Source organism: Trinickia sp. HAY1-2D (genome assembly GCF_056754935.1).
The window spans coordinates 342,165-456,603 of record NZ_JBPGWX010000001.1; the positions used below are offsets into that span (position 1 = coordinate 342,165).

General features: G+C 63.8%; 98 protein-coding genes and 1 pseudogene (2 of these 99 only partly in view). 33 read left to right on the forward strand and 66 right to left on the reverse strand.

What is annotated here, in order from left to right; all coding sequences use genetic code 11:
* The 3 genes from ACR9ZC_RS01510 to ACR9ZC_RS01520 form a co-directional block, all read right to left on the reverse strand.
* On the reverse strand, nt 1-409 hold the 5' portion of the coding sequence (locus ACR9ZC_RS01510) for an ABC transporter substrate-binding protein (RefSeq protein WP_481578829.1). Its footprint begins 374 nt before the window's first position; 409 of the gene's 783 nt are visible here — the first part of the coding sequence; it begins with the start codon at nt 407-409; its stop codon lies off the left edge, out of view.
* A 366-nt stretch (nt 410-775) separates the two neighbouring features.
* Nucleotides 776-2,242, reverse strand: coding sequence for an NAD-dependent succinate-semialdehyde dehydrogenase (locus ACR9ZC_RS01515; RefSeq protein WP_481578830.1), 1,467 nt, complete (start codon nt 2,240-2,242; stop codon nt 776-778).
* A 31-nt stretch (nt 2,243-2,273) separates the two neighbouring features.
* Nucleotides 2,274-3,563: a 4-aminobutyrate--2-oxoglutarate transaminase gene (locus ACR9ZC_RS01520; RefSeq protein ID WP_481578831.1), complete on the reverse strand. Its 1,290-nt coding sequence runs from the start codon at nt 3,561-3,563 to the stop codon at nt 2,274-2,276.
* Nucleotides 3,564-3,817: 254 nt separating this feature from the next.
* Here ACR9ZC_RS01520 and ACR9ZC_RS01525 point away from each other — a divergent pair, with 254 nt between their 5' ends.
* The 5 genes from ACR9ZC_RS01525 (at nt 3,818) to ACR9ZC_RS01545 (ending at nt 14,822) form a co-directional block, all read left to right on the forward strand.
* Complete coding sequence (locus ACR9ZC_RS01525; protein ID WP_481578832.1) at nt 3,818-4,855, forward strand: M14 family zinc carboxypeptidase; 1,038 nt, start codon at nt 3,818-3,820, stop codon at nt 4,853-4,855.
* Nucleotides 4,852-5,625, forward strand: coding sequence for an alpha/beta fold hydrolase (locus ACR9ZC_RS01530; RefSeq protein WP_481578833.1), 774 nt, complete (start codon nt 4,852-4,854; stop codon nt 5,623-5,625). The genes ACR9ZC_RS01525 and ACR9ZC_RS01530 overlap by 4 nt, the downstream gene beginning before the upstream one ends.
* Before the next feature lie 260 nt (nt 5,626-5,885).
* Nucleotides 5,886-10,790, forward strand: a complete 4,905-nt coding sequence (locus ACR9ZC_RS01535; protein ID WP_481578834.1) for an NAD-glutamate dehydrogenase — start codon at nt 5,886-5,888, stop codon at nt 10,788-10,790.
* A gap of 163 nt (nt 10,791-10,953) precedes the next feature.
* On the forward strand, nt 10,954-13,581 hold the full coding sequence (locus ACR9ZC_RS01540; RefSeq protein WP_481578835.1) for a mechanosensitive ion channel domain-containing protein: 2,628 nt from the start codon (nt 10,954-10,956) through the stop codon (nt 13,579-13,581).
* A gap of 179 nt (nt 13,582-13,760) precedes the next feature.
* Entirely contained in the window at nt 13,761-14,822 is a 1,062-nt protein-coding gene (locus tag ACR9ZC_RS01545) for a purine-nucleoside phosphorylase (RefSeq protein ID WP_481578836.1), read from the forward strand.
* A gap of 117 nt (nt 14,823-14,939) precedes the next feature.
* On the opposite strand, the gene ACR9ZC_RS01550 is transcribed toward ACR9ZC_RS01545, so the two are convergent.
* Together ACR9ZC_RS01550 and ACR9ZC_RS01555 are read right to left on the reverse strand one after the other, a co-directional pair.
* A complete protein-coding gene (locus ACR9ZC_RS01550; RefSeq protein ID WP_481578837.1) occupies nt 14,940-15,233 on the reverse strand; it encodes a DUF4148 domain-containing protein in 294 nt (97 codons plus the stop codon).
* Nucleotides 15,234-15,418: 185 nt separating this feature from the next.
* Entirely contained in the window at nt 15,419-16,423 is a 1,005-nt protein-coding gene (locus ACR9ZC_RS01555) for a LysR family transcriptional regulator (protein WP_481578838.1), read from the reverse strand.
* Nucleotides 16,424-16,602: 179 nt separating this feature from the next.
* Between ACR9ZC_RS01555 and ACR9ZC_RS01560 the strand changes: the two genes are divergently transcribed.
* The 6 genes from ACR9ZC_RS01560 to ACR9ZC_RS01585 all read left to right on the forward strand — a co-directional run bounded on the left by ACR9ZC_RS01560 (nt 16,603) and on the right by ACR9ZC_RS01585 (nt 24,334).
* On the forward strand, nt 16,603-17,448 hold the full coding sequence (locus ACR9ZC_RS01560; RefSeq protein ID WP_481578839.1) for an alpha/beta hydrolase: 846 nt from the start codon (nt 16,603-16,605) through the stop codon (nt 17,446-17,448).
* Nucleotides 17,449-17,493: 45 nt separating this feature from the next.
* Nucleotides 17,494-18,717 (forward strand): efflux RND transporter periplasmic adaptor subunit, encoded by a 1,224-nt coding sequence (locus tag ACR9ZC_RS01565; RefSeq protein ID WP_481578840.1) that lies wholly within the window; start codon nt 17,494-17,496, stop codon nt 18,715-18,717.
* A 49-nt stretch (nt 18,718-18,766) separates the two neighbouring features.
* Nucleotides 18,767-21,970 (forward strand): efflux RND transporter permease subunit, encoded by a 3,204-nt coding sequence (locus ACR9ZC_RS01570; RefSeq protein WP_481578841.1) that lies wholly within the window; start codon nt 18,767-18,769, stop codon nt 21,968-21,970.
* A 15-nt stretch (nt 21,971-21,985) separates the two neighbouring features.
* On the forward strand, nt 21,986-23,536 hold the full coding sequence (locus tag ACR9ZC_RS01575; protein WP_481578842.1) for an efflux transporter outer membrane subunit: 1,551 nt from the start codon (nt 21,986-21,988) through the stop codon (nt 23,534-23,536).
* A 158-nt stretch (nt 23,537-23,694) separates the two neighbouring features.
* The gene (locus tag ACR9ZC_RS01580) at nt 23,695-23,928 is read left to right on the forward strand and encodes a FitA-like ribbon-helix-helix domain-containing protein (RefSeq protein WP_481578843.1); all 234 of its coding nucleotides are present in this window, start codon (nt 23,695-23,697) and stop codon (nt 23,926-23,928) included.
* A complete protein-coding gene (locus ACR9ZC_RS01585; protein WP_481578844.1) occupies nt 23,915-24,334 on the forward strand; it encodes a PIN domain-containing protein in 420 nt (139 codons plus the stop codon). Before ACR9ZC_RS01580 ends, ACR9ZC_RS01585 begins: the two co-directional genes overlap by 14 nt.
* On the opposite strand, the pseudogene ACR9ZC_RS01590 reads toward ACR9ZC_RS01585, so the two are convergent.
* The 10 genes and pseudogenes from ACR9ZC_RS01590 to ACR9ZC_RS01635 form a co-directional block, all read right to left on the reverse strand.
* Nucleotides 24,314-25,545, reverse strand: a pseudogene (locus ACR9ZC_RS01590) (ROK family transcriptional regulator). The gene ACR9ZC_RS01585 and the pseudogene ACR9ZC_RS01590 sit on opposite strands and share 21 nt — an antisense overlap.
* Before the next feature lie 37 nt (nt 25,546-25,582).
* Complete coding sequence (locus ACR9ZC_RS01595) at nt 25,583-26,377, reverse strand: ATP-binding cassette domain-containing protein (RefSeq protein WP_481578845.1); 795 nt, start codon at nt 26,375-26,377, stop codon at nt 25,583-25,585.
* 27 nt (nt 26,378-26,404) lie between these two features.
* Entirely contained in the window at nt 26,405-27,403 is a 999-nt protein-coding gene (locus tag ACR9ZC_RS01600) for an ABC transporter permease (protein ID WP_481578846.1), read from the reverse strand.
* Between the two features lie 82 nt (nt 27,404-27,485).
* A complete protein-coding gene (locus ACR9ZC_RS01605) occupies nt 27,486-28,481 on the reverse strand; it encodes a substrate-binding domain-containing protein (RefSeq protein WP_481578847.1) in 996 nt (331 codons plus the stop codon).
* A gap of 325 nt (nt 28,482-28,806) precedes the next feature.
* Complete coding sequence (flhC, locus tag ACR9ZC_RS01610; RefSeq protein ID WP_173256788.1) at nt 28,807-29,367, reverse strand: flagellar transcriptional regulator FlhC; 561 nt, start codon at nt 29,365-29,367, stop codon at nt 28,807-28,809.
* 10 nt (nt 29,368-29,377) lie between these two features.
* Complete coding sequence (gene flhD, locus ACR9ZC_RS01615) at nt 29,378-29,698, reverse strand: flagellar transcriptional regulator FlhD (RefSeq protein WP_173256789.1); 321 nt, start codon at nt 29,696-29,698, stop codon at nt 29,378-29,380.
* Nucleotides 29,699-30,168: 470 nt separating this feature from the next.
* Entirely contained in the window at nt 30,169-30,924 is a 756-nt protein-coding gene (gene pcaD / locus ACR9ZC_RS01620; RefSeq protein ID WP_481578848.1) for a 3-oxoadipate enol-lactonase, read from the reverse strand.
* A gap of 32 nt (nt 30,925-30,956) precedes the next feature.
* Nucleotides 30,957-32,159: a 3-oxoadipyl-CoA thiolase gene (gene pcaF / locus ACR9ZC_RS01625; protein WP_481578849.1), complete on the reverse strand. Its 1,203-nt coding sequence runs from the start codon at nt 32,157-32,159 to the stop codon at nt 30,957-30,959.
* Nucleotides 32,160-32,196: 37 nt separating this feature from the next.
* Nucleotides 32,197-32,847, reverse strand: a complete 651-nt coding sequence (locus ACR9ZC_RS01630) for a 3-oxoacid CoA-transferase subunit B (RefSeq protein WP_331566345.1) — start codon at nt 32,845-32,847, stop codon at nt 32,197-32,199.
* Between the two features lie 10 nt (nt 32,848-32,857).
* A complete protein-coding gene (locus ACR9ZC_RS01635) occupies nt 32,858-33,541 on the reverse strand; it encodes a 3-oxoacid CoA-transferase subunit A (protein WP_331566343.1) in 684 nt (227 codons plus the stop codon).
* A 218-nt stretch (nt 33,542-33,759) separates the two neighbouring features.
* Here ACR9ZC_RS01635 and ACR9ZC_RS01640 point away from each other — a divergent pair, with 218 nt between their 5' ends.
* Nucleotides 33,760-34,608: an IclR family transcriptional regulator domain-containing protein gene (locus ACR9ZC_RS01640; RefSeq protein WP_481578850.1), complete on the forward strand. Its 849-nt coding sequence runs from the start codon at nt 33,760-33,762 to the stop codon at nt 34,606-34,608.
* A gap of 42 nt (nt 34,609-34,650) precedes the next feature.
* Here the strand turns inward: ACR9ZC_RS01640 and treA are convergent, their stop codons facing one another.
* Nucleotides 34,651-36,303, reverse strand: coding sequence for an alpha,alpha-trehalase TreA (treA, locus tag ACR9ZC_RS01645; protein ID WP_481578851.1), 1,653 nt, complete (start codon nt 36,301-36,303; stop codon nt 34,651-34,653).
* Between the two features lie 168 nt (nt 36,304-36,471).
* The gene (locus ACR9ZC_RS01650; RefSeq protein ID WP_481578852.1) at nt 36,472-36,888 is read right to left on the reverse strand and encodes a hypothetical protein; all 417 of its coding nucleotides are present in this window, start codon (nt 36,886-36,888) and stop codon (nt 36,472-36,474) included.
* Between the two features lie 199 nt (nt 36,889-37,087).
* Here ACR9ZC_RS01650 and ACR9ZC_RS01655 point away from each other — a divergent pair, with 199 nt between their 5' ends.
* Together ACR9ZC_RS01655 and ACR9ZC_RS01660 are read left to right on the forward strand one after the other, a co-directional pair.
* Entirely contained in the window at nt 37,088-37,498 is a 411-nt protein-coding gene (locus tag ACR9ZC_RS01655) for a response regulator (protein ID WP_331566339.1), read from the forward strand.
* A gap of 284 nt (nt 37,499-37,782) precedes the next feature.
* Nucleotides 37,783-39,390, forward strand: coding sequence for a PAS domain-containing hybrid sensor histidine kinase/response regulator (locus ACR9ZC_RS01660; protein WP_481578853.1), 1,608 nt, complete (start codon nt 37,783-37,785; stop codon nt 39,388-39,390).
* Nucleotides 39,391-39,424: 34 nt separating this feature from the next.
* Here the strand turns inward: ACR9ZC_RS01660 and ACR9ZC_RS01665 are convergent, their stop codons facing one another.
* Nucleotides 39,425-40,051 (reverse strand): glutathione S-transferase family protein, encoded by a 627-nt coding sequence (locus tag ACR9ZC_RS01665; protein WP_481578854.1) that lies wholly within the window; start codon nt 40,049-40,051, stop codon nt 39,425-39,427.
* Nucleotides 40,052-40,156: 105 nt separating this feature from the next.
* Between ACR9ZC_RS01665 and ACR9ZC_RS01670 the strand changes: the two genes are divergently transcribed.
* Entirely contained in the window at nt 40,157-41,809 is a 1,653-nt protein-coding gene (locus ACR9ZC_RS01670) for an ATP-binding domain-containing protein (protein ID WP_481578855.1), read from the forward strand.
* 526 nt (nt 41,810-42,335) lie between these two features.
* A complete protein-coding gene (locus ACR9ZC_RS01675; RefSeq protein ID WP_173256800.1) occupies nt 42,336-42,602 on the forward strand; it encodes a YodC family protein in 267 nt (88 codons plus the stop codon).
* Nucleotides 42,603-42,657: 55 nt separating this feature from the next.
* Here ACR9ZC_RS01675 and ACR9ZC_RS01680 read toward each other — a convergent pair whose 3' ends face one another.
* Nucleotides 42,658-42,969 carry a superinfection immunity protein gene (locus ACR9ZC_RS01680; protein ID WP_331566329.1) on the reverse strand — a complete coding sequence of 104 codons (312 nt, stop codon included), beginning with the start codon at nt 42,967-42,969 and terminating at the stop codon, nt 42,658-42,660.
* 116 nt (nt 42,970-43,085) lie between these two features.
* On the opposite strand from ACR9ZC_RS01680, the gene ACR9ZC_RS01685 reads away from it, so the two are divergent.
* The 3 genes from ACR9ZC_RS01685 (at nt 43,086) to ACR9ZC_RS01695 (ending at nt 47,833) form a co-directional block, all read left to right on the forward strand.
* Nucleotides 43,086-44,543, forward strand: coding sequence for a M20/M25/M40 family metallo-hydrolase (locus ACR9ZC_RS01685; RefSeq protein ID WP_481578856.1), 1,458 nt, complete (start codon nt 43,086-43,088; stop codon nt 44,541-44,543).
* 97 nt (nt 44,544-44,640) lie between these two features.
* On the forward strand, nt 44,641-45,219 hold the full coding sequence (locus tag ACR9ZC_RS01690) for an NnrU family protein (RefSeq protein WP_481578857.1): 579 nt from the start codon (nt 44,641-44,643) through the stop codon (nt 45,217-45,219).
* 394 nt (nt 45,220-45,613) lie between these two features.
* Nucleotides 45,614-47,833, forward strand: a complete 2,220-nt coding sequence (locus tag ACR9ZC_RS01695) for an NHL repeat-containing protein (protein WP_481579684.1) — start codon at nt 45,614-45,616, stop codon at nt 47,831-47,833.
* On the opposite strand, the gene ACR9ZC_RS01700 is transcribed toward ACR9ZC_RS01695, so the two are convergent.
* Nucleotides 47,811-49,097, reverse strand: coding sequence for an MFS transporter (locus ACR9ZC_RS01700; protein WP_481579685.1), 1,287 nt, complete (start codon nt 49,095-49,097; stop codon nt 47,811-47,813). The genes ACR9ZC_RS01695 and ACR9ZC_RS01700 overlap by 23 nt on opposite strands.
* Nucleotides 49,098-49,226: 129 nt before the next feature.
* Between ACR9ZC_RS01700 and ACR9ZC_RS01705 the strand changes: the two genes are divergently transcribed.
* The gene (locus tag ACR9ZC_RS01705; RefSeq protein ID WP_481578858.1) at nt 49,227-50,144 is read left to right on the forward strand and encodes a LysR substrate-binding domain-containing protein; all 918 of its coding nucleotides are present in this window, start codon (nt 49,227-49,229) and stop codon (nt 50,142-50,144) included.
* Nucleotides 50,145-50,199: 55 nt separating this feature from the next.
* Here the strand turns inward: ACR9ZC_RS01705 and ACR9ZC_RS01710 are convergent, their stop codons facing one another.
* The 4 genes from ACR9ZC_RS01710 to ACR9ZC_RS01725 all read right to left on the reverse strand — a co-directional run bounded on the left by ACR9ZC_RS01710 (nt 50,200) and on the right by ACR9ZC_RS01725 (nt 55,211).
* A complete protein-coding gene (locus tag ACR9ZC_RS01710) occupies nt 50,200-50,412 on the reverse strand; it encodes a DUF1059 domain-containing protein (protein ID WP_331566319.1) in 213 nt (70 codons plus the stop codon).
* Between the two features lie 179 nt (nt 50,413-50,591).
* Nucleotides 50,592-51,989 (reverse strand): MFS transporter, encoded by a 1,398-nt coding sequence (locus ACR9ZC_RS01715; RefSeq protein ID WP_481578859.1) that lies wholly within the window; start codon nt 51,987-51,989, stop codon nt 50,592-50,594.
* Between the two features lie 147 nt (nt 51,990-52,136).
* Nucleotides 52,137-53,927, reverse strand: a complete 1,791-nt coding sequence (locus tag ACR9ZC_RS01720; protein WP_481578860.1) for a S53 family peptidase — start codon at nt 53,925-53,927, stop codon at nt 52,137-52,139.
* 366 nt (nt 53,928-54,293) lie between these two features.
* Nucleotides 54,294-55,211: a hypothetical protein gene (locus tag ACR9ZC_RS01725; protein WP_481578861.1), complete on the reverse strand. Its 918-nt coding sequence runs from the start codon at nt 55,209-55,211 to the stop codon at nt 54,294-54,296.
* 125 nt (nt 55,212-55,336) lie between these two features.
* Here ACR9ZC_RS01725 and ACR9ZC_RS01730 point away from each other — a divergent pair, with 125 nt between their 5' ends.
* Nucleotides 55,337-57,592 carry a hypothetical protein gene (locus ACR9ZC_RS01730; RefSeq protein WP_481578862.1) on the forward strand — a complete coding sequence of 752 codons (2,256 nt, stop codon included), beginning with the start codon at nt 55,337-55,339 and terminating at the stop codon, nt 57,590-57,592.
* A gap of 32 nt (nt 57,593-57,624) precedes the next feature.
* Here the strand turns inward: ACR9ZC_RS01730 and ACR9ZC_RS01735 are convergent, their stop codons facing one another.
* Nucleotides 57,625-59,310, reverse strand: coding sequence for a S10 family peptidase (locus tag ACR9ZC_RS01735; protein WP_481578863.1), 1,686 nt, complete (start codon nt 59,308-59,310; stop codon nt 57,625-57,627).
* A 136-nt stretch (nt 59,311-59,446) separates the two neighbouring features.
* Here ACR9ZC_RS01735 and ACR9ZC_RS01740 point away from each other — a divergent pair, with 136 nt between their 5' ends.
* Nucleotides 59,447-60,517, forward strand: coding sequence for an AI-2E family transporter (locus ACR9ZC_RS01740; protein ID WP_481578864.1), 1,071 nt, complete (start codon nt 59,447-59,449; stop codon nt 60,515-60,517).
* On the opposite strand, the gene ACR9ZC_RS01745 is transcribed toward ACR9ZC_RS01740, so the two are convergent.
* The 12 genes from ACR9ZC_RS01745 to ACR9ZC_RS01800 all read right to left on the reverse strand — a co-directional run bounded on the left by ACR9ZC_RS01745 (nt 60,459) and on the right by ACR9ZC_RS01800 (nt 72,528).
* Complete coding sequence (locus ACR9ZC_RS01745) at nt 60,459-61,589, reverse strand: VOC family protein (RefSeq protein ID WP_481578865.1); 1,131 nt, start codon at nt 61,587-61,589, stop codon at nt 60,459-60,461. The two genes, ACR9ZC_RS01740 and ACR9ZC_RS01745, sit on opposite strands and share 59 nt — an antisense overlap.
* A 142-nt stretch (nt 61,590-61,731) precedes the next feature.
* On the reverse strand, nt 61,732-62,184 hold the full coding sequence (locus tag ACR9ZC_RS01750) for a carboxymuconolactone decarboxylase family protein (protein ID WP_481578866.1): 453 nt from the start codon (nt 62,182-62,184) through the stop codon (nt 61,732-61,734).
* A gap of 123 nt (nt 62,185-62,307) precedes the next feature.
* Nucleotides 62,308-63,195 (reverse strand): RNA polymerase sigma-70 factor, encoded by an 888-nt coding sequence (locus tag ACR9ZC_RS01755; protein ID WP_481578867.1) that lies wholly within the window; start codon nt 63,193-63,195, stop codon nt 62,308-62,310.
* A gap of 161 nt (nt 63,196-63,356) precedes the next feature.
* Nucleotides 63,357-64,127: an arylamine N-acetyltransferase family protein gene (locus tag ACR9ZC_RS01760; RefSeq protein WP_481578868.1), complete on the reverse strand. Its 771-nt coding sequence runs from the start codon at nt 64,125-64,127 to the stop codon at nt 63,357-63,359.
* Nucleotides 64,128-64,145: 18 nt separating this feature from the next.
* On the reverse strand, nt 64,146-65,180 hold the full coding sequence (gene ltaE, locus ACR9ZC_RS01765; protein ID WP_481578869.1) for a low-specificity L-threonine aldolase: 1,035 nt from the start codon (nt 65,178-65,180) through the stop codon (nt 64,146-64,148).
* 25 nt (nt 65,181-65,205) lie between these two features.
* Nucleotides 65,206-66,273, reverse strand: coding sequence for a 2-aminoethylphosphonate aminotransferase (locus tag ACR9ZC_RS01770; RefSeq protein WP_481578870.1), 1,068 nt, complete (start codon nt 66,271-66,273; stop codon nt 65,206-65,208).
* Between the two features lie 3 nt (nt 66,274-66,276).
* Entirely contained in the window at nt 66,277-67,455 is a 1,179-nt protein-coding gene (gene aepY / locus ACR9ZC_RS01775) for a phosphonopyruvate decarboxylase (protein WP_481578871.1), read from the reverse strand.
* Entirely contained in the window at nt 67,452-69,155 is a 1,704-nt protein-coding gene (gene aepX, locus ACR9ZC_RS01780) for a phosphoenolpyruvate mutase (RefSeq protein ID WP_481578872.1), read from the reverse strand. The genes aepY and aepX overlap by 4 nt, the downstream gene beginning before the upstream one ends.
* Nucleotides 69,152-69,916, reverse strand: a complete 765-nt coding sequence (locus tag ACR9ZC_RS01785) for a phosphocholine cytidylyltransferase family protein (protein WP_481578873.1) — start codon at nt 69,914-69,916, stop codon at nt 69,152-69,154. Before ACR9ZC_RS01785 ends, aepX begins: the two co-directional genes overlap by 4 nt.
* Nucleotides 69,917-69,971: 55 nt before the next feature.
* Entirely contained in the window at nt 69,972-71,009 is a 1,038-nt protein-coding gene (locus ACR9ZC_RS01790) for a lysylphosphatidylglycerol synthase domain-containing protein (protein ID WP_481578874.1), read from the reverse strand.
* On the reverse strand, nt 71,006-71,842 hold the full coding sequence (locus ACR9ZC_RS01795; protein ID WP_481578875.1) for a HalD/BesD family halogenase: 837 nt from the start codon (nt 71,840-71,842) through the stop codon (nt 71,006-71,008). The genes ACR9ZC_RS01790 and ACR9ZC_RS01795 overlap by 4 nt, the downstream gene beginning before the upstream one ends.
* The gene (locus ACR9ZC_RS01800) at nt 71,839-72,528 is read right to left on the reverse strand and encodes a CDP-alcohol phosphatidyltransferase family protein (RefSeq protein WP_481578876.1); all 690 of its coding nucleotides are present in this window, start codon (nt 72,526-72,528) and stop codon (nt 71,839-71,841) included. Before ACR9ZC_RS01800 ends, ACR9ZC_RS01795 begins: the two co-directional genes overlap by 4 nt.
* Nucleotides 72,529-72,763: 235 nt before the next feature.
* On the opposite strand from ACR9ZC_RS01800, the gene ACR9ZC_RS01805 reads away from it, so the two are divergent.
* The 3 genes from ACR9ZC_RS01805 (at nt 72,764) to ACR9ZC_RS01815 (ending at nt 75,446) form a co-directional block, all read left to right on the forward strand.
* Nucleotides 72,764-73,198: a hypothetical protein gene (locus ACR9ZC_RS01805; RefSeq protein WP_481578877.1), complete on the forward strand. Its 435-nt coding sequence runs from the start codon at nt 72,764-72,766 to the stop codon at nt 73,196-73,198.
* Between the two features lie 212 nt (nt 73,199-73,410).
* Complete coding sequence (locus tag ACR9ZC_RS01810) at nt 73,411-74,589, forward strand: porin (protein WP_481578878.1); 1,179 nt, start codon at nt 73,411-73,413, stop codon at nt 74,587-74,589.
* 104 nt (nt 74,590-74,693) lie between these two features.
* On the forward strand, nt 74,694-75,446 hold the full coding sequence (locus ACR9ZC_RS01815) for a 2-keto-4-pentenoate hydratase (RefSeq protein ID WP_481578879.1): 753 nt from the start codon (nt 74,694-74,696) through the stop codon (nt 75,444-75,446).
* Between the two features lie 74 nt (nt 75,447-75,520).
* Here the strand turns inward: ACR9ZC_RS01815 and ACR9ZC_RS01820 are convergent, their stop codons facing one another.
* From ACR9ZC_RS01820 to ACR9ZC_RS01860, 9 genes are all read right to left on the reverse strand, one after another.
* Nucleotides 75,521-77,047, reverse strand: coding sequence for a sensor domain-containing diguanylate cyclase (locus tag ACR9ZC_RS01820; RefSeq protein WP_481579686.1), 1,527 nt, complete (start codon nt 77,045-77,047; stop codon nt 75,521-75,523).
* A 174-nt stretch (nt 77,048-77,221) separates the two neighbouring features.
* Entirely contained in the window at nt 77,222-78,160 is a 939-nt protein-coding gene (gene mdcH / locus ACR9ZC_RS01825) for a malonate decarboxylase subunit epsilon (RefSeq protein ID WP_481579687.1), read from the reverse strand.
* On the reverse strand, nt 78,160-78,807 hold the full coding sequence (locus ACR9ZC_RS01830; RefSeq protein WP_481578880.1) for a malonate decarboxylase holo-ACP synthase: 648 nt from the start codon (nt 78,805-78,807) through the stop codon (nt 78,160-78,162). Before ACR9ZC_RS01830 ends, mdcH begins: the two co-directional genes overlap by 1 nt.
* A gap of 20 nt (nt 78,808-78,827) precedes the next feature.
* A complete protein-coding gene (mdcE, locus tag ACR9ZC_RS01835) occupies nt 78,828-79,643 on the reverse strand; it encodes a biotin-independent malonate decarboxylase subunit gamma (RefSeq protein ID WP_481578881.1) in 816 nt (271 codons plus the stop codon).
* On the reverse strand, nt 79,640-80,569 hold the full coding sequence (locus ACR9ZC_RS01840) for a biotin-independent malonate decarboxylase subunit beta (RefSeq protein ID WP_481578882.1): 930 nt from the start codon (nt 80,567-80,569) through the stop codon (nt 79,640-79,642). The genes mdcE and ACR9ZC_RS01840 overlap by 4 nt, the downstream gene beginning before the upstream one ends.
* The gene (locus tag ACR9ZC_RS01845; protein ID WP_481578883.1) at nt 80,566-80,901 is read right to left on the reverse strand and encodes a malonate decarboxylase subunit delta; all 336 of its coding nucleotides are present in this window, start codon (nt 80,899-80,901) and stop codon (nt 80,566-80,568) included. Before ACR9ZC_RS01845 ends, ACR9ZC_RS01840 begins: the two co-directional genes overlap by 4 nt.
* Nucleotides 80,889-81,800, reverse strand: coding sequence for a triphosphoribosyl-dephospho-CoA synthase (locus ACR9ZC_RS01850; protein WP_481579688.1), 912 nt, complete (start codon nt 81,798-81,800; stop codon nt 80,889-80,891). Before ACR9ZC_RS01850 ends, ACR9ZC_RS01845 begins: the two co-directional genes overlap by 13 nt.
* A gap of 18 nt (nt 81,801-81,818) precedes the next feature.
* Complete coding sequence (mdcA, locus tag ACR9ZC_RS01855) at nt 81,819-83,501, reverse strand: malonate decarboxylase subunit alpha (RefSeq protein WP_481578884.1); 1,683 nt, start codon at nt 83,499-83,501, stop codon at nt 81,819-81,821.
* A 58-nt stretch (nt 83,502-83,559) separates the two neighbouring features.
* The gene (locus ACR9ZC_RS01860; RefSeq protein ID WP_481579689.1) at nt 83,560-84,354 is read right to left on the reverse strand and encodes a GntR family transcriptional regulator; all 795 of its coding nucleotides are present in this window, start codon (nt 84,352-84,354) and stop codon (nt 83,560-83,562) included.
* A 114-nt stretch (nt 84,355-84,468) separates the two neighbouring features.
* Here ACR9ZC_RS01860 and ACR9ZC_RS01865 point away from each other — a divergent pair, with 114 nt between their 5' ends.
* Entirely contained in the window at nt 84,469-85,767 is a 1,299-nt protein-coding gene (locus tag ACR9ZC_RS01865; protein WP_481578885.1) for an MFS transporter, read from the forward strand.
* A gap of 17 nt (nt 85,768-85,784) precedes the next feature.
* Here ACR9ZC_RS01865 and ACR9ZC_RS01870 read toward each other — a convergent pair whose 3' ends face one another.
* Both ACR9ZC_RS01870 and ACR9ZC_RS01875 read right to left on the reverse strand, forming a co-directional pair.
* Complete coding sequence (locus ACR9ZC_RS01870) at nt 85,785-87,323, reverse strand: SH3 domain-containing protein (RefSeq protein ID WP_481578886.1); 1,539 nt, start codon at nt 87,321-87,323, stop codon at nt 85,785-85,787.
* Between the two features lie 32 nt (nt 87,324-87,355).
* Nucleotides 87,356-88,306, reverse strand: a complete 951-nt coding sequence (locus ACR9ZC_RS01875) for an ATP adenylyltransferase family protein (RefSeq protein ID WP_481578887.1) — start codon at nt 88,304-88,306, stop codon at nt 87,356-87,358.
* 326 nt (nt 88,307-88,632) lie between these two features.
* On the opposite strand from ACR9ZC_RS01875, the gene ACR9ZC_RS01880 reads away from it, so the two are divergent.
* Nucleotides 88,633-89,757, forward strand: a complete 1,125-nt coding sequence (locus ACR9ZC_RS01880; RefSeq protein ID WP_481578888.1) for a hypothetical protein — start codon at nt 88,633-88,635, stop codon at nt 89,755-89,757.
* Nucleotides 89,758-89,776: 19 nt separating this feature from the next.
* Here ACR9ZC_RS01880 and ACR9ZC_RS01885 read toward each other — a convergent pair whose 3' ends face one another.
* From ACR9ZC_RS01885 to ACR9ZC_RS01955, 15 genes are all read right to left on the reverse strand, one after another.
* Nucleotides 89,777-90,055 (reverse strand): hypothetical protein, encoded by a 279-nt coding sequence (locus tag ACR9ZC_RS01885; RefSeq protein WP_481578889.1) that lies wholly within the window; start codon nt 90,053-90,055, stop codon nt 89,777-89,779.
* A gap of 100 nt (nt 90,056-90,155) precedes the next feature.
* Nucleotides 90,156-91,124, reverse strand: coding sequence for a type II secretion system F family protein (locus ACR9ZC_RS01890; RefSeq protein WP_481578890.1), 969 nt, complete (start codon nt 91,122-91,124; stop codon nt 90,156-90,158).
* A gap of 49 nt (nt 91,125-91,173) precedes the next feature.
* A complete protein-coding gene (locus ACR9ZC_RS01895; protein WP_481578891.1) occupies nt 91,174-92,151 on the reverse strand; it encodes a type II secretion system F family protein in 978 nt (325 codons plus the stop codon).
* A gap of 24 nt (nt 92,152-92,175) precedes the next feature.
* Entirely contained in the window at nt 92,176-93,534 is a 1,359-nt protein-coding gene (locus ACR9ZC_RS01900; protein ID WP_481578892.1) for a TadA family conjugal transfer-associated ATPase, read from the reverse strand.
* A 21-nt stretch (nt 93,535-93,555) separates the two neighbouring features.
* Nucleotides 93,556-94,764, reverse strand: a complete 1,209-nt coding sequence (locus ACR9ZC_RS01905) for a CpaE/TadZ family protein (RefSeq protein WP_481578893.1) — start codon at nt 94,762-94,764, stop codon at nt 93,556-93,558.
* A gap of 25 nt (nt 94,765-94,789) precedes the next feature.
* The gene (locus ACR9ZC_RS01910; RefSeq protein WP_481579690.1) at nt 94,790-95,275 is read right to left on the reverse strand and encodes a TadE/TadG family type IV pilus assembly protein; all 486 of its coding nucleotides are present in this window, start codon (nt 95,273-95,275) and stop codon (nt 94,790-94,792) included.
* Nucleotides 95,276-95,277: 2 nt separating this feature from the next.
* Nucleotides 95,278-95,820, reverse strand: a complete 543-nt coding sequence (locus ACR9ZC_RS01915; RefSeq protein ID WP_481578894.1) for a TadE/TadG family type IV pilus assembly protein — start codon at nt 95,818-95,820, stop codon at nt 95,278-95,280.
* Nucleotides 95,821-95,832: 12 nt separating this feature from the next.
* Nucleotides 95,833-97,092 carry a pilus assembly protein TadG-related protein gene (locus tag ACR9ZC_RS01920; protein WP_481578895.1) on the reverse strand — a complete coding sequence of 420 codons (1,260 nt, stop codon included), beginning with the start codon at nt 97,090-97,092 and terminating at the stop codon, nt 95,833-95,835.
* Nucleotides 97,093-97,115: 23 nt separating this feature from the next.
* Nucleotides 97,116-97,421 carry a hypothetical protein gene (locus ACR9ZC_RS01925; protein ID WP_481578896.1) on the reverse strand — a complete coding sequence of 102 codons (306 nt, stop codon included), beginning with the start codon at nt 97,419-97,421 and terminating at the stop codon, nt 97,116-97,118.
* A 24-nt stretch (nt 97,422-97,445) separates the two neighbouring features.
* A complete protein-coding gene (locus ACR9ZC_RS01930) occupies nt 97,446-99,437 on the reverse strand; it encodes a type II and III secretion system protein family protein (protein WP_481578897.1) in 1,992 nt (663 codons plus the stop codon).
* Nucleotides 99,438-99,547: 110 nt separating this feature from the next.
* Entirely contained in the window at nt 99,548-100,384 is an 837-nt protein-coding gene (gene cpaB, locus ACR9ZC_RS01935; RefSeq protein WP_481578898.1) for a Flp pilus assembly protein CpaB, read from the reverse strand.
* A gap of 21 nt (nt 100,385-100,405) precedes the next feature.
* The gene (locus ACR9ZC_RS01940; RefSeq protein WP_481578899.1) at nt 100,406-101,836 is read right to left on the reverse strand and encodes a P-loop NTPase and SpoVK domain-containing protein; all 1,431 of its coding nucleotides are present in this window, start codon (nt 101,834-101,836) and stop codon (nt 100,406-100,408) included.
* A 41-nt stretch (nt 101,837-101,877) separates the two neighbouring features.
* Nucleotides 101,878-102,420, reverse strand: a complete 543-nt coding sequence (locus tag ACR9ZC_RS01945; protein WP_481578900.1) for an A24 family peptidase — start codon at nt 102,418-102,420, stop codon at nt 101,878-101,880.
* A 231-nt stretch (nt 102,421-102,651) separates the two neighbouring features.
* Nucleotides 102,652-102,846 carry a Flp family type IVb pilin gene (locus ACR9ZC_RS01950; protein ID WP_481578901.1) on the reverse strand — a complete coding sequence of 65 codons (195 nt, stop codon included), beginning with the start codon at nt 102,844-102,846 and terminating at the stop codon, nt 102,652-102,654.
* Nucleotides 102,847-102,942: 96 nt separating this feature from the next.
* Entirely contained in the window at nt 102,943-103,113 is a 171-nt protein-coding gene (locus ACR9ZC_RS01955) for a Flp family type IVb pilin (RefSeq protein WP_481579691.1), read from the reverse strand.
* Nucleotides 103,114-104,233: 1,120 nt separating this feature from the next.
* On the opposite strand from ACR9ZC_RS01955, the gene ACR9ZC_RS01960 reads away from it, so the two are divergent.
* From ACR9ZC_RS01960 to ACR9ZC_RS01970, 3 genes are read left to right on the forward strand one after another with little or no spacing between them, the layout of a single operon-like run.
* The gene (locus tag ACR9ZC_RS01960) at nt 104,234-105,457 is read left to right on the forward strand and encodes a glycosyltransferase family 87 protein (protein ID WP_481578902.1); all 1,224 of its coding nucleotides are present in this window, start codon (nt 104,234-104,236) and stop codon (nt 105,455-105,457) included.
* A complete protein-coding gene (locus tag ACR9ZC_RS01965; protein ID WP_481578903.1) occupies nt 105,454-106,764 on the forward strand; it encodes a glycosyltransferase family 87 protein in 1,311 nt (436 codons plus the stop codon). The genes ACR9ZC_RS01960 and ACR9ZC_RS01965 overlap by 4 nt, the downstream gene beginning before the upstream one ends.
* Nucleotides 106,765-106,820: 56 nt before the next feature.
* Nucleotides 106,821-107,882, forward strand: coding sequence for a glycosyltransferase family 2 protein (locus ACR9ZC_RS01970; RefSeq protein ID WP_481578904.1), 1,062 nt, complete (start codon nt 106,821-106,823; stop codon nt 107,880-107,882).
* Here ACR9ZC_RS01970 and ACR9ZC_RS01975 read toward each other — a convergent pair.
* Nucleotides 107,868-109,100, reverse strand: a complete 1,233-nt coding sequence (locus ACR9ZC_RS01975; RefSeq protein WP_481578905.1) for a glycosyltransferase family 87 protein — start codon at nt 109,098-109,100, stop codon at nt 107,868-107,870. The genes ACR9ZC_RS01970 and ACR9ZC_RS01975 overlap by 15 nt on opposite strands.
* 732 nt (nt 109,101-109,832) lie before the next feature.
* On the opposite strand from ACR9ZC_RS01975, the gene ACR9ZC_RS01980 reads away from it, so the two are divergent.
* From ACR9ZC_RS01980 to ACR9ZC_RS01990, 3 genes are all read left to right on the forward strand, one after another.
* On the forward strand, nt 109,833-111,269 hold the full coding sequence (locus ACR9ZC_RS01980; RefSeq protein ID WP_481578906.1) for a sigma-54 dependent transcriptional regulator: 1,437 nt from the start codon (nt 109,833-109,835) through the stop codon (nt 111,267-111,269).
* 167 nt (nt 111,270-111,436) lie between these two features.
* Entirely contained in the window at nt 111,437-111,865 is a 429-nt protein-coding gene (locus ACR9ZC_RS01985) for a DoxX family protein (protein ID WP_331566219.1), read from the forward strand.
* 108 nt (nt 111,866-111,973) lie between these two features.
* Nucleotides 111,974-112,249: a hypothetical protein gene (locus ACR9ZC_RS01990; RefSeq protein ID WP_331566217.1), complete on the forward strand. Its 276-nt coding sequence runs from the start codon at nt 111,974-111,976 to the stop codon at nt 112,247-112,249.
* 20 nt (nt 112,250-112,269) lie between these two features.
* Here the strand turns inward: ACR9ZC_RS01990 and ACR9ZC_RS01995 are convergent, their stop codons facing one another.
* On the reverse strand, nt 112,270-113,730 hold the full coding sequence (locus ACR9ZC_RS01995) for an MFS transporter (RefSeq protein ID WP_481578907.1): 1,461 nt from the start codon (nt 113,728-113,730) through the stop codon (nt 112,270-112,272).
* 148 nt (nt 113,731-113,878) lie between these two features.
* Nucleotides 113,879-114,439: the 3' portion of a dihydrodipicolinate synthase family protein gene (locus ACR9ZC_RS02000; protein ID WP_481578908.1), read on the reverse strand. The gene runs 345 nt beyond the window's last position; only the last 561 of its 906 coding nucleotides appear in the window; the start codon falls outside the window, past its right edge; the stop codon is at nt 113,879-113,881.

Genomic DNA, 114,439 nt, shown 5'->3' on the forward strand with positions numbered 1-114,439 from the left:
CCACGGTTTTGCCCTTGAGCGCTTCGGCCGTCGGCAGAATAGGCGGGCCCTTCTTCGCCACGAGCGCGGTCGGCGTATTGAAGAGTTTCGAAGAGAACGCGATTTCCTTTTCACGCTGCGGCGTCATCGTCATTGACGACAACACGCCGTCGAACTTCTTCGCCTTCAATGCGGGGATCATGCCGTCGAAGTCGTTTTCGACCCACACGCACTTGGCGTTCAGGCGTTTGCAGATTTCATTGCCCATATCGATATCGAAGCCTTTGAGCTTGCCGTCCGCGCCTTTCGATTCGAACGGGGGATAGCTCGCATCGACGCCGAAACGGATCGTGGACCAGTCTTTGGCGTGCGCCACACCCGCGGAAACGGCGCATGCGGCAATGGCTACGGCGGCTATGAATTTTTTCACGGTGACTCCTCGAAGCAGTTCGATCGACCCCTGATGCGCGGTTGTGCCGCGCGAAGGGGCGGTGGGATTTATCAAGGCTGTTGGCGTGCGCCAGCCAGCGCGGCGCCAAGCATACCAAACCAAAAATAATGGCCGCGCTAGTAGACACCGGATGGCCGATCGATGCAACGTTTGGAAAGAAACTTCGAGTCTCCGCTCGAATGGCCCGGCGAGACGCCGAATCGATAAAAATCAAATGCGGCAGATAGTTAGCAGACCGAGGCAATCGGTTGCCGCAGGAAAAGATTGGAAAGGTATGTGTCGCGCCGGCGCAAAAAAGTTTTCAGGAGTCGAGCTATTTTTGCGCCGGCGGAAAGGGCGGCAGGGTCAAATACCGAGGCAAAGATACTTGATGACGGTGTACTCGTCGATGCCGTAATGCGAGCCTTCTCGTCCGACGCCCGATTGCTTGACGCCGCCGAAAGGTGCGACTTCGTTCGAAATGATGCCCGTATTGATGCCGACCATCCCGTATTCGAGCGCCTCGGCCACGCGCCAGACGCGTGCAATGTCGCGGCTAAAGAAGTAAGCCGCGAGGCCGAATTCGGTATCGTTGGCCATTCGGATCACTTCGTCGTCCGAACTGAATTTGAACAGCGGGGCGACAGGGCCGAACGTCTCCTCCTTGGCGAGTTGCATGGCGCCTGTTACGCCGGTCAGCACCGTCGGTTCGAAGAACGTCTGCCCGAGCGCATGGCGTTTGCCTCCGGTGGCGACGCGTGCGCCTTTCGAAAGCGCATCGGCGATATGAGCTTCGACCTTACGCACGGCCGCTTCGTTGATGAGCGGCCCTTGCATGACGCCATCTTCGGTACCGCGGCCCACTTTGAGCTGTTCGACCGCGGCGCGCAGCTTGTCGGCGAACGCATCGTAGACGCGCTCATGTACGTAGAGACGATTCGCGCATACGCAGGTCTGGCCGCTGTTTCGATACTTCGAAGCGATCGCGCCTGCCACGGCGGCGTCGAGATCGGCGTCGTCGAATACGATGAAGGGCGCGTTGCCGCCCAATTCGAGCGAGAGCTTCTTGACCGTCGACGCGCACTGCGCCATCAACAGCCGGCCCACGCCCGTCGAACCGGTGAACGACAGTTTGCGCACGAGGGCATTGCCCGTCATCTCGGCACCGATTTCCTTCGGCTCGCCCGTGACGATGCTGAGCACGCCCTTGGGCAGCCCGGCACGCTCGGCGAGCACGGCCAGCGCGAGCGCCGAAAGCGGCGTGGCCTCCGCGGGCTTGACGACGATCGGGCAGCCCGCCGCGAGTGCCGGTCCGACCTTGCGCGTGATCATCGCCGCCGGGAAATTCCAGGGGGTAATGGCGGCGCACACGCCGACGGGCTCCTTGACGATGACGATGCGCTTGTCGTTCGTGGGGCTCGGGATCGTATCGCCGTAGACGCGCTTCGCTTCCTCGCCGAACCATTCGAGGAACGACGCGGCGTACTGGATTTCGCCTTTGGCTTCGGCAAGCGGCTTGCCTTGCTCCGCCGTCATGATGCGCGCGAGGTCGTCGGCGTTGTCGAGCATCGACTGATACCACTTGCGCAGGATCGCTGCGCGCGCCTTGGCCGGCTGCGCACGCCATGCGGGCCATGCTGCATTGGCGGCTTCGATCGCACGACGCGTTTCCGCGCTGCCCATCTTCGGCACCGTGGCAAGCACTTGGCCTGTCGCCGGATTGCGTACCTCGAACGTGCTGCCGTCATCGGCGCGTTGCCACTCGCCGGCAAGAAATGCGTGACCTTTCAGCAGCGAGGGGTCTTTCAGGTCGATTGATTCGAATGTGTCCATGTCAACTCCATTGAGCTGCGAAGTGCACCGGTTAGGCCAAGGCCCCGACGCTTTCGTTCAACGCCTCTTCGAGCAGGCCGAGCGCTTCGCTGAATACGGGCTCCTCGATGGTGAGAGGAAACAGGAAACGAATGACATTGCCGTGCGTGCCGCAGACGAGCAACAAGAGGCCGCGTTCGAGCGCGCGTTGCTGAACGCGCTTGGCGAATGCCGCATCGGGCTCGCGCGTACCGGGTGCGAGAAATTCGGCGGCAATCATCGCGCCGGGACCGCGCACCTCGGCGAGCTGCGGCACCGCGGCCTTCAGCGTCTCGAGCCGATCCTTCAGGCGATTGCCGAGCGTGGTCGCGCGTTCGCAAAGATGCTCTTCGTCGATGATATCGAGCACGGCGTGTGCGGCCGCCACGGCGAGCGGATTGCCGGCGTAGGTGCCGCCGAGTCCACCCGGCGCCGCGGCGTCCATGACATCGGCGCGGCCCACGACGCCCGATAGCGGCATTCCGCCGGCCAGACTCTTGGCCATCGTCGTCAGATCGGCGGTAACGTCATAATGCTCCATCGCAAAGAGCTTGCCCGTGCGCGCAAAACCCGTTTGCACTTCGTCGGCGATCAGCAGGATGCCGTGCGCGTCGCAGATACGGCGCAAGCCGCGCACGAAGTCCGCCGGCGCGGGATAGAAGCCGCCTTCGCCCTGCACGGGTTCGAAAATGATCGCCGCAACGCGTGCCGGGTCGATGTCCGATTTGAAGAGGCCTTCGAGCGAGCGCAGTGCATCGGCGGTGCTTACGCCGTGCAGCGGAGTGGGGAACGGGGCATGAAACACGTCGGAAGGAAACGGCCCGAAGCCGAGCTTGTAGGGCGCGACCTTGCCGGTGAGGGCCATGCCCATCAGCGTGCGTCCGTGAAACCCGCCCGCGAACGCGATGACACCGGGGCGCCCCGTGGCGGCGCGTGCGATTTTGACGGCGTTTTCGACGGCTTCCGCGCCCGTCGTGAAAAACGCGGTCTTTTTGGCGAACGCGCCCGGCGCCCGCTGGTTGATCTTTTCGGCGAGTTCGACATACGACGCATAGGGTACGATCTGATACGCCGTGTGCGTGAAGCAATCGAGTTGCTCGCGAATGGCGGCGACCAGGCGCGGGTGCCGATGTCCCGTGTTGACCACGGCGATGCCCGCGGCGAAATCGATGAAGCGGCGACCTTCGACGTCCCAGAGCTCGGCATTCTCGGCGCGGGCTGCGTAAAAGTCGCACATCACACCGACGCCGCGCGGCGTGGCGGCATCCTTGCGTGCCTTCAGTTCGTCATTTCGGTTCGTCATCGTGTTCTCCTGGTCCGATGCAGAGCGGTCGCTTCGCGGGTACGGCGACTATAGCTAGCTTTGGCTCTCATAATCAGAACCATTTTTGCGGAAACGATGGAGCCAATTGGCGCAATGACGCGGGGCGAGGGGAGGCCGATCGCTACCGATACGGGCGCAGGCGCTCGCACACCAACATTGGGCGGTTTCCTGCGTGCCATCCGACCTATATTGGACGTACCGCCCATTCATATTTCGATGCTCGGCCCCGAGCGATGACGACAACCGTAACCTCCGTGCCCGAGACGAGCTTTGCCGAATACGAGGATCTGAAGTCGATCCTCGACGCCGGCAGCCGTCGCATGACGATCGAAATCGTCGGCGAAGTGCACGCTGAAGGCCGGCGGTTCGCCGTCCACGTCGCCACGCTGGGCTCGACGGATCCGCTCGCCCCAACGATCGGACTCTTCGCCGGCATCCACGGCCTCGAGCGAATCGGCACGCAGCTCGTGCTCGATTACATGCGCGTGCTGCTATGCCGGCTCGAGTGGGACGAGCTGCTTTATACGCAGCTCCAACGCATTCGGTTCGTCTTCATGCCGATCGTCAACCCGGGCGGCATGTGGGCGATGCGGCGCTCGAATCCGAACGGTGTGGATCTCATGCGCAATGCACCGCATAACGCCGAAGGGCGCGTGCCGTTTTTGGCCGGTGGCCAGCGCATCGGGCCCTGGCTGCCGTGGTACCGCGGTCGCGGCGGCGCGCCGATGGAACTCGAGGCTGCGTTGATGCTGCGCGTCGTCGAAGAACAGCTGCTCTCGCGCCCACTCAGCTTCGCGCTCGATTGCCACTCCGGTTATGGCTTTCGCGACAGCATCTGGTTCCCCTACGCCAAATCGACGCGGCGCATCGAACATCTTCCGGAAATGTTTGCGTTGAAGGGGATGCTCGAAGGCGCTCATCCGCATCATCGCTATCTGTTCGAGCCGCAGAGCCTCCAATATCTGTCGCATGGCGATTTGTGGGACTACGCTTACGACCGCGCGCGGGCGCCGGCCGTTTTCCTGCCGTTGACGCTCGAATTGGGATCGTGGCTGTGGATCAGGAAGAATCCGCTGCAGGTGCTCAAGCGCGAAGGGATATTCAATCCGGTGAAGGCACACCGCACCGAGCGCGTACTGCGCCGGCACACCGATCTGCTCGATTTTCTCGCGCGCGCCGCTTATGCGGCCCCGGGCTGGCTGCCGCAGGGTGCCGAGCGGCAACAGACGATGACGCGCGCCATCGAACATTGGTACAGGCGGCGGCATTGAGCACGTGGATCCTGCTGCGCGGCCTCGCACGCGAATCGCGTCATTGGGCGGAGTTTCCCTCGCAATTGCGGGCGGCAGGGCTCGATGGCGACATCGTCTGTGTCGATTTGCCCGGCTGCGGCGTGCATGCGCCCGTCAAGGTGCCGTCGAGTGTGCGCGCGATGACGGAGCGCGTCCGTGCCGATGTCGCCTCGCGTGGCCATGAGCCGCCTTTTCGAATCGTCGGCCTCTCGCTCGGTGCAATGGTGGCGGTTGCGTGGGCGCAGAACTGGTCCGCCGAGATCGAGCGGCTGGTATTGATCAATACGAGCATGCGGCCGTTCAGCGGGCCGTTGATGCGCCTGCGCGTGGGCGCCTGGCCGATGCTGGTGCGGGCCGCGATTGGCTGGCGAGGCCGCCGTGCGGCCGAAGCGGCGATTCACGCACTGACGTGCGAGCGGCGCGATCGCTACGATACGGACCTGGCGGTCTGGATTGCGATCTATCGCAGCGCGCCCGTGACCCCGGCCAACGCGCTACGGCAGCTCTGGGCCGCGGCGCGATTCGAAGCCGCGCCCGCGGCGCCGGCGTGCCCCACGCTCGTTCTTGCATCGAGGGCGGACCGGCTCGTCCATCCCGATTGCTCGCGTGCGCTTGCGCGTGCCTGGGGCGCGGCGTACCGCGAACATCCGTGGGCGGGGCATGACTTGCAGCATGACGATGCCGCATGGCTGGCCGAGGTGATCCGGGCGTGGGTCAGTGAGGACGAGTTGCGAACGGTGCGTTCGTAGGCTTCCCATAGCTTAGCTGCTAAGTCTCCGACCGACGAGATCGTGTCGCCGCGTTTGCACGGCTACCATGGCATCTGGTGCGTACCGGCGAGTCCGTACCGCATTAGGGACGGGGCCCTGTCGGCCATCCGTTACGCGCGGGAGGAAGGGATTCCGTTGCTCGGCACGCCTTTTCGTCGCCAAGCCGGCGCATAATCCGAATGGCCGTACGCATGCCCGGTAGCCCGATTGTCTGCAGCGCCCTGGTCGCGGAGGACTCCATGCTAGCGAAGAACGAAGATGCCGTCGCACACCTGCTGGCCGATGTCGTCGACTATGCAAGAGGACGATGGCCGGCCGAGGCGTTCGCTCCGATTGAATCGTTTTTGCGTTTCTATTACGAACTCGTCGATGTGCAGGACCTTCAAAGCCGCTCGCTTGCCGATCTTTACGGCGCGGCAATGGCGCATTGGCAGACGGCCAGGAAGTTCGTGTCCGGCTCTCATCTGCTTCGTATCTATAACCCCGTCGTGGACGAGCACGGCTGGCATTCCGACCATACCGTCATCGAGATCGTCAACGACGATATGCCGTTTCTCGTCGATTCGGTCACGATGGAGGTCAATCGATGCGGATTGACGCTGCATTCGGCCATTCACCCGGTCTTTCGCGTCTGGCGCGACGCAGCAGGCGAAATCGAGCGCATCGAGCCCGGCGTTGCCGGTCAACGTGACGACGAGGCAGTGCACAAAGCGCGCCTCGAATCGTTCATTCACTTCGAAATCGATCGCTGCGGCGATGCCGCGCGCCTGGCGGAACTGCGCGCCAATATCTCGCGCGTGCTCGGCGATGTGCGCGCCGCCGTCGAAGACTGGCCGCGCATGATCGCCACGGCCCGCCAGACCATCAAGAGCATGGCGGCGCGCGAATCGAGTGCGGATACCACCGAAGCGCGCGCATTCCTCGAATGGATGGTGGCCGACCATTTCACGTTTCTCGGCCAGCGCGACTATGCGCTCGTGCCGCACGACGCTGGGCTCGGGCTGCGCGCCGTGCCCGGCACGGGGGCCGGCATCCTGCGCGCGAGCGATGCAGCGGAGGTGACGCCGTTGCCGCCCTCGGCCACGGCCACGGCCATCATCGGCGACGCGATGCCGATCTTTCTGACCAAAGCCAATTCGCGCGCCACGGTGCACCGGCCGGGCTACCTCGATTATGTGGGCGTGAAACTCGTAGGGGACGATGGGAAGGTGGTCGGCGAGCGGCGCTTTCTCGGTCTTTACACGTCGACGGCTTATACCGACGCGAGTGCCGATATTCCGATCGTGCGGCGCAAATGCGCAAACATCATGCGCCGCGCCGGCTTTCTCGCGAAAGGTCACCTCCATAAATCGCTCGTGACCGTGCTCGAGCAATACCCGCGCGACGAGCTGTTCCAGGCCAACGAGGACGACCTCTACGACATCGCCCTCGGCATCCTGCGACTTCAGGAGCACCAGCGCACGCGGCTGTTCGTGCGGCGCGATCGCTTCGAGCGCTTCGTCTCGTGCCTCGTCTTCGTGCCGCGCGAAAAGTACAACACCGATTTGCGGCGCCGCATGGCCAAGCTGCTCGCGGGCGCGTACAACGGCACGAGCGTCGAGTTCACGCCGCTGTTGTCGGAATCGCCGCTGGCACGCATTCATATCGTGGTGAGGGCGGGCACAGGCGCCTTGCCGCAAGTCGATACGGTGGAGCTCGAGACTCGGCTTGTCCAAGTGACGCGCCGCTGGCAGGACGACCTTGCCGATGCGCTGCTCGAGCGATTCGGCGAAGAGGCCGGTAACCGCCTGCTGCAGCGCTATGGCGAATCGTTTCCGGCCGGCTATCGCGAGGACTACGCGGCGCGCACGGCAGTGCGCGATATCGAATTGATCGAAGCGGCGCGCGAGGGTCAGGCATTGGCCATGAACCTCTATCGTCCGATCGAGGCGTCCTCGCGTGCGTTTCGTTTCAAGGTCTATCGCATCGGGCAATCGATCGCGCTTTCACGCAGCCTGCCGATGCTCGAACACCTCGGCGTGCGAGTGGACGAAGAGCGTCCGTATCTGATCGAGCCTCAGGGCGCGACGGCGGCCTGGGTGCACGACTTCGGTCTCGAGCTGACCGACGATGTCGAGTTCGACATCGAGCGCGTCAAGGCGCTGTTCGAAAATGCGTTCGCCAACGTATGGGCGGGCGCGATCGAGAACGACGACTTCAACCGGCTCGTGTTGCGCGCGCAGCTCGATGCGCGCGAAGTATCGATTCTGCGCGCTTATGCGAAGTATTTGCGGCAAGTCGGCTCCACGTTCAGCGATGCCTATATCGAGCGTGCGGTGACGGGCAACCCGGCGCTGGCGCGTCAGCTCGTCGAGCTCTTTCTCGCGCGCTTCGATCCCGCGCTCGACGGCTCGCGCGAGCGCCGCACGGCACAGTTGCTCGACGCGATCGGCGCCGCACTCGATCAGGTGCCCAACCTCGACGAGGACAGGATTCTGAGGCAGTTTCTCGGCGTCATGACGGCGACGGTGCGCACGAACTACTTCCGGCGCGATAGCCATGGCGAGCCGTTGCCGTACGTCTCGTTCAAGCTCGATCCGTCGCGCGTGCCGGGGCTGCCCGAGCCGAAACCGATGTTCGAGATCTGGGTCTATTCACCGCGCGTCGAAGGCGTGCATTTGCGAGGGGGGCGCGTGGCGCGCGGCGGTCTGCGCTGGTCCGATCGGCGCGAGGATTTCCGCACGGAAGTTTTGGGCCTCATGAAAGCCCAGATGGTGAAGAACTCCGTGATCGTGCCGGTGGGCTCGAAAGGGGGCTTCGTCGTCAAGAATCCGCCGTCAGCCGCCGACCGAGAAGCGTTCGTGCGAGAAGGCGTGTCGTGCTACCGCACGTTCCTGCGCGGGCTGCTCGACGTGACGGACAACCGCACGCCCGGCGGGATCGTGCCGCCGCCCGAAGTCGTGCGCCACGATACGGATGATCCCTATCTCGTCGTCGCGGCGGACAAGGGCACCGCGACGTTTTCCGACTACGCCAATGCGATCGCGCGCGAGTACGGTTTCTGGCTCGACGATGCGTTCGCCTCGGGCGGCTCGGTCGGATACGACCACAAGAAGATGGGCATCACGGCGCGCGGCGCGTGGGAATCGGTCAAGCGGCATTTCCGCGAAATGGGCGTCGATACGCAGACGACCGATTTCACGGTCGTGGGTGTCGGCGACATGTCGGGCGACGTCTTCGGCAACGGGATGCTGCTTTCGCGTCATATCCGCCTCGTTGCGGCATTCGATCATCGGCACATCTTTCTCGATCCCGATCCGGACGCGGAGGCGAGCTTCGCCGAACGCGCGCGCCTCTTCGGGCTCGAGCGATCGAGCTGGGCGGACTACGATACGGCCCGCATCTCGGCGGGCGGGGGCGTCTACCCGCGCAGCGCGAAGACGATTCCGCTTTCGCCCGCCGTGCGTGCGGTACTGGGCACGGAGGCGCCCACGCTCGCGCCGAACGAGCTCATTCGGGCCATTTTGCTGGCGCCTGTCGACCTGCTGTACAACGGCGGGATCGGCACCTACGTGAAAGCGACGCGGGAAACGCATGCGCAAGTGGGTGACCGCGCCAGCGATGGAGTGCGCGTGAACGGTGCGGACTTGCGCGCGAAAGTGGTCGCGGAAGGCGGCAATCTGGGACTCACGCAACTGGGGCGGATCGAGTACGCCCTCAAAGGCGGCCGCGTCAATACCGATGCGATCGACAACTCCGCGGGCGTCGACTGCTCGGACCACGAGGTCAATATCAAGATTTTGCTGGGACTCGTCGTGGCCGAAGGCGAGCTCACGGAGAAACAGCGCAACGCGCTGCTCGCGGAGATGACCGACGAGGTGGGCGAACTCGTGCTGCGCGACAACTATCAGCAAACGCAGGCGCTCTCCATCGCGGGACGTCATTCGGCGGAGCGCCTCGATGCCGAAGTGCGCCTCATGCGTTCGCTCGAGCGCGCCGGACGCCTCAATCGCGTCATCGAATTCTTGCCGACCGACGAGGAAATCGCCGAGCGCCAATCGGCGCATCTCGGCCTCACGTCGCCCGAGCGCGCCGTGCTGTTCGCCTACAGCAAGATGTGGCTCTTCGACGAATTGCTGGACTCCGATCTGCCCGAGGATCCGCTCGTCGCCGACTTCTTTCGAGATTACTTTCCGAAGCCGCTGCAGGTGCGGTTTGCAGCCGCGAGCGAGCGGCACCCGCTCAAGCGCGAAATCCTCGCCACGCATGTGGCCAACGTGCTCGTCAATCGCCTCGGGTGCGCGTTCGTGCATCGGCTGCAGGAAGAGACCGATTCGAAAGCCAGCGATATCGCGCGCGCGACGATCGTCGCGCGCGATGTCTTTCACGTCGACGCGCTCTGGCGCCGGATCGATGCCCTCGACAACCGCATTGCCGGCGACGTGCAAGCGCGCATGTTCGTCGAGGTGGCGCGGCTCGTCGAGCATGCGGCCCTCTGGTTCCTGCGGCAGATGCAGGCCGGCGGCGTCGCGCGAGAGGGGGCGGACGCTGCGGCGGGCGGTCCCGCGGCGCGCGGTGGCGCGGCGGGCGCACCCGTGGCAGCACTCGTGGAGCGTTGCCGCGAGGCGGTCGAACGCTTGTCCTCACAGCTCGAGCAGCTGCTGCCCGCCGCGGATCGCGAGGCCCTTTCGCAACGCAAACAGTCGCTCGAATCGGCCGGCGTGGATGGCGAACTCGCGACCTACGTCGCGCGCGGCGACATCTCGGCTTCGCTGCTCGATATCGCCGATATCGCGGCGACGACGGGCGAGCCGCTGGAACTCGTCGCCGGGGTATATTTCGCACTCGGCACCGTGTTGAACTACGGCTTCATTTCCGAACGCGCGAACGCGCTCCCCACGCCGACGCACTGGGACGTTCTTGCGCGCGCCGCGGCACTGACGGAATTTGCGCGGCTCAAGCGTACGTTGACCGCCAGTGCGCTCGCTCAAACGGACGCCCAGAGCAAGCGGCCCGAAGCCATCGCCGAGGCGTGGCAGGAAAGGCGCGTCGTGCCGCTCGAACGCTACGGCCGGCTGCTGGCCGAGCAGCGTGCGGGCGGCGGCGCGAGTCTCTCCATGCTGCTCGTGCTGGTGCGGGAAATCGCGGCGCTCGAGCGGGCGTAGTATTTCAGGGCAAAGCGGCAGGGCTTGTCAGATGAATGGTACAAATGTTGCTGCATTGCAGCTTTTCTGAACCGTTCGCGCACTCGTGAAGTCGTATCGTGACCGGACAGGGTCGCATCGTTGCGGCCCTGTCACGCCTTTGGTATGGCCTTCCCCCTTTGTTATGCGCAAATACATCGTCCTCGCGTTGTTTCTATCGTTTTTGTCTTTTTCGGTGTGCGCCGAGCCCGCCGCGAGCCCATCGGCATCTGCGTCCGCCTCCGCATCCGCATCCGCATCCGCTGCCGCGGGCGCCTCGAATCCCTCGCCTGTCACGCTGACGCCCGATCAGGCCAAGCGCGCACTCGACGCACTGAACGACCCCAAAACGCGCACGAAAATTACCGATACGCTTCGCGCCATCGCCGCGGCCGGCGCATTGAGCGCGCCGCCGGCCAGCGCCGCGTCGGCCGCGAGCGCGGCGCCGGCACCGGCTAGTGGCGCGTCGGCCGTCCTGGCCGCGATCGCCCAGAACGGACTGGTCTCGCAGCTCTCCCGGCAGACCGCCGCCACGATCCGTCATGCGGCGTCGTCGGTGAAGGCATCGACAGCGGCGTTGCTCGACGTCCATTCCGTACGTGCCTGGTGGGGATATGAAATCGAAAGTATTCCCGGCCGCGCGCAATTGCGCGAGTTGGCGGGTACGCTCTCGGCCTCGCTGTTGCCGGCGTTGCTGGTCGGCGTGCTGTTGGCCCGGCTGCTCAAGAAGCACATCGAAGCGCTCGGCAACCGTGGTGTCGCGCGTGAGGTGCCGGCCGTGGCGCCTGAGGCGATGCCCGTGCCTGGGGCCGGCACGGCGGCCGACGGCGGGATGACCGCCGGCGGAGCGCAGGCCGACGCCGCTTCGGCGGATGCCATACCGTTGCAGGCCGCGGGCATCGATGCGCGGTCGATCGAATCCGATGCCGAGCGCGCCGCGCGCAGCCAGCGCAATGCCGCGCGCGCGGTGCAGCACTGGTCGCTCTTGCAGCGGCTGCCGTTCGCACTGCTGCACACGCTGTTGAAGGCGGTGCCGCTTGCGGTAGCCGTCGTCATCGCGGTCGTTATGATGTCGCTGCTGACCGATGACGGGACGCCCGAAGAGGCGGTGCTCGACACGCTGATCCAGGTCTATGCGATTGCGCGCGTCGTGGCGCTCGCCTGCGGACTCCTGCTGGCAAGCGATGCGCCGAAGCTGCGCCTGTTGCCGATCAACGACGAATCGGCCGTGTTCGTCGAGCGATGGCTCATGTGGCTCGTGGCCGTGGTCGCCGTCGGCATTGCGTTGGCGGAGGCTCCGGTGCCGTTGGGCCTGTCGCCTGAAGCACATCTCGGGATCGTCAAGACGGTGACGCTCGTCGGTCACATCATGGTGGCCGTTCTGATCCTGCAGATTCGCCGGCCCGTGCGGCAATGGATTCGCGACGCCACGGGGCGCACGCGCGGATTCAAGCTCGTGGGCCAGTGGCTCGCGGGTGCCTGGGCCTACATCGCGGTATTCGTCGTGATCGCGCTGTGGTTCATCTGGGCGCTCGATGTGCGCGATGGTTATCGCATCGTGCTGGGGCGCGGCGGGATATCGCTCGGGATCCTGATCGGCGCGCGCCTTGCGGCGATCGTGGCGTCCGGCGTACTGGGCCGCATGTTCCGTTCGACGAACGGCGAGAAGGGTTCGATCGCGCTCGCGCGGGCGCATCGTTACTATCCGATGCTGCGCGGGATCATCACGGTTGCGATCGTCCTGGCCGCCGCAAATTTCGTCCTGTCGATTTGGGACCTTCATCCTTGGCAGGCATTCGTCCAGAAAGACCTCGGGCGGCGGCTCGTATCGGCGATCGTGACAGTGGCGATCGCCGCCTTCGCGGCCATTGCCGTATGGGAGGCGATCAATGTTTCGATCGAGCGGCGCCTGCTGAAATGGACCACCGCCGGCGATCTCATGCGGGCGGCGCGCTTGCGCACGCTGTTGCCGATGCTGCGCACGACGCTGTTCATCGGTATCGCGCTGGTGGTCGGTCTCACGGGATTGAGCGAAATCGGCGTGAACATCGGGCCGCTGCTGGCGGGCGCCAGTATCTTCGGCGTCGCGCTCGGCTTCGGTTCGCAAAAGCTCGTGCAGGATTTCATCACCGGCATGTTCCTGCTGATGGAAAACGCGATGCAGGTGGGCGACTGGGTGACGGTGGCGGGCGTCTCGGGTACGGTCGAATATCTGTCGATTCGCACGGTGCGCCTGCGCGGCGGCGACGGGTCGCTCCATACCATTCCGTTCAGCTCCGTGACGACGGTAAACAATTCGAATCGCGGACTCGGCAATGCGTCTGTGAGAATCAACATCGCTTATGGACAGGACGTCGATCTCGCCGTACAGACCTTGAGCGATATCGGCGCTTCGTTACGCGAAGACCCGAAGTTCAAGGATGGCATCGTGTCGGACTTCAGTTTCTGGGGCGTCGATCAAGTCGATGGCGCGATGGTGACGCTGCTCGGTCAGATCCAGTGTCGCGATACGTCACGCTGGCCCGTGCAGCGCGAATTCAACCGGCGCATTCTCGAGATGTTCCGGGCGCGGGGTATCGAAATCGCGAATCCGCTGCGAAGCACGATGGTCGTTCCCGCCCGAGGCGCCAATGGCGCAGCTGAGGAAAACTCGGTGGATGATCCCGCAGGAAGCGCCGACGAGCAGCCGGGGCCGCCCGCACCGAAGTCGGACGGCAGCCAGCATGCGCAGGCCGCACCGGATGCGTCCCGGCGGACCGGACCGAAGCACTAAAAATCAAGTCGTCGAGTATTGGCGTAATCCGCTCGTTATACTGAGCCCGCTGCCGAAACCAGTCCGCACCGACACAAAGCGCGCAAGCGCAAAACGGGCGGTAGACGCAGCAGTACAAGCACAGGCAATAGCGAGCGGTTTTCTTCTTTCCACTCTCAGGAATTCAACAAGGAACGCCCATGCTCACTCGCTCTATCTTGTCGGCCGCCGCGTTGACGCTCGCCGCATGCGCGGCGACGGCCTCGAATGCGCAGGACAACGCCGACAGTTTCACGGAAACCGCCTCGGCCGGCCATCCGGTCAAGGTCATGATCATTTCGATGTTCGGTCCCGAGGGCCAGGTATGGCTCGACCACCTCGGGCCGTGGAAGCCGATTCCCGTGGCCGGCTTGTCGCCCGACTATCCGGAGGTCAAGTGCAACCGGCAGAATGTCTGTGTCGTCACGACCGGAATGGGCCACGCGAATGCGGCGGCCTCGATCATGGCGCTGACGTTCTCGCACCGCTTCGATTTGCGCCATACCTATTTCCTGATCGCCGGAATCGCGGGCATCGACCCCGCGCAAGGCACGCTCGGTTCGGCAGCATGGGCAAAGTATCTCGTCGACTTCGGCATTCAGTGGGAGCTCGATGGGCGTGAGATTCCGCCGGGTTGGAATACCGGCTATCTCGGCATCAATACGAAAAGCCCTACCGAGAAGCCGCCGCTCGATTACCGCACCGAAGTCTTCCAGTTGAATACGCGCCTTGCCGATGCAGCGTTCGCGCTCTCGCGGAACGTGACACTGTCGGATAGCCAACAAGCGCAGGCTGCGCGCGCCAAATACAGTTATGCGCCGGCCAACCAGCCGCCTAAGGTCGTTCAGTGCGATACGCTAGCCGGCGATACCTGGTGGTCCGGGACGCTGCTTGGCGAGCGGGCGCGCGAATGGACGAAGATCATGACCGACGGCAAGGGTGTCTATTGCACGACCCAGCAGGAGGACAATGCGACCTACGAAGCCTTGAAACGTGCGGCCAGCGTGCACCGCGTAGATCTGAACCGCGTAGCCGTGCTGCGTTCTGGCTCGGACTTCGACCGGCCCTACGCGGGTCAGACGAGTGCCGACAACCTGCTCAACTACGCGGATCAGGGCGGCTTCGGTCCGGCCGTTGCCAATTTGTTTCTGGCCGGCAATCCGCTCGTTCAAGAGATCGTGACGCACTGGGACGATTGGCGTAACGGCGTGCCGCAGCACTGAGGGGCGCACCCGTCGCGGCGGCATCGCGCCGCCGCGGCGAGAACGGCACCCAACTCGGCGTGTCGACATCCCAGTGATCGAGCAGCGACAAGTCCGTATCGAACATGATCTGGCTCGTCATTGGCGGGCAAGCGAAACACCCGTGCTGCCTTCGCGATCCGCGATACGTGTCGCTTGCGTTTGACCTTCGAGCCCGATGTTCGGATAGCTTTGCTTGTTCATCGAAGGCAGCGTGCCATCGCGTTGAGCGGCGGCCACTTCGGCTCGCACTTCGGCACGCGTTTTCGTGCTCGTGCCGATCCACGATTGATCGTTGTAGGTGCCGTTGTGTCCGATGCCGCCATCGGCGAATGCAGCGGTGCTCGCGACGAGCGAAGTCAAAAGGGCGGCGATGAGGGAAGTGCGCTTCATGATGGATGCTCCTGTCTGTTCGATGCGGCGCTGACGATCAGTGCCGCGACAGTTGCAAATGTAGTGTTCGAAGCGCGCTCGATAAATCTACGAATCGTGAATTGATTTGTCGCGCGGACAAAACAATGAAGCGAAGTCAAACGTATCCAGGGCGCCCGGAAAAGCGGCGCCCGCGATCTCGCCCCTTATGCGACCCACTCCGACAGCACGGGCGTATCGAGCGGCTGGGCCGATTCCAAGTCTTCGAGCGTGCGCTTGCTGCAGGCCTTGTCGAGACTTTGACGGCCGCTGAGCAGCGGGCAGCGATCGAACACCTCGGCCACCCAATCGACGAAGACGCGCACTTTCGGCGACAAATGACGGCTGTGCGGATAAACGGCGGAAATCGGCATCGGCAGCGGCTTCCATTCGGGCAGCACTTCCTTGAGCGCGCCCGAGCGCAGATGCGGCAGCACCATGAAAAGCGCCATCTGAATCACGCCGAACCCTTCGACCGCGCACGCCACATAAGCGTCCGCGTCGTTGACGGAGATCGAGCCCTCCATCTTGACTTCGACTTCCTTGCCGTCGACGAGAAACGACCAGTTCATGATGCGGCCCGTGCGGCTCGAGAAGTAATTGATCGCGCGGTGCTGGCTCAATTCCTCGAGCGTGCGCGGCACGCCTGCCTGCGCCAGGTAATCGGGCGACGCGCAGGTCACGCCCTCGAACAGGCCGATGCGGCGGGCCACCAGCGACGAATCCTGCAGGGCGCCGACCCGCACGACGCAATCGACGCCTTCTTGCAGCAAGTCGACGGGCCGGTCCGACAAGCCGAGTTGCACATCAATGTCCGGATAGCGCTCGCGGAATTCGCGAAGCGCTGGAATGACGATCGTTCGCCCGATCGAGCCCGGCATGTCGACGCGCAGCTTGCCGTGTGGCTTCTTGTTGCCGTTTTGCAGGCTGCTCTCGGTTTCCTCGACATCGGCGAGAATGCGCACACAGCGTTCGTAGTACGCTGCGCCATCGGGCGTGAGACTGAGACGGCGCGTCGTCCTGTGCATGAGGCGCACGCCGAGATGGGCCTCCAAGTTCTGAATGATCGTGGTGACCGATGCCCGTGGCAAATCGAGCGTTTCCGCTGCCTTGGTGAAGCTGTTCGTGTCGACCACGCGAGTGAACACCTGCATGGCTTGTAGGCGATCCATCGTTGCTCTCCGGAGGAAATGACCCACCGCCGCGCTCGCGCCGGACGCCGGCAGCGACATGCAGACAATTGTTCGGAAGCGGTGAATTGTGTTGCCGGATTATAGGCATTTATCGGAATTCCTGCCGAACCCACAATTCGGATCATCGTGAAACTGCCGCGCCTTTGTGCGCTCGACCCATGCGTACTACGCACTCTCGTAGCATTTCGGAAGGCGGCTCGTCCGCCGCGCCTTCGCTCGAGATCAACGAAATTCAGATTGCCGGATATCAGCGCAATATCGCATTGCGGATTTATCGCCGTGACGGCTTGCGTTCAATGCCGGTCTTGCTTTATTTTCATGGCGGCGCGTTCGTACGCGGTTCGCTTGACGATGGCGATGCGGCCGCGCGTCATTTTGCCGAGCATCTTTCGGCATTGGTCATATCCGTAGATTATTCGCTGGCGCCGAAACATCCGTTTCCAGCCGCGCTCGAGGATGCCTATCGCGCCGCGCGATGGGTCGAAGCCGTCGGGCGCACGTACGGTGCCGGCGGAAAAGTACTGTTCGTGGCAGGGCATTGCGCGGGCGGACACATCGCCAATGGGCTCGCGTTCGTCGCGCGCGATCGCGGCGAAGTCCGCATCGACGCACAGGCGTTGTTCAGCCCGATGCTCGATCCGAGCATGACTTGCCTTGCCGACGAGCGGCGCGTTGCCTCCGACATCTCGGCGCGCGAATGCGCGGCGAGCTATCGTGCCTATCTGCCGCAAGCCGCGCAACGGCTGCATCCCTACGCGGCACCGCTCGAATCGGCCCGGCTTGCCGGGCTGCCGCCGACGTTCGTCGCGACCGCGCAAAACGACGTGCTGCATGTCGAAGCGGAACGGTACGCCGCGCGCCTCATCAGCGCGGGCGTGCCGACGCAGGTCGTCCGTTATCCGAGCGCATCCCATGAGCAGGTGGGAAGCGATGCTCAGGCACTGCAGGATGCAGTGCGGTTTTTTCAAAGCCGTCTTGCACCGCCCGCAGTCACGATTCGCTGATCGGAAACGTCATACAACAATCAATCAACACACCGGAGCTTCCTTATGTCCAAGCAGCGTTTTTCCCGTACACGTATCGCCGGCGCGGTGGTCGCCGTCGCCGTGCTGGCCGGCGTCGGCACTCTGACGGCCGTGCGCGTGAACGCCAATGCGCCGGCACAGGCGGCCCCGATGGCACCCGAAGTCGACGTGGCAGCCGTTCTCGACAAGACCGTGACCGACTGGCAGGAGTACTCGGGCCGGCTCGAGGCCGTGGACAAGGTCGAGGTGCGCCCGCTCGTCTCGGGCACGATCGTCTCGGTCAACTTCAAGGACGGCTCCCTCGTGAAAAAGGGCGACGTGCTGTTCGTCATCGATCCGCGTCCCTATGCGGCCGAAGTCGATCGCGCCCAGGCGCAGCTTGCAGCCGCGAAGGCGCGCAACGGCTACGCGCAAAGCGATTGGCAGCGCGCGCAGCGTTTGATCGAGGACAACGCGATCGCGAAGCGCGACTTCGACGAGAAGAAGAATGCCGCGGTCGAGGCCGCGGCGAACGTGCAGGCCGCCGAAGCCACGCTGGAGACGGCGCGCATCAATCTCGGCTATACGAAGATCGTCGCACCCGTGTCCGGCCGTGTTTCGCGCGCCGAAGTCACGCTCGGCAACGTGGTCTCCGTGGGCTCCGGCACGCCGGCGCTCACGACGCTCGTTTCGGTGTCGCCCATCTACGCCTCGTTCGATGTCGACGAACAGACCTACCTCAAGTACATCGGCCGCGCGCGCACGGGTACGTCCGTGCCGGTCGAGCTGGGGCTGGCCGACGAGACGGGTTACTCGCGCAAAGGCGTCGTGGCGTCGGTCGACAACCGGCTCGACACCGCATCGAGCACCATTCGTGTGCGCGCGCGTTTCGACAATCCGGACGGCACGCTCGTGCCGGGTCTGTACGCGCGCATCAAGGTGGGCGGCGGTGCGCCGCACCGCGCGCTGCTCGTCGAGGAAGCCGCCATCGGTACCGATCAGGACAAGAAGTTCGTGCTCGTCGTCGATGCCAAGGGCCAGGTCTCGTATCGGCCGGTCTCGCTCGGCGCCTTGCACGGCAATCTGCGCGTGATCACGGCCGGTCTTGCCAGCGGCGATCGTATCGTCGTCCACGGCATTCAGCGTGTACGCCCCGGCGCAACGGTGCGGCCGCACGTGGTGGCGATGGATGACGGCAGCGATAGCCAGCCGGGCGCCAATCAGACGGATGCCAATGCCTCGAATGCCGGCGACTCGTCGAATTCGTGAGTGGTCCGTTGCGCTCGAACTCGATGCGCTCAATTGAACAGAACGCGATATGAACATTTCAAAATTCTTTATCGATCGGCCGATCTTTGCAGGGGTGCTATCGGTTCTGATCCTGCTGGCGGGCGTGATCGCGCTTTTCCAGTTGCCGATTTCCGAGTATCCGGAAGTCGTGCCGCCTTCGGTCGTGGTCCACGCGCAGTATCCGGGCGCGAATCCGAAGGTGATCGCCGAAACGGTGGCTTCACCGCTCGAGGAACAGATCAACGGCGTCGAGAACATGCTCTACATGCAGTCGCAGGCCAACAGCGACGGCAACATGACGCTCACGATCACGTTCCGCCTCGGCACCGATCCGGACAAGGCGCAGCAGCTCGTGCAAAACCGCGTCTCGCAAGCGCTGCCGCGCTTGCCCGACGACGTGCAGCGTCTGGGCGTGACGACGATCAAGAGCTCGCCGACGCTGACGATGGTCGTGCACCTGATCTCGCCCGATAATCGATACGACATGACGTACCTGCGCAACTATGCGCTGCTCAACGTCAAAGACCGGCTCGAGCGCATCGCGGGCGTGGGCCAGGTGCAACTGTGGGGTGCGGGCGACTACGCCATGCGCGTATGGCTCGATCCGCAGAAGGTGGCCGAGCACGGATTGACGGCGAACGATGTCGTTGCCGCGATTCGCGAGCAGAACGTGCAGGTCGCCGCGGGTGTGATCGGCGCCTCGCCGACGGGCCCGGGCGTGCCGCTGCAGTTGTCGGTCAACGCGCGCGGCCGGTTGCAAACGGAAGAGCAGTTCGGCGCCATCGTCGTCAAGACGTCGCCGACGGGCGGTGTGACGTACCTGCGCGACGTGGCGCGCGTGCAACTCGCTGCGTCCGAGTATGCCTTACGTTCGCTGCTCGACAACAAGCCGGCCGTTGCGCTCGCAATCAACCAGCAGCCGGGTGCCAACTCGCTCGCGATCTCCGATCAGGTCCGTAAGGATATGGCCGACCTGAAGAAGGACTTCCCGGCCGGTATCGACTACAGCATCGTCTATGACCCGACGCAGTTCGTGCGCTCGAGTATCGAGGCCGTGATACATACGTTGCTGGAGGCGATCGCGCTCGTCGTCATCGTCGTGATCGTGTTTCTGCAGACGTGGCGCGCGTCGATCATTCCGCTCGTCGCGGTACCGGTTTCTATCGTCGGTACGTTCTCGCTGCTGCTTGCATTCGGGTTCTCGATCAACGCGCTATCGCTGTTCGGTATGGTGCTCGCGATCGGTATCGTCGTCGACGATGCGATCGTGGTCGTCGAAAACGTCGAGCGCAACATTGCCGAGGGGCACAGTGCGCATGCGGCGACCGTGCGCGCGATGCGAGAGGTGAGCGGGCCGATCATCGCCATTGCGCTGACGCTCGTTGCCGTGTTCGTGCCGCTCGCGTTCATGAGCGGCTTGACGGGGCAGTTCTACAAGCAGTTCGCAATGACGATCGCGATCTCGACGGTGATTTCCGCGTTCAATTCGCTGACGCTTTCGCCGGCGCTTTGCGCGATCCTGTTGCGCAGCCACGATGCGCCCGAGGATTGGCTCACGCGCGTCATGAACCGTCTTTTCGGCGGGTTCTTCCGCGGCTTCAACAAGGTCTTCAAGCGCGGTTCCACGGCGTATGGACGCGGTGTGCGGGGCGTGCTCGGCCACCGGACGATGATGCTCGGCGTCTATGCGGTGCTCGTCGGTGCGACGGTCCTCGTCACGCAGATCGTGCCGGGCGGCTTCGTGCCCGCGCAGGACAAGGAGTACCTGATCGCCTTCGCCCAACTGCCGACCGGCGCCACACTCGATCGCACCGAGCGCGTTATTCGCGAGATGGGCGATATCGTCGCGCAGCAGCCGGGCGTCGAACACGCCGTCGCATTCCCGGGGCTGTCGGTGAACGGCTTCACGAACAGCTCGAGCGCCGGCATCGTGTTCGTTTCGCTCAAGCCGTTCAAGGATCGCGGTTCGCGCGCGCTGTCGGCCGGTGCGATCGCGGGCGCGTTGAACCAGAAGTTCGGCGGCATCAAGGACGCCTTCGTTGCGGTGTTCCCGCCGCCGCCCGTGTTGGGTCTCGGCACGCTCGGCGGCTTCAAGCTGCAGCTCGAGGATCGCGGCGCACTCGGCTATACGCAACTCGAGAAGGCGACGGAGGCGTTCATCAAGCGCGCGCAAACCGCGCCCGAACTCGGTCCGCTCTTCACGAGCTACCAGATCAACGTGCCGCAGCTGAACGTCGATCTGGACCGTGTGAAGGCCAAGCAGCTCGGCATTCCCGTCACCGATGTGTTCCAGACGATGCAGGTCTATCTGGGCTCGCTCTACGTGAACGACTTCAATCGCTTCGGACGCGTCTATCAGGTTCGCGTGCAGGCCGATGCGCCGTTTCGTTCGCGGCCCGATGACATCGGGCAACTGAAGACGCGCTCGGCGTCGGGCGAAATGGTGCCGCTGTCCTCGCTGGTCACGGTGACGCCCACGTATGGCCCCGAGATGGTGGTGCGCTACAACGGCTACACGGCCGCCGACATCAATGGCGGGCCCGCGCCCGGTTATTCGTCGGGGCAGGCGCAGGCCGTCATCGAGAAGATCGCGAAGGAGACGCTGCCGCGCGGCGTGAAGTTCGAGTGGACCGACCTCACGTATCAGCAGGTCCTGGCCGGCAACTCCGCCATCTGGGTGTTCCCGATCAGCGTGCTGCTCGTGTTCCTCGTGCTCGCGGCGCTCTATGAAAGCCTGACGCTGCCTCTCGCGGTGATCCTGATCGTGCCGATGAGTGTGCTCTCCGCCCTGGCCGGTGTCTGGCTGCTGCGCGGCGACGACAACATCTTCACGCAGATTGGATTGATGGTGCTCGTGGGCCTCGCTTCGAAGAACGCGATCCTGATCGTGGAGTTCGCGCGCGAGCTGGAGCACGACGGTCGCACGCCGATGGCCGCGGCCATCGAGGCGAGCCGGCTGCGGCTGCGGCCGATTCTGATGACGTCGATCGCGTTCATCATGGGTGTCGTACCGCTCGTGCTGTCGACGGGGGCGGGCTCCGAGATGCGGCATGCGATGGGCATTGCGGTGTTCTTCGGCATGCTGGGGGTGACGCTGTTCGGGCTCATGCTGACGCCGGTCTTTTATGTCGTGCTGCGTACGCTGGTGGGCGGCAAGATCCATGTCGCTGGCAAGGACTCGAAGGACGAGACCGATTCGAAAGTGCGCGAACTGGACGTCACCGACGCATAAGGCTTGGGAGAAAAAATGAAACGATTGGAAAAAACGGCCGGCGCACGGGGCACGCGGGCCACGCGAGGCGGTGCCATGCGGATGCTGGCGAGCGGCCTGTTGATTGCGCTGCTGGCCGCATGCTCGCTCGATCCGGCCTACAAGCGGCCGGACATGAACATCCCGAGTGCGTACAAGGAAGCGCCGCATACCGATGCAACGGACGCATCGGCGGCATCGGCGGGGCAATGGAAGCCTGCGCAACCGTCCGACGCACTTTCGCGCGGCGAATGGTGGACGGTGTTCGGTGACGACACGCTCAACAAGCTCGAAGGGGAAGCGCTCGAGGCGAATCAGGATTTGAAGGCGGCCGCGGCGCGCGTGCGGCAATCGCGGGCAGCGCTCAATTCGGCTCGCTCGGCCTGGTTCCCCGAAATCGACGCGGGCTTCGGACCGACGCGCGAGAAGTTGTCGCCGGCCTCGCAGGGCCTGCCGCAAAATGCGAACGTGCCGCCGCTGACACTGTGGCGTGCGCAGTCGACGGTGTCGTACGAAGCGGACCTGTTCGGACGGGTCAGTTCGAATGTCAGGGCTGCGCGTGCCGATTCGCAGCAAAGCGAAGCGCTGTTCCGTTCGGTCCAGCTCGCGTTGCAGGCCGATGTGGCGGCGGCTTATTTCTCGCTGCGCGAGCTCGATGCCGAGCGTGATTTATACAACCGTACGATCGCGCTTCGTGAAGAGGGCGTGAAGCTCGTCAAGCGCCGCTTCGACGAAGGCGAGGTGAGCGAGCTCGACTTGTCGCAGGCGAACAACTCGCTGGCGACGGCGCGGGCCGAAGCGGTGGGCGTGGAGCGGCAACGCGCGGCGGCCGAGCACAGTCTTGCGATTTTGCTCGGCAAGACCCCGGCGGAGTTCACGTTCCCGCAGCAACCGCTCGTGCCGGTGACGGCGCGCGTGCCGGCGGGTCTGCCCTCGGCGTTGCTCGAACGGCGCCCCGATATTGCGGCGGCCGAGCGCGCGATGGCCGCGGCCAATGCGCGCGTGGGGCTGGCGAAATCGGCATTCTTTCCGAAGCTCGATATCACCGGGTCCTTCGGCTATGAATCGGCGGGACTGGGCGAGCTCTTCATGTGGTCGAGCCGGACTTTCCTGCTCGGGCCGTTCGCAGGCACGGCACTCACGCTGCCGATTTTCGACGGTGGCCGGCGCAAGGCTCAGCTCGCGCAGGCGCGCGCGCAGTTCGACGAAGACGTCGCGCTGTATCGCTCGCAGGTGCTGACCGCGTTCAGGGAAGTCGAGGACAACCTTGCCGATTTGCGGCTGCTCGACGATCAGATTCGCGCGCAAGGCGATGCGGTCAGTTCGGCGCAGCGTGCGGCGCACCTGTCGCAGACGCAGTATCGGGAAGGGCAGGTCAGCTATCTAGACGTGCTCGACAGCGAACGATCGGTGCTCGTTGCACAGCGGCAGGCGAGCCAGCTTGCGGGTTCGCAGGCGGTGGCGACGGTCAACCTGATTCGCGCGTTGGGTGGCGGATGGGGTGACGTGAAGGCGAGTGACTCGACCGACCAGGTCGCCAAGCGGTAGAGCAGATCGCCAAGCGATCAGGCATGGACGCCGCCCTAGCTGTTGTTCGCTGGGCGGCGTTCTTCATTCGGGCGTGGAGAAGTGCAAGTAGATTGACGTGATTGCACTTTTCATATTGCGTGCTATCATTGATAGCAATGCGCGTTTGGGGGTACGGTATGGCAAATCTTCTGGTGAGAAATGTGGACGAGGCAATCGTCCAGACCCTGCGCGAGCGAGCCGCCGCACACGGCCGAAGCGCGGAAGCGGAGCATCGCGACATTTTGGCAAAAGCACTGCGGACGCCGCAGCGCAAGACCTTCGCACAAGTGTTGATGAGTATCCCAAACGTCGGCACCGACGCGGATTTCGCACGTGTGGATGATGGCGAGGCTTCCAATGTATTTGGTTGATACGAACGTCATCAGCGAAATTCGGAAGCGAGATCGAGCAGACAAGGGCGTAATGGCCTTCTTCCGCAAGGCATCCCGGGACGATGCGGATCTGTACCTCTCGGTGGTGACGATTGGGGAAATCCGACGAGGCGTCGAACTCATTCGCCACCGGGGCGACAAGCCACAGGCAACGCGTCTGGAAAACTGGCTTGACGATGTGCTTCTGGAATTCGGCCCAAACGTTCTGGCAGTCGACGAAGAGATCGGGCAACTATGGGGGCGATTGCGCGTACCCCATCCGGAACACGCCCTGTACAAGTTGATTGCGGCAACTGCGTTGATCCACGACCTGACAGTGGTGACGCGAAACGTCGATGATTTCGCCGGTATAGGTAATCGCGTGCTAAACCCGTTCAACTCGTAGTGCAGGCTGACTTTCCGACTTCAAAAACAGCTCATGCATCGGTGCAAAATGCGCGTAGAGCGGCAAAATAGCGGCTCCCATCGCCCGCGCATCGGTGCCGATGGTCCCTTCCAGCAACTGCGGTCGTACCATTCCCTCCCATTCGATCCGATCGAGCTCGCGCTGTGTGCGTCGAATGATCTCGCGTACGAGTTGCCGATCGATCTCGCCATCCACCACCACAGCTTCGAGATCGATGAGTGCTGCCGAAGTCGCAATGGTCGAGGCAATGGCTGTGCAGGCTTCATCGAGCCAGCGGTCGGTGATAGGCCATACGTTGGCGTCAAAAGCCCGATGATCGTGCGCCGCCGCAGCCGGCGCTCCGCGCTCAGTCATACGCTGTTCGAGCACAAACCCCGACGCCGCATGCAGTAATTGCCGCGGCGCGTGTCCGTTGCCGGCCGATAGTGGAATCGAGCCCACCGCGCCCGCATTTCCGTGCGGCCCGCTATGCAGCCGGCCGTCGAGCACCAGTCCGCCACCGATAAACGTACCGACAAAGAGATAAAGAAACGTCCGAATTCCGCGCCCTTGGCCCATCACGAGTTCGGCCGCGCAAGCGGCAGTCGTATCCTTTGCGAACTCGACAGGAAATCCGCTCATTGCCGCTATACGCGTGCGAATGTCGATGGCATTCCAGCCATCGAGCACCCCGGGGGAGCGCCCAGAAAATCGCGCCACCCACCAAGCCAGAGCGGTGCAGCGACGCCCATGCCAACCACTTTGGCAGCCCCATCCCCAAGCGTGGTCATGACGCGTCCAAGGTTGCGCTCGAGTGTGGGAAAAAGCGTCTGCGGATCCGGATAGGCATACTCGAACACTTCGCGACTGCGAACATGCCCGACAAAATCGATGGCGAGCACATCGAGGCTGCGACGCCCGACTTTAATGCCAATGGTATAAGCCCCGTCCGGCTCCAACGCAATCGGCACCGATGGCTGCCCGATGCGTCCGCGCACACGAGCCTGCTTGACGAGCAGCCCATCCTCGATAAGCCGATCGACGATCATCGACGCTGTCTGCATCGACAGCCGCGTGAGGCGAGCGACATCGGCCTTGGCGAGCGATCCATGGAGCCGGATCGCCTGCAACACGATCCGCTCGTTGAACTGCCGCATGCCGACCTGATTCGAGCCGACGGGCCGCGTCGCCGGGGGATGCGCGCGGCTCATCGTCGCCGTGCCGCTGACGCGATCGCGCGATCGAAAATCATGCAATCGCCTTGACGTCGGCTTCTTTCGCGCCGGTCATGATGGCTACGGCTTCCGACATATGGATGTCTTCCTTATTGACGAGCGCGGCACGCCGGCCGAGACGCTGGATATGGATGCGATCGGCAATCTCGAAGACATGCGGCATATTGTGACTGATCAAGATCACCGGCAGGCCGCGGTCGCGCACGCGCCGGATGAGCTCGAGCACCATGTTGCCTTCCTTCACGCCCAGCGCGGCCGTCGGTTCGTCGAGAATGACGACGTGGCGCGCGAACGCGGCGCTGCGCGCCACGGCCACGCCCTGGCGCTGCCCGCCCGACAGTGTTTCGACGGCCTGCCGCATGGAGCGGATGCCGATTTGCAGGTCCTTCATATGCGAAGTCGCTTCCTCGAGCATGCGGCGCTTGTCGATCATCTGGAGGATCGAGCCGCGCCACCCCGGCAGGCGGCGTTCGCGGCCGAGAAAAAGGTTTTCCGCGATCGTCATCGCGGGCGCGACCGCGAGTTCCTGATAGACGGTCTCGATGCCTTTCTCGCGCGCATCGAGCGGGCTGCGGAATTGCACGCGTGCGCCATCGAGCAGGATTTCGCCTTCGTCGGGCACGAGTGCACCGGAGAGCGCCTTGATCAGCGACGATTTGCCCGCACCGTTATCGCCGATGACGGCGAGGATTTCACCGGGCAGGACCTCGAAATCGCAACCGTCGAGCGCGGTGACGTGTCCGTAGCGCTTGACGAGGCCCCGGGCCTGCAGCACCGGCGCGGCCGAATGGGAAGAGGGTGTCGACATGGCGGTTCCTTGATGAAAACAGGGGCGTCAGGCGCGGCGATGCGAGAGCTTGTCGGCCGCAACGGCCAGAATCACGAGAACGCCGGTGATCAATACCTGATACACCGACGAGACCCCGATCAGCGTCAGTCCATTGCGGAACACACCGACGATCAGCGCGCCGAGCAGCGTGCCCACGATCGAGCCGCGCCCGCCGAAGAGGCTCGTGCCGCCGAGCACGACAGCCGTGATGCTGTCGAGATTCTCGGTCTGTCCGGCTTGAGGGTCGCCGACGCCGGTTCGCGAGACGAGCAGCAGGGCGGCAATGCCATAGATGAAGCCGGCAATCGTATAGACGCAAAGGAGGATGCGCTGTGACGACAGGCCCATGAGCCGCGCCGCTTCCGGGTTGTTGCCGAGCGCATAGAGATGCCGGCCGGGCACGGTATTTCGGAGTACGAACCAGGTCGCGAGATACATGAGTAGCGCGAGCACGGTCCCATAGGTGACCTCGGCTGGGCCGATCGAGAATGTGTTGCCGAGGAACATCATCGCATCGGGCAGATTCGAGACCGTTTCGGCATTCGAGTAGATCTGCGTGAGCGCGAACGCGATATTCAGCGTGCCGAGCGTCACGATGAAAGACGGCAGCTTGATGCGCGTGACCAGTACGCCGTTCAGGAGTCCGAACAATGCACTGGCGCCCATGCCGCAGAGAATCGCCAGTACGGGCGGCACCCCGAGGCCCACGGCGAACTTCGTCATGACGATGGAGCCGAAGGCCATCACCATGCCGCACGACAGATCGATACCCGCGGTGAGCACGATCAGCGTCTGGCCGATGGCGATCACGGCGACGACCATCGTCTGCTGCAGAATCAGCGAGAAATTCTGAAACGAAAGAAAGCGATGAGTCTGCGTGAAGAAGAATGCGCAGGCGGCGATCAGTGCGATCAGCGGGCCGGCTTCGGCGATGGTCGGCATGCGGTGCTGATGCGGCCGCGAGACGGGTGCCGGTGCGACCGGCGGAGCGGATCGAGTCGTCATGGTGCGTCTTCTCGTCAGTACGGGGGATAAGACATGGCGCGGACTTCGTCAGACGGCCCGAAGGCCGCGCCGGAGGGAGGGCTTAGCTGCCCCAGCAGTTCTCGAGGCCGAACTTCGTGTCCTTGCTGTCCACGCCTTGCATCGGCTTGTCCGTGATCAGCGTCACGCCGGTGTCCTTGTAGCCGCTGACCTTCTTGCCGGTCTTGGCGTATTCGGCTCCCGCTTCCACGCCGAGCGCCGCCATCTTGAGCGGGTACTGCTGAGCGGTGGCGGCGATCTGGCCGGCCTTCACGTTGCGCACGCCTTCGCAGCCGCCGTCGATCGAGACGATCAACACGTCTTTCTCCTTACCGGCGGCCTTGAGCGCGCGATACGCGCCGGCTGCCGCGGGCTCGTTGATCGTATAGACCACGTTGATGCCGGGGGCCTTTTGCAGGCAGTTTTCCATTGCCGTTTGACCCTTCGCGCGGTCGCCGCGCGTGTCCTGGCTGCACACGATGCTCGGATCGCCTTCCTTGATGCCGAAGCCCTTCAAGAAGCCGTTATGGCGCAGAACACCGACGGAAATCCCGGGCGCGAGATCGAGCGTGGCGATCTTGGCGGGCTTGCTGCCGAGCGCGGCTTTGGCGTATTCGCCGATCAATTCGCCGGCCTTGAAGTTGTCGGTGGCGAACAGCGCATCGGTCGCCTCCTGCGGATCGGTCGGCGTATCGAGCGCAATGACCATGACACCGGCCGAGCGCGCCTTCTTGATGGCAGGAACGATGGCTTTCGTATCGCTCGGTGTGATCAGGATCGCCTTCGCACCCGCGGCCGTCATGTTCTCGATCGCATTCACCTGGCTCGCGTTGTCGCCGTCGAACTTGCCGGCGGCCGTTCGCAGCTCGACTCCGTCTTTCTTCGCGGCGTCCTCGGCACCTTGTTTCATCTTGACGAAGAACGGATTGGTATCGGTCTTGGTAATCAGACCGACGACAACCTTGTCGGCCGCGTGAGTGCCGCTCGCGCAGAGCGCTGCGGCAACGGCTGTGGACAACATGGCGGCGCGCGCGAGCGCGGCATAGGGGCGAGTCTTCATCAAGGGTTCCTCCTCCGATGGGTGCAGCGGTTCTTGTTCGTGATGGATTCGAAGACTAAATCAACTTGCGTGATTTAGTACAGCAGCGCGGGGAGAAGGAGTCAAGAAACGCGAAATGCTGCAGTGCGGTATAACCGTGGCAGGCAAGGGCGCGGAGCCGCCTTATAAAAAGGCCGCTGTGCGCTCATGTTGCTTTGCGCAAATGCGATTGCCGCCTACGGGTAAATCCTGAGGTAAAAGCAAAGAAAAAAGCCCGTTCGAAAGAGCGGGCTTTTTGAAATGAGAGCGTGAAGCGCTCGCGTGGCGGAGACTATTGGCGGCGTTTTTACGCCGCGCAGGCGGCTTGGACCGCTTCTTTACCCGCGGCGGCTTTCTTGGTCTTACCGGCCCTCGAAGGCGGTTGACACGCGCCGCATACGACGTTTTGCTGAAGGTCGTGCTTGTGCGCGATGAATTTGCCGCTGCAGCGGCAGCATGGCGTGAGCTGAAGCATGTCGGCGTCGAAAAAGCGCACGAGCGTCCACGCACGCGTGAGGTCGAGCACCGGCTCGCACTCCCCATGTCTGCAGTGCTCGAGATAAAGCCGGTAGCCCTTGGTCAACGCGTCCAGATGCGAGCAGCCCGCTTCGTTTTTCAGGAAGAGGTAGGTGTTGTAGAACAGCGACGCATGGATGTTGGCCAACCAGGTCATGTACCAGTCCGCCGAGAAAGGCAGCATGCCTTTGGGCGGCGAGGCACCCTTGATCTCGCGATAAAGGCGAATCATCCGATCGCGCGACAGCGACAACTCGCTTTCGAGCACCTGCATGCGCGCGCCGAGTTCGATCAGGGCGATGGCGCGAAAGACTTCCTGGGCGTCTTCGGTGAGGCTTTTTTTCGGACCCATGACGCGCACCTTAGGCGAATTGTTCGACTGGCTGTCCCGCGAGGAGGATCGCGGCATGCGTAGCGGCGACATCGGTATTCTTGGCCGTCTGCGTGAGGGCCGAGAGCATCGAATGGTCGTTGAAGCGGAAAAAGCACAGCAGCTGGTCCGACGAGGCCAGCTTGACGCATTGCGCGAGCGAAAGACCGGCGAGCAGATCGGCCAATTGCGACGACAGGCCAAGGCGGAACATGCCGATCGCCTTGTCCTCGCGCAGCATACGCTGCGCGAGCATGATGTATGACAGGTTAATTTCGCGGATTGAATCCAGCGTCTCGCCGTTGCGGTCCATTTGTCACGCTTCCGAAGCCCCGTTGGTTTATTCCGGTAATTTGTACCGTGTAATTCTTTCTTTTTGCGACCGACAACGTTTGCTCGACCGCTTCAGTAACTTTGATACAAGGAGTTACATTTCGTAACAACCAATGAAGCGCATTGTACGAACTGAACCTCGGTAAATCAATCCCTTCCCATAAAATGTACGAAAAATTTATCTAAGGGTTTTCGGCAATTTTTTCGCGGACGTGTAACAGGAAAAGTTGACCGATGTCGCTCAGACGTTTGATTCCGTTAGCGAAACGCGGCTCGGCCAATAGAAGAGGAAAAAAATGCGGGTGCGGCGGGGCGGCGCGCGCCGTGGGGATCAACGAGTGCGGAAGGGCAACGTATTGCTGGATCTATTTGCGGCGCCGGCGCCGATAGTCGCCGGCGAAGACGGCAGACGCGGGCGCCGAGCTCAGGGTGACGCTGACAGCGAGCGCGTCAGGCGAGGAAGTTCAGCAGCGCCTCGGTAAATGCGGGCGCAGCTTCGACGTTGGATAAATGCGCGGCATCGAGCGTGACGAGTCGCGTGCCACGAATGCGATCCACCATGAACCGGGCATCGGCCACCGTCGTAACAGGATCGTGCTCGCCTGCGATCACGAGGGTGGGGCACGCGATGCGCTCTATATCGTCGCGCAGGTCCGTGCGGGCAAGTACCTCGCAGCCGGCTATGTAGCCTTCGGGTGAAAGCGTGCGCAAGCGCCCGGTCAGCGCGTCGACGGTCGATCCGTGCGCCGCCACGAATCCCTGCGTGAACCAGCGCGCGGCGGAGCCTCCCGCCACTTCGTCGAGCCCGCGCGAACGTACCAGCTCGATGCGCTCGCGCCAGCCGTCCGGTTTGCCGATGCAGGCCGCCGTATTGCAGAGCACGAGCTTGTCGATGTGCGCCGCAGCATGAATGCCGAGCCACTGCCCGGTCAAGCCTCCCATCGAGAGCCCGACGAAGTGCACGCGTTCGATGTCGAGCAAGTCCAGCAGCGCGAGCACGTCGCGTCCGTAATCGTCGATGGCGTAAGGCGGCGGGGGCAGTGCCGAGCGGCCGTGTCCTCGCGTGTCATAGCGCAGCACGCGAAAGGTGCGCGTGAGGACTTCGACTTGCGGATCCCACATTTCAAGCGTGGTGCCGAGCGAGTTCGACAGTACGACCACCGGGGCGCCCGCCGGTCCCGCAAGCTCGTAATGAAGCGTCGTCATGGTTGGGTGTCTCCGGTCGATGGCGTCGCCGATCATACGCGCTCGATGACGAGCGCGATACCTTGGCCGACGCCGATGCACATCGCGCACAGCGCGTAGCGCCCTCCGGTGCGGGCAAGCTGATAGGTGGCCGTGGTCGCGAGGCGGGCACCCGATGCGCCGAGCGGGTGCCCAAGCGCAATCGCGCCGCCATTTGGATTGACTCGGGCATCGTCGTCCGCGAGCCCGAGGCTGCGTGTCACGGCGAGCGCCTGCGCGGCGAACGCTTCGTTCAGTTCGATGACATCGATGCGATCGAGTGCGAGCCCGGTTTTGTCCAAAACTTTGCGGACCGCCTGAGCCGGGCCGAAGCCCATGATGCGCGGCGCGAGGCCGCTCGTGGCCATCGCGATCACGCGCGCTCGCGGACGCAATCCGAAGCGCGCAGCCGTTCGTTCGTCGGCGAGCAACAGCGCGCAGGCGCCGTCGTTGACGCCCGATGCATTGCCCGCCGTCACGGTGCCGTCGGGACGCACGACGCCCTTGAGCTTGGCCAGCGCTTCGAGCGTCGTCGCGCGCGGGTGCTCGTCCTTGGTCACGACGAGCGGCTCGCCCTTTTTCTGCGCTACATGAACGGCGATCAGCTCGTCGTCGAAGCGCCCCGCTTCCTGTGCGGCCGCGGTGCGCATTTGCGAACGCAGGGCGAAGGCGTCCTGGTCTTGACGGCTCACGCCGAACTCCGTTGCGACGTTTTCCGCGGTCTCAGGCATCGAGTCGACGCCGTACATCGCTTTCATCGCCGGGTTGACGAAGCGCCATCCGATCGTTGTGTCTTCAACTTTCATCGAGCGGCTGAACGCGCTGTCGGCCTTGCCCATGACGAACGGCGCCCGGCTCATGCTTTCGACGCCGCCCGCGATCATGAGGCTCGTCTCGCCGGTCTTGATCGCGCGTGCCGCAGTGCCGAGCGCATCGAGCCCCGAGCCGCAAAGCCGGTTCACGGTGCTGCCCGGAACTTCGACCGGCAGCCCGGCGAGCAGCGCGGCCATGCGGGCGACGTTGCGGTTGTCTTCGCCGGCCTGATTCGCACAGCCGTAGATGACGTCGTCGACCGCCTGCCAGTCCACGCCGGCATTGCGTTCGACGAGTGCCTTGATCGGCAATGCGGCGAGATCGTCGGCGCGAACCGTGGCCAATGCGCCGCCGTAGCGGCCGAATGGGGTGCGCACGGCGTCGCAGATATAAGCGTCGTTCATGGGTGTCTGTCCTTTGGCGTTCGTTCGGATGCTTTCGTCAGGCAGCGCGCGGTGCGTGGATGAGCGGTACGGGCGTCACGTTCTGCAGCGCTTCGAACGAAAGGCCTTCGACGATCTCGATCACTTCGAGGCCGCGAGGCGTGATGTCGATGACGGCCAGATCGGTATAGATGCGATCGACGCAGCCGATGCCGGTCAGGGGATATGTGCAGCGCTCGACGATCTTGCACTCGCCCGTCTTCGTCAGATGATCGGTCATGACGAAGACTTGCTTGGCGCCGATCGCGAGATCCATGGCGCCGCCGACGGCTGGAATCGCGTCCGGTGCGCCGGTATGCCAGTTCGCGAGGTCGCCCGAGGCCGAGACCTGGAACGCGCCGAGCACGCAAACGTCGAGATGCCCGCCGCGCATCATCGCGAACGAGTCGCCATGATGAAAGAACGCGCCGCCTTCGAGCAACGTGACGGGCTCCTTGCCCGCGTTGATCAGTTCGGGGTCCTCATGACCGGGAGCCGGAGCCGGCCCCATGCCGAGCAGGCCGTTCTCGCTATGAAGAAAGATCTCGCGGTCTTTCGGCAGATAGTTCGCGACCTTCGTCGGCAGGCCGATGCCGAGATTGACGTAAGCGCCTTCGGGGATGTCTTGCGCAACGCGCCGGGCGATGTCGTCGCGGGTCCATTTGTTCATGCTGAGCTCCTTACGCGGCGAGCGCCGCGCTGCCGGCCACGGCAACCACGCGCTTGACGAAAATACCCGGGGTGACGATAGCTTCGGGGTCCAGTGCGCCGAGCGGCACGATCTCGCTGACTTGCGCGATCGTCGTCGTCGCGGCCATCGCCATGATCGGGCCGAAATTGCGAGCGCTTTTTCGATAGACGAGGTTGCCCCAGCGATCGCCGCGGTGAGCCTTGATGAGCGCGAAGTCTGCCTTGATCGGATATTCGAGCACGTAGTGGCGGCCGTCGATTTCGCGCGTTTCCTTGCCTTCGGCCAAGAGGGTGCCGTAGCCGGTCGGCGTGAACACGGCGCCAAGACCGGCACCGGCTGCCTGGATGCGGACGGCGAGGTTGCCTTGTGGGACCAGCTCGAGCTCGATCTCGCCGGCGCGGTAGAGCGCATCGAACACTTGCGAATCCGCCTGACGCGGGAACGAGCAGACGATCTTGCGCACGCGCCGCGCTTTGAGCAGCGCGGCCAAGCCCAGTTCTCCGTTGCCGGCGTTGTTGTTGACGATGGTGAGGTCTTTCGCGCCCTGCGCGATGAGCGCGTCGATCAGCTCGGCCGGCTGTCCGGCCGTGCCGAAGCCGCCGATCATCACGGTCGCGCCGTCGAAGATGCCGGCTACGGCCGCTTCGAGCGAAGTAACGGTTTTGTCGATCATGGTTGCCTGCCCGGTGAGTCAGAGCATGTGCTCTGGCGGAGTTGACGAGTGTCAATGTAGGGCGGCACGTCACCCGGCGTCAATGGCGATTATCGAAAAGTTGTTCGGTGATCGAACAAATCATGGCTCGGCACGCGGAAAAACCATATCTACGGTGCGCCGATGTTCGATTGCCGCACATATGGGCTAGAATTCGGCCATTGAAACAGGGGGTAGCGATGTCTGCGCATTCAGAAACCGGCTCGCGGCCGGCCGATCCGGAAACCGAGGCGAGCGCCGAGCCCGAAGCGGGCGCTGCAGCGGTAGTCGAGTCCGACCCTGATTTCATGACATCGCTGGCACGGGGGCTCTCGGTCATCCAGGCCTTCTCGGCTCAGCGCCGCGTGTTGACGACTTCGCAGATCAGTCAGCGCACGGGCATTCCGCGCGCGGCCGTCAGGCGGTGTCTGCATACGCTCGGTAAGCTGGGCTTCGTCAGTGCCGAAGACGGCCGCAACTTTTCCTTGCGGCCGCGCATCCTCGCGCTCGGTCATGCGTATCTGGCGTCGACGCCGCTCGCCAACGCGGCGCAGCCCGTGTTGCGGCACATGAGCAATACGCTCAACGAATCGAGTTCGGTCGCCATTCTCGATGGCGATGAAATTCTTTATATCGCGCGAGCTTTTACTTCGCGGATCATGACGATCGACTTGCACGTGGGCAGCCGGTTACCGGCGTACTGCACGTCGATGGGCCGGGTACTGCTTTCGCATCTGGGTGTCGACGCGCTCGATGCGTATTTCGAGCGCGTCAAGCTGATTCAATACACACCGCGCACGATCGTGACGCGCGAGGGCTTGCGCGAGGCGCTCGATTCGGTCCGGCGCAACGGTTATGCGATCAACGATCAGGAGCTCGAAATCGGACTGCGCTCGATCGCCGTGCCGATCCAGGCGCCCGACGGTCGCGTGGTCGCGGCGCTCAATGTCGGCGTTCAGGCCGCGCGCATCTCCGTGGCCGAAATGGAGAGTCGTTTCCTGCCGGTGTTGAGGGAAGGCGCGCGCGAGCTGGGGCTGTTGCTCGTTTGAGGTAGCTGCCGGAGCGGCCCGTCAGCTCCGCGCGCCCACGTTTCACTGTCCTGGCGCGTACAGATCGAGCAGCTTGAGCGTCACGCCATTGGTCCAACCGAAGCCGTCCTGCAGCGGATACTCACCGCCACCTCCGCCCCCTGCGTTCGGACCCTCCACGACGTATTTCTCGACCAGTTTTTGCTGCGCCGCATAGACCTGTTTGACGTCTGCCAAAAAGCGCGTGCCGACGTCTTTGGCGAGGTCGTCACGCCCGTAGCGGCGAGCGCCTTCGATCGTCAGCCAATGCAAGGGCGCCCAACCGTTCGGCGCATCCCATTGCTGGCCGGTTTCGAATGTCGTCGTCGCGAGACCGCGCTCTTTCAGCAGGTTCTGGTTGACGGCCGACAGCGTGCGCTGCGCACGCTCGGGCCATGCGACACCGGCAAACAGCGGATAAAGCGCGGCGGCGGAAAGGTTGTCGCGCGGCTTGCCGAGCTGCCAATCGTAGTCGCCGTAGTAGCCGTTGCGATTCCACAGATAGTGATTGATGCCTTCGGCCCTCCGCTTGGCCCGGCCGATGAACTCGGCGACACAGCGAAAATCGCGCGCCACGCCGCACCCCTTGACGATGGTGATCTCGAGCCCGAACATCAGGCTGTTCAAGTCGACCGGAACGATCGACGTCGTGCGAATCGTCGTGAGGTTGCGGTTATCGCCGAACCAGCGAGAGCTGAAATCCCAACCCGACTCGGCGGCGGCACGCAGATCGCGATAGACCTCGCTGGCGGGACGCGACGTGACCTGCTGCGCGGTCTTCACGTCTTCCAGATACGATTCGTCACGCGGCGTATCGCGTTCGTCCCAATAGCGATTGAGCACCGTCCCGTCTTGCATCACCACGACGTTGCGCGTCGCCTGCCCACGCTGCGTCGCGTTTTCGCCGGTCATCCAGTAGGCGTACTCCTTGCGCAACTGCGGCAGATATTTCTGATAGACGCGTGGGCCCTCGTTGTTGGCGGCGAGCGTGACCATCTGCGCGAAGAACGGCGGCTGCGAGCGGCTCAGGTAGTAAGTGCGATTGCCGTTGGGAATATGGCCGAAGCGGTCGATCTCGTAGGCGAAATCGTCGAGCATGTCGTCGACGAGCTCTTCGTGCCCCGACTCCTGCAGGCCGAGCATCGTGAAGTAGGTGTCCCAGTAGTACCCCTCGCGAAACCGGCCGCCCGGCACCACATACGGCTTGGGCAGCGCAATCAGCGAGCTGAAGGGCGGGGCGCTCGTCGTCGTGCGCGTCAGTTTCGGCCACAGCCAGTTGATATGCTCGCGCAATGACTGTCCGCTTGGCGGTGTGATGGGCGGCTCGGTTGGCAGTGTGAAATTGGCGAGGACAAAATTTTTTAAATCGAAATTCGGTTGATTCTTTTGCTGCGCGTAAAGCTGCAGGATAGTGGCGGGATCGCTGTTGGGCGTGGCATCGACGAATGTTTTCTGGTCGTCGAAGATTTGCTGCGTCTGCACGGCGACGAATAAATCGCCATAGAGTTCGGACGGGGGCGGCGGCAGCGTAGCCAGCGCATCGGCGCGGGCCAGGCCGGCGCCGGCGAGCCCGACCAGCAACAGCAGGGCGGCGAGCTTCGAAACGGTATGCTGCGGGAATGGTTTGGCTTGGGAAAAACGCGGACGAGAACAACGGAATTCGGACGATGCGAACATTGCTCCTCCTGATCGATGACGATTGGTCGCGTCTGGTCTCCTCTTTTTCGTAGTCGTGCCCGGAATCGGGGCAACGCGATTTTGCCAGATCGCGCATAAAAGAAAATCGCCGCCTGACTTTTAAAAAACAGGCGGCGATTTCGAATGCGGGAAAACTGCCGGATCGAATCAGGTGGTCTCGATGCCGGTTTCGTCGGAGGAGGCGGATGGGCTGTCGGGTTCCAGGCCCTCGCCGAACCACGGGACGTCTTCGCGCAGCGCGCGCAAATAGGCTTCCCAACCGCGGGGATTGCCGTCGAAGAGATGGTGTCGCACGGATAGCGCGAGCGCGTCGCGATCGAGCGGATCGTCGAGCAGCAGTTGGGGCCACAGACAGAAGGCATGCAGCACGTTGGCACCGAATTCACGCACCGTCATGCGTTCGAAGACGTATTCGACGAACGGAACGTCGGCGAGCAGTTGTTGCGTTGCGATCAACTCGCCGATCGTTTCGTCGCCGCGCTCGTACTCGAGAATGTGGCTCAACGTCTGCAAAGCCGCGCCGAGATGCAGCAGCAGGGCCCGGCGTTCGAACGCGTCGTTCATTCCAGTTTCCTCCCGCGGTAGTGACTCGCCGTGAGCGCACAGGCGAGGCACGGACAGTTCCGTCATTGTAGGCGTATCGGCCATCGACCTGGATCGAATCTTGAATGTCGAAAGCGGGTTCGCCGCGCTCGATGCAACTTGCCTCCCGCCAGCGAGTCCCAAGCAGGGTTTCGGATATGGGCGGGCGGACACAAGTCATATGAATGGAGCTTTGAGACTGGAGCAGGTCAGCATCGTCGTCGTGGACGATGATCTCGCCAGCAGGGAATCGCTGGCACTCCTGCTCGAATCGGAGGGCGCGCGCGTAGTGACCGCCCACGATGCGGAGGAAGGTGTCGATGCCATCTTGCGCACGCGGCCTGATGCGGTGGTGTGCGACATCGATTTGCCCGGTATGGACGGGTTTTATCTGATCCAGCGCATGCGCGACGACGAAATCCGCAGCGACCGGGCACCCGCCGTCGCGGTGGCCGTCACCGGCCATTCCGGCGACGCCTATCGCTTGCGCAGTATCGGCGAGGGATTTCAATATTTCATGACGAAGCCGATACAGCCCGCGCAATTCGTCGCATGGTTGGCCGACGCGATAGGCGAGCGCACCACGGACTAGCGCCAACCGCCAGACGGGCGCCGCGCAGACCTTTATGCGTCCGAGGTAGTTTTTGCAAATTTTCCTGTCAAAGTTGCGTTTCGATTGGACGCCGCGCACTGGGCGAGTGCGAACGGCGCAAGGCGAGCGCGCCGCGGCCGTATTTTTTCGAGCAGCAGTTGGCCTGCGGCAGTGCCATCAACTGCGGCGACGGGCGGATATTGCATAGGCATACATCATGCTTGAAGGGTCATCCAATACGCTACCGTGCGCCCGCCCTCAACGAATTCTCATCGTCGTCGCTTATGCATTCGGATCTCCCCGCCTGGGACGCTCGGCCAACGTCGTCGGTGCCGTCTGCGCTCGAAGCGCCCTTCGAGGAGCGTTTCCGGATTCTTATCGAATCGGTCCAGGACTACGCGATTTTCATGCTGGACGCCGATGGATATGTCATCAGCTGGAATCCGGGTGCGCAAAAGATCAAGGGCTATGGGGCCGACGAGATCATCGGTCGGCACTTCTCGACGTTTTATCCCCCTGAGGACGTAGCCCGCGGCAAGCCGGCGGCGGAGCTCGCGGCGGCAGCCGCCGATGGTTCGGTGGAAGACGAAGGTTGGCGCGTGCGAAAAGACGGCTCGATGTTCTGGGCCAATGTCGTCATCACGGCGGTCTACAAGAACGAGGATGGCGTGCGCAAGCTGTGCGGGTACGCGAAGGTCACGCGCGACATGACGGAGCGCAAGCGGCTGCGCGACCTCGAAGCGGCGAGTCAGCACATGAACGAGTTCCTCGCGACGCTCGCGCACGAACTGCGTAATCCGCTGGCGCCCGTGACGAACGCGTTGAGCGTCATGATGCTCGAGCCGCTCATCAGTCCGACACTGAGGCAGTGCCGCGATCTCATCGACCGGCAGATCGCGCATTTGACGCGACTCGTCGACGATCTGCTCGACGCCGGGCGGATCACCACGGGCAAGATCGCGCTGCGGCTCGCACCGGTCGATCTGCGCGAGGTCGTGTCGCGCTCGGTTGAAATGATCCGGCCGCACGTCGCCTTGCGCCAGCAACGCGTGGACGTTCACGTGCCCGAGGAGCGCGTCGTCGTCAACGGCGACATGGCGCGGCTCGTGCAGGTTGCGCAGAACGTGCTCAACAATGCGTCGAAATTCTCCGAACACGGCGGCCGCATCGTCGTGTCGGTTACCGAGGAGAGACAGACGTTCGCCGTTCTTCGCGTCTCCGACAACGGATGCGGCATCGAAGCCGGAGCGCTCGAATCGATTTTCGATCTCTTCGTGCAGGCGGACCACCGGCTGGAGCGCACGGAAAGCGGGCTCGGCATCGGGCTTACGTTGTGCCGGTGGCTCGTTCAGATGCATGGCGGGGCCATCAGCGCATCGAGCGATGGCCCCGGTTGCGGTGCGACTTTCACGATTCGCTTGCCGCTTTACGGGGCGCAGATTGCGGCGAACGACGACGCGCGCATGGGCGCTGCGGCCCCCAAGGACCTCGAGCCGGCGCTGACCATTCTCATCGTCGACGACAACCACGATTCGGCCGACAGCATGGCCATGTTGCTGCGAATGAGAGGCCATAGCGTCGATGTGGCCTACAGCGGTGCCCAAGCGCTCACGTTCGCGCACGAGAACGCCCGCATCGACGTGGCGCTGGTCGATATCGCGATGCCCGGGGCGGACGGCTTCACCGTGATGCGCCGCCTGAAGGAGACGCCGGGGCTGCGGCGCGCGCTATTTGCCGCCATGACGGGGTTCGGCCAAGCCAGCGATATTGCCCGCTCGCTCGACGAAGGCTTCGATGTCCATCTCACGAAGCCGGTGCAGTTGCCGCTCGTCGATGCCTTGCTGCAGCGTGCGATCGAACGGCGTTCCGCGCCCGGGCAACCCGGTGTGTAGGCTTGATCGCGCCTACCTAGGGCGCTGCGAAGGCTTACGTGAGCGGTCGATCGATATGTTTTTTGAACGGCGCGCGCTGCGCGAGCCGCTGATACCAGCGCTCGAGGCTCGGCATGGGCGGGCGTTCGATGCCTTCGAGGCCGAACCAGCGCTTCGCAAAGGCGCCAAGGACGATATCGGCGATCGTGAATTTGTCGCCTTCGATGTGAAAGCGGCCTTGGAGATGCTCGTCAAGCAGTTTCCATCGCTTCGTGAGCGTTTGCAGATTCGCCGCGAGTGCGGCCATATCGCGGTTTTCCGGCGGCGTGCGCACCAGGGTGGCGAAAACCGGGCGTTCGGCCGGCTGTAGCATCGAGAGCGACCAGTCGAGCCACCGGTCGATGCTGGCGCGCAACTTCGGTTCGCTCGGATAGAGCGAGCTCGACGCGCCGTATTGCATGGCCAGATAACGCAGAATCGAGTTCGATTCCCACAGCGAGAACGTTCCGTCGACGAGTGTCGGAATCTGTCCGTTCGGGTTGAGCGCGAGGTAATCGGCATCGTCGACGTGGCCGAACTGCATGCCGGCATCGATGCGCTCGAACGACAGACCGAGTTCGTCGCAGCACCAGAGCACCTTTTGCACGTTGACCGAGTTCGCACGTCCCCAAATCTTCAGCATCTTCAAAAGCCTCCCAGTGAAAAAATGCGGCGCCCGCAAAGGAGCCGGCGCGCGCGGTTTGTACAATACGCCGAATTCGAACCCTGACGCGAGAACCCGTTCCCCATGGCCCGCCTGATTCCCGACGATTGGAAGAACGTTGCCGCAACCGGCGCGGCCGAGCGCGAGCGCGAGACGCTTGCGCTGCTCGAAGCGATGCTGCCGGCGAGCTACACCGTTTATCACGGCGTGCATTGGACGCGATTGAATCGGAGTTTCTCCGTCTTCGGCGAGGCCGACTTCGCGATCGTGAGTCCGGCCGGCCGCGTGTTGCTCGTCGAGCAAAAGGCCGGTTTTCTGCGCGAGACGCCGAAAGGCCTCGTGAAGGTCTATCTGCAGACGGAACGCAACGTCTCGGTCGAACTGGCTCGCACGCTCGAAACGATGCATCGCCGCTTTACCGCGGCCTTCGGCACCGGGGCCTATGGCATCGAAGGCTTGCTTTATTGTCCGGACTATATCGTGAAGGACACCGCGATTGCCGGACTCGCGCCCGAGCGGATCGTCGACGCCCCGCGCAGGGAAAGACTCGTGTCGGTCATCCTCGACGCGTTGCCCGCCGACGAGCCGCGTTTGCCCTGCGCGCCGAAGATCCACCACTATCTTGCCGACGAACTCTCGCTGACACCCGATGCGAGCGCGCTGGTCGGACAGGCCGGCACGCTCGTCACGCGGCTTTCGGGCGGATTGGCGACGTGGGCGCGCCGCCTTCAATTCGAGCCGTTCCGGTTGCGCGTAATCGGCACGGCCGGTTCCGGCAAGACGCAGCTCGCGGTGCAAGTGATGCGCGATGCCGCGGCGAGCGGCAAGCGCGCGCTCTACGTCTGTTTCAATCGCCCGCTCGCGGACCATATCGCACGCGTTGCCCCGGAGGGGGCGAAGGTCGCGAACTACCACCAGCTTTGCGATTGGATCGCGCGCGATGTGGGCCGCGCTCCGGACTTCCAGTCCGCCGACGTTTTCGCGCGTCTGGAGGCCGTTTTCGCGCAAGCGCCGATCGGTGAGCATTGGCGCTTCGACGTGCTGATCGTCGACGAGGGCCAGGACTTCCAGGAGCCGTGGGTCGAGGCGCTCGCCCGTCTCGTGCGGCCCGGCGGTGCATGGTGGTGGCTCGAAGACCCGCTCCAGAACCTCTATATGCGCGAGCCGGTGGCGCTGCCCGGCTGGACGGTACTGACGGAAACGACGAACTACCGCAGCCCGCGCGACGTGCTCGATTACGTGCGCGACAAGGTTGGCGACGCTGCTCCGCGCGCGGCGGGGCTCGGTTCGGGCAGCCCCTTCGACGGCTCGCAGGTCATTTTGACGTCCTACGAGGATTCGGCCCCCTCGGCCGTCGTCGAAGCGACCAAGCGCGCGATTACGCAGGCGCTGGCGCTGGGCTTCCGGAAGCAGGACATCGCAGTGCTTTCCTACCGGGGCCGGGAAGGCTCGGTGTTTACGGTGCTCGATCAGCTCGGGCCCCATCGCCTGAAGAGTTTCACCGGCAAGTACGACCTGTTCGGCAGCCCTGAATACCGCGACGGCGACGTCCTGCTCGAATCCATATACCGCTTCAAAGGGCAGTCCGCCCCCTGCGTGATCCTGACCGAGGTCGATTTTGACGCGCTCGACGAGCGCGCGGCTCGCAAGCTCTTCGTCGGCGCCACACGGGCGACGATGAAATTGATCGTCGTTGCATCGCAGCGCGCATCGGCAGCGCTCGCGGTACCGCAGTGATCGCACCGGAAATTCCCGGTTTCGGGCGGAAACCGGTTTCCATTGCTCGCGCGTAAATCGAGCGTTCATCTATGAAACTTGAGGCGATCATTTGATCCGTTCGAAATCAAATGCAACGCACGCTCGATTGATTTAGATCAAACCGGTAACCGGCTCCGAAAAACGATTATTGGCTTCCACGTATATTGTCCCTCGTCGGACATGCGATAAGCTGAGAAAGGGTACCCATAAAATAGTATTGTTGCGCCGGTTCGACCGTCCGCGGCTTGTTCCAAGCCCTACTGGACGGGCGCGGCGGGCAGAGGCGAATCTGCGGCGGATAGGGACTCGAGGGTAATCGCCAGCATCAGGATTACCCTAAATCCGCTTGTAGAATAAAAATTCTATGGGTAATCTTTGTCTACCCCTTGCGTTAATCGATGAGGGGGCAAACAGCAGGTTGTTTCGATAATTCGCTTTTCCGTTCGCCCGCGAACATTCCGGCATTATCGATTCGGATCGATAACTTTTGACGGGGCGCAAACCTATGTATACAGGATCATTCGATCGGCAGGAGCAATTTTGCTCCGGCGATGTCGTGACGCTGAAGACGGGCGGTGCACGTATGACGGTCACGCATGTCGGCTCCACCGACGATGGCGGCAGTTGGTTGCTGTGTCAATGGTTCGATGAGCACGGCGAATTGCGCCAGGAAAAGTTTCTGCAAGATGCACTATCGCGCGAGCCGCGCTCGATCTCCCCGGGACTCGTCCGGCTTCGCGCACACGCCGGCTCGGCCCGCTCCCAGGCGTAGCCCCCATTCCGCTTGAACCGCGCGCGCCGCACTGGCGGCGTGCCCGGTCCGTACCTCACCGATCCTCAGCTGTTCTGTCGCGAGCCTCTCTTCGCGCCACGCGCGCAGCGAGCGCTTGAGAGAATGCGACCATCGTGTGCATGCGGCGTTTGCGCACCACCTCGTGTTCGACGCCGGGAGGGGGATTCGGCAGCGTCGCCCAATAGAGCGCGATCAGCCAGCCGAAGCCGGTCCAGCCAAGGCATGCGTTGAAAAGGGCAATCGTCAGAACATCGCGGCGGCGCCGGCGATCGGCGGTGATCGCCGGCAGGAAGTACAGCGCGAGCGCCGCGAAAACTTCGATGCCTTCGATGATCTCATCGAGCATGGTTCGCGCTAATCGACGGTAGTGAGCCGATTGTCGCGCGTTCCCGGCGTTCGTGCACGACGCGGCGGCAGGCACTATCATGTGCGCTTTGACCGATTGCGACGGTGCACTGAGCCATGACAGCAGCCGATGCCACGCAACCGCCGCTCGATCGCGGCGCCCTGAGCACATTCGTCGAGCGCAAGTGGGACGACGAGATCGTTCCCGCCTTGACGGATTACATCGCCATTCCGGCAAAGAGCCCCGCATTCGACGCGAACTGGTCCGAGCACGGCTATCTCGAGCGCGTGGTAGCCGATGCGGCGGCCTGGGCCGAGGCGCAGCGCGTGCACGGATTGACGCTCGAGATCGTGAGGCTGCCGGGGCGCACGCCGGTGATTTTTTTCGAGGCGCCTGCCACGCGTTCGGGTAGCGGCGAGTCGATCGTCCTTTACGGGCATCTCGACAAGCAACCCGAGTTCGAGGGCTGGCGCAGCGATCTCGGGCCCTGGACGCCGAAATACGAGGACGGCAAGCTCTACGGGCGCGGCGGCGCCGACGACGGTTACGCCATCTATGCGAGCATCTGCGCGCTCGCGGCACTCGATGCGCAGCGCGTGGGTCGGCCGCGCTGCGTCGGCCTCATCGAGACTTGCGAGGAATCGGGCAGCTACGACCTGTTGCCCTACGTCGATGCGCTGCGCGAACGGCTCGGCGACGTGGGTCTCGTGGTCTGCCTCGATTCCGGTGCCGGCAATTACGATCAACTGTGGCTGACTACATCGCTGCGCGGCCTCGTCGGCGGATCGCTCGAAGTCGAGGTGCTCGACGAAGGCGTGCATTCGGGATCGTACGGCGGTATCGTCCCGTCGAGCTTTCGCGTCATGCGCCAGCTTTTCGAGCGGCTCGAAGACGCCGCGACGGGCAGGTTGCTGCCGCAGGCGTTTCATTGCGCCATTCCCGAGAACCGGCTGCGAGAGGCCGAGGAGACGGCGCGGATCCTGGGCAACGAGGTCTGGAAACCGGCGCCCTGGGCGTGCGGGCAGGACGGCAAGCCTGTCTTGCCGGTCACGACGGACGCGCGCGAAGCGCTGCTCAATGCCACCTGGCGTCCTTCGCTTTCCGTCACCGGAGCGGCCGGGCTCCCGGCGCTCGCCAGTGCCGGCAACGTCCTGCGCCCGCGCACGGCGTTCAAGCTGTCGTTGCGCGTACCGCCGCTCGTCGACGCGGCGCGGGCGGTTGCCGATCTCAAGGCACTGCTCGAACTGGATCCGCCTTACAACGCGCGAGTGACATTCAAGTCCGAGGCGAGCGCCGCGAACGGCTGGGATGCGCCGGAACTCGTTCCCTGGCTGGCCGATGCGCTCCAGCATGCGTCGCAGGCTCACTTCGGCGCGCCGTGCGCGTTCATCGGGCAGGGCGGAACGATCCCGCTCATGAATATCCTGCAGGCGGGATTTCCGCGCTCCCAGTTCGTCGTATGCGGAGTGCTGGGCCCGAAATCCAATGCGCACGGACCGAATGAATTCCTTCATGTCCCGTTTGCCAAGCGGCTGACCGCGGCGATGGCCGAGATCGTCGCCGCGGCACCCTGATCCCGATCGAGCGCTTTCCCGCGCTACCGTATGCTCGACCCGTTCGTATCGGGCGAGCCGAAATACGAACGAAACAATAAATAGTGGAGAGTTCGACGTGGGGACGTTGATTCTTGGCTTGATCGTCTTTCTTGGGATGCACTCGTTACGTCTCGTCGCGGAGCCCTGGCGCAACGCGAACTTCGCCCGGTTGGGCGAGACCCGTTGGAAGGGCCTCTATTCGATCGTTTCGGTCGCCGGTTTCGTGCTCATCGTCGTGGGATACGGCATGGCCAGGCGCGCGCCCGTCGTGCTATGGGCGCCGCCTTCCGGTGTCCGTCATCTGACGGCGCTCATCGTCGCAGTGGCGTTCGTGCTCATTGCCGCCGCCTATGTGCCCGGCAGCCGCATCAAGCGCATCGTCGGGCACCCGATGTACGCCGGGATCGCGCTATGGGCGGTCGGCCATTTGCTCGCGAATGGAACGCTTCAGGCGCTCGTGCTGTTCGGTGCATTCTTCGTCTGGGCCACCGCCGGATTGCTGGTGTGGCGCCACCGGGATCGGCTTGCCCGCGTGCGATATGCCGCAGGCTCCGCGGCCGGCGACTTGCGGACGGCCGCGGTCGGCCTCGTCGCGTGGGCGCTTTTTGCATTCCTTCTGCATGGCTGGCTGATCGGCGTTCGTCCCCTCGGCTAAGCCGCAGCGCTCTGCCCCCTCATACGCCCGGCGTTGCGTCGGGCGGCTCCGTACGCCACTCTGCGCCGCGCACCGGCGCCTCTCCCGCCTTCCTGCCACTCGAATCGGTAAAAATACCCCAAATCTACCTATTATGTCGGACTAGTCCTACGGCGGTTCGGTATATCCTACGCGACTCTCCGTCTTGCGCCGATTGTTACGACAGTTACATTAAGTAACAATCACGCTCATAACAAAGGGTGACTGCCCTCTGTTGCAAGAATTACCGGCTCGCGTCCGCTTCACACCCGCACGATCCCCGGATTCAACGCAACGGCAGATCGATAAGAGCGCAAACGTTTGGCACTCCTAATTAAAAACAGGGCGCCATTTCGCGGGGAAGACCATGCAAGAAATGATTCGCGAGGCGCGGCCCTCGCGCGGGGATGCTTTTGTCAAAGCAGTGCGGCGCGTCTGCGTTCCACTGGCGATACTTTCGGCGCTCGTGCCGGTGTCCGCCTCGGCGCAGACCACGCTGAGCTATACCACTTCCTGGATCGGCAACACGTTCGGCTATGGCGATGGCAAATGGGTCCAGCTCGATGTCGAAGCGATGGCGATCGGCACCGACGGAACCGTTTATACCGATGCGCCGTGGGACGAGAGCGGCAGTGAGATCAGTGCCTACAAGGCCGGTACGAAGGTGGCCTATGCCGGGCAGACGCACGGGTGGGGCAATGGGGGCGGCGACGCCGTCGCGGTCAACGGTACTTATCTTTATGCGGCAGCGTCGATCGGCAACCAGAACGGGACGCTCGTCGGCAGCGGTTATCCGCCGAGCAGTTCGCAATGGTTCGGCATTACGCGCCGCACGCTTTCGAATATCGCGCAGGGCGCACCGTTCGCAAGCGGCGTCGGCAACCTGGCCAATCCCGCCAAGAACAGCTTTCTCATTCTGAATACCGTAGCGAACGGCACGGACGCCGGCGTTCGCGGCCTGGCCGCGACCAGCACCGCGCTCTACGTCGCGAATACCTACACGAACCAGATTCAGGTGTTCGATGCGAACACGATGGCGCCCGTGCGGTCATGGAGCGTGCCGTCGCCGGGCAATATCCTCATCGATACCGATGGATCGCTCTGGGTCATCCAGGGGCTCGCGACGAATCGCACGGTGAATCACTACTCGTCGACCGGCGGTGCGTTGGGCGCCGTGACGTTGCCGACCGGTACGGTGCCAGTCGGTCTCGCCTTGTCGCCGTCGAACCAGATATTGATTGCCGATAGCGGCGCGTCGCAACAGATCCTCGTCTATGGCAAGACATCGACGGGCGGCCTGCAGCCGGTGACCGGGATCGGTACGCGCTACGGCATTTTTGCGTCGACGCCGGGTGCGCCGGGCGACTGGCGCTTGAATGGCGTCACGGGCATCGGCTTCGATGCGAACGGCAATCTTTATGTTGCGCAGAACGGATTCGGTCCGCGCACGCTGGGCTCGACGCAAAACGGCGAGGGCACGGTACTCGAAAGCTACAACTGGTGGACCAAGGCGCTGAACTGGCGTCTGCAGGGGCTGCTTTTCGTCGATGGCGCCGCGATCGATCCGGCTTCGCCGAACGATGTGTTCAGCGGCTCGAAGCATTTCAAGCTCAACTATGCGGCCAGCGCGGGGCAGGAATGGTCTTATGCGGGTTTCACGCTCAACCGGTTCCGTTATCCTGACGACCCCGCGTTTCATACGACGCGCGGCGTGCGCGGCGAGCCGCTCGTGCGCCGCATCAATGGCGCGCGTTATCTGTACACGCAAGATATGTATTCGCACTACCTGAGCGTCTATCGATTCGATGCCGCGACGAGCGGCGAGGTGGCGATTCCTTCGGGATTGTTGTCGCAGAATCCGATTCCGGGAGGCTGGCCGGCGGGCCAGCCGACCTACGGCGAATGGATGTGGCGCGATCAAAACGGCGACGCAACCGTGCAGGCGAGCGAAATCCAGACGAACCCGGCAACAGGCAACAGCGTCTACAACGGCTACTGGTGGGTCGACGATGCGGCCAACGTGTGGCTCGCGACGGGGGGCAGCGGAATTCGCGAGATGCCGCTGCAAGGTGTCGATTCCGTCGGCAATCCGATCTACAGCTACAGCACCGCGAAGACGTTCCCGATGCCGCAGCCGTTCACGAGGATCTCCCGCATCGTCTACGACTCCTCGAGCGATACGATGTACATCTCGGGCTACACGAGCACGGCGCCCTACAACTCGGCGAATTGGAAATCGATCGGCCGGGTGCTGGCCCGCTACAACAACTGGAGCTCGGGTTCGCCGCAATTGCAATATGTGATTGCCCTTGCTTACTGCCCGACGCTGAGCCCGCCTGTGATCCCCGTCAGTCTCGCGCATGCCGGCAACTATGTATTCGTCGCGGAGGATACGACGGCGAAACTCGATGTCTATGATGCACGCACGGGCCAGCAAGTCGGCTCGCTGGCACCGGGTGCAACGGTGGGCGGCATCAGCGGCTGGATCGACACCGAAATGGGTATCAGCGCCGCCGTGCTTTCGACCGGCGAGTACATCATCCTTGCCGAGGAAGACGCTCGTGCCAAGGTACTCATGTACCGGTGGAAGCCTTGATTGCGGCGCGCAAGCCCGTGGCGGGCCGCGGAAACAGCGTGTAGACCGAAAAGGCGACGATGCCGGCAACGAGCCAGACGATCGTCCATGACGTCCCCGACAGCAGGTGCGCGATGACGAGCGGTGTGACGAACAGGCCCGCATAGACGACCGTGTTCGCCATGCCGAGCGCCGTTCCGGCACGCGCCGCGCCGGCCAGCGTCGCAAGCTCGGTATAGGCCACGCCGTGCCAGGCCGACACGCAGATTCCGGCCGCCACGAGCAGCATCACGAGCATGCCGACCGGGACATCATGGCCTGCGCCGGTGGCGGCCGCGAGAATTGCGAACGATGCAGCCGCCACGAGCGTCGAGCCGCGCAGATAAGCACGCCGATTGCAGTGGCGGTCGGTATGGCGCCCGCTCCAGACGCGCATGACCATTGCGCCGAGCTGAACGGCGGCCATCGTTACACTGATGCCCGCTGTACCCAGTCGACCGAAGTCGTGCAGGAACACGCTGCCGAACGTGATGACCGCGAATTGCGGCGCGCACAGAATGCCGATGGCGAGCGCCACACGCCAGATCTGCCGATCGGCGAGCGGACCTAGCGTCGATGTCGGCGCCGGTGCCGACGAACTGCCCGCATCGTCCATCGGGGGACGATGCAGCCAGCGCCACGTAAGCACCGCGGCCATCGCGCACATCAGCGCGAGCGTACCGTACACGGCGGCAAAGCCGTACGAGGAAGCCAACCACGGCAGCAGCGATGCGCCGATTCCGCCGCCGAGCGGCACGGCCGTCTGGCGGATGCTCATGGCCAATCCGCGCTCGCGCTCGCCGAACCATCTCATGACGGCCCGACCGCTCGAGCCGTTCACGCTGCCGCCGAAGACGCCCACGATGCACATGCCGACCGCGATCAGCGCGAGCGGGGGAACCGAGGTACTCGAAGGCACGCCGGCGAGCAGCAGCATAAAAAGAGCGAGGGCGAATCCGGCCAAGCCGATGAGCAGCACAGGCCGGTCGCCGAAACGATCGGTCGCGACGCCCCACGGCAACTCCGAAACGGCGAGCCCCAATCCGATCGAACCCAGTACGAGACCGAGGCCGGCGTTATCGAGGCGATAATCGGTCCGCATCCACACGCCCGTCGTCGGGATGCCGGCCGCTGCCGCGGAGAAGGCTGCATTGGCCACGACGCCCGCCGCCAGAACTTTCCATCGATGCGAGGCGCCGAATGTTTTCGGCTTCCGTGCTGCATGACCCATCCAGTGCAGGTTCATTCCCATGGCTCCCAATCGTTCGACATTCGATGTTTGACGGGCGCAGTGTCGCACTCTATGATCGTCCCGAAAATCGCAAAATTTTGAACCCGTAGTTCGGAAAACCAGGACGATCGAGCGAGAGCCGCCATGAGTCATATCAACTTCGATGTCGCCATGCTGCGCAGCTTCATCATGGGCATGGACCTCGGCAGTTTCGCCAAGGCAGCCGAGCGTGTGGGGCGATCGACCTCGGCGGTCAGCGCGCAGATTCGCAAGCTCGAGGAGCAGACCGGCACACCGCTCTTTCTCAAAGCGGGGCGCGGCCTTGCGCTGACCGAGGCCGGCGAGATTTTCCTGCGCTACGCCCGGCGGCTCGTCGAGCTCAACGACGAAGCTCTCGCCGCTACGCGCGGCACCGACTTGCAAGGCTGGGTGCGCCTGGGTCTTCAGGAGGATTTCGGCGAGACTTTGCTGCCGGCCGTGCTCGGCCGTTTCGCGCGCGCACATCCGAAAGTGCGCATCGAGGCGCGCGTGGCGCGCAATACCGATTTGCTCGCCCGGCTCGACGCCGGAGAGCTCGACCTCGCCCTCGTCTGGGACGACAGCGATCTGTCCGCCCATGCGCGGCGAGTGACCGGCAGGTGCGTCGAAGTCGCGAAGCCCGCGGTGCAATGGATCGCGTCCGATGCGTTGCAATGGACGGCCGAGCGGGGCGAGCCGCTGCCGCTCGTGCTGTTCGACGGTCCGTGCACGATCTGCGGGATGGCCACCGCGGCACTCGATCGTGCCGGAATCGCATGGCGCGTCGCGCTGACGAGTCCGAGTCTTGCCGGACTATGGGCGGCCACGGCGGCGGGGCTCGGCGTCACGATGCGTACGCACTATGGCTTGCCCCAGGGGTTGCGTCCGCTCGACGCCGATGCATGCGGGTTGCCGCGCCTGCCAGCCTTGTCGCTCGTGCTCGTGCGGGCGTCCAAGGCGTCGAGCGCGCCGGTCGAGCAGCTTGCTTCGATCATGTTCGATGCTGTGCGCGGTTACGTCAGCCCGCTCGCCATTGCGGCGTGATGCGGGCCGAACATCGTTGGTAGCAGCGGGGTTGGAGGGGGCATCCGAAAGCGGCTCACGCGCGCTGAGGTGCAGTGGCGGGCGGTGTGCCTTCGTGGAAGAGGCTGACGAGTTGCGCCCGCAGCTCCGGGGAGTCGACATGGTGATGGATTGCAACGGCGTGCTGCACGGCGGCTTCGACCAGCTCTTCATCGGAGTCCGCCGCCAATGCGACGGTACAGTTCATCTCGCTTGGAAACTCACGGCAATCGATATATTTACGCGTCATGGCATTGCTCCTTGTGCGAGCGTGCGTGGGGAGGGCGGTGCGCGCCATCGCTGGCGCCCGCGGGTTCGAGCGGCCGGCCTTTCTTCAGTGTTTTGAAGGGAATATGAAAGCTTGCGCTCGGCCTCTATGTGATAGGCCTTGCCGCGGCAAACTGGAAGAACGTAAACCCGGAGCGGCGCTCAGCCGCGCGAGCCGCGCGCGATCTCGTCGCCCGCATTGGGCTCCAGACGGCGTGTGATCGGAATCGAGCCGAACGAGAAAAGACCGACGACGAGGAATGCCGGCCAGAAGTCCGACCACGTCGCGTGGGGATGGCCGTGCGCCGAGCGTGCAATCTGCACGACGATGCCGCCGATCGTCACGCCGAGACCGAGCGACATTTGCTGGACGACGCTGCCGAGGCTCGTCGCTCGCCCGACGTCGCGGCTCGCAATATCGGCATAAATCATCGAATTGAGGCTCGTGAATTGCAGCGCGGGGAAAAACCCGCCGAACAGCACGATGATCCAGATGAGCCAGACTGGCGTGCCCGGAAAGAACGAGCCATACGCGGCGATCGCAACGCCTGCAAAGACTGCGTTATACATGAGCACGGTGCGAAAGCCGAACGTTCGCAGTACGAACGAAGTCAGCGAACGCATGAACATGCTGCCGAACGCCGATGCGCAGGTGATGAGGCCCGATTCGAAGGCGGACATGCCGAGCCCTTCTTGCAGCGCGAGCGGCAGCAGAAACGGCACCGCACCGAGCCCGATGCGGAACATCGAACCGCCGAGCACGCTGGCGCGGTAGGTCGGAATCCTCAGGAAGCTCAGATCGAGCACGGGTCGAGCGGCGCGTTGCGCGTACAACACGTAAAAGGCGAGCAGCAGCACACCCGTCAGGCACATTTCGTAAGCGGCCCGGTCCTCGATCAGTTCGGCGCCGATGAACGACATGCCGAGCAGCAGCAAGGAAGCGCCGATGGCCGAGAGCAGGAAGCCGAACCAATCGAGCGGGCCCGGGTGCGGTTCGTGCGTGTTGGCGATGTGGCGGTTGGTGAGATAGATGCCGAGTATGCCGATCGGCACATTGATGAAGAAAATGAGGCGCCAGTGCAAATAGGTGGTGATGAAACCGCCGAGCAGCGGCGCCGCGGCCGGCGCGAACATTGCCGGCAGGCTCAGGTAGTTCATTGCGCGCACGAATTCGCTTTTCGGCACCGAGCGGAAAATGATGATGCGCCCGACCGGCACCATCATCGCGCCACCGATGCCCTGTAAAAAGCGTGCAAGCGTGAAGAGGGGCAGCGAACGCGAGGCGGCGCACAGCAGCGAGCCCGCAATGAAAACGCCGATGGCAGTCCGAAACACGGTGCGCGCGCCGAAGCGGTCCGCAAGCCAGCCGCATATCGGGATGAACACGCCCAGACCTACGACGTAGCTCGTGATCGCCACTTTCAGCGCCACTGGGTCCGTTCCGAAATCGCGTGCCATCGAGGGCAGCGCCGTGACGATGATGTTGGCATCCGCGCTTTCCATGAACAGCGCACAGGCAACGATCAAAGGCGAGATGAATGCTTGGATGGCAAGCGGCATGAAAAAGCGGCGTTGCGGCGGCGGGCACAAAGCACGAATTATGCGCCGAGTTTGCCGCATGCGCGCGCAACCGCACGCCCCAAAATCAAAATATCGGTTGCGCGCGCAACGAGCTCAATGCCGAGCCATGGGCCGGATGTGGTTGCGCTACCGTGCGAAAGGATGCCGCTCGATGTAGGCGGCAAGGCGGGCCATGTCGAAACTGCCCCAGCCGGTCGGGTAGTCCCAACCGCTGCCTGCGACGTAGCCGTTGCCGTTATACCCATTGTTGCCCGCGGTGACATCGTGCACCAGCGATGGCGTCGCGCCGACCGAGGCATAGATGCTCGACGCCGGGAAGCCGAGCCCGTTGTCGCGAGCCGATTGCAGCCGCGCCCAGAATCCGGCGAACAGCGGCGACGAGAGACTCGTGCCCCCGACCTGCATGACCTCGCCGCCGACGCGGATCAACGCTCCGGTGCTTTGCGCGGCATCGAACGCGATGTCCGGCACGGCGCGGTTCGTGGGCCGGGGGCTGACGGCCAGCGAGCGCTGCCACGATGGCGCTGGCAGATAGGCGCTCAAGCCGCCGGTCGATGCCCAGAGCTTGCCGTTCTGATCGAGGCCTTCGTTCCAGACCGTCTCGCTCGCGTAGCCGCCGTTGCCGCCGGTGAAGAGCGTCGTGCCGCCGACGGCGATGACGTGAGGCGACGAGGCCGGCCATGACAGCGAATAGGTGCTGCCGTCCGGGTATCCGCGGTTGTTGCATTCGTAGGCACCTTCGTCGCCCGACGAGACGGAGAAAGTCTGGCCCTGCGCCACGGCGGCCGTGAAGATCTGTTCTTCGGTCGCGAGCGTTCCGTCCGCGTCGGCATCGGCTTCGCACCAACCCAGCGAGACATTGATGACTTTCGCCTGGTTGTCCGTGACGGCCTGGTTGAACGCCTGCGTGAGGCCGGCGTTGCCGGCGTCGAGATCGGCTTCGTAAAAGACGAGCCCGCCGAGCGCTCCGCCGGCCGCGCCGACGATGCTCTGGCTGTCGAGATCCCATTCGACCTGGCCGTCCGGATCGTCCGCGTAATTGCCGTCCGGGTTGCCTGACCGGACCGCCGAGACGTTCACGGCGGGCAGATTGTTGGCGCTCGTGAACTGGCTCAGATCGGACGCGGCTTGATTGGCACCGCCGATCGTGATGATGCCCACGGTGGTGTTTTCAGCGCTTGGCAGCGTCGCCGCGTTGTAAATGCCGGGGAATTCGAGCGGATCGTGACCGATCGCCGTGCCGCCGCCGGCATTGGCTGGCGGCGTGCGCGGGCCAATGCGCGCCATCGTGTGTGCGCGTGTGATGTTTTGCAGGCCGAGCACGGCCATGACCGATTCGCCGAGGGCTTGCGGCACCTGCGCCGCCGCGGCATTGGCATACGCCGCCCGCCCGTTTCGGCGAAAGTGCACGAGCGGGGTACGGAATGCGGTTTTCACGGTGCCTGCGGTGCCGTCGGCGGAAATCAGCATGCGGTTTTTCGACACCTGAATGTTGATGAACCCGTTTTGCCGCAAATGGGCGACCACGCGCTCTATTTGCCGGGGCGTCGGCGCGAAGCGCTCGAGGAACGTCTCGGGTGTCAGGAACTTGTGATAGTTGGGATCGGCGGGACGGGTGACCGCGGCGGCCAGGTCGCGCAACTGGCCGAAGTCCCGCGCTTTCATGGCCACGACGATGTGTGCGGCCTCGCCCGCCTTAGCTTCCCGCGTGGGCTCGACGGCGAAGGTGCGCAGTTGGCGCGGGTTGAGAAAGCCGCGTGTGGCGGTGGCAACCCATTGGGGGTTCTCGTGCAAGGCGGCGGTGCGCGCAGCGGGGTTCGCATCGGGCGCTGCCTCGACAACGGCCGCCGTCGCCTCGACCGACACTGACCCTGCGGCAAGTGCCGCTCCGAGGCACAACGGCGATATCGACCGCATTAATTTTGCTCTCGATTTCAATTCGACCTCCTAAGGGATTGCGCTTTGCCAGGAAAAAGCCGGCATTCTTTTCAAGCTGCTCGATCGATTCCGATGAGCGCATCCAACGTAAGAGACAAAAGGTTTGCCGTACAGCTGTCAGATGTGTGAGGGAGCGTCCTGCGCGCCGCGCAGAGGGCTATGGGGACTGCGGCGACCCTGTCTTATCGATAAACGCGTATGCGAATCCCGTCGTTTTTATCGCCGATATAAACCGTATATCCGGTTTGAATCGCCGTTCCAGTGATCGGGAATATCGCTTGATACATGCGAAACGCGTCTTCTGAATTTCGAGCGCTTAGTGTTGGCGAGCCGAGGGCGGCCGGGCTATCGATATGAGGCCGCATTGCCGATCGCGGGTGCGCTCGTCATTCCCCGCGTTCCGACCTGCTCGCTCGGACTGGCTGGCGACCGTCCTGATTCCAATTCCGCCTTGGCGTGCGTACGCGCCATCAACGTCAACACGTTGACGAACTGATCGCGGGCCTCACGCAGAAACCCACTGGTCAACCGCATGGTCCTGCGCGACTCGTCGTGCGAGAGCGCCCCGCGCGCTTCCGCGCCATTGAGCACGTTGCGCACGTGCGACTTCGACAGTCCCAGCATGTTGGCCACAGCCGCGCCGCTGATCGCGAGGTCCAACGCCTCGTCAACCGGCGTGCGCGCGGCGAGACACGCCTGATAGTGCGCGCGCAGCAGCGCATAGGCAATGCGTTGCCCGCATTCGTGATCCTCGAACCATTGCCACTGCGTAAAGCGCTTGCCTGCTTCGGCCACGCCGTCGATGACGATGATCGATGCCCTGACGAAGCGCTCGAAGTATGCGTTGTCTTCATCCAGCCGGTTCGCGCATTCGGCCGGCATGATGCCGATGGCGTGCGCGAGTTCGAGATGATGCCGCAGCCAGGTCCTCAGTCCCTCGACGACCCGCGGGCCGGGGACGAGGAACTTCTGCCTCCGGTCCGTCGGGTCCGGCTCGACCGACACGAGTCGTGCCACCTTCGCGATGCCGATGAAAGCGGCCAGGGTGCGCCCGCTGCCCGTTTGCGCCTGCAAGCTGGCCAGGGTGGGACGCGGCCCCACGCCGGCTGTCGAGTCGAAATGCGCAATGACGAGTCGTCCCATGGCGTGGGACTGGAACACGCGCGCAAAAATCTTGTTGATCAGCCGCTCGCCCACGAACAGTTCGAGCACATGCTCGGTATGGCGCAGCACGGCGCGGGCATAACGATCGTCGTCGATCATGAGGTCCTCACGTTTTCATGAGCGTAGCGCAATAGATGCAAAGTTTGGACTTGTTGCGCGCTTGTTCGTCGTCCGATCATTGGCACGCTTCAACCCACAACGAAATCACTGACGAGGGGCCAGCCATGTCAAGCCATGACGTTACCGACGCACCTGCCGATACCGACGATCTCGGTGCACCGTATAGACCGGTTCGTTTTCGCATTCGCTCTGCACTCGCGGGGGGCCGTCCGGTGGGCACCCGCTTTTTCGACAGCGCTGAACATTGGTCCGTCGTCGACGGTATGTCGCTGCCGATGGCAGATGGCTCATTCGCCGATGCCGCCTCCTATGAATTCAAATTGAGCAACGGTGCCAAACTCAAGTTCGGGCAGATTCTCGCATTGGCCGGCGACTTCTACGCCATTCCCACCAAGCCGATTTCGGACCAATCCGACACGGAGCGCGCATTCAAGGATGCGTTCGATACCCTCGACCATGGCGACACCGGCGAGATCGGCCGGATTCTCGCAATCATGCAGGAAGAGTTCCAGGCGTTGACAGAAGCAATTCTTTCGGGCGATCCGGCCCACGTCGCCTACGAAAAGTTCGGCGATAAATGGAATGCCCAATACAACCAGGCGACGGGCGGCTCCGGCAAATCGAACTACTACCAGTCCATCGGCGACTGGGGCCGCTTTATGTGGCTGGTCTCCTACAACTGGGATCATTTCGGCGAGCATGCCCGTGTCGTTTATTCCGCGGGGCTCTCACTGGCGATGAAGACGGCGGCCGAAGGCCACGGCCAGTCGGGTCCCGCTGCCAACACGGCGCTGTTGCGAGCTTACATGTACCTCGCTTTCGCGTGCCACTATCTGACCGACAGCTATTCCGCCGGTCATCTGCGTACGCCGCGCCGGCATATGCATGATTTCAACGCGGCGCATACTTCGACCGTTCACTTCGCGCCCGATGCATGCTCGAACCTGATGCACAACGAGGACAGCTATAACGGCCTTTGGGTGCGCAACGAGGCGGGCGACCACTGGATCGCCTTTGGCGACGGCCGGTACTTCGACGAAGCCAACCGGGCGAACCGAAACGTCATGCGCGCGGCCCTGCGTGAAGCGATTCGCGACGTCTACGAGGCATTCGAGCGCGGCGCATTGCCGGCCAGCGCCCGGTCGCACCGCTTGCTCCCGGATTTGCCGCTCAGCGCCGATGACAAGAACAATTACTCGCCGCTCTTCACCGTCGTGAAACCGGGTGAGATGGCTTATCGGCGGGAATTTCCGACCGACCCCAAGGCCTACCGATGGCTGAAAGTGGGCGACGGTTATCGGCGCTGGGTGGGTACATTGCTCGACTTTCACAGCATCTTCAAAATCGCGATGCGAGGCGCGCCGCCGAAAACTGGAGAAAGCAGCGGCCCGAACGTGCACGACCGCGATGACGTGGCCGCCTGGCTCGCGCAGGGAGGCCTGCTGCAATCGCAGGGCGTTCCATTACTGACCGACGCGACGCCGTCGTTGCTGGAACACGGCGGCCGACTGTGGGTCTGCGTGAAGCAGGGCAGCCAGTTGCTCGTCGGGACTCATACCGGTCAGTGGAGCGAGTTCGAGCCGATCGGAGTTGCCGATGCGTCGACGGGCGGTTGTCTCGTTGCTCATCAAGGCGTGCTCAACTGCTTTTATGCCGATACGGGCGGAGCAATTCAATGGTTGCAGCATCGAGAGGGCGCGTGGTCGCCCCAGGGGCCGGTGACCGCGCAGGGACAGGTTGCGCTGACCGATGCGATGCCGGCCGCGGTTTCGCTCGCGCTCAGCAATCAGTTATGGCTGGTCTGGAAAGCACGCGGCGATAGTTTGCTTCACCGCGCCTGGCGTCAGGGACCGGACTCGCACTGGTCGCCGTTCGACAACATGTACGGTGTGGGGCAACCTCCCTACGCCGCGCGAACCGACGATCAACCGGTGGCGGTGTACACGCCCGGCCAGGCGTACTTCTACTACCGGTCGCACAACGGTTATTCGTTGTACTGGCTGACACTCGTGGACTATACCGACGGCGCGCTGTCGACTTTCGGCAATCAACCTGTCGCAACGGCCGATGGGTGGCAGCCCACGACTACCGGTGCGGTGGCGGCGGCCTCGGCGGGCGCAGCGAATCGTTCGCTGATGGTCTTTCCTGCGCACTCGGACGGGCGCCTTTCTTCCGTGGCCCAGTATCAGGGCAAGCAGTCGAATGTTCCGCAATTCCTGGTCGATAGCGTCGTCACTTCGGACGGCCATCCTCTAAGGAGTCGCTTCACGCCTGCGCTGACGCACTTCGCCGGCAAATATTGGCTGCTCACCGTCGACCCCGATTCGCGGCAAGTCATGCTGGCTTTCGGTTTGCAATAGACAACGCAAGGAAAAATGCCCGCCGGTGCCGGTCATCGGCGGGCATCGCGCCTTGTCGCGGTATCGTAAAAACGCGCCAGGTCTCGTTTGAGTTCGTGCAGCGCCGCATCGTCGAGATAGATCATGTGGCCGCTCGCATAGTGCGTAATTTCTATGTGCGAGCGCAGCGAGGGCTCCAGGCCCAGATGGGCCAGGTCGTATTCGGTCGAGAAAAAGGGCGTCGCGAGATCGAAGTAGCCGTTGGCAGACAGCACGCGCAAGCCGGGATCCTGTCGCATCGCTTCGGCGAGGTCGCCCGCGGCATAGGGCACTTGGAGCGTTTCGCCCCACCACATGCGATGTTTCGAGTTCCAGGCGCTGAGTACCTTGCTGTTGAAGACCAGGTAGGGGAGGGGCGACTGGTAGTCGAGGTCGCGCGTGAGGTGCTCGTGGAAAGCCGCATCGAACGCGCTCACAATGTATTTTTCCGACGGATCGAAGTCAGGTGAATCCAATGTCGAATCCGCTTCGATTCCCTTGAAACGCCCATCGTAGCGGCCGACGCTGCGCGCCTCGTCGCGCAACAGTACCTGGCGGAACTGAGATGGCCGGACACGCAGGTGGGCGGCGATCACGTATTGCACGTCGAGTCCGGTGTAGCGCGCGAGCTGCGCCGCGACGGCATCGCGTTCGCTGTCCGGGAGTGCGTCTCCCTTGGCCAGTGCCGCCGAATAGGGCCCCGCCGCGAATGCGCGCACCTCGTCGAGAAATGCGGGCAGATCGGCTGCGCCCGTATCGCGGATTTTGCCGTGGTACCACGCGACGGCTGCATACGAAGGCAGATAGCGCACACTGGCGAGATCGTAACCGGGCGCATGCACGTTCGCATTCAGCACCGACGAAAGCAGTACGACGCCGTTGACTGCGATTTGATGCTGGCCCAGACGGTAGGCGAGCATGGCGGCCCGCGTCGCGCCGTACGATTCGCCCATCAGAAATTTGGGCGAGTTCCACCGCTGGTTGACGGTCAAATACCGGTCGATAAAGCGGACGAACGCATCGAGATCGCCGTCGACGCCATAAAACTCCTTGCCGCTTCCGTGGCCGATCGGGCGCGAGAACCCCGTGCCCACCGCATCGATGAACACGAGATCGCTCTTGTCGAGCAGGGAATCGGGATTGTCGGCGAGCGGGTAGGGCGCGGCCGGCGTGGGCGCCGGGCTTTGCGTGTGCACCCGTTTCGGCCCGAGCGAGCCGATGAGCAGAAAGACGCTGCTCGCGCCCGGGCCGCCGTTGAAGAGAAACGTCACCGGTCGATGTGCGGCGTTGCCGCCCCGCGCCGTGTAGGCGACATAGAACATGCTGGCATCAGGCTCGCCTTTTGCATCGCGTATCAGCAGCGTGCCCGCGGTTGCGCGATAAGCGATCCGGTGGCCGTCGATGCCGATCGTGTGCTCCGTGACCTTCGATGTTTCGTTCGGCGCCGGCAATGCGGTCGATGCCGCCACGGCGGTGGAGGCCCCGGACGCGGTCGACACGGCCGCTGCCGGCGCCGCATGCGCACTGACGGGCGTGTCGGGCGGAGCGGCCTCGTCGTCGGCCGCGCGCGCGAGCGGACTAGCGAGGCAAAGCGCCGTCGACAGGCAGGCAAGGATGGCGCTCACCGGGCGCGCACGGCGGCTCGGAAACGCGGTGCGCAGGGCCGGGCGATGCGGTAGGCCAATGCAGCGAGGACGCATGGAGACTCCCGACAAAAAGTGGGTCCCGTCGGGCGTCGCGCTCGTAGGCAAACGCTGACGGAGTCAATGCAGCATAGATCGTGGAATCGATCCTATAACATGTGGTCCCATCGTCCCCCAGATGCGAGCGTTTCCGATGTCATCCAATCATCCTCTCCTTTCCCCGATGCGCGACACCCGCAAGGCGCAGCGGATCGCATGGCTCGTGCTCAACGTAGTGCTCATCGGGCTTGCGCTCTGGGTGATACGCGATTTCATCGGGCCTGTCGTCTGGGCTGCTGTCATCACCATCGCCCTGTGGCCGCTGCTGTTGCGGATATCCGGCCCGCAGCACGAGCCGCGCAGGGCCAGCGCGATCGCGCTGTTGCTGACGATCGCCGTCGGTTTGTTCGTCGTCGTGCCGGTGGTTGTCGTCTTTGCCCAGACCGTGAGCGAGATGCATGACCTTGCCGCATGGTTCAAGGACGCCATCGCCAACGGCATTCCCGTGCCAGCCCTTCTGTCGAAGCTGCCGTTCGGTGGCCAGGTCGCCGACTGGTGGAGCGCCAATCTCGCGCGGCCCTTGATCGGCTCGCCGGCCATGGAGCAGTTGCACGGCACGGCGACGGTCGTCACGGTCGGCCGGCACGTCGGCTTTCTCGCGCTGCGCGGCATCGTGCACCTGGGCTTCATGCTGCTGGTGTTGTTCGTTCTATTGAGGACCGGCCCTCAACTCGCCGATCAGTCGGTCAGGGCGGTGCGGCGTCTTTTCGGCATGGCGGGCGCGCGCCTTGCCGTGCGGATGGCGGCGGCGGTCCGCGGGACGGTGACGGGACTCGTCGTCGTGGGCTTCGGCGAAGGTGCCTTGATCGGCATCGCTTACGTATTCGCGGGTTTGCCGCACGCCGCGGCGCTGAGCCTTTTGACGGCCATCGCCGCCATGTTGCCGTTTTGCGCGCCGATCGTCTTTTGCGTTGCCGCGCTGTGGCTCTTCTCGCACGGTTCGGCGACGGGCGCGTTCGCCGTGCTGGCGACGGGCGCCGTCGTCGTATTCGTGGCCGAGCACTTCGTGCGCCCGGTGATGATCGGCAATACTGCGCGATTACCGTTTTTACTCGTGCTGTTCGGAATTCTCGGTGGCGCGCAAACTTTCGGGCTCGTCGGCCTCTTCATCGGCCCCGCATTGATGACTGCGCTTGCGGTGGTGTGGCGCGATTCGGCGCAATAGGGCGGGGCGTGGCGACGCACACGGCTGGCTCCCGCACGGCCGGCGCGCCCGTGCCTGTGCCCGTGCTTGTCCCTGCCGCGCGCATTTTCTTTTCGGCCGCCGAAAAGAGATCTTTGATGTTGCCGGCACCGAAGCCGCGAGACCCTCTGCGCTCGATGAACTCGAGAAAGAGACTGGCCGTGTCGTCGCTGAAAGGCGTCACGAACGCCTGCGCGAGCTGTCCATCCTCGTCCTCGTCGAGCATGATGCTCGATGTGCTTGCCCGTGCAAGCGCGCTGCGATCGCTCAGGCGGCAAGCCATCGACGCATAGATCCCTTCCGGGGGCTTGAGGAAACGAAACGGTGTGCGGCTCAAGCGCTGTGCGAAGCCGAAAATGTCGCTGACGCCGAACGCAATATGCTGCACGCCCGCGCCGTGCTTCTCGATGAACTCGTCGATATGGCTACGCCGGCAGTGCGCCAGCGGGCAATTGAGCACGTAGGTCATGGAGGCGTCTTTCGATCTCACTGCACGGGTGACGAGTCCGAAGCCGCCTGTTTCGATCGTGTCGCTATAAACGGCATCGAATTCGAGCACGTCCTGCGCAAACCGCACGGCCGCATCGAGCGCGCCCGGCGGCAAGCAAAAAGCCAGGTGATCGATGCTGGCGAGCACGTTCTTCGTTTCGACGGCAGGGCGATATCGCGTGCGTGCCCGCGACGAAGTGCTCCGCACACGTTCCATGAGTGTATGGGGCGGCAGGCCCAGCGGGTGCACGCGTGCACTGAGCACGCCGGTCTCGTGAGGGCGCGCGCCCGGTGAAATGGAAGGCGCCCGCAGGACAGTCGCCCCGGCGCGAATGGCCCGGCGATAGCATCCATCGAAATCGTCGGTGGCGATCGCGATGTCGTCGACGATCACTTCGCTGTTGCGTACCGGAGCCAGTGTGCGGGCTTGATCGATCGCGAGCCGCGTTCCGCCTATGAGGAAATCCGTCGTGTCCCCGACAGCCGAAGGGCCAACGGTGCTGGGCTCGAGACCTAACAGCGTGACGAGACGCGTCGCCGTTTGACTCGGGTCGGTCGATCGCAAACTGATCTGCTCGCAATGCACGTTGCCTCCGTCGCTCGAAAAGCGGGTGACACCAACCGTGCATCGATGTTAACGAGCCGAGGAATCGATTTCGCCCGGCGCGCGAAGCGAGAGAAGAAAACGCGAAGCGTCCGCCCTTCGGTCAGACCGTTTGCGGCACTGGAACGCGCAAGCTCACGTTGAGGCGATTCCATGCGTTGATGGCTGCGATCACGAATCCGAGCTCCGCAATTTCCTCGTCGCTGAAGTGCTCGCGCAACCTCGCGAAGGCTTCGTCGCTTGCATCGCTCGTCGCGATCGTGGTGACGATTTCCGCCCACTCGAACGCAGCACGCTCGCGTGCGTCGAAGAACGGTGCCTCGCGCCAGCCCGCTACGGCGTTCAGATGACGCGGCTCGACGCCGAGCTCGATCAGATCGCGCCGATGCATGTCGATGCAAAATGCGCAACCGTTGATCTGCGAGACCCGCAGGAATACGAGATCGATGAGCCGTTGGCCCAGCAGGTCGCGCCGCAAGCCGGTCGAGAGCTGATACAGGGTCTGAAATGCCTTCGGTGCAAGTTTGCGGTAGTCGATACGAGGTGCAGCGGTCATGACGTTACCCTTTTCGATGAAAGCGGAGTGCCGCACCCTGCGGCCTCCATACCTTCAAGACGGTAGTGCCCGCGCGTTTGTGACAGTGCGCCCGCTTGCTCGCCAACGAGCAGCTCCGGGCGGTCATTGCTGGAGCGGGGGAATGTGGGCAAGCTTGTCGGGGTTGCGCACGAGATACGCCGCGACGATCCGCTCGCCGTCGACGACGAACGTCTGTGCCGATTCGAGCCGGCCGTCGACATAACGTAAGAGGCCTGCCTCGCCGTTGATGCGTGCCATGCGATAGACGATTTGCGGGTTGCGCCGGTAGGTCGCCCAATAGAGATTGGCGATGCGATAGGCACCGCGCAAAGTCTTGAGCGTCGACGGCACCTTGCCGCCGCCATCCCCGACGAGCTCGACATCGTCCGCGAGCAGCGCCTGGAGGGCATTGCGATCCCCACTTTCCGCGGCTTTCTTGAACTTCGCCACGACGCGCCGGTGCGCTTCTTCGGAGACATCGAACCTCACACGCTGTTGCCGGACCCGTTCCACCGCACGATGCACCATCTGCCGGCAGGCCGTTTCGCTCTTGCCGAGCAGCGCGGCGATCTCTTCGTAGTCCTGATCGAATGCCTGACGCAACAAGAACGCGGCGCGCTCTTCGGGAGCGAGTCGCTCGAGCACCCAGAGCAGGGCGACCGAAAGCTCGCTTGCGAGCTCCGCAGCCGTTTCCGGCGTGCGCTCGTCGATTTCGACCAGCGGTTCAGGTAGCCAGGATCCCACGTAATGATCGCGTTCAGCCTTGGCGGCTCGCAGCCGGTCGATGGCCAGGCGCGTGACGATCGTGACGAGCCAGGCCTCGGGGGACTGGAGCGCGGCGCGATCCGTCTGATGCCAGCGCAACCAGGCGTCCTGAAGTACGTCGTCCGCGTCGGCGCGTGTACCCAGCATGCGGTAGGCAATGGCGAAAAGACGCGGACGCAACGCGTCGAACGGATCGGGGGGTGAACTGAGATGTGACGTATCCATGCTGATGAGCGGCGTTGCCGCCGGCGACGACGAGGGGACACTCTCAAGACGAGGGCGGCCCCGGTTTTGTGACAGCGGGGCCGCTCCACCCGTCCGTCCGCGGTCCGCGTCATCCGCGCGTTCCGTGTCGTCCGTGCCGCTAACGTGGCGCTAACGTGCCGCTAACGTGGTGCGACGAGCCCGAATTCACTGAGCAAGACGGCATCGCGTTCGTGCGGCGCAACGCTGCGTGACTCCATTTGGCCCCGTGCGATGATCTTGAACGTATTGTCGAGGAGAATTATGCGCCCTTCGTCCGTCTGCCGGACGGCAACCAGGTGCTGGACGAAGATCGAATCGGGATGCTTCGAGTTCAGAAAATTGGCCGGCACGAAGTCCACCCATTCCTGAGGAGAAAGATCGAACTCGTATTGATCGGCCCATTTCCCTTCCACGACGGTTCGTAACAGATACCGATCGTCGCCGATTTTCTCGAGCCGATAGATATCGAAGTCCTGCACGACGTCCGTGTCGGGGCGATCGAGCGATAGCGGCGCACGGATACCGTGGCTGCCGAAGCCGAGGTCGAAAAGCCACCGCTCGCCCTCGAACGCGAGAATGAGCGCCATATGCGTCTTCGGCCGGCGGCTCGCATAGGTGCGCGGACGAGCACCCACCATACGATAGGGCACGCCAAGCGCCTGCACCGCCATCGCGAACAGCCCGTTGACCTCATAGCAGTAGCCGCCTCGCCCGTTGTCGAGAATCTTCTCGACGATGTCTTCAGGCACGAGCGAGACGACCTTGCCCGCCTGCACGTCGAGGTTTTCGAACGGCACAGCGCGCAACTGGTGCCGCATGATCGCCGTCAGTGTTTGCCGATCGGTCGCTTCCGGACCCCGGTAGCCGATCCGCTCGAAGTACGCGCGCAAGGAAAAATTCGTGGCTTCCATGATCCGCTGCCTGCTCAATCAGGTCTGCATCGAAAAGAATTCCGTCGCGACGGCGAGCGCATGCTCGACCGCTTCGCGATCCACATCGAGATGGGTCACCCAACGCTGGCGCGTCGCGCCATATGCGGACGTGATGCCGATGCCGTGATCGGCGAGATACGCGGCGAATGCGCTTGCGTACCGCGGCGCGATCTCGACGAATACGATGTTCGTATCGGGCTCGGCAACCGTCACGCCGGGCAGCTTGCCCAGCCCCAGTGCCAGCGTTTTCGCGTTCGCGTGATCGGCGGCCAGCCGGTCGACGTTGTGCTCGAGCGCGTAAAGGCCCGCGGCGGCCAGAATGCCGGCTTGCCTGAGGCCGCCGCCCAACATCTTGCGCAGGCGGCGCGCCTTCGCGATCAGCGCGGCGGAGCCGACGAGCACCGACCCAACGGGGGCACCGAGCCCTTTCGACAGGCAGACCGAGACGGTATCGAACGGTCGCGCAAGCCTGGCGACCGGTTCGCCGAGCGCGACGGCCGCATTGAACACGCGCGCCCCGTCGAGGTGGCAGGCGAGCCCGTGGCGGCGCGCCAGGGCTGCCGCTTCTTCCATATAGGCGATCGGCAATACCTTACCGCCGATGGTGTTCTCGAGAGCCAGAAGCCGCGAGCGGGCGAAGTGCGGATCGTCGGGCTTGATCGCGGCTTCGATGTCGGCCAGACGCAGCGTGCCGTCGGCCTGATTTTCGATCGGCTGAGGCTGGATGCTGCCCAGCACCGCCGCGCCGCCCGCTTCCCAGCGGTAGCAGTGAGCCTGCTGCCCGACGAGATACTCGTCGCCGCGTTCGCAATGGGCCATCAGCGCGATGAGGTTCGATTGCGTTCCCGACGGGACGAAAAGCGCGGCTTCCTTGCCGAGCCGCCCGGCGAGTTCCGCTTCGAGGCGCTTGACGGTGGGATCGTCGCCGAATACGTCGTCGCCGACAACGGCTTGTGCCATCGCGCTGCGCATGCCCGCGTCCGGCCGGGTCACGGTGTCGCTGCGAAAATCGTACTGCGGTACTGCGGTCATCGTTTGTTCTCCGAATACGCTCGCATTACTTGATCGACGACCGGACCGCCTGCAGGAACCGGTCGATATCGCCGGCCTCGATCGCGCCCATCGTCGAAATACGAAAGACGCTGTCGTACAGCGCACGCTGACCTGGATAGATCACGAACCCGTGCGCCTTGAGCCCGTCGTGGAACGGCTCGAACGGCACGCCATGCGGCAGCCGATAGGCGCGCAGCACGACGGACGAACGTTCGGGCGGCAGCACGGCCTCGATTCCGAGCGCGGCCAGCCCGGCGCGGGCTTGCTCGGCGAGGGCCGCGTAACGCGCATGACGCGCCTGCCAGCCGCCTTCGTCGCGGAATTCCCGCAACGCTTCGACGAGCGCATAGTAAGCGTGCACGGCCGGCGTGAACGGCGTGTTGCGCTCGGCTTGCAAGCGCGCCAGGCGGCTCAGGTCGAGGTAGTAGGTCCGGCTCGCCGCGTGTTCGAGCGCATCGTGCCGGGCAATGACGAATGCCGCTCCGGGCACACCGTGGAGACACTTGTTGGCGCCGGCCGCAACCGCCGCAATCGCGCCGCTCGCGAAATCGATCGCCTCGGCGCCGAAGCTGCTCACCGCGTCGACGAGCAGACGCACGCCTCGCTCGTTGCAGAGCTGGCCGATTGCGTCGATGTCATTGAGGCGCCCGCTCGTCGTCTCGTGATGGATTACGGCAACGTGCGTGATCGCGCGATCGGCCTCGAGCTGCGCCGCGATGCGGCCGAGATCGGGCGCGGCCGTCCACTCATGGACGAGTACGTCGTGCGCAATGCCGTACTGCCGCGCGATATCGACGATCCGCTCGCCGTAGACGCCGTTTTGCACGACGAGCAGCTTGCCCTCGCGCGGTACGAGCGAGGCAACCATGCTTTCGACGGCGGCCGTGCCCGATCCGGTCAGCACGGTGGCGGACCATGTCGCGGCGTCAAGACCGTAGACGTCGAGCAAACGCGCGCGCGCTTCGTCCTGCAAGTCGTAGAACTCGCTTTCGCGATGGCACAGATCGGTTCGGAGCAGGCTTTGGCGGACGCGCTCCGTCAACGTTACGGGGCCAGGGTTGAGCAGCAGCATCTATCACACTCCGGTAGGGGCGCCGAGATGGCGCATGAGCCGCGTCTTGACGTCGACCGGGGAGACGGTGGGCCGCGGTAGTCCCTCGGGCGTACCGCGGCGCACGGTCAGTCGCGCGAAGCGGGGCGCGTCGGGCAAGCTCGGGCCGGCATCGTCGAAGAGCGCATCGATCACGCTCGCATCGTCGCCCTCGATTGCCGACGCGTAACCGCAGGCGGCGGCAATCGCGGCGAAGGAGACGTGCGGCGAGACCGTGGCCTGGCCGCCCGTCGAATCGTGCACGCCGTTATCGACGAGCAGATGCAGCAGATTGCCCCGGCCGTAAGCGCCGAGCGTTGCGAATGCGCTCATGCGCATCAGCGCGGCTCCGTCGCCGTCGAGCGCGACGACGCGCAAATCGGGCCGCGCGAGCGACAAGCCGAGCGCCAACAACGTCACGCAACCCATCGAACCTACCATATAGAGCTGATTCGGGCGGTCGTCGATCGCGTAGAGTTCGCGTCCCGAGAAACCTGTCGATGCGAGAACGACGGTCGAATCGGGCGGCGTGAGCTCGATGACGCGCTTTAACGCCTCGTGCCGCGTAGGGAGCGAATCGACCGGCAGCCTCCGCCACTGCGCGCGGGGTTGGCAATGGGTCGCACGCGCGACGGGCTGCCCGCTCAGCGGATACGGCGCGACGCTGCCTTTTTGCATCACTAGAGCATACGGGCGGCCCGTCTCGTTCATATGGGCGACGGCGCGCCCGAGCGCGGGCTCGATCTCGTGCACTTCGCAAGGAAAGCGCTCCCACGGTATTTCCATCGTCTCGAGCAGTTTCGGCGTGATCGGACCCATCAACGCGTGCTGCGGCTCGTCCGACACGCCGGGCTCTCCGCGCCAGGTGACGATCAGCAGTTGCGGCAGCCGGAACGTCCAGGTCAGCGAAGTCAGCGGGCTCACCGCATTGCCGAGCCCGGAGTTCTGCATCATCGTGACGGCCCGCACGCCGTTGCGCGCGCCGAGTGCGATGCCTGCCGCGAACGCCACGGCGTCCCCTTCGTTGGCCGCGCTGACATAGTGCAGTCCGGGGTCTTGCAGCACATAGTTGATGAACGGCGTCAGAAACGAACAGGGCACGCCCCCGTACCAGTGGAACCCATGCCGGCGCGCCGCCTCGACGAACTGTTGCGCTTCGATCACCGCGGGCCTCCGTTGGCCCCGCCGTTGCGCGCGGCGCCCAGCGGCGCTTGTGCGTGCGCGAAATCGCCGGCGCGGCGGAAATCTTCGAGGTCGTTGACGCCGCACCAATGCCCGTGAACGTACTGCACTTCGATGCGCTCGCCCGCGTCGATCAGCGCATTGATCAGCGCCGGCATATCGAGCGCGTCGAAATCGGGCTGCTGCCGCATTTCGTCCAGCATGGCCGTCAGCCGTGCGCATCCGGCGCCCCGCACACCCAGCAGACCGATCCATCGGCCATGGGCCGCGGCATCCGCATGCGAGCCCGAGCGGATCCGCTCGAGATAGGTTTTCTGTCCGAACAGTGCGCGGTCGTCGGCCGCCGAGCAGTACGCGAAATCGCGCACACTGCGGTTCGACGGTTGCGTCTGCGACGAGTCGACGACAACCGTGAACGGCGCATCGCTTTCGACGAGATCGCGCAGGATGTAATGGCGAAAGAGCAGGTCGCCGTACGAGATAACGGTGTCGCCGGCGAGCGCATCGCGTGCGCAGGCGAGCGATGCGAGTTCGCCCGTTTGAGCGTGCTGCTCGTTGACGACGAGCCGGATGCCGGTCGGCTCGATCGCATCGGCGCGATAGCCTCCGACCACGGTGATCTCGTTGACCCGTTGCTGCTTGAACGCGTCGACGAGCCAGCGCAAAAGCGGTTTGCCTGCGACAGGAAGCATGACTTTCGGTCGGTCTTCCGTGACGGCTTCCAGCCCGCGGCCGCGGCTGGCGGCCAGCACCACGGCGCCGCCGGCGCGCCGCGTGCTGGACAGATAAAGGCGCTCGGCGCTCGAGTATTCGTCGGCGTCTTGCAGGCGGAAGATCTCGTCGACGGTCGCGATGCGCTCCTCCACGTTCACGAGCGTTTCGCTGTCGCGAATCTCTCTTGCCACCGCCTGCATCGACGACGCGGCGGCACGGATCAAATGATTGGCCCAGATGACGAGGCTGATGCCGGCCTTGCGAAACACCTCGGTAGGCGTGCTGTAGTACTTCGTCGGCACGATGACGAGCGGCGCACGGCCCGCCCATTCGCGCGCGAAGGTCAGGATTTCGTCGGGGCGCGACAGTTTGCTGTGGATGAGGATCGCATCGGCACCCGCGGCGCGATAAGCTTCGGCACGCTTGAGCGCTTCGTCCATGCCCCACCCGGCGATGAGCGCTTCGACGCGTGCGACGATCGAGAAATCCGCTTCGCACTGCGAATCCTTGCCGGCCTTGATCTTGCCGCAGAATTCGTCGATATCGGCCAGCGGCTGGCGCTCGCCGCCGATGAAGCTGTTCGTCTTCGGAAACTGCTTGTCTTCGATGCACACGCCCGCAATGCCGCGCTGCTCGAGCTTGCGCACCAGCCGGCGCACGTTGTTGAAGTTGCCGTAGCCGGTATCGCCGTCGAGCAGGATCGGCAGATCGCTCGCATCGGCCATGAACTCGAGCGTGTCGACCACCTGCGTCCAACTGGCTTCGTTGTTGTCGCGCACGCCGAACTGCGCGGAAATGGCGAGGCCGGAGGCCCAGATGCCTTTGAAGCCAGCCTCGCGCACGATGCGCGCGGACAAGCCGTTATGTGCCTCCATGATGAATTCGAGCTCCTGGCTCGCGATCATCTCGCGCAGCCGCGCAAAACGCGAGCGTGCCGGGGCGGAGTTCATCGGTTCGCGTGCATTCATTGAATGGCTCCTGCAATCGGTGCGAGGCGCGGCAGCACTTCCTGCTCGGCCCGCTTCACATCGTTGGGAAAGTCGATTTCGACCCAAGGCATGCCGGTGACATCGGCCACCTCGAAACGGTTGCCGCTTTCGAGCAGCAGATCGCGTACGGCTTCCTCGTGCGGCATGTTGCTTCGGCCGTCGTCGACGTATTGCGCGACGATCTGCGCGAGTCGCCGCGCCGTGTCTTCGCGAAAGCGAAAAAAGCCTACCGATTCGCCGATCGTGTCGTAGTCGAGCCCTACCGCGAGCTGCTTGCGAAGCTCGATGGGCACGCCGTTCTTGAGACAGAGTTTGACCGGCTCGTCTCCCGCCTCGAAGTCGCGATCGAGCAGCAAGCGGTCCGCGCTGGCACCGGCCGTCAGGGCCTGCAGGATCGCTTCGTCGTAGAGGACATCGGCATCCATCAGCAAGACGTCGCCGCCGCGCGTGAGCGCATTCGCAACGGTGTGAACCGTCAGGACGCTGCCGAGCTCGTAGCGCGGGTTGAGGACGATTTCGGGCGCCGGCTGCCACTCGATGCGCGCCAGTTCGGCGCTCACCTGTTGCGGCTCGAAACCGAGCGCAAGGACCACTTCGGTGACGCCCGCGCTGCGCAGTGCACGCAGGTGGCGCTCGAGCAATGTGATGCCCTGAAAGCGCAGCAGGCATTTCGGATGCTGCTCGCCGGCCGGCATCTGCAGACGCAGGCCGAGCCCGGCGGCGAGAATGATCGCTCGCATAGCGATTGTCTCCTTGCAAGGGGCCGGCTGAAGTGACCGGCTCGTGAAGTCGAAGCTATAAAATCGATGCCCGGGGCCGCGGCCCGTCGTCATCGACCGGGCCCGTTGCGGCTGCGCGGCGTTGCCGCCATCTGCGTTCGCTCCAATGCAGATAAACGAGGCCGGGCAAGCCCAGCGCGAGCTCGCGGGCTCGTTTGGCCAGCGAGAGCGCCAGCGCGGTTTCGGGCGGCAGCCCCACGAGCGGTGCGAGCAGCAGGTAGCCGCCTTCCTGTGCGCCGAGCGAACCCGGAATAGCAAATGCGGCGCCTCGGATGGCCTGCCCCACGCTTTCGAGCAGCAACGCATCGAGCCAGCCGACCGGATGACCGAGAAAGCGCAGCGCGAGCCAGACTTCGCCGGTGCCGACGACCCAGCCGGCCAGGCTGAAGGCAAACGTGGCGGCCACGCGGCCCCGGCGAAGGTAGAGCGCGCGTACGTGTTCGTCGATGGTATCGGCCCGTGCGGCGAGCGCACCGCCATCGCGCTTGCCGAACACCTTCGACGCCGCACGCACGAGGCGGCCGAATACGCCGCGCTGCTGGGCGATGAAAAATGCCGCGACGCAGACGCCGAGCGCAACGCCCGCGATCAGCATCGCCATGCGCACGCCCGGTGTGGCCAAGCGGGCCGGAACCGCCGCGACGGCCGCGAACGCGGCGAGTCCGAGGCAGGCGAAGACGATTTGCGCCACGGCCTGCATCGTGGTGCTGACCGTGACGGCCGCGGCGGCGCTCGGCATCGGCATGCCGCGCTGCGCAAGATGGCGGGCCATCAGCACCGGGCCGCCCAGCTGGCCGGCCGGCAACAAGCTGTTGACCGATTCGCCGGCCCAGCGCGCGAAAACCGTATCGGTCAATGTCGTATGCCGCGTCGCGAGCACGCGAATCGCACCCGCATCGATGACGAGCGGCAGCAAATGAAAGAGCGCGACGAGCGCGAGCCCCCATCCGGCCGCGGCGAGCGTACCGGCCACCGCGCCGAATCCCTGCCATGCAATGAGCGCAACGAAGACAGCGGTGCCCAGCGAGAGCAACGCCAAGGCCGCCCGGGTCATGCGGAGTCCCCCGGTCCGCCGCCCGCGCTCGCGCGCAGCGATGGCTTGCTGAACACCTGCCGAAAGCCGAAGTAGGCGACGGCGTCTTTCATGTTCGAAATGAAGCGCCGCCAGGGGCGCATGCGCGCATCGGTGACGTATTCGAACGTGAGCGAGACCCGCATCTCGTTGGCACCCGCGGGCGTGATCCGGTGTCGCAGCTTGTCGCCGTCGAACAGCACGAGCGCTCCTGGGGGATATTGAATCGAGCCGGCGACGGGTGAGACGTTCGGCGTGCGAGTATGCAGCTCGTAGTCGAGCCGGCACGACGAATCGTCGACGACGCCGAGCAACACCGTATAGCGCGTGCCTTCGTAGTAGGAGGTGTCGTAGTGCCAACCGATGTGATCGCCGGCGCGCGTGTAGTAATAGAGGGCGTACGCGTGCGGGTCGTCCCCCGGCGATGGCAGCAGGCGGGCGCCGGTGATCGATTCGAGCCATGCCATCAGTTCGCGCGACCGATAGAGCTCGGCGATGAACGGCGCGAGCCGGTCGATCGTATGACGGCTGACGCTGCCGCCTTGCTTGTGTCCCGGCAGATAGTTGCGATTGACGGCCGGCAACAGCGCGTGTGCGAGCGCGGCCAGTCTTGCGGTCACCTCGGCCGGCAAGAAATCCTCGAGATAGAGAAATGCGCCCTGTCTCGCGAACTCGCGCTGCAATCCAGCGGGGGCAAGCCGACCGAGTCGCGCGGCCAACTGCCGATCGAGCGAGCCGATATCGGCGTGACCTTGCGGCATCGCGGGCGCTTCGCGCGTGGCGAGCGCGTCGTCTTCGGAGGCGGGCCCGCTCATCGTGACATCCGCAGCTCGGCCGCTTGCTGCGCGGGGCGCCCCCGCCGCACGACTCGCCAATAATCGAACGTGACCCAGACGGCGAAGAGCGGCGCGCCGATCGCGGCCGCATCGATGAACGGTTCGATTCCATGCGCGAGCGTGACGAGCGGCAGCAGGTACAGCACGTCTTCGGTCTCGAAGCCGCCGGCGAATGCCTGGCGCGTCCCCGCCTTGCCGGCGATCGATTCGATGCGCATGCGCAGATAGAAAATCAGCGCGACGGCAACGCCCGCGATCGCCCCCAGCGCAATGGGCAACGCGAATGCCGATTCGCCCGGTTTCGCGATCCCGACGCCCATCGACACGAACAGCGCGACGGTGACGAGCGCATCGCTCGCGAGATCGTAGAGATGCCCGAACCGGCTCGACTTGCCGCTGATGCGCGCGAGCTCGCCGTCGGTGTGATCGATGAAATTGGACAGCACGATCAGCAACGCGCCCGCATTGGTCCACGCAAAATCGCCCATGGCGAGACCGGCCGCCCCGGCCAGGCCTGTGACGAGCCGCAGGGTCGTGAGGTGGTTGGGCACGATGCGCGTGTCCTTGAGCGGCGTGACGAGCCAGCGTGCGAGTCGAGCGTCCCAGGTACGCGGCGGCGGGACTTGCGGGGCGGCTTGAGCGTTCGTATCGGCGCAATTATCCATCCGTGCAAATATATACGGTTTTCACTTTTAGTGCGTTCATCCTTGCATCGCGCGTTACGGACTGTTGCAGCGAGAGATCGATAAAAACGGTAAAGTGCGTGCCTTCAGGCGCCTTCGAGTGCGTCAATGTCGGCTTCGTCGCGTTGCCGGGAACGGCGGATCGCTCGTTGTCCATCTGCGCAATCCGCCTCATCGCGCGTTTCGCCGGACGGTTCGATCGACTCCATCCACGTGCATGAACAAGTACCTCGTCACTGCCACCGCCGTCGCTATTGCCGCAGCGCTGCCCCAGGCGGGCGCATGCGCGCCGCTCGACGACGCGCTCCATTGCAATGTGTCCGCCCATACGTTTATCCACAGCCTGATCGACGCCGGACAGATCGATAGCGAGCCGACGCGCGTGGAATCGAATTCCATCAACGCTTTCAACCTCGTCAAAGGGGTGGACTTGCGCGCGTTCGGCTACCCGGTGTTCGCGATAGTCGGCTACGAGGAGGGCGATCCGATTTTTCGCAAGGGCAGCGGCACGCGTCTTTCGCGTTCCGCGTACGGCGCCGTGGTATGGGGCTCGACGCCCAAGGTCAAGGCCTCGGTCGACGCAGCGCACAGCAATGCGATCGTGCACCACGTCGCGCCGTTCATCACCGCTATTTTTTGCGATCGGGATTGAGGCCCGCGTTTACCGCGGGGCCAGCGTCGTGTCAAACGGTCGTTTGATGGGCGAGTGGCGATTGGGCAACGACTGCGCGCGCGGGGTTCGTCTCCCGATAGACGCAACGGATCAGTCATGCCACCATCGCTCCATGAGTGACTGACGGCGTCATGCCGGCCAAACAACAAAAACGCAACAAAAATGACCCAAGCGGACGGTTGGGAGGCTTCATGAAAAAGCATATCGTGGCGCTGGCGGTGCTGACGGCATTCGCCGGGCCTGCGTTCGCGCAGAACAGTGTGACGCTTTACGGTCTGATCGACGAAGGCTTCGACTTCACGAACAATGTGCTCGGTCATCACGACTACGAGTTGCAAAGCGGGTTTGTGCAGGGCAGCCGATGGGGGCTCAAGGGCACCGAGTCGTTGGGTAGCGGTCTCAAAGCGGTGTTTCAGCTCGAAAACGGTTTCAATCTGAGCAATGGACGTCTGGGCCAGGGCGGCCTGATGTTCGGCCGGCAGGCTTACGTGGGGCTGGCCAGCGATTCATACGGCACGCTGACGGTAGGCCGCCAATACGACTCGGTGGTGGACTTCCTCGCGCCGACGACGGCCAACGGCAGTTGGGGCGGTCTGCTGTTCTCGCATCCTTTCGATAACGACAACACCGACAACACCTTCCGCGTCAACAATACCGTCAAGTATTTGAGTCCTGATTTCGCGGGCGCGCAATTCGGCGGTACTTATAGCTTTAGCAATAGTACGAACTTCGCCAATAATCGCCAGTACAGCATTGGCGGGCAATACGCGAATGCCGGATTGCTCTTTGCCGCGGCTTATCTGCAGGCGAACAATCCGTCCGCCAATGCAACGGGCGCGATCGGCAATGGCGGCGATACCAATTTCGTAGCAAGCCGGCTGCGTATTTTCGGCGCGGGCGTCAACTATACATTTGGCCCGGCGACCGCGGGCTTCGCCTACACGAATGCGGACGTGCGCGATCCGACTGCCAATGGCTATCTCAATCAGATGACGACGGGCGAGACGCTGGCGCCGGTCACCGGACCGCTGGCCGGTGCGGCCGTGACCTCGATCCGGTTCCAGAACTTCGAGATCAACGGCAAGTATCAGCTCACGCCCACGCTCTATGTCGGCGCGCAATATGTTTACACGCTGGAGACGTACAACACCGCGCTCGGCAGCGCAAGGCCGAAGATTCATTCGTTCGGTTTGATGGCCGATTACAACCTTTCCAGCCGGACCGATGTCTACATCCAGGGCGCGTTCCAAAAAGTCGGAGGCGACGCGACCGGCTCGAGCCTCGATAATGCCTACGTGCCGGGTGCGGCCGACTTGTCGGGCAGCTCCCGGCAGGTCGTCGGCCGTGTCGGCCTTCGCCATAAGTTCTGATCCTCCGACGCAGTTCGGGGCGGGTGGCCCGTTGTTTGCGAGCGCGCTGACGAGACGCTGGTCCGATGCCATCGCAGGCCATTCGAATTGAGGAGACGCGAATCATGACCCCGACACAAACGCTTGCCGCTCAACTGATCGAGGCGCACCGCACGCATCGGTTGATCGATGCGGGATCGATCGCTGCGTTGACGCCCGCGGATGCCGAGGAAGCCTACGTCGTCCAGCAATCGGTGCTCGCCGAGTTGGGCGGATGCGCCGGTTACAAGATCGGAGCCGCCTCGCCCACCGCCGAGCCGTCCTATGCGCCATTGCCGGCGCGCCGCGTTTTCGGCGCGGCGAAGGGCGTGCGTCTGGCCGACTACACGCGGCTCGGGCTCGAACTCGAGATCGCGTTCAGTTTTGCCGAGGATATCGACCGGACGTTCGCCGAGCGGGCCGAAGAGACGCTGGACGCGATCGATACGATGTCGGTGGTCGTCGAGGTGGTCGATAGCCGCTATGAAGGGTGGCCCAAGATCGATCCGCTGCTGCAATTGGCGGATTTGCAGAACAACGGTGCGCTCGTGATCGGGGATTCGCGGCCCTACGACAAGAATTTCGATTTCGCTTCGCCGCAGGTCTCGTTTCGCTGCGGGGAGCACGAGATTTTCAGCGGCCGCGCGAAGCACCCCGCGGGCGATCCGCGCCGCCTCGTCGCATGGCTCGTCGCGCAGACGCTGCGAAACGGTCATTCCATTCCCGCGCGTACCGTGCTGACAACGGGCTCGTATACGCCGCTTTATATGGCGAAAGCGCCCGCTCGCGTGCACGGCACGATCGAAGGGTTCGGGAAAATCGAGTTCGAGATCGCATAGACGCCAGCGTGCAGCGGTTCGGGAAGCCGCGCTGGCCGCTTCCCGAAATCAAAAACGCTGCGGCTGCGCGCCTCTCAGTTCGCCGTGGCGGCCTCGCCCGGCAGCACCTTGTTGCGGCCTGCGGCCTTCGCGTGATAGAGCGCCTCGTCGGCCGCCTTGATCACTTTGGCCGCATCGGTTTGCTCGTCGACATCCCGTTCCGGGTCCCAGGTCGCGAAACCGATGCTCGCCGTCACGCGGCCGAACTCGCTACTCGCATGGACGATGTCGAGGTTCGCAATTGCGTTGCGAATCCGCTCGGCGATTTGAGCCGCCTCGGTCGCCGGCGTGTCGGGCAGCACGATCAGGAACTCCTCGCCGCCGTAGCGTGCAGCACTGTCGTTCGGCAAACGGATGTTCGCGCTGATGCAGCGCGCGACCTCGAGCAGCGCATTGTCGCCGGCCTGATGCCCGTAGGTATCGTTGTAGGCTTTGAAGTGATCGATATCGACGAAGAGCAGCGAAAGGGCGCGCCGTGCGCGGCGCGTCTCACGCCATTCGTGCTCGAGGATTTCACCGAGCATGAGGCGGTTGTTCAACCCGGTCAGGCCGTCCACGCGGGCGAGCAGCTGCAATTCGGATTCGGCGAGCAGGCGCCGCCGCAGCTGTACGCTCAGCATGATGGCGAGTGCGACGAACGCGAGCGCGAGCACCACCATCAGTGCGAGGACCGGCAGCGCCCGATGCTGCCAGCTCGCGTAGATATCGTCCTCGCCCTGGGCCGTCATGATGATGAGCGGCAATCCTTTCAGGTGCTTGAAGTAGTAGAGCCGGCGCACGCCGTCGATCGAAGCGGTGTCCGTAAAGGTGCCCTCGGGCGCCGACATGAAGCGGCGGAACGTGCTGGCAGACCGGATATTGCGACCGATGATCTTCGGATCGAACGGTTGGCGCATCACCATGACGCCGTCTTCGCCGATCAGCGACATCGAGCCGTGCGGTCCCAGAGCCAGCCCGGCGAACAGGTCGTGAAAGTACTCGAGATTGATCGCCATGAGCGCGATGCCGGCGAACGAGCCATCGGGGCGCGAAATCCTGCGGCTCAGCGCAATGCTCGGCGAGCCGGCTCGCAACTGGGACTGGAACGGGTCGCTGATGTAAAGACCGACATCCGGGCGATCCCGGTGGATCTGGAAATACTCGCGGTGGTAAAAGTTGCCGTGCCGGGGCACGGGACCGGCCGCATCGAGGACGATATTACCGTTCTCGTCGAGCACCAGCACCGAGCCCAGATATTGGGCCGTCGTCGCGCGATCGAAAAGCACGTCCTGGCGTACCTGCGGCGGCAATTCCATCGTCACCGGACTGCTTACACCGTCGACGACGGCTTGCAGCGAGAGCGCGTAAATCTCGAAATTGCGCGTAATGTCCCGCTCGGCAATCAGCGCGAGGCTTTTAGAAATATCTTCGGCGCGCTCGAATGCGCTGAGCCGCCCCTGATACAGCGAGATCACGGAGAGCGCAACCATGATCGCGGCGATGACGATTGCGCCGAGTACAACCCCGCTCGGCCCGCCCCAACGCGAGAAGACGCTTCCTATTCGTCTGATTCGCGCGCGCATCGTTTTACCGCCATTTGTCTCCACCATTCGGGTGCATTCTCGGACTTCGCTGAGATTCGATCGGATTGACCCTACGATATGGATATATGCGCTCTTGCGTCAAGCGATCCGTTCGATCCAAACGCGTAGGGCCGCGCATTTTCGCACACTCGAGAATGCGCATCGCCGATGCGTCTATCTGGTTTCCCGGGTGATGCGTTTGCGCAACACCGGAATGAGCCGCTCGTCGGGCATCGCGCACGCCGAAAGCGCGGGGACCTCCGGGAAGGCAATCTGTGCGATGGATGTCAACACCTGGCCCGGGGGCGCTTCGACGAGCACCGATGCCCCCAGTTCGACGATCGATGTCAGGGCGTCGAACCAGCGCACGGTATAGCGCATATTGGTAGCCAGATCTGCGCGGATCGCGTCCGGGGCGCGCAGCGGCCGCGCCCGACGATTGCCGATGTAGAGCGCGCGAGGCGCATGAAACGGAATCTGGGCCGCATACGACGACAGTTCGTCCGATTGAGCCGCAAGCAGCTCGCAATGCGACGGGACGCTGACCGCGAGTCGCTTGGCACGATGCGCGCCCGCTTCGAGCGCACGCGCATTGAATGCTTCGAGTGCTTCGTCGGAGCCCGCGACGACGATCTGCCGGGGAGCGTTGACGTTGCCGACGTAGACGCGCACTGCATGCTCCCGTGCCATCTGATCGGCCAGTGCCTCGACTTCGTGCTCGGTCAGCCCATCGATGGCGGCAAGGCCGTAGCCGCTCGGGTAGGCGGCTTCCATCAGTTCGGCGCGCCGCTTCACGAGCGCGAGCGCGTCTTCGAACCCGAGCGCGCCGCAGGTCACCGCGGCTGCGTAGGCGCCGACGGACAAGCCGGCGCACATCGCGATGTCGAATCCCTCATCGGCGAGACGGCGCGCCGATGCCACACCGGCCACGACGAGGCCGATCTGCACTGCCACGCTCGAGCGCAGCGCATCTGACGTATCGAGCGCGAGGACATCGATCGAAAGCGCCGCCGATGCCTGATCGACGGTCTCCCGGATGACCCGATGTTCAGGCAGCCGGTGGAGGAAGCCCGGGCTTTGCGCGCCCTGGCCCGGAAAAAGACAGGCGAGCATCATGCGCCTCGCATGGGCGATGGGTCGACCGGCTGTGCCGACCAGGGATTGTCGACCAGGCACGGGCCGTTCGGAGTCCTGAGCATCGTGCGCGGCTTGGCCGCCGCCCACTCCGAAAGCGCGATGGCGCCCGCCGGCGTTTCGAGTTGAACGTCGATGCGTGCGCCGGCCATGGTCCCTGCGGCCTGGATGTCCGCAAGGAGGGCGGCCGCCTCGCCCGGCGCCATTTCGTCCGGTGCGCGCACGAGTAAATCGAGGTCGCTCGATGCGCTGACGGTCGGTAGGCGCGTGGCGAGCTCGAAACCGGCGCTGCCCGTCGGCCCCCACTGATAGCGCGCGAGGCGGCGCACTGTGCGCAGTCCGGCGAGCGCGACGAACGCGCCGAGGTTGCGGCGGTCGGCGGACGGGGCGGCGGCCAATAACTGCTCCGGGCCGACGATTGCTGCGATGTCCTCACGCTTCGCGTAAGCCGCATGGCGTTGCGTGCGCACCTCGCCGCGGATGCCGATGGGAATCGCGGCGTTGGCGTAGACCGCCCGGCGCACCACGGCAAAAGGAATGCGGCTCAGCGCCGCGTGCGCCCAAGCGGGCGCGTCGCTCGCCAGCGGTGAGCGATTCAGTTTCAGCAGGTCGTGAGGGCGTGCCATCGTGAATGCCGCTCCCGCGCTCAGGCCGCGTCCCATTGCGCTGTGAGCCGTCGTCGTACCTCGATGGAAGCCGCGCGCGTCGATCGGGCCGCTTCGTTGTCGAGCCGGCGGGACAGGTCGCGCTCGCCGCCGTCTATGCCGGCGATGGCTTCGACGAGCGCGTCGCGCACGCGTTCGATCTGCGCGGCGGTGGGCGCATCCGCATCGACATCCGTGACGAGACGATCGAGCAGGCCGAGTTTGGCGAAGGCCGATAACGAGTACGACATCGGCGTGACGGTCTCGCCGAGCGCGTCGAGCGCTTCGACCGAGCGGCGCGTGACGCGCGCCGCCGCATCCTTGCCCATTGCGTGGACCATCGTGCCGGGCGCGTCGAGCGCCAGAATCCGGTTCGCTTGATACCCGTGCGCGAGGAACGCGCCCGACATCGCCGGGCCCACGATCAGCGCGACGACACGATGCCCTGCGAGCCGCGCGCTGGCATAGGCATCGACGGCTGCTGCGCAGGCGAGATGAATGCCGAGCATTTCCTCGCGATAGCCGTAGGCTTGGCTTTTGACGTCGACGATGGCGACGATCGGACGCGGCCGGGCGCTCGCGGCATCTTCGTCGATGGCCTGCCGCACTGCGCGTGCGAGCAGCCATCCCTGCTCCAGTCCGACCACGTTCTCGCGCGCGCGCACGAAGCGGTTCCGTTCGTCAGGCACGACGGCGATGAAGCGCGTGCGCGTGCCGCCAAGCGGTGCGTCGGCACACCAGACGGGGGCCGGTGTCGCCGGCTGGCCCGCGAGTGCCCGCATCCAGCGCTCGCCGCGGGTCAGGGGAGCTTCGTTCATTGGGACTCCTCACGATTCGCTTGCGGCGCGGCGTGCTGCTCGCAAGCCGGGTCATCGCATGCGTCTTGCTGGCCGCAGGGGCGGAACACGGCGCGCATCGCCTCGGGTGCGACCGTCGCCGGATCGATGCGCGCGAGGCTGTCCAGATAGCGCTGGACCGCCTCGCTGCGGTGCGGGCTCGCCACGCCTTGCGAAAAGGCGACGTGCACCGCCGTTGCGATCGCGCTGGCGTCGTCCTCGACGAGCATGTCCGCAAAACCCGAAGCGACCCGTTGGGCGCCGCCGATCAATTGCCAAATGCGCAGACGATCGGTGGCGTCGAGTTCGTCGATGCCCGCTTCCTGTTCGATGACCTCCGGGCCATTCATGCCGAGGCGCCCCTGCCGCGTCATGACGAGCCGCGTGCAGAGCGCGGCGGCGAGCGACATGCCGCCGAAGCACCCCACCATGCCGGCGATCACGCCGACGACAGGGACGTGGCGGCGCAACGAGACGATGGCCGACTGGATCTCCGCGATGACGGCCAAGCCGAGGTTGGCTTCCTGCAGACGCACGCCGCCGGTTTCGAAGACGATGACGGGGAGCACGGGCCGCCCGTTTTCGCAATCGCGCAGCGCGAGCTCGAGGGCCCCGGCGATCTTGCTGCCCGCCACCTCCCCGATGCTGCCGCCCTGAAACGCCGATTCGATCGCCGCCACGACGGCCGGTGCGCCGTCGATGGTGCCGCGCGCGATGACGACGCCGTCATCGGCCTGGCAGACGATGCCTTGCAACGGCAGCCAGGGGGAAGTGAGCCGATCGAACGGTCCCAGGAGTTCGCGGAATGTGCCCGGATCGAGCAAGGCGCGAGCGCGTTCGCGCGCCCCCAGTTCGATGAAGCTCTCGCGCGCGACGAAGGGCGCGGCCGTGATTGCTTGATCGGTCATCGCGGGGCTCCCGGGTCAGCCGCGCCGCCAGCGTCCCGCGCGGCTTGCACGGCCTCTACCGCTTCGGCCAGGCGCAGCGAAACGACACCCGGCGTCGCGCCGAAATCGTTGATTTCGACGCGCACGGCGCCGTCGAAGCGCGAGAAGAAGCGATCGAGCACGCTCTTCCAGATATGGCCGTAACCGTCGACGCTCGTTTGAACGGCGACCTGCGTGCGCATTGCGTCGTTCGGCCACAACAGCACTTCGAGATCGCCCGAACCGACCACGCCAACATGCGCGCGCGATGTCACGGTATGTTGCGCGGGATACTCGAACGTTAAATGCTCCATTCGTCTGGGCTCCTGCCGGTGCCGTACCGCACCAGCTTGTCGATGAAGAGGGTGGCTGCAAGAAGATCGGCCGCACCGCCCGGCGATGCGTTCATCGCGACGAGGCGGCGGTCCAGCCGGTAAAGCGCCGCCCGGCCCGCAAGGCTCGCGCTGCCGCCGCAGGCGAGCACTTCGCGTGCGCCGCGTTGAGCGGCCTCGAGTGCCGGCGGGCCTGCGCGATGCAGCAGACAGGTGTCGTCGAGCGAGACCATGATGGCGAGCAGGGCGTCGATGCGCGCGGCGTTTTCGCCGTGACCGCGTCGCCGCGCTGCCTCGAGCGCAGGCAGGCCATGCTCGATCACGTGCGGAAAGCCGTCTTGCGCCTCGCGGCGCGCGCCGCCCACGCCATACCGTTGGCGAACGCGCGCACCGTTGCTGTCGGCCGGCGGCAACGGCGCCGCGTAATCGGGGAAGCAGGCGATTCGCGCACCGTAGGCGCAGATGCTGCGAGGCTGCCAGGCGCGTTCGGTGTCGTGCGCGATCGTTGCGCCCGCAACGAGCAGGCCGATGATCCAGATTGCACCGCGATGTGCATTGCTGCCGTTGGTGGCCGCCATCATCGCTATTTCGCCCGCGCGGCCGAGTGCGGCGAGCTCGCTGCGCAGCGCGGCGGACGGCCGCTGCCCTCGGGCCGCGCGCGCCAGTGCGGCGAACGTGGGTTCGAGCGCGTGCGCCGAGCGCAACATGCGCGCGAGATCGAGATCGCGATGAGCCCCGCTGCCGCGCCGGTCGACGAGCGCGGGTTTCGGCGTCAACTGCGCTTCCTCGATCAGCGCCTCCACCGCCAACGCGGCGAGGAGCGACGTCGGATCGGACGCGCTGTCGCGAAGCTCGCGGGCGGTGTGCGCCGGGACGCGCATCGGGGCGGGGGACACGGGTTACCAGCTCCTGAAACGGGCAGGGGGCGCATACAGACCGCCCGACCATGCCACGAGATCGTCGATGCTGCGTGCCGCGAGCAGAGAGCGTTTCGCTTGCGCGCGGCGGATGCCGAGGTCTTCCGGATAGGCGACGATACCGCGCCGCCGCAACTCGGCCGTGCGCTCGGGCTTCGCGCGCAGGCCGATCGGCGTCACGCCGGCTACGGCCGCGAGCGCGGCGCGCCGCTCCTCGATACCTTGGGCCTTGTGCAGATAGGCGATGCCTTCTTCCGTGACCACGTGGCTGACGTCGTCGCCGTAAATCATGACGGGCGCGATCGCCATGCCGCTCTTGGCGCCCACGGCCACCGCGTCGAGTTCGTCGACGAAAGTCGGCTCCCCGCCTTTTTTGTACGTCTCGGCCAGCTGGACGACGAGCTTGTGGCCACGCGCGATCTCCGCGCGTTCGGCGCCCGCGGCTGGCGCCTGCGCCGTCAGGAGCTTGAGCCACGGCTCCGTCGCATGACGGCGCCCGCGCGGATCGTGGCCCATGTTCGGCGCGCCGCCGAATCCTGCCAGCCGCCCGCGCGTGACCGTCGACGAATTGGCATCGGCGTCGATCTGCAGCGTCGAGCCGATGAAAAGATCGACGCCGTATTGTCCCGCCAGTTGGCACAGCACGCGGTTCGAGCGCAAGCTGCCGTCGCTGCCGGTGAAGAATACGTCGGGCCGCGCGGCGATGTAGGCTTCCATGCCGACTTCGCTGCCGAAGCAATGAACGCTCTCGACCCAGCCCGATTCGATCGCCGGTATCAACGTGGGATGCGGGTTCAGCGTCCAGTTGCGGCAGATCTTGCCCTTCAGGCCCAGCTCGGCGCCATAGGTCGGCAAGATCAATTCGATCGCGGCCGTGTCGAACCCGATGCCATGATTCAGCGAGGTGACGCCGTAGGCTTCGTAGATGCCGCGTATCGTCATCATCGCGGTGAGCACCTGCAGATCGCCGATATGACGCGGATCGCGCGTGAAAAGCGGTTCGACGGCAAACGGCCGGTCCGCGACGACTACCACATCGACCCACGATCCGGGAATGTCGACGCGCGGCAAGACGTCGACTATTTCGTTGACCTGAACGATCACGATGCCGTGCCGGAATGCGGCCGCTTCGGCGATCGTCGGCGTGTCCTCGGTGTTCGGTCCCGTATAGAGGTTGCCGTGACGGTCGGCCTTTTCGGCGCACAGCAGCGCTACATGCGGCGTCAAATCGACGAACATGCGCGCGTAGAGCTCGACATAAGTATTGATGGCGCCGATTTCTAGCTGACCGTCTTCGAGCAATTGCGCGACGCGCAGGCTCTGCGGCCCTGCGAACGAGAAGTCGACCTTGTGCGCGATGCCGCGCTCGAACAGCGTCAGATGCTCGGGGCGGCTGATGCTCGAAATGAGCAGGTGCACCCCGCTGACCGTCGCCGGATCCACTTGTGCGAACGAGCGCGAGAGAAAGTCCGCCTGCTTCTGGTTGTCCCCTTCGAGGGCCACGCGGTCGCCGGGGCGAATCAGCGCTTCGAGCGCATCGACGATGCGCTCGCGAGGTAGCACCCCATCGGCGAGCCACGGCGAGACGACGGCCATGCGCCGCGCTTTTTCGTCCCGCAAGGTGGTCCATGAGCGTTTGGCGGTCGTGTCGGCAACGGAATTCATCGGCAAGTCGGCTCGGGTTGGCTCGAAATGGGTGGCTCGGTGAGGGAGCGCACGGCGATCAGTCTTTCAGCAATTTTGGCGCTGCCGCGCGGCGCTTATGTGCCGCGTTGGCATTCGTTGCCGCGCCGGACGCATTCATGTTCTCGTTCCCGCTTTCGCGCAGGAGGCGGTAGAGCAATTCTCCGGTACCGAGCAAATGCGCGCTCAACAATTTCTGCGCCGTGGGGATGTCGCGCTTGCGAATCGCCCGCATCAACGCCGCATGCTCGCGATCGGACACGCTTTTGTGATCGGGCAGGCCGAACTTCACGCGCAGGTAGCGCTCGCCGCGGCGATGCAGCGTGGTGATCAGTTCGATGAGCTGGGGGCGCCGTGACGGCGCATAGAGGCTCATATGAAACGCCTCGTTGCGCGCGACGTAAAGCGCCGGATCGGGCTCCAGGCGTGCCGCCTCGCAAAGCGCTTGAGCGTCGTGCAGTGTCGCGTCGGTGTGCGCCGGAATCGCGCACGCGATGGCGAGGCTTTCCAGCGAGGCCCGGATCTCGTAGATCTCGCGTGCTTCGTCCGCGCTCAACGGAGCCACCGTCGCGCCCTTGTTCATTTCGACTTTTGCCCAGCCCTCGGTTTCGAGCTGGCGCAGCGCCTCGCGAACCGGAATCGCGCTGACGGAGAAGTGACGCGCGAGCGCGTCTTGCCGGAGCGGCGCACCGGGTGCGAGCGTGCCGTCGACGATGGCCGCGCGCAACGCGTCGGCCACCATTTTCGCCGCGCTCGTGCGCGGCGCGATCGAGAGGGTGCCGCGCGGCAGCGCGTCGCCGGTGCCCAAGGGTAAACGATCCGTTGCTTCGTTCATCATGGTCGATATTATATACAAAATATTCGATATAGAAATGGGACAAACCCTGGGCGGCATGCACGGGGAGTTCCGCGGGGCTGAACCGTCGAACAGTACCTTAGGAGGAGTCTGATGAATTCGATAACCGATAGCGCGCGCGCCGCGCGACGTCGCACGCCGCTCAATCGTTCGCAGATTGCGGGCTTCTGGGGCGCGTGGGCGGGATGGACGTTGGACGGGATGGATTCGTTCATCTATGCGTTGGTGCTGACGCCCGCGCTGACGGAATTGCTGCCGCGTTCCGGCTACGCGGCAACGCCGGCCAACATCGGGCTCGCGGGCTCGATTCTCTTTGCTCTGTTCCTCGTGGGCTGGGGGTTGTCCTTCATCTGGGGGCCGCTCGCCGACCGCTTCGGGCGTACCAAGGTGCTGGCCGGGACGATCTTCACGTTCGCTATTTTCACGGGTCTTTCCGCCACCGCCCACGATGTCTGGCAACTGGGCTTCTTTCGATTCCTGGCGGGGGTCGGGATCGGCGGCGAATGGGCGCTTGCGGGCACGTACGTCGCCGAAGCATGGCCGGAGGACCGCCGCAAGATGGGCGCTGGCTACCTGCAGACCGGATACTACGCGGGCTTTTTCCTCGCGGCCGCACTCAACTACACCGTTGGCGTGCATTTCGGCTGGCGCGCGATGTTTTTGACGGGCGCCGTCCCCGTCGTCGTCGCCATCCTGATCCTGCTGCGCGTGAAAGAGCCGGAGAAGTGGCAGAAGGTCGAAGCGCGCGTCGTGCATTCGCACCCGCTGCGTGAGATTCTCGGCGCCGGCTATCGGCGCCGAACCTGGGTGGCGTGCGCATTGCTGACCATTGCCATCGTCGGGCTCTGGGCCGGTGCCGTTTATGAGCCGTCGGCCGTCATCCAGCTCGCCGTGAAGGCCGGGATGGGCAAGGCCGATGCGATCAAGACGGCATCGCTCGCAACGGGGCTGCTGTCGATCGGCACGATTCTCGGCTGCCTCGCGTTGCCGCCGCTCGCCGAGCGCATTGGCCGCAAAAAGACGCTCGCCTTCTACTTTGCCGGCATGGCGGTTTCGATCGTCGGAAGCTTCGGCTGGGCCTTCTATTTGCCGAACGGTCTTGCGCCGTTCATTGCATGGCTTTTTGCGCTGGGCTTTTTTGGCGGAAACTTCGCGCTGTTCAGTCTGTGGTTGCCCGAGCAGTTCGAGACGCGCGTCCGGGCAACGGCGTTCGCCTTTTGTACTTCGTTCGGCCGTTTCGTCGGCGCCGCGGTGAATTTTCTGCTCGGCGCCGCCGTCGTGCAGACACATACGCTGGGCGTGCCCGTCGCGTTGACGGCGATCGCGTTCGTCGTCGGCCTTTTCATCATTCCCTTCGCACCGGAGACGCGCGGCGAGACGTTGCCGCAATAGGGGCGGGGGCGCGCCCGTCAGCCCGCTGCATTGTCCTCGTCCGGGGCGGGTGTCGCGCCTCTCGGCTCGCCGAGGATGCTGATTTGGAACACCGGGGTGGCGGCAAGCGATTGCAAAAGGGGGTCTTCCGGAATGCTCGATAAAAGCGGAAAAATCACCGAGCCGCCGATCACGGCGCGCCGGCTGTTGTCGGCCGGCCGCAGGCCCCAGATGTCCTGATAGACGAGCGGGACGGTCTGGCCGTCCCGAACCGTATTGCCCAGGTAGAGCATGACGTGGCCGCCGATATAGACGAGCGTGCGCATCGGCGCGCCATGCTCGACGAGGTATGCGATGCGCTCGGCGGGTTTGGCGCCGGATAGATCGGTCATGCGGCCCGCGCCCATCTGGGTCGATGAGTGACGCGGCAACCATACGCCGAACGCAGCAAAGATGCTCTGCAGTTCCGACGAGCAATCGTTATAAAGCCCGATGTTGCCCCAACCGTAGGGGCGCCCGATCAGTGCTTTCATCAGCAGCGCCAAATGTCTCGGCGTCGCGGCGAACGGCATCGGCGCGATCTCGGAAGCGCGCAGCGTGGCGCGATGGATGACGGCATGGCCGTCGATGTCGCGCACGGGGACCCATACCGGATAAGCGCCGGTTCGGGTCGCGTCGGCACCCGGTAAGCTCGGCGTCGCCAACGGCAGCAGGGTGCCGGCGGGAGCGTAAAAGCGGAACGCGCCGGTGTCGTCGCTGACGGGGACCGACGCGGCGACGACCGCACCCCATGCCGCGCGCGCGGTCGCACGCCATCGCGAGACGAAGGCTTCGTCGACGCTCGCGACACCCGGCGCCTGCACCCATCCCTGCACATCGGGTGTCTGCACGTAAGCCCAGGCGCGATCCGCGCTGCGGCCGATCACATAGAGCGGCGTGCCGGGCCGGACGGCCGTCACCTGCAGGTTATCGAACGGATAGCCCTCGCCGGCGAGTTGGTGCGAGTAGTACGACGGGTCGGTCGTCGGGAGTTCGCGCACGAATAGATTGTCGGTGGCGATCGCGCGCGCCGCTTCCGTGTAGCGAGGGGCTCGTGTGAACTGTGCGATATCCATGTTCGTTTCGATGGAATCGATCCACGCGACGGTATGCGGCCGATAGTTCTGTCCATAGCCGATGCGCCGTTCGCTCTTGCCCGTGTTGTCGTAACGAGCGATGTGTCGGCGCTGGAGATCGGCGATATCCGTTCCCCCCTGACCGTAGAGCCGCGCCGCGATGAACGCGCCGTTCCAGGGCGAAGGATCGTTCGCCTGCGTGCCGAAGTAGCGCGCGTAGAACGCGTCGAGATGGGCGCGCTGCTCGCGCGGGCTCAGAAACGGCTGATCGTAGTTGGGGCTGGACGGGTCGATCCAGCGGTCGACATTTTGGTCGTAAGCCGCGAGCGGGAACAGCGCAATGGGATCGCGATAGAGCGCCTCGCGCGAGCTCGGCGATAGGGACGCACATGCCGCGAGCGCGATACACAGCGACGCTATCGCCATGCGAGCCGCGCCGCGGAAAAGACAGGTTTTCGACATCGTCGAGCAGTCCGGAGAATCGACGCGTACGTTCATTCCGACGACACACCGGATCGAGATTCGCGCGCGACGCGGCGCAGCACTTCGAACGGGCCGAGCTGCCGGATCGTATCCATTTGTGCGGCATCGCGTACCACGAGCGACCCGGCAAAGCCCAGCGCATTGATCGAAATGCCTTCGACGCATTCGGTCGTCCGCGGCACGAGCAGCATCCAGCGGGGGGTGAACAGCAGGCTGTAGGGCGCGCGCTGTGGCGGACAAGCCGAAGCGTCGTGGCGCTCGACACCGAGGTCGAGCGCGTCCAGGAGTGCCTCGTAGCGCTCGAATGCCGCCCGTGCGGCACGCTCGGGCGCCGAGGGCGTAAGCCAGGTGAATGCATGCTCGAAGGGCAACTGCGGCAGCGTACTGGCCTGCTCGCCCTGCTGCGCATCGGGAAAAAGCGTTTCGATCGGGACGCCCGTGCCGTCCAGGCCGAGCGGCAACGGCAGGATCTGCATATGCTTGTGCCGCTGACTTGCTCCGGCTGCGTCCCCGCCGTTATAGAAGCCGAGGCCGTCGAATTCGGCGAGGCAGGCACACCACGCTTCGAAATCGGCCAAGCCGAGCAGGTTCTCCTGCTCCTCGAAGGCACGCGTGGGAATCACGAGGTGGTGCTCGACGATATTGAATTTATTGAGCAGCGCGACATGGGTTGCCGACACATCGGCCACAAATAGATCCGGATCATAGGGGAGGAACGGATCGGCCGAAGGCGTCTCACGTTCGCCTCGCTCGTCTTGCTCGCCTTGTCGACGGCGTTCGCTCGCCTTACGCGCGAGGCTCGACACTTGCCGTATCACGAAGCGCACGCCGCGAGCTTCGACGGTCGTCGCGACGGTATCGATCGAATGCAACGCGCCCGACTCGACGGCATGTTTCGATCGGCGCACGATCGAACGCCAAAGCGTGCCAGGCGTAAACGGTATGAACGCGGAGAGCGGCATGGCGGAAAAGGGACAAAAGGCATTGTGCCGGTCTCGCCATTGTGGCGCAAATCGCCCCGAGGCCGCGATTCGAACGATGAAACGCGGATATCGGCGTGAAAGCGTTCGATGGCTCACATCGTTGGGCGCACGCTGACGCCAACATGGCGAAAACGGCAAGGTAATAGTGAGGATAATCGTGAGACCAACCAAAGAGAGCCCGCATTGCCACCGGAGCCGGATCGACGAATCCGGCACGGGGCCGCGCCGCTCGACGCACATGTACCGCCGCTGGCGGGCACGGGGATTGCGTCGGCGGTCGTGATTCAGGGCGGCGGATACCGCAAATGACGAGACGACACATCTCTGATCCTTGGCGCTTGGCGGATTTGCAGCGCACAGCATCCCGGCAGATCATGCCGTGCTCGCTCGTCTATCTCGACGGCGGGGCAGCCGCGAGCCCGAACTGGCGGGGCAAGGATCCCACTTCGTATGTGCGGCAGGCCGTGTGCCTGAACAGGTCGCTGCTGCGCGCTGGCATGCCCCGGCTCAATATCTATACGAACGCCGTCGATACGGTTCACAGAGTTCTTGCCGCGGTGCCCGAGCACGCTCGGCCAGTCGTGCACGAGCTCGAGACGACACATACGGCGCTGCCCAAGACCACGCCGTTTTATGCGGCGCATTTCAAACTCGATTTGATGGCGCAAGTGGCGAAGCGCATGCCGCGCGACGCGCTGTTTTTATTGCTTGATACCGACATGGTGGCGTTGCGCCCGCTTGGGCGCGGGATCGTCGACCGTGCGGCGACGCTCGGTGCGGGGGTCTTCGATATTTCGGATCAGGTGTTTCCAGCGTACGGAAGTCCGCGCGTCATAGCCGATCTGGAAATTGCGGCGGGGCGGTCCCTGGTCAATCCGCGCTGGTACGGCGGCGAGTTTTTACTGTGTACCGCGACGTTCCTCCAGCGCCTCGTCGATCAGGCGAGGCCTTGTTTCCGCCGTTATATCGACGAAATCGGCCACCTGAATCATCACGGCGACGAAGCGTTCATTTCGGCGGCGCTTTGCCTGCTCGTGGAACAGGGGCAATCGGTCGTGGAAGTCGGAGCCTATCAGGCGGTGGGCCGCCATTGGCCGGGCAATACACACCGTAATCTCTATTGGTTCAGCCGGTGCGAATTCCTGCACCTGCCCGGCAGTAAGGCGCTCATCGAACGCGAGGCGCGCTATGCCGAATTCGATCCGGCCCGCTTATGGCGTGCGCTTTCGTATCGGCACCGCCTCGGGCAGATCCGCGCCGCGGCGAAGCTGCTTGTGCAGGCGTTCATGCGGACACCGGTTCCCGATATTGGCGAACAGCCGCGCCAGGTGCGCGACGCGCGCGACGCGGCCGGAATCATCCCCGGCGAAGCCGATGCTTCGAGAACGCGCGACCTGCAAGCAGAGTCCGGTCGGGCAGGTGGCCGTTAGATCGCCGGCCGGCGTGGGGCTAACCGCCGAAAGGATCGCGGACGTCTTTCGCCTCGCTGTCGTCGGATAGGTTGTATTCGGCGCGGACTGCTTTCAGCACCTCGGCGACGAACCGTTCGTAACCCACCGCATTGCCGAAATGCTTCATCGTCCAATTGCAGCCTGAAGCATCGGGCTCTTGTTTCTGCGGCCGGGGCACGCTTATCTTGACGCCGTCCTCTACGAGTTCGTGGATGCGGTGAATCCGACGGGATACCTCATCCTGCAAGCGGGAAGCATTGAGGGTTTTACGGATCACGGCTGGCTCCTTCGATGCGCGCATGGGTCGAATGTTTGTTTACCATGTCGTGCGGCGAAGGGCCAAGTCGTTTTGAGGTGGTCGTATTGGTGGCCAGGCGTCAGCCTCCCGAGCCCGCCATCGTCGGCAGGAGAATCCGATAGACGTGAATGAGCGCGGGCCCGAGCAACACCGTCAGCAATGCCGGGAAGATGCAGAACGCCAGCGGCAGCAGCAGCTTCAGCGCGATTTTCGCGGCCTGTTCCTCGGCCCGTGCGCGTCTGCGTGTCCGCAGCGTGTCGGACAGCACGCGCAGCGAATCGGCGATGCTCGTGCCGAAACGTTCGGCCTGAATCAGCATCGTCGCGAATGAATCGATGTCTTCCACGCCCGTGCGCAGCGAAAGATTACGCAATGCCTTCTCGCGCGTGAAGCCCGAACGCATTTCAAGCAGCATCAGATCGAGTTCGCTCGCCACGACCACGCTGCGCAGCTTGATTTCCTCGCTGACTTTCATGAGGCCGGCATCGAGGCTGAGCCCCGCTTCGATGCAGACGGTCAGAAGATCGAGGGCATCGGGGAAGTCCTCGAATATCGCACGCTTGCGCCATTTGACACGTCGCTTGAGGATGACGTTCGGCAAGTAGTAGCCGAATGCGCCCAGTACGACGAGCACCGACGCGAGCTCCATTGGCGTGCCCGCGAGCGAGGAGCCCGCAAGCCAGGGCAGTGCGGCGAGCGGCAGCAGCAACGCCAGCGCGGTTTTTGCCCCGAAATAGATCAGTGCCGCATTCGACGAGCGCCAGCCTGCGTTCATCAAATGAACGCGCAACGCCGAATTTTCCCAGCCTTCCTTGGGAATCGACAGTTTGGCGATCGGTTCCGACATGTCGGCGATCTTTTGCAGCCAGACCGCGGTCGTTGTCTCATACGGTGCCGATACCGAAGCGCTCGAGATGCCTCCCGCCTGTGCGATACGTTTTTTCATATCGGGTGGCGACATGATCAGCATCGCACCGAGCGCACCCGCAAAGACGAATGCGAACAGGCCGATCAGCAGCATCATATCCACGGAGAAAAAGGATTGCATGATGGAGTGTCCTGGTTGTTAGGGGTTGTGCGAAAACGCACCGCAATCGTCAAACACGGATGCGAATGATGCGTCGCATCGAATAGACGCCGCTTGTCATCAAGCCGATCATGACGCCGATCACTTTGGCACCGGCGGGATCGGTCCATAGGACCTCGAGGAAGCCGCGATTGAGGACGAACATGGCCCCGCCCGTAATGAACGGCAGCAGCCCGAGTACCCACGCGGACATCTTGCCCTCGGCCGCCAGGACGCGGACTTTGTCGTACAGCTTGAACCGCTCGCGAATCAGCATCGCGATGCTGTCGAGCACTTCCGCAAGATTGCCGCCGGTCTCGCGCTGGATCAGTACGGCAATGACGAAGTAGCGCAAGTCGCGGATCGGAACGCGCTTCGCCAAGTTCATCAGTGCGTTGTTGAGCGGGACGCCGTAGTTGATCTCGTCGAACGTGATGCGAAACTCTCCGGACATGGGCTCGGGGAATTCGGTTGCCACCATGCCGATCGCGCTTGGGAACGAATGGCCGGCGCGCAGGGCGCGGCTGATCGTGTCCGCTGCGTCGGGCAGCTGTTTTTCAAGCCGCTCGAGCCGTTTCCGACGCTGCCGGCGGACGTAAAGGTAGGGCAGCGCGCTGGTGGATAGCGCGCCTGGCGCTACGAACATGAGCTGCACCGGCAGAAACATGCCCACGCCGAGCACGACGATCGGTATGGCGACGCTGACCGCGATCAACCGCGTCGCAGACCAGTTCAGCCCGGATTGCTGTATGAACAGATCGAGGGTCTGCACGCGTGGCAACTGCATGAGGACTTTTTCGAACTCGCTCGATTCGCGCAGCATGCGGTCCTTCAAGATCGTCAGGCGTTCCTTTTGCAGTTGCCCGCCGGCCGAAAGCGCACGAATGCGCGATTCGACGCGGCGCGCGGCCGGCCCGTGCTGGCTGTTCCACCAAAAATAGCCGCCTTCGATCGCGAGCACAACGGCCACGAACAGCAAGACGATGAATGCGTAGAAAATGGGGTCCATGTCGGCCTCCTAGCGGGCGCAGGATCAAGTCGTTTCGTAGCGACGTGCCGGATCGTAGAGTTCGTCGGGCAGATCGATGCCGAATGCGTGTAGTCGCTCCGCGAATTTTGGCCGCACGCCGGTTGCCGCGAAGTGACCGCGCACGGCACCGTTCCTGTCGACGCCCGAGCGCTTGAACGCGAATATTTCCTGCATATTGATGATTTCGCCTTCCATGCCGGTCAGCTCCTGAATGCTGACGATTTTGCGTCGGCCGTCGGTCAGGCGTGTGGCCTGAATGACGACGGAAATGGCCGAGGCGATCTGTTGCCGCATCGTCTTTGGCGGCAGCCCCATGCCAGCAAGGCTGATCATGTTTTCGAGCCGCGTCAGCGCGTCGCGCGGCGTATTGGCGTGAATCGTCGCGAGCGAGCCTTCATGACCGGTATTCATCGCGGCGAGCATGTCGAGCGCCTCGGGGCCGCGCACCTCGCCCAGGATGATTCGGTCCGGACGCATGCGCAGGGCGTTGCGCACCAGCGTGCGCTGCGTGATTTCCCCGCGCCCCTCGATGTTCGGCGGCCGCGTTTCGAGCCGCAGCACATGCGGCTGCCTGAGCTGAAGCTCGGCGGCGTCTTCGATCGTGACGATGCGCTCGTCCTCGGGAATGAAGCCCGACAGAATGTTGAGCAGCGTCGTCTTGCCGCTACCGGTGCCGCCCGACACGAGGATATTGATCTTCGCGCGCGCCAGTGCATCGAGCATTTGTGCCATAGGGGGCGTGAGCGTTTGCAGATCGACGAGATCCGAGATCTGCAACGGATTGACGGCGAACCGCCGGATCGAGACGAGCGGCCCGTCGATGGCGGATGGCGGAATGATGGCATTGACGCGGGAGCCGTCGGGCAGCCGCGCATCGACCATCGGGTTCGATTCGTCGATGCGGCGCCCCACGCGCGAGACGATCTTCTCGATGACTTTCATGAGATGAGCGTCGTCATAGAAGATCACGTCGGTCAATTCGAGCCGGCCCTTGCGCTCGACGTAGGTTTGCTTCGACGTATTGACGAGGATGTCGGACACGGTCGGATCGCGCAGCAGCACTTCGAGCGGACCGAAGCCGAACATCTCGTCATATACGTCGATCACGAGTTGCTTGCGCTCCTGATCGTTCGCCGGAACGCGTTGCTCGTCGAGAATCCGGCCGATCAGCGAACCGATTTCGTCGCGGACCTGTTCCACGGGCAGGCGCGAGAGCCGCTCCAGTTCAACCTGATCGAGCACGGCGTGATGCACGTCGCGCTTCAGTGTCTGGTAGGTGGACTGCACCATGCCGCCCGGAGCGCCGGTGCGCTCGCCAAACGACTTCACGAATTGGCCCGATATCTGTTCACGCAGCGACATGATGTTCTCCTCGTTCCTGCCTTACATGGTCTTGAGCTTGGGGGCTGCGCCGCGTCCGAAGAAACGCAGCGTGCGCGTCTCGGTGCGCGCGCGACCGCGTGTCGGCGCCGGCACGCTGGCGACGATGTTCTGGGCGAGCTGTTGCAGACCGCGCGACAGCGCGCTCGTACGCTTGACGTCGGAGATCGGAACGCCCTCATCGAGCGCGCGGTTCACGACGTCGCCGTCTTCCGGCAGCACCTGATAGGGCGACATGTCCAGCACGTCCTCGAGCGCGGTGCGCGCCCGTTCGGAGTCGCGCGTATAGCGGTTGACGACGAGGCGCAGCGTGTCGGATGCGTAGCCCAGCGAGCCGAGGATTTCGCGCAGCCGCCGCCCCGCGCGCACATGCGGCATGCTCGCCTGCAAGACCATATGGATCTCGTCGCTTCGATCGAGCGCGAGCATCGAGAGGGGATTGATCGATTGGCCCACATCGAACACGACGAAGTCGTAATGCGGCATGGCGACGCCGAGAATCCACTCGAGTCTGTCGTGGTCGATCTCGCCGGCCTTCACCGGGTCGCCCGCGCCCGCCAGCACGTGAAACGTCTCGCTGACGTGTAGCAGGCTTGCGTCGAGGAAGCCAAAATCCATTCGCTCCACCTGCGCGCACATCTGCGGCAGAGTGGATGGCGGCGGATCCCCCGTCACGAGAAAAGCCGCATCGCCATAGAGCTGGTTGAGATCGATCAGCAACACCCGATTCGGGCGTTGCAGAGAGATCTCGTGCGCGATGTTGCTCGCGATCAGCGTGGTGCCGGTGCCGCCCTTGCAGGAAACGAACGAGACGATCCGCGTGTTCCGCGCGCCGCTCAATGATCGCTTGCTCTCGGCGCGCAGCAACGCTTCGCTAAGCGCTTGTTGATCGAGCGGCCAGCTCAGTACGTCGCGAAACCCGGCGCGCATGGCGGCGATCAGCGTCTGAGGCGACGCGTCCGGCGTGAGCAAGATGCACGTGAGCCGCTCGTGGCGACGGTTCAGATCGGCGATGACGGCAAGCTCGGCGTCGTCGAGCGCGAGCGCATCGACGATCAGGACATCGAACGAATCGAGACCGTCGCCGCGCTGAGCGAGCTGAGAAGGGCTTCCGAGGGTGCGCGTCGTCCGATAGTTGCCGCATTCACCGATCGATCGCACGATCTGGGCAAGGCGCGAGCTGTCTTTGGAGATGCTGAGTATATCGATCATGATGGTATGGCCAGCGGTTCGAGTGTTATTGACAAACGGTGCCGCCCGTCGATGTCGCGAGGCTTTCGCGCGGCAACGTGGTTGTGAGCGGCGGCATGGCGAGCGTGAGCGGAACGAACGGGATCATCGTCTGCACGCTGACGTTCGTGACGCTGACTGTCACGAAAGTGCAAGTGTTGCGCGCCGTATCGGCATCCGAATCGCAGCCGGACGGCGAATAGCTGACGTCGACGTTCGATGCGGCGAGTAGCGGCATCAGACTCGTGATGCGTGTCTTGATGACCGTCGCATCGGCATCGCAGACGACGGCAGTCCGCGCGCCGAGGCGGACGGCTTCGCTTGCGGTATTCCAGTAGTAGAGGATGCGCCCAAACTCGCAGATCCCGACTAGCAGCGTGCAGAAGACCGCGGCGACGATGGCGAATTCGACGATGGCGGCCCCATGCTGCCCGCGCCGGGATGCGCCCGAGCGCGATGCGCGCTGAGAGAGAGCGAAGCGTCTAGCGTGCACGTTCATGACACCTGTCTCATGATGGTGAAGATGTTGCCGAAATTGAACGCCGCGAGCGCGAGAAACGGCTCGATGGGGCTATACGGAAATCCCTTGATCTTCACTTCGACGAGATTGATGCTGCCCGATTGCGTGCCGCCCGCGGCACCGTTGTTCGTGTCATAGGTGGGCACGTTCGAGAACGTAGTGGGGTCCGTCGAATCGGTACATCCGGCCGAACTTCCAGCGTCGCAAATGATCACCATCGACGTCGTCAGGCCGCTGACGAGCGGCGTGCCCCTCGTGGGGCAGGTCGTGCTGCCGTAGACGACAAGACACTGCGCCGAGGCGGTGGGGTAGGCGGGATCGGATGGCAGATAGGTCGACAGATAGCGCGCGGCATCGCGCGTACCCTTCGTCAAAGCTTCGTACTGCCAGATCGCATGACCGAACTCGGCCACGCCCATCACCAGCACGATGAGCGGGATCAGAACGATGGCGAACTCGACCATCGCCGCGCCGCGCGCCTGCCGGCGGGTCTTAGGATATTGCCTGGGTGCTTTCATGGTCGCCTCCGCTCATTGAACGAGTACAGGAACGAGAGGGCCAACGGAGTTGCTGTTGCCCGGGACGCCGTGCGTGGCGCACGGCACGCTGGCGTCCGTGGATTTGCCTTCGTACTCCAGATGTACCGGAAGCGGATTCGTGGGCGTGCTTTGCTGCATCGGATCGAGCATCAGCACACAGTCCCATCGAATGACGGGCAACTGGTGGACCGTCGGGCTGGAGTTGCCGTTGTCGAGCAGGGAGCAGTCCACTTCCGGCGCCAGAGCGAGCCGCCGATCCGAGCCGGCCGCATAGTTGGTCCCCGCCGACGATCCTCTTACCGTCAGGTCGGAGGGGCTTTGGTAACCGGCGAAGCGCGAGCGCTGGCTGACGAAATCGCCATACGCATTCGAGCCTGGCGACCAGCTCAGGGCAGTGTACGCATACCCCGTGAAATCGGGTGTCGCGCTCGATTGGTCGTAGGGGTTCGCGTAAATCCCAAACCGCGTGTTATACGCTGCCGTATCGGCTGATTTGTTGCCTGCGGTACCGACGTTGAAACCTGTGGCCGGGATGCTGCAGAAATTGCCGCTCAGTTCTTGTTTGATCGCGTTCGCGCTGTTGGATCCGTCCAGCGCCGCCCAGCCGAACGAACCGGGACCGAATTGAGGCGTCGGGCCATCCTTGGAGCCGATCCATGTTCCGGGCGTATAGCTAGTGCTGTAGCCGGGTCCGCTGCCGGGCGAGCAGATAAACACCGGCAAGCCGCATGTCGTCTGAGCCGGGCTGATCGTGGCAACCGCGAAGGCGCTGACCGCGGCGTTGGCGACTGACACGCCGGGGATCATATCCAGCACCTGGATGAACCAGTTCGGAATATTCGTCAGCGAAGTTGTGCATTTCACGTACTTCATCGTGGCCGGCGCCGACACCGCGCTTTTCGTCAAGAACGGGTTGCTGAGCGAATCGCTGAATAGAACGTCGCTGTCCGTGGCGAGCTGCACCGGTGCGCTCTGGAAGAACGCGTAGTTGTAGTGACCGGCCGCGATGCCGGCGGCCTCGGGCACTGACAAGTCGATAGTGGCGCCCGTCAGGTCACGGGCGGCGGCGAGCGCGCACGAATCCGCGCTGTTTTGGAGTTCGCTCTTGACGACGTAGAGCTTGCCGAGATCGAGGGCAAGACCGACGAAGCCGATCAGCGCGACGATCGCCAAGGCGACCATGATCGCCACGGCGCCGCGCTCTTTTCGCCTGGACAGGACGCGCTTACCTCGTTGGCCGTTGTGATACATGATCGCCTCCCATACCCGCTATTTCACTGACCGCTGCTGGAACCCGAGCCGATGCCGATGACGAACGGGTTCGCCGTCGGCGCCGGTGTATCGAACGACTTGTCGTAGCGTTGCATTGCGGAGACGGCCGCGCTTCCATTGACGCCCTGCGTCGATGGGTGATGCTCGGCCGCCTGCGGATCGAGAATCTGCGCTTGCGTGGTCGCACGGACCGCCTCGCCGAAATGCGCGTCCCAGATCGGCGTGCTCGTCATGCACCCGCCGAGTGCCCCTACGATGGGTGCCAACGCGAGCGTGCGGCGCAAGAAATGGATGTGATCGAGTTTCATGAGGTTTCCCCTGTGCTGTCGCATTCAGTGCCGTGTCGCGGCTTTCGGCGTTCCCGACATCGCGAGCGCCTGCTTGTCGTGGGCGGCTATCCGGGCGGCTGTCGCTTCGATGCGGGCCGCGCGGACCGCTTGCTCGTCCCATGCCGTCGTCGTTGGCGTTTGCCGGGGCGGATCGCTCGCAATCGGGGCTGCCGTGATCGCTGCGGTCGAAACCGGTTTTGTCGAGACGGGCTCTGGCGCCGGTGCCGGGGCGTTATGCGCGGTATCGTGCGGCTGCGACTTGGTCTCGACAGGCGAGGCTGGCGCGCGCGGAGCCGGTACAGCAGCGGGCTCGGTCGTGTGCGGTGCCGGCGGGGCGGGTGGCACGCTCGGCTCGGCAGGCGCATTCGCGGCCGACGGCGTGTTCATTTGCGATGGCTTCGACGGCGTCGCGCCACGACCCTCCATGTTGCCGGTGGCATATACGTCGATTTCCTTCGGCTGCGTAAAGCTGTCCGTCGGCAGCGGATAACGCCCGACCGGCAGCGGCTTCACGAGGTGCGGCGTGATGATGAACACGAGCTCCGTGCGGTCCTGCTGAAACGAGGTGCTGCGCATGAGCGCGCCGATGACGGGCAGCTCGCCGAGCCCAGGGAACGCCTTGAGCGCTCCGGTGATGTTGTTGCTGATGAGCCCGCCGATCGCAAACGATTCGCCATCGTTCATCTGCACCGTCGTTGCCGCCCGTCGGGTCGTGATGAGCGGCAGGATCGCGGTGGTATTGACGCCCGTCGCGCTGATCGAAACGCCTGTGGGTGAGAGCTGCGAGACCTCGGGAGCCACCTTCAGGTTGATGCGTCCGTTGCCGAGAACGGTCGGCGTGAACTTGAGCCCTACGCCGAACTCCTCTTCCTGAAGTGTGATGGTATTCGCACCCGTGGAGCTGCTTTGCGCCACGGGGATGTAGACCTTGCCGCCCGCGAGGAACGAGGCTTCCTGGCCGCTGATCGTGACCATGTTAGGCTCGGCGAGGATCTTGGTGAGTTCGTCGGTCTTTTGCGCGTCGATGGCGGCTTTCAGTGGCAGGCGGTTTGCCTTGCTACCCGCGATGATGCTTTGCGCACCGGTGAGCAGGCTCGTCACCAGCGCACCGGTCCACGAACCGAAGCCGCCTTGCAGATTGAGCGAAGAACCGAGCTGGTCCAGCAGCGTTTTGGACACTTCGGCAACCTTGACTTCGAGCATGACCTGCTGCGGCGAGTCGACCGTCATCATGTTGATGATGTTGGTCGAGCCACCTGAGCTCGAGAACTGAGCGTTCGCTCCATTCATGCCATTGCCCGCGCCGTTCGAGGTCGACTGGGATTGCTGGGTCGGCTGCGCGTTGGCATACGCCCGCGCGATTTCCATCACCTGTTGTGCGGCGGCGGCGCTGGAGGCGTTGCCGGTCAGTACGAGGTTGCCTGCCGCGGTCGAGACGCGAACGTCATGTTCGGCCGGCAGCAATTGCGAGAGCGACTGCTGAAGTCCTGCCGAATCGACTCCGACCATCACGTCGATCATCTGGCATGCGCCGCTCGCGCCTTGCACTATCATGTTCGTCGTGCCGACGGACATGCCGACCAGGTACAGCGTGCGCGGCGAGACGAGCGTAGCCATCACGACCGTAGGGTTGCCAAGCGAGCGGTTGCGGGCCGGCTCGGCAAGTTGAACGAGCGTGGACTTGCCGACGGGCACCGCGACGTTCGTCACGTTTCCGATGTCACCCTTGCAGTTCGGCCCTCGCAACGGCTGCGCGATCGCGGCGGCAGCGGCTGCGGTGCCTGCAGCTCCAGCGGCCGGAACCGGCGTCATGCTGATCGTCATCTGCAGCGGCGCGCCGGGCGCGGGCCGCGCCACGGTGGCACCCTTACTCGGCTGCGCCATGCTGGGCTGCGCGGCCGCAAGGCCCGCGCCCAGGAATGCCGCCACGATTGCGCTGCTCATCTTGCAGCGCAGCGGCGCGTGGCACGCCGAGTGCTTCAGTTTCGTGTTCATTTGGTGGTACTCCCCCGGTTGTGATGCCTGTACCGCTTGAATTGCGTTTGTCGTGTCGCTTTCGGTCCGCTACGGCGTGTGCCGATCCTCACGCGCCGTACCCTTCGACACTAGAAACATTCGACGCCGCCCGAGATGCCCGAAAGCACGCCGACGCAGTCGCGCTTGACCGGCTCCCGCCGCGCCGCGTAATGCACGCGGGCCGGTTTGACCGGCGCGGCTGCCGATGCCGCAACGGGTGCTACCGGCGAGCCCAGCAAGGTGCTCTTCGTTGCCCCCTTCGTCTGCAGCGTGTCGCCGTCGACCTGCGAGCGCAGCACGAGCGACAGAGTGCCGACGCTGCGGGCGAGATCGAGCTTTTCCGCCTGATCCGGTGTCACCTCGAGCGTGACCGCGTTGACGACCTTCGGCTGCGTGTCGTCGCGGCTCACTTGCTGAGCGACCGCGAGCACAAGGATCTTTTCGAGCACGATCTTGGAAATGCTGTGTTGATCGTTGCTGCTGCCTGGCGCCTGGGTGTTCACGATGACGTCGACATAGTTGCCGGGCAGTGCGAAGCCGGCGACACCGATCACATCGTTTACGCGCACCGTGATTGCACGATCGCCCTTGTTGATGACCGCCGATAGGCCGCCTTTCGTGCCCATGGGCGAGAGCTTCGATTCGAGTACCGGCTCGCCGCGCGTCAGGCTCGAGCGAACGACACGCCCTTCGAGCGACTTGGTGTCCTTGAATGCGCCGGGCGGGACGCTGCCGCTCGGCCAGTTGACGATACGGATCAGGTTGGTGTTGAGCGGTTGGCCGAGGTTGATGTCGTCCATCGCGACGGCGACCGGTGTCAGAGCGCTCGAGGACGTGTGGATGAGCCAACGCGACGCGAACACAACGGCGGCCAGGCCTGCGAGCATGGCTGCCGCTAGCATGATGAGAGCGCGAGAGTTTTTCATGGAAGGACTCCTAACCAATCGTCAAAATGTCGGCTGCTGGGCCGGCGGCATGCCGTTTGCCCTGACACGCATCGTGTTCGCAGGCGAGGGCGGAAACTTTCTTTCGATCCCGGCGTTGGAGCCGAAATAGCTGTGCCAGGCTTCGTCTAGACCTTCGGTGGTCACTTCGCGCGGCGCACCGCGGTAGTCGGCCGAGGCGCTGACGAGAGACAGCAGATCGCGCGGATAGCAGGCGAGAAGCGGTTTGCCGCTTGCCGCGTGCAGCTCGCGCAACAGATAGTCGAAAGCAGACTGTGAAAGCGCCAGGCCGTGGAGGGCGCAGTAGTCCTCGAAGATGGCCCGGTAGTTCTCGGGCGACATCGGCCCCATATGCAGCTTCGAGCCGAGCCGCCGCAAGAACGCTTCGTCGCCGATATCGGCGGGATCGAGATTGGTCGAGAACACGGGCCATACTTCGAACGGTGCCGAGAAGCGCATGCCCGAGTGCAGCGTGAACAGATCGACCCCGCGATCGAGCGGCATGATCCAGCGGTTGAGCAGATCTTGAGCTGCGACGCGCTGGCGGCCCAAATCATCGACGACATACAGGCCCATATTCGCCTTCATGTGCGGCGGTGCCTGATAGAAACCGGCGGATGCGTCGTAACGCAAGTCGAGGCCGTCGAGCGTCAGTTCGCCGCCCGAGATCACGACAGGGCGCTGGCAGATGCGCCAGCGCCTGTCGCCGGGCGTAGCGTTGGTTTGCGGCGCAGCGTCGTGGTGCAGCAGTGGGTCGTACAGCTGAATGATCTCGCCGCTGACATAGATGGCGTAGGGGATAGGTACATCCCCCTGCAGCAGTTGACCGAGCCGCTCCGCAATATAGGTCTTGCCGCTGCCTGCCGGGCCATAGAGCATGAGCGGCCGGCCGGCATTGAACGAGGCACCCGCGGCATCCAGCAGCGTCGGCTCGACGCGAACGTTGGCGAACGCAGCACGCACCTGGTCCCGGCTGACACGCTGATTGCGGATGGCGTGGCCTCGCACCACCTCGACATAGTGTTCGTATGTGACGGGGGCGGGGCCGCAGTACGAGCAGCGAGCCAGTTCCTCTGTGGCGACCGTGCGTCCGGCTGCGGTGAGCCGGAAGTGGACATCGATATCGGTCGCACCGCGATGCGTAATTTCGGCCAGATGCTCGCGAACGAGAAACGCGAGAATGTCTTCGAGCACAGCGATAGGCAGCCGATGGCGTTGCGACAGGTCCGCGAAGCTGGAGCTGCCGTTCAACATCGTCGATTTGAGCACGAGCCTGCCGACGAAGATGGGTGGCAATCCGGTATCGGCAATCGAGCGCGGAGTGCGCAGCAGCGCATGCGAAGGATCGCTGGGCGCATCGCGAACTATCGGTGCATCCAGTGAGGCTTCGTCGAGGTTCGCTGCGCCTCGGTGCTCGATGTTGTATTCGCTCATGTTCTGTCTCCCTCCGATACCCTTTGTGCGAGGCCCGTGCGTCAAACCGCCGCGGTGAAAAGGACGCTCAGCGTTCCCGCTGCGATCGCGACCGCGTAAGGCAGCGACCCAATCGAGGCAATCTGTTGCGATGCGCCGGCGCCTGCGATGTGCGCGGGCCGCAATCCGCGCTGCAGCAGCGTTTGCATGTTGATGAGCAACTGCAGGGTGCGGCGGCGCAGTACCGCGAAGCCGATCGACCAGGCGCCGCCGATGACGAACGTCGCAAGCGTGATCGCCAGCACCAGCTCAGGACCGACCCAGGTACCGATCATCAACAACAGCTTCACGTCGCCGGCTGACGTGCCGCGAACGAGATAGAGCGGAATCAGCAATGCGAAGCCCGTCAGGCCGCCGGCGAGCCAGTTGCCGGCGCCGGCGGTAAGCCCATCGACCCAACCGTGAACGAGCAACGACGTGAGGAGGCCAAGCAGGACCAGCCGGTTCGGGACACGGCGCGCGACGATGTCGGTGCTCGCGGCCGCGACGACGAACAGCGCTACGAAAGCCGGAATCGGCTGAGAGGGGAGAGTCGGAAGCATCATGGTCGGCCTCGGATGATTTCAAATTGCCATTCACTGAATAGCCGCGGAGATTTCGTCGTGAACGAGCTCGAAGAGCGCCTGCAGCGGCTCGTCGCGGCAAAACCGCGAGAGATTCGTCAGTGACACGTTCATTTCTCACCCCGCATCGTTACTCGGCGCTGTACTTGGCAGCGCCTTTTTCCGGCACAACCCGGGCAAACGGATCGATATCGGCCAATACCCGTTGTCGCGTCAAAGCGCATTGCCGATATCGACGAACACCGAATTCAGATTCGTTCCGACGGTGGTGATGGCTGTGATGCAAACGATTGCAATCAGGGCGACCATCAGGCCGTACTCCACCATCGTTGCGCCGTCGTCCGCGCGTGAAAACTCACTGGCCTGTGCGGAAAAACATTGCAATATCGACCGAATTTGCGCAGTCATGATTAACTCCTGTTGGCTCGGTTCAAAAGGTTGCATGCCGCGCGCAGGGGCGGACGAGGCGACATGGCGAATCGCCCGCTCCCTCCGCGTCTTACGTCAAAGGTCGCTGCCGATCTCGACAAATATCGAGTTGAGCTTGTTGCCAACCGTGGTGATGGCGGTAATACAAACGATCGCGATCAGTGCGACCATGAGTCCGTATTCCACCATCGTCGCGCCTTCCTCTTCGCGTGCGAAACGTTTTGCTTGAGCAATGATCGTGTTCATATCGATCTCCGTTAGGATCACTAAACAAATTACCCCTGGCCGCCTGGCTTTGGGACTGAACTGCGGGTGCTGCGGGTGCTGCTGGAACTGCGGGTACTGCGGGTACTGCAAAGAACAAAAGCGCGCTTGCAACATGAGTGCTGCACTCCATACAGCCCACTAGAGATGCATTTGGTGCAGGCTCGAGAGTCGATAGGCTCTCGGGTGTACCCGCGCGAAGCGCGATGCCGTTTTTGAAATGGGAGCTCGAGGAAACCGCGTGGAATGAGCATGCCAGCAAGAGGCACGCTCGTTAGCCGGTCGCGAGACGGCGACCGGTCCTGCGTTGCGGCGACAGAGACGCCGCATCCATGTATCGTTTTTCATGCTTAAGCCCCCCGGCTTATCACTGCCTGGACAACGGCACGTGTGTGCCGTTACCACGGTGCGTCGACAGCTGTTGTCGTCCCCTCGCATGTGCCGCCGTGTGAACGCATCGCGGTGGCACATACTCGGGTTCCCTCCCCGTAGTCTGCCGGCCCTGCCTCTCACGCCCTCGTAGAGCGATGGGATGGGTCGCCTGGTGCTGGTCGACTTCCGTGCGGCGGTTTTTCGCAAGCCCTATGCCATCGGCGCGAGCGCCTTGCCCGCCAAGGGTTGTCCGATTTCGATGAAGCGGAAAAGAGGGCGGCGGCGCACCAGATGTCTCAGGCGTGAGACGGCCGGCGTGACCCCTGCCGGTGCTTGGTACTCGGCGAAAGGCACGCCGCATATCGCTATCGACGGATTGAAGAGGCGCCGGTGGCGTGCCGTGTCTGTCGCACATTTCGCGAAATGGGCGATCCTCGAGCGTCGATTCCGTTCGATCCGCGTTTCATTCTTGATACGCACGTCATGGTGCGTTCGAATGCCGAATCGACGAAGTGTTGGACGCCGTACATTGGCGCGCATATCGATGCGGTTTCGAGGTCAAGCACGACTTGTAAGTCGCGTCGATTTATCTCAACAATGGGCCTTACGCAGTGTGCGGTGGCTGTGGCATCGCGCGGACGCGCAGATAACAACGATTGTCGATATAGCCGACGGACCGAATGCCGAAACGGCTGATCAGAGGTGTGCTATGTATTTTTTGAGTCGGGGGATGAGCGGCTTTGCAGGCGGCTCAGTGAATTGGCTCACGCCGCGTCGGATGACGAGCATGAGCGCGGGGATGGTCACCGTCTATGTCGCATTCATCGCAACGTGGGGGTGGGTCAGCCATGGCTTCGCGATGACGCATGGTGCGCGCCCGGGGATCGATTTCTCGATTTTCTGGGCAGCCTCGCATCTGATGCTGCAGGGGGCGCCGGCACAAGTCTACGAGCACTTCGCGTTTACCAAGGCGCAAATGGACCTCTTCGGAGGCTTTGCCGACGCGTATGCGGTTGGGTGGGTTTATCCACCGTCCTTTTTGGCTGTAGTCACGCCATTTGCGCTATTGCCGCTGCCCATCGCCTATTTGCTTTTCATCGCCGGGGGCGTGTGGCTTTATACATCGGCGACGTTGCGCGCGTCGAACATCGCCCATGCGCTTGGCGGAAAACGTGCCGCCGCGCTCGTGATTGCCGCTGCGCCCGGCGTATTCGTGGCAGCCGTGATCGGCCAGAATTCACTCGTGACGGCCGCGTTGGCGGCGTTGGCCATGACGCGCATCGCCCAAAGGCCGGTGATGGCCGGCGTGTGTATCGGGTTGCTTGCCATCAAGCCGCAAATGGCCATCGTGTTTCCGTTCGTGTTGATCGCCGCGCGCGCGTGGAAGGTATTGGCGGTGGCCGCGTTGACCGCAATAGCCGTGACTGCCGCCGGCGTTGTCATCTGCGGGCCGCAGTCGCTTCCCTCGTTCTTCGTGAATGCCAACGTATTGCGCGATGCGTTACTCGATCATGGCGGCCAGGGCTTTTGGTTCGCATCGCCAACGGCGTTCTCGGCATTGCGTCTCGCGGGTTTGCCCGTCGTTGCGGCCTATGCCGGCCATGTACTGGTGGCTGCTGTCGCAATAGGCTCCGCTTGCCATGTCTGGCGGAACTGTCGCGATGTCCGACTGCGCGCTGCCATCTTGAGTATTGCCGCGTTGCTTGCGAGCCCCTATGTCTGGCATTACGAGCTCGCATGGTTGGGCATTGCGCTCGCCTGCATCGCGGCCATGGCGTTCGACACGGGATGGCTGCGCGGTGAAAAGACCGCTTGGCTGCTCGGCTGGTTGCTGCCGATCTACGAGCATTTCAATCGCTTGACGATGTTGCCTCAGCTTGGGCCGCTCATATTGCTGGTCCTGCTGTGGATGGTTCTGCAACGCGCGAGCGCCAGTGTCGGGAGCGAACAATGAGCGAAGTGGCGATGAATCTGAGAGCGAGGGTGCGCGCCATTGGCACGACGCTGCGCGAACACACGCATAGCCGGCGCGCCGCGCATTGGCTTACGCCGGAGCGCCTGCACTTTTATTCGATTGGCGCACTGACCTGCTATGCCTTCTTCGTATCGATCTATCTCGTGAGAGTCATCTGGACATCTCATGAGTACCTGAGTCCACTCGCGATGGACTTTGTCCCGTTCTGGAGTGCCTCGCATCTGAGTCTGCAGGGACATGCCGTCGATGCATACAACTTTGCGGTGCTGAACAAAGTGGAAAGTGCCGCGTTGGGGCATCCGGCGGGCATGCTGCCGTGGCTTTATCCGCCGAGCTTTCTGCTCGTGGTGTACCCGTTCGCTTTGCTGCCGTGGAAAATTGCCGCGATCTTGTTTCTCGGCACCACTTACCTGATGTTCGTCAAGGCGATCCGCGTCATTGTCGAACGTCAGGCGGCGGTGATCGTAGCCACGGCCTTCCCCGGTGCGCTGCTCGTTTCGTTGGCGGGGCAAAACGGACTTCTGACGGCTTCGCTCGTGGCGTTCGGCCTGGCGATGCTGCCGCGCCGGCAGATCCTTGCCGGCCTCTGTTTCGGAATACTGTGCGTGAAGCCGCAACTGGCCGTCCTGATCCCGTTTGCGCTGTTGTGCTCGAGGTCGTGGCGCGCCCTCGGCACACTCGTGGTGACGGCGCTCGCGATGTTGACGATGTCGGTCGCGTTGTTCGGCGCGCAAACGCTGACTGCCTTTCTACACAACATGGGCATGGCCGCTGGATACGTCGAAACCGGCCACGCGGCCCTCAACCGCATTCCGTCCGCCTATTCACTCGTCACGATGATCCATGGCCCGACGATGTTGGCGAACGCCGCACAAGCTGTCTCCATACTGCTGGCTACCGGTGCAGTGGTGTACGCGTGGTCCCGCCGTGCCCCGCATTCACTTCGCGCGGCAACGCTTGTATGCGCATCGTTGATGGTCAGCCCTTATCTCTATGACTATGACCTGGCGTGGCTCGGCGTTTTCATTGCGTGGTATGTGAAACACGCGATGCGATACGGATGGCGGCCGTTGGAGCGGGAGTGGCTGATCGTACTCTGGCTGATGCCGTTGTTTGGCATCTTGATCGTCGGCGATCTCCATTTTCAGTTCATGCCACTGATTCTTGCCGCGACGCTTTTCGTCGTGGTGCGCCGCATTGCTAGCGAGCGTCGCGCAGCGGGCGGGGCGCAACGTGCGACGGGCAATGGAAGCGTTGATGCGCGTCCGGCGGGCTCATCGAGCTGAACGGCTCGCAAGGCCACACAACGTACGACAACAAGATGCAAACGACGGGGGGAATCATGTCATTGCATATCGGTAAGCCACTGGTTTCGATGATTGTGCCGTTCTATAACGAAGAACCGGCTGTCGAAGTGTTTTTCGCTACGCTCGTTCCCGTGCTCGAAGCAATTCAGACGATCCGGTTCGAGATCGTCTGCATCAACGACGGCAGTAGTGACGGCACGCTGGATAAGCTCGTCGCGGTGAGCGCCCGCGATGCGCGCGTGCGCGTAATCGATCTCAGCCGCAACTTCGGCAAGGAAGCCGCGCTGACCGCTGGCCTGGACGAAGCGGCCGGCGATGCGGTCATTCCGATCGATGCGGATTTGCAGGACCCGCCGAGCCTGATCCCCGTCATGGTTGCTCACTGGTTCGAGGGAGCCGAGGTGGTGGCTGCCAAACGCAGCTCCCGCGCTTGCGACACGTTCGCCAAGCGCGTGACGGCCGGGCTCTATTATCGCGTTCATAACGCGCTGTCCGAGCTGAAGTTGCCCGAGAACGTCGGGGACTTTCGCCTGATGGACCGGGCCGTCGTCAATGCACTGCGCAGCCTGCCGGAACGCCGCCGTTTCATGAAGGGCTTGTTCGCCTGGGTGGGATTCAGGACCGTCATCGTCGAGTACGAGCGCGAAGCGCGTAGTGCGGGTCAATCGAAGTTCTCGGGATGGCGGCTTTGGAATTTCGCGCTGGAGGGCATTACGAGCTTCAGCACCGTGCCGCTGCGCAGCTGGACTTATATCGGTCTTGCGATCGCCTCGCTCTCGTTCGCCTATGGCGGGTTCGTCATCGGGCGTACGTTGTTGTTCGGCAATCCGGTCCCCGGTTATTCATCGTTGCTTTCGGTATTGCTGTTTCTAGGCGGAATCGAGTTGATCGGCGTGGGCGTGGTAGGCGAGTATGTCGGACGCATCTATCACGAAACGAAGGAGCGTCCTATCTATCTCGTGCGCCGGCGCTATCAGGCGCGCAAGAAGGTCAGCACACTGCCTGTGAATCGCCTTGCGTCGCGCCCGGTTCATCCGGCGCGGACCGATCAGGCGCGCCGGCCCGTTGCGCTGCGCGCTCGTTCAGTCGGCCGTTGATGCGACAGGCGTCGGCACCGACGAAACCGCCGAGGGCTCGCCTCGCGCCATCAAATGGCGCCGCACGATTACCGCGAGCATGGCGATCAGCACTGCTGGAGCCAGTTCGCACGGGAACTTGAAGAACACCGCGAGGATGGCCTGGACCGGCAGGAGCCACGCCGCCAGGATAACTGTCCATTCCACACGATCCAGGGCAGCGATCTTGCCGTCGCGAAGCAAAAAGACGATCGGCACGACGAGCCAGCACAGGTCGTAGAACATGAAATACGGTTGAACGAGCAGCGTCGTCACCACGAGCGCGGCGGCACGCAACGCGTATCGTGCGCCGCGGAGCCAAAGAAACGCCATGGCGGCGACCGCGGGCAACGCGACGAGCGCTTGAACCGTGTAGGCCGCCGCCACTGGCAGGCCCAGCACTCTCGACATGGCGAAAACGGTCGGCATGCCGGTCCACAGAGAGCCGCCGTGTTCGACTACGACGTGATTGAAGATTGGCAGGAAACCCGCGAACGCACTCCAGACGCCGCGGCCCAGCAGTACGACGCTGAGCGCGACGAATGCCGCGGTGCCCGCACCGGCAGCGATCATCGCCTTCCATTGGCGTGCGCATAACAGCGCCAGCGGAAACAGCACGCCCAGTTGCGGTTTGATCGCCAAAACGGCGATGCAAAGCCCGGCGGCTACCGCGCGGCGCGGCAAGAACACGAGAGCAAAGCCGGCCGCTGCCGTGGTCAGAAGCGAGTTCTGCCCGGCAATCAACGTGGCCAGGACGCCCGGGAACGCCGCCAAGAAGACGAGCTGCGGCCGTTCCAGACCGCGGGCCATGCTGCGCAGCATGAGCGCATAGATGGCAATGCCCGCAGCGGCAAAGAGCGCAAAGGCGATGCTGTAAGGCAGGAGTCCGAACGGGATGATCAGGAGGAGGAACGGCGGCGGGTAGGGCCAAGGCGCGGCGTTGTGCAGCCTGGAGACGGTCGATTCCACGGCGACTAACATCTGCGGGGAGAACACCGCGGCAGCCCCATGCTCCAGCGTCACGCGCGCAGCCGACCAAAAAACCTCGAAATCCCATGCCAGAATGGGCGCTTGTGGCTCGTTCAGCACGAAATAGCGCAGGTCCCAGATCCCGATGAGAAGCAGTTGTGCGATGAGCGCCGTTGCGGCGTAAAGCGTAATGCGGCTCGAGCCGCGATGGTTGTGCAATGTAGTAGCCATCCCATCCCCCGATACTGTTTGAAACGCCTTAGGTTGTTCTTGGGTTGAAATCGATTGTCTTTTAATGAGCCGGGTCCGTGAAACTACACCGGTCCTGAGCGCCGCAGCTATCAGAAGCCTATGACATCCGTTTGAGACAACTGTCCCGAGTGCTGGCGCCCAACCGGTTCATTTCGGGATTTGCATAAAAAGCATGGTCGTACGCTACCACTTCCGTCTTTCGACGTTCGGCCCGCCGATTTGCCACGATCGAGATTAAAAAGTCCGGCTAATTCAGTATGTCCGCTACCTAACACGTAGAAATTCCCGTCCGTATTTGACCTACCGGTAATTTTCCTATGGAAATTCCGTTCGCTCTCGTATATGTTGCAGTGCATGAGGGTTTGAAACGTGCGGTGTGCAGTGCGTCTCGAGACGTGACGGTTGCACTCCAAAGCACGAACGAGAGAAAGAACTCCGAGGATAAAAGGGTAGGCACAGGCATGAGTTCGGTCCCAATGGATCTTGGGGGGCCGCCTTTCGCTTCTGTGAAATCGGACGTCCCGACCAATCGAGGGGGGACGAAACAGGCAGGGTCGCTCAGACGACTCGCCGCAGCGATGACGAACGAATTCGGATATAGCGCAAGAGCGGCTGGTTACCGAAGTTGATCGTCGTCAATATTGAATCGATGCGAACCAATTAGCTTTGGGCTCGCAAGGCGCATGCGCATCGATACCGGGGAGCAGCACCATGCCTGACGTTTTGAATCCGCTGAAGGCGGAACGTACGGTTCTTTTCGTCTCGCTGAAGTCAGATCCGCTCAGCGTCGACGGCCTAGTGATGGCCGGCTGGCACGTCGTACATGCCAAGGCGGCACCTCAGGTCGAGCGGCTGCTCGAACGGGGTGCGGTCCGGGTGGGGGTGGTCTCGTTACCGCCCGACGTCACCGACGACCAACTGGCCGAGCTCGAAAGCTGCGTCTGTCATACCGAAGCGACGTGGGTTGCGCTCGTACGACGAGGGCAGGCCGATCTACCGTCGGTCAGACGGTTCATCGTCGATTACTGCTTCGACTTCGTGACGATGCCGTGCGGCGACGAGCGGCTCGCCATCGTGCTGGGGCATGCGCATGGGTTGTCCACGCTGCGCCTCAAAGCGACGGAGGCGCCGCCCGCGGCCGGTTGCTGCACGATGGTCGGAAGCAGCGCACCGATGCAGCAGCTTTATCGCGGCGTCGAAAAGTGCGCGCGCAACGATGCTCCGGTGTTCATCGCCGGCGAATCCGGTACCGGCAAGGAGTTGACGGCCCACGCTATTCACGAGCGCTCGGCCCGTGCGGGCAAACCGTTCGTGGCAATCAATTGCGCGGCGATTCCTCCGTCGCTGCTGCAATCCGAACTGTTCGGCCATGAGCGTGGTGCATTCACGGGCGCATTGCAACGGAAAATCGGCCGCATCGAAGCGGCTGACGGCGGCACGCTTTTCCTCGATGAAATCGGCGACATGCCGCACGAGTGCCAGGCCGTGCTGCTGCGCTTTCTCCAGGAAGGGACGATCGAGCGGCTCGGTGGCAATGGCTCTGTCCATGTCGATGCGCGGATCATCTCGGCGACGCACGTCGATCTCAATCAGGCCATGGAGGAGGGTCGGTTCCGCACGGACCTCTTTCACCGGTTGTGCGTGTTGCGGCTCGACGAGCCACCGTTGCGCGAGCGCGGGCACGACATCAAACTGCTCGCTTACCATGCGCTCGCGCTGCACAAGCGCGACGGCGCACGCAAGATTCGCGGTTTTTCGAGCGATGCCGTGGCCGCGATGTTCAATTATGCGTGGCCCGGCAACGTGCGTGAGTTGATCAATTGCGTGCGGCGGGCAGTGGTCATGGCCGAGGGACGGTTCATCACCGCTGCAGATCTCGGGCTCCCGGACGCCGGGCCGAGGGCAGGGCGTACGCTTGCCGAAGTGCGCTGCGAAGCGGAGCGTGCAGCGATACGCGAAGCGCTCGCGCGCCACGCCTACAGCCTATCCAGTGCGGCGGCCGAGTTGGGTGTTTCACGCGCCACGCTGTACCGGTTGCTCAACGCGATGGGGCTGCGCTCCGAAGGCCCTCTCATTCGTCCTCTCAGCGTATTCGGCGCGGTTCACACCGAGGAAGGCGACGCAGCGCACAGCCAGCAGGTCGCCTAACACGCGGGGCTTTCTCACGGCCCCGCCTTTTACATTTTCTTTCGGTCTTTACCGCTTCAGGAACGCGCGGCGCTTGGAAAACTCCGGCGCACCGCATATCCTGTCCAACAACGCGGGCAGCGACGCCCGCTTTTTCATTTGCTCGATCGAAGAAGGAGAAGGTATTCATGACGCGTCCCGTCGATTCCGGCGTCATTTTCATCGCTCGTCTCGCACTTGCCGTGCTGTTCCTGTGGGGCGGGGTGATGAAATTGCTCGGCTATGCCGGCTTCGTGGGCTACCTGCACACCAAAGGCGTTCCTTTCGTCCAGATCGCGGCGCCGATCGCGACGGCGGTCGAAGCGCTCGGTGGGCTGATGCTCGTGCTCGGACTCTGGACGCGGCCCCTCGCGCTCGGTATGGCTGTGTACACGATTTTGACGGCCGTGCTGGGACACGATTTCTGGAACGTCGTCGATCCGACGATTCAGCACGATATGGTCATCCACTTCTGGAAAAACGTCTGCATCGCGGGCGGCTTCCTCTTGCTGTTCGTGACCGGGGCGGGCGGCATCAGCGTCGATGCGGCCCGCGCGCCCAAACGGCATTTGCTCTGACGTTCGGGCGTCGCCGGTCCGGTACCTCCATTGGCGTACGGTGTTCACGCACGGAAATTGCTCGGTAGAACATAACGTCCGCTGTGGCGCCATGAGGAGGGCATTGCGATGATCGAAAACTTCGAGCAGATGATCGACGGCCAGCCGATGCGGTTCTGCGCGAGCCTCGGCGAGGACGATGGGGCTCACCACCGAGTAATCATCAGCCGCGACGATTCCGCCGAAACGCTGGTCATATTCGATGCCGAGGGCATGCTGGGCGCGCTGAAGGCCGATATCGCTCCGCCGGATAAGTTGATCGCCCATGCTATTCGCAAGGCGCTCGACGAAGGTCTCATCGAGCGAGCACTCGACACCGGCACGATCCAGAACGCTTCACTTTGATGGAGCCCCGGCCGCTGGGATCAGCGGCCGCCCTGAACGCCGGCCTCGTCCGTTGCGCGAGCAACCGAACGTTCGCGCGCATGTGCGTCGGGGTGGATGAAGCGGCTGAGCATCACCCCGGCGACAAGCAAGCCTGTCGCGATCGCAGCCGATACCTGCAAACCGTGCATGACACCGTCTGATCCCGCCCCTCCGGCAAGCGCACCGAATGCCGCCACCCCGAGTGCGCCGCCCGCCTGGCGCGCGGTATTGAGCAGCGCCGATGCGGTTGCGGCCCGTTTCGGATCGACGGAAGCGAGAATGGCCGTCGTCATGGCCGGAACGGCCAAGCCCATTCCGCCGGGAATCAGCAAGAACGGTACAAGAAGCAGCGGAAACGGCGTGTTGGCCTGCGTGGCATGGAGCAGTGCATAGCCTAGCGCACCCAGCGCGGCCCCGAGCATCATCGGAAAGCGGGGGCCACGCTTGGCGACGATCCAGCCGCTCGCGACGTTCGAGAACAGAAACCCACCGGTCAACGGCAAAAACGCCAGCCCCGCCTCGAGCGGCGTATCGCCTCGCACGCGCTGCAGATAGAGGCTCAGCACGAACACCATGCCGTAGTACGCCATATTGACGCAAATGCCGAAAACGACTGCGGCACTGAACGTCGCATCGCGAAACAGGAAAAGCGGCAGCATCGGTGCGGCGGTCCGTGCTTCCACGAAGAGCAGTGCCAGGGCGGCGAGTACTGCCGTCGCGAAGCCGGCGATGACGAGCGGATGCGCGAGGCCCAACGGACGCAACTCGATCACCGCGGCGGTGAAAGCCGTCAGCGCGACGACCGAGAGCAGTTGCCCGGGCAGATCGATGCCGATTTTTTCGCCCTTGTGCCGACGCGCGGCGGCATCGAAGCTGCGCGGTATCCAGAAACGGATGGCCAGCAAGCCCGCGGCGCAGACGGGCAGATTCACGAGAAAGATGCTGCGCCATCCCCATGCCGCGATCAACATGCCGCCGAGTACCGGCCCGGCTGCGATCGAAATCGCGCCCGATGCGGTCCAAAGGCCGACCGCCCGTGCGCGCAGGTCCGGGTCGTGACTGCAAGCCCGGTTGAGCAATGCCAGGGAATTGGGCAGCATGGCCGCCGCACTGACGCCTTGCACCGCGCGCGCCGCAATCAGCGCTCCCGCGCCGGGGGCGAGCCCACAGGCGGCCGACGAAAGCGCGAAAAGCGCCAGTCCCCAGGCGAACAGCCGCCGCGGACCGAAGCGGTCGCCGAACACGCCTGCCGAAAGCATCAGTACGGCGAAGGCCAGCGTATAGGCATCGACGATCCATTGCAGCTCCGAAACGGGCGCATGCAGCCGGCTGCCGATGTTCGGCAAGGCGACGTTGACGATCGTCACGTCGAGTTGCGTGACGACGAAGGCGACGCTGACCGTGGCCAAAACGAGCGCGATCGTCTTCGTGAAGGAAGGGGAAGTAGTGGTCGTGTCCATGAGGCCGATGTTAGCGAAGCGATCCGGGCGACGTTTCGGTGTTGCCTGAAACGTCGGATGCACGCCACCCGCCTCGATGCCGCGCTTCGCGCCGGCGGCCGGCGCCGGGCGAAGTACGCGACAGCCGGCTGTCGCCGGTTCCCGTCGATCAGAAGGCGGGCAGTTGCGGCCGCGTTTCGAGCGACTTGCGGATCAGAGCTTCGACACTGGCCCGCTCGTCGCCGGCGAGCGGCAACCGCGGCGGGCGCACGGGCTCGGTCCCGAGCCCTACGATCGTTTCGGCCAATTTGATGTTTTGCACGAGCTTGACCGAGACGTCGAGCGCGAGCAACGGGGCGAACCAGCGATAAATCTTGATGGCTTCTTCGATACGCCCTTGCTGAACGAGGCGATAAATCGCCACCGTTTCATGCGGAAAGGCACAGACGAGTCCGGCTACCCAGCCATGCGCGCCCATCAGCATCGCTTCGACAGCCAGATTGTCGACACCGCACAGAATCGAGTAGCGCTGGCCCACTTCGTTGATGAGATCTGTCACGCGCCGCACGTCGCCGCACGATTCCTTGATCGCCACGATCTTTGGCTCGTCGGCGATTTCGGCGAACATTTCGGGGGTCATGTCGACGCCGTAGGCGAGCGGGTTGTTGTAGATCATCAGGGGCAAAGGGCTCGCCTTCGCGATGCTGCGGAAATGATGCAGCGTCTCCCG

Excerpts from the sequence above, each read along its gene's own strand:
- ACR9ZC_RS01515 (WP_481578830.1), bottom strand. The coding sequence starts at position 2,242 with ATGGACACATTCGAATCAATCGACCTGAAAGACCCCTCGCTGCTGAAA.
- ACR9ZC_RS01520 (WP_481578831.1), bottom strand. The coding sequence starts at position 3,563 with ATGACGAACCGAAATGACGAACTGAAGGCACGCAAGGATGCCGCCACG.
- ACR9ZC_RS01525 (WP_481578832.1), top strand. The coding sequence starts at position 3,818 with ATGACGACAACCGTAACCTCCGTGCCCGAGACGAGCTTTGCCGAATAC.
- ACR9ZC_RS01535 (WP_481578834.1), top strand. The coding sequence starts at position 5,886 with ATGCTAGCGAAGAACGAAGATGCCGTCGCACACCTGCTGGCCGATGTC.
- ACR9ZC_RS01540 (WP_481578835.1), top strand. The coding sequence starts at position 10,954 with ATGCGCAAATACATCGTCCTCGCGTTGTTTCTATCGTTTTTGTCTTTT.
- ACR9ZC_RS01545 (WP_481578836.1), top strand. The coding sequence starts at position 13,761 with ATGCTCACTCGCTCTATCTTGTCGGCCGCCGCGTTGACGCTCGCCGCA.
- ACR9ZC_RS01550 (WP_481578837.1), bottom strand. The coding sequence starts at position 15,233 with ATGAAGCGCACTTCCCTCATCGCCGCCCTTTTGACTTCGCTCGTCGCG.
- ACR9ZC_RS01555 (WP_481578838.1), bottom strand. The coding sequence starts at position 16,423 with ATGGATCGCCTACAAGCCATGCAGGTGTTCACTCGCGTGGTCGACACG.
- ACR9ZC_RS01560 (WP_481578839.1), top strand. The coding sequence starts at position 16,603 with ATGCGTACTACGCACTCTCGTAGCATTTCGGAAGGCGGCTCGTCCGCC.
- ACR9ZC_RS01565 (WP_481578840.1), top strand. The coding sequence starts at position 17,494 with ATGTCCAAGCAGCGTTTTTCCCGTACACGTATCGCCGGCGCGGTGGTC.
- ACR9ZC_RS01570 (WP_481578841.1), top strand. The coding sequence starts at position 18,767 with ATGAACATTTCAAAATTCTTTATCGATCGGCCGATCTTTGCAGGGGTG.
- ACR9ZC_RS01575 (WP_481578842.1), top strand. The coding sequence starts at position 21,986 with ATGAAACGATTGGAAAAAACGGCCGGCGCACGGGGCACGCGGGCCACG.
- ACR9ZC_RS01580 (WP_481578843.1), top strand. The coding sequence starts at position 23,695 with ATGGCAAATCTTCTGGTGAGAAATGTGGACGAGGCAATCGTCCAGACC.
- ACR9ZC_RS01585 (WP_481578844.1), top strand. The coding sequence starts at position 23,915 with ATGTATTTGGTTGATACGAACGTCATCAGCGAAATTCGGAAGCGAGAT.
- ACR9ZC_RS01595 (WP_481578845.1), bottom strand. The coding sequence starts at position 26,377 with ATGTCGACACCCTCTTCCCATTCGGCCGCGCCGGTGCTGCAGGCCCGG.
- ACR9ZC_RS01600 (WP_481578846.1), bottom strand. The coding sequence starts at position 27,403 with ATGACGACTCGATCCGCTCCGCCGGTCGCACCGGCACCCGTCTCGCGG.
- ACR9ZC_RS01605 (WP_481578847.1), bottom strand. The coding sequence starts at position 28,481 with ATGAAGACTCGCCCCTATGCCGCGCTCGCGCGCGCCGCCATGTTGTCC.
- flhC (WP_173256788.1), bottom strand. The coding sequence starts at position 29,367 with ATGGGTCCGAAAAAAAGCCTCACCGAAGACGCCCAGGAAGTCTTTCGC.
- flhD (WP_173256789.1), bottom strand. The coding sequence starts at position 29,698 with ATGGACCGCAACGGCGAGACGCTGGATTCAATCCGCGAAATTAACCTG.
- pcaD (WP_481578848.1), bottom strand. The coding sequence starts at position 30,924 with ATGACGACGCTTCATTACGAGCTTGCGGGACCGGCGGGCGCCCCGGTG.
- pcaF (WP_481578849.1), bottom strand. The coding sequence starts at position 32,159 with ATGAACGACGCTTATATCTGCGACGCCGTGCGCACCCCATTCGGCCGC.
- ACR9ZC_RS01630 (WP_331566345.1), bottom strand. The coding sequence starts at position 32,847 with ATGAACAAATGGACCCGCGACGACATCGCCCGGCGCGTTGCGCAAGAC.
- ACR9ZC_RS01635 (WP_331566343.1), bottom strand. The coding sequence starts at position 33,541 with ATGATCGACAAAACCGTTACTTCGCTCGAAGCGGCCGTAGCCGGCATC.
- ACR9ZC_RS01640 (WP_481578850.1), top strand. The coding sequence starts at position 33,760 with ATGTCTGCGCATTCAGAAACCGGCTCGCGGCCGGCCGATCCGGAAACC.
- treA (WP_481578851.1), bottom strand. The coding sequence starts at position 36,303 with ATGTTCGCATCGTCCGAATTCCGTTGTTCTCGTCCGCGTTTTTCCCAA.
- ACR9ZC_RS01650 (WP_481578852.1), bottom strand. The coding sequence starts at position 36,888 with ATGAACGACGCGTTCGAACGCCGGGCCCTGCTGCTGCATCTCGGCGCG.
- ACR9ZC_RS01655 (WP_331566339.1), top strand. The coding sequence starts at position 37,088 with ATGAATGGAGCTTTGAGACTGGAGCAGGTCAGCATCGTCGTCGTGGAC.
- ACR9ZC_RS01660 (WP_481578853.1), top strand. The coding sequence starts at position 37,783 with ATGCATTCGGATCTCCCCGCCTGGGACGCTCGGCCAACGTCGTCGGTG.
- ACR9ZC_RS01665 (WP_481578854.1), bottom strand. The coding sequence starts at position 40,051 with ATGCTGAAGATTTGGGGACGTGCGAACTCGGTCAACGTGCAAAAGGTG.
- ACR9ZC_RS01670 (WP_481578855.1), top strand. The coding sequence starts at position 40,157 with ATGGCCCGCCTGATTCCCGACGATTGGAAGAACGTTGCCGCAACCGGC.
- ACR9ZC_RS01675 (WP_173256800.1), top strand. The coding sequence starts at position 42,336 with ATGTATACAGGATCATTCGATCGGCAGGAGCAATTTTGCTCCGGCGAT.
- ACR9ZC_RS01680 (WP_331566329.1), bottom strand. The coding sequence starts at position 42,969 with ATGCTCGATGAGATCATCGAAGGCATCGAAGTTTTCGCGGCGCTCGCG.
- ACR9ZC_RS01685 (WP_481578856.1), top strand. The coding sequence starts at position 43,086 with ATGACAGCAGCCGATGCCACGCAACCGCCGCTCGATCGCGGCGCCCTG.
- ACR9ZC_RS01695 (WP_481579684.1), top strand. The coding sequence starts at position 45,614 with ATGATTCGCGAGGCGCGGCCCTCGCGCGGGGATGCTTTTGTCAAAGCA.
- ACR9ZC_RS01700 (WP_481579685.1), bottom strand. The coding sequence starts at position 49,097 with ATGAACCTGCACTGGATGGGTCATGCAGCACGGAAGCCGAAAACATTC.
- ACR9ZC_RS01705 (WP_481578858.1), top strand. The coding sequence starts at position 49,227 with ATGAGTCATATCAACTTCGATGTCGCCATGCTGCGCAGCTTCATCATG.
- ACR9ZC_RS01710 (WP_331566319.1), bottom strand. The coding sequence starts at position 50,412 with ATGACGCGTAAATATATCGATTGCCGTGAGTTTCCAAGCGAGATGAAC.
- ACR9ZC_RS01715 (WP_481578859.1), bottom strand. The coding sequence starts at position 51,989 with ATGCCGCTTGCCATCCAAGCATTCATCTCGCCTTTGATCGTTGCCTGT.
- ACR9ZC_RS01720 (WP_481578860.1), bottom strand. The coding sequence starts at position 53,927 with ATGCGGTCGATATCGCCGTTGTGCCTCGGAGCGGCACTTGCCGCAGGG.
- ACR9ZC_RS01725 (WP_481578861.1), bottom strand. The coding sequence starts at position 55,211 with ATGATCGACGACGATCGTTATGCCCGCGCCGTGCTGCGCCATACCGAG.
- ACR9ZC_RS01730 (WP_481578862.1), top strand. The coding sequence starts at position 55,337 with ATGTCAAGCCATGACGTTACCGACGCACCTGCCGATACCGACGATCTC.
- ACR9ZC_RS01735 (WP_481578863.1), bottom strand. The coding sequence starts at position 59,310 with ATGCGTCCTCGCTGCATTGGCCTACCGCATCGCCCGGCCCTGCGCACC.
- ACR9ZC_RS01740 (WP_481578864.1), top strand. The coding sequence starts at position 59,447 with ATGTCATCCAATCATCCTCTCCTTTCCCCGATGCGCGACACCCGCAAG.
- ACR9ZC_RS01750 (WP_481578866.1), bottom strand. The coding sequence starts at position 62,184 with ATGACCGCTGCACCTCGTATCGACTACCGCAAACTTGCACCGAAGGCA.
- ACR9ZC_RS01755 (WP_481578867.1), bottom strand. The coding sequence starts at position 63,195 with ATGGATACGTCACATCTCAGTTCACCCCCCGATCCGTTCGACGCGTTG.
- ACR9ZC_RS01760 (WP_481578868.1), bottom strand. The coding sequence starts at position 64,127 with ATGGAAGCCACGAATTTTTCCTTGCGCGCGTACTTCGAGCGGATCGGC.
- ltaE (WP_481578869.1), bottom strand. The coding sequence starts at position 65,180 with ATGACCGCAGTACCGCAGTACGATTTTCGCAGCGACACCGTGACCCGG.
- ACR9ZC_RS01770 (WP_481578870.1), bottom strand. The coding sequence starts at position 66,273 with ATGCTGCTGCTCAACCCTGGCCCCGTAACGTTGACGGAGCGCGTCCGC.
- aepX (WP_481578872.1), bottom strand. The coding sequence starts at position 69,155 with ATGAATGCACGCGAACCGATGAACTCCGCCCCGGCACGCTCGCGTTTT.
- ACR9ZC_RS01785 (WP_481578873.1), bottom strand. The coding sequence starts at position 69,916 with ATGCGAGCGATCATTCTCGCCGCCGGGCTCGGCCTGCGTCTGCAGATG.
- ACR9ZC_RS01790 (WP_481578874.1), bottom strand. The coding sequence starts at position 71,009 with ATGACCCGGGCGGCCTTGGCGTTGCTCTCGCTGGGCACCGCTGTCTTC.
- ACR9ZC_RS01795 (WP_481578875.1), bottom strand. The coding sequence starts at position 71,842 with ATGAGCGGGCCCGCCTCCGAAGACGACGCGCTCGCCACGCGCGAAGCG.
- ACR9ZC_RS01800 (WP_481578876.1), bottom strand. The coding sequence starts at position 72,528 with ATGGATAATTGCGCCGATACGAACGCTCAAGCCGCCCCGCAAGTCCCG.
- ACR9ZC_RS01805 (WP_481578877.1), top strand. The coding sequence starts at position 72,764 with ATGAACAAGTACCTCGTCACTGCCACCGCCGTCGCTATTGCCGCAGCG.
- ACR9ZC_RS01810 (WP_481578878.1), top strand. The coding sequence starts at position 73,411 with ATGAAAAAGCATATCGTGGCGCTGGCGGTGCTGACGGCATTCGCCGGG.
- ACR9ZC_RS01815 (WP_481578879.1), top strand. The coding sequence starts at position 74,694 with ATGACCCCGACACAAACGCTTGCCGCTCAACTGATCGAGGCGCACCGC.
- ACR9ZC_RS01820 (WP_481579686.1), bottom strand. The coding sequence starts at position 77,047 with ATGCGCGCGCGAATCAGACGAATAGGAAGCGTCTTCTCGCGTTGGGGC.
- mdcH (WP_481579687.1), bottom strand. The coding sequence starts at position 78,160 with ATGCTCGCCTGTCTTTTTCCGGGCCAGGGCGCGCAAAGCCCGGGCTTC.
- ACR9ZC_RS01830 (WP_481578880.1), bottom strand. The coding sequence starts at position 78,807 with ATGGCACGCCCTCACGACCTGCTGAAACTGAATCGCTCACCGCTGGCG.
- mdcE (WP_481578881.1), bottom strand. The coding sequence starts at position 79,643 with ATGAACGAAGCTCCCCTGACCCGCGGCGAGCGCTGGATGCGGGCACTC.
- ACR9ZC_RS01840 (WP_481578882.1), bottom strand. The coding sequence starts at position 80,569 with ATGACCGATCAAGCAATCACGGCCGCGCCCTTCGTCGCGCGCGAGAGC.
- ACR9ZC_RS01845 (WP_481578883.1), bottom strand. The coding sequence starts at position 80,901 with ATGGAGCATTTAACGTTCGAGTATCCCGCGCAACATACCGTGACATCG.
- ACR9ZC_RS01850 (WP_481579688.1), bottom strand. The coding sequence starts at position 81,800 with ATGCGCGTCCCGGCGCACACCGCCCGCGAGCTTCGCGACAGCGCGTCC.
- mdcA (WP_481578884.1), bottom strand. The coding sequence starts at position 83,501 with ATGAATTCCGTTGCCGACACGACCGCCAAACGCTCATGGACCACCTTG.
- ACR9ZC_RS01860 (WP_481579689.1), bottom strand. The coding sequence starts at position 84,354 with ATGAACGAAGCAACGGATCGTTTACCCTTGGGCACCGGCGACGCGCTG.
- ACR9ZC_RS01865 (WP_481578885.1), top strand. The coding sequence starts at position 84,469 with ATGAATTCGATAACCGATAGCGCGCGCGCCGCGCGACGTCGCACGCCG.
- ACR9ZC_RS01870 (WP_481578886.1), bottom strand. The coding sequence starts at position 87,323 with ATGTCGAAAACCTGTCTTTTCCGCGGCGCGGCTCGCATGGCGATAGCG.
- ACR9ZC_RS01875 (WP_481578887.1), bottom strand. The coding sequence starts at position 88,306 with ATGCCGCTCTCCGCGTTCATACCGTTTACGCCTGGCACGCTTTGGCGT.
- ACR9ZC_RS01880 (WP_481578888.1), top strand. The coding sequence starts at position 88,633 with ATGACGAGACGACACATCTCTGATCCTTGGCGCTTGGCGGATTTGCAG.
- ACR9ZC_RS01890 (WP_481578890.1), bottom strand. The coding sequence starts at position 91,124 with ATGCAATCCTTTTTCTCCGTGGATATGATGCTGCTGATCGGCCTGTTC.
- ACR9ZC_RS01895 (WP_481578891.1), bottom strand. The coding sequence starts at position 92,151 with ATGGACCCCATTTTCTACGCATTCATCGTCTTGCTGTTCGTGGCCGTT.
- ACR9ZC_RS01900 (WP_481578892.1), bottom strand. The coding sequence starts at position 93,534 with ATGTCGCTGCGTGAACAGATATCGGGCCAATTCGTGAAGTCGTTTGGC.
- ACR9ZC_RS01905 (WP_481578893.1), bottom strand. The coding sequence starts at position 94,764 with ATGATCGATATACTCAGCATCTCCAAAGACAGCTCGCGCCTTGCCCAG.
- ACR9ZC_RS01915 (WP_481578894.1), bottom strand. The coding sequence starts at position 95,820 with ATGAAAGCACCCAGGCAATATCCTAAGACCCGCCGGCAGGCGCGCGGC.
- ACR9ZC_RS01920 (WP_481578895.1), bottom strand. The coding sequence starts at position 97,092 with ATGTATCACAACGGCCAACGAGGTAAGCGCGTCCTGTCCAGGCGAAAA.
- ACR9ZC_RS01925 (WP_481578896.1), bottom strand. The coding sequence starts at position 97,421 with ATGAAACTCGATCACATCCATTTCTTGCGCCGCACGCTCGCGTTGGCA.
- ACR9ZC_RS01930 (WP_481578897.1), bottom strand. The coding sequence starts at position 99,437 with ATGAACACGAAACTGAAGCACTCGGCGTGCCACGCGCCGCTGCGCTGC.
- cpaB (WP_481578898.1), bottom strand. The coding sequence starts at position 100,384 with ATGAAAAACTCTCGCGCTCTCATCATGCTAGCGGCAGCCATGCTCGCA.
- ACR9ZC_RS01940 (WP_481578899.1), bottom strand. The coding sequence starts at position 101,836 with ATGAGCGAATACAACATCGAGCACCGAGGCGCAGCGAACCTCGACGAA.
- ACR9ZC_RS01945 (WP_481578900.1), bottom strand. The coding sequence starts at position 102,420 with ATGATGCTTCCGACTCTCCCCTCTCAGCCGATTCCGGCTTTCGTAGCG.
- ACR9ZC_RS01950 (WP_481578901.1), bottom strand. The coding sequence starts at position 102,846 with ATGACTGCGCAAATTCGGTCGATATTGCAATGTTTTTCCGCACAGGCC.
- ACR9ZC_RS01955 (WP_481579691.1), bottom strand. The coding sequence starts at position 103,113 with ATGAACACGATCATTGCTCAAGCAAAACGTTTCGCACGCGAAGAGGAA.
- ACR9ZC_RS01960 (WP_481578902.1), top strand. The coding sequence starts at position 104,234 with ATGAGCGGCTTTGCAGGCGGCTCAGTGAATTGGCTCACGCCGCGTCGG.
- ACR9ZC_RS01965 (WP_481578903.1), top strand. The coding sequence starts at position 105,454 with ATGAGCGAAGTGGCGATGAATCTGAGAGCGAGGGTGCGCGCCATTGGC.
- ACR9ZC_RS01970 (WP_481578904.1), top strand. The coding sequence starts at position 106,821 with ATGTCATTGCATATCGGTAAGCCACTGGTTTCGATGATTGTGCCGTTC.
- ACR9ZC_RS01975 (WP_481578905.1), bottom strand. The coding sequence starts at position 109,100 with ATGGCTACTACATTGCACAACCATCGCGGCTCGAGCCGCATTACGCTT.
- ACR9ZC_RS01980 (WP_481578906.1), top strand. The coding sequence starts at position 109,833 with ATGCCTGACGTTTTGAATCCGCTGAAGGCGGAACGTACGGTTCTTTTC.
- ACR9ZC_RS01985 (WP_331566219.1), top strand. The coding sequence starts at position 111,437 with ATGACGCGTCCCGTCGATTCCGGCGTCATTTTCATCGCTCGTCTCGCA.
- ACR9ZC_RS01990 (WP_331566217.1), top strand. The coding sequence starts at position 111,974 with ATGATCGAAAACTTCGAGCAGATGATCGACGGCCAGCCGATGCGGTTC.
- ACR9ZC_RS01995 (WP_481578907.1), bottom strand. The coding sequence starts at position 113,730 with ATGGACACGACCACTACTTCCCCTTCCTTCACGAAGACGATCGCGCTC.